Annotated in this window: 102 protein-coding genes, 9 tRNA genes and 1 pseudogene (2 of these 112 running past the window's edge); 36 read left to right on the top strand and 76 right to left on the bottom strand. The window is 43.3% G+C overall.

The window, feature by feature from the left end; translation table 11 throughout:
• From ATB74_RS05200 to ATB74_RS05190, 3 genes are all read right to left on the bottom strand, one after another.
• Positions 1-907 carry the 5' portion of a sensor domain-containing phosphodiesterase gene (locus ATB74_RS05200; protein ID WP_060981334.1) on the bottom strand. 1,001 nt of this gene lie to the left of the window's left edge, so 907 of the gene's 1,908 nt are visible here — the first part of the coding sequence; it begins with the start codon at positions 905-907; its stop codon lies beyond the left edge, outside the window.
• Between the two features lie 178 nt (positions 908-1,085).
• Positions 1,086-2,285: an enoyl-ACP reductase FabV gene (fabV, locus tag ATB74_RS05195; protein ID WP_060981333.1), complete on the bottom strand. Its 1,200-nt coding sequence runs from the start codon at positions 2,283-2,285 to the stop codon at positions 1,086-1,088.
• Between the two features lie 81 nt (positions 2,286-2,366).
• Positions 2,367-2,984, bottom strand: coding sequence for an arylesterase (locus ATB74_RS05190; RefSeq protein WP_060981332.1), 618 nt, complete (start codon positions 2,982-2,984; stop codon positions 2,367-2,369).
• On the opposite strand from ATB74_RS05190, the gene ATB74_RS05185 reads away from it, so the two are divergent.
• The 3 genes from ATB74_RS05185 to ATB74_RS05175 all read left to right on the top strand — a co-directional run bounded on the left by ATB74_RS05185 (position 2,983) and on the right by ATB74_RS05175 (position 8,084).
• Positions 2,983-3,657, top strand: a complete 675-nt coding sequence (locus tag ATB74_RS05185; protein ID WP_060981331.1) for an ABC transporter ATP-binding protein — start codon at positions 2,983-2,985, stop codon at positions 3,655-3,657. The two genes, ATB74_RS05190 and ATB74_RS05185, sit on opposite strands and share 2 nt — an antisense overlap.
• Position 3,658: 1 nt before the next feature.
• Positions 3,659-6,097: an ABC transporter permease gene (locus ATB74_RS05180; RefSeq protein ID WP_061016987.1), complete on the top strand. Its 2,439-nt coding sequence runs from the start codon at positions 3,659-3,661 to the stop codon at positions 6,095-6,097.
• A 532-nt stretch (positions 6,098-6,629) separates the two neighbouring features.
• On the top strand, positions 6,630-8,084 hold the full coding sequence (locus tag ATB74_RS05175) for an FAD-dependent oxidoreductase (RefSeq protein ID WP_061016985.1): 1,455 nt from the start codon (positions 6,630-6,632) through the stop codon (positions 8,082-8,084).
• Positions 8,085-8,246: 162 nt separating this feature from the next.
• Here the strand turns inward: ATB74_RS05175 and ATB74_RS05170 are convergent, their stop codons facing one another.
• The 3 genes from ATB74_RS05170 to ATB74_RS05160 all read right to left on the bottom strand — a co-directional run bounded on the left by ATB74_RS05170 (position 8,247) and on the right by ATB74_RS05160 (position 10,835).
• A complete protein-coding gene (locus ATB74_RS05170; protein WP_061016983.1) occupies positions 8,247-9,197 on the bottom strand; it encodes a biotin-dependent carboxyltransferase family protein in 951 nt (316 codons plus the stop codon).
• Positions 9,190-9,957, bottom strand: a complete 768-nt coding sequence (locus tag ATB74_RS05165) for a 5-oxoprolinase subunit B family protein (RefSeq protein ID WP_061016981.1) — start codon at positions 9,955-9,957, stop codon at positions 9,190-9,192. Before ATB74_RS05165 ends, ATB74_RS05170 begins: the two co-directional genes overlap by 8 nt.
• Before the next feature lie 134 nt (positions 9,958-10,091).
• Entirely contained in the window at positions 10,092-10,835 is a 744-nt protein-coding gene (locus ATB74_RS05160; RefSeq protein WP_061016979.1) for a 5-oxoprolinase subunit PxpA, read from the bottom strand.
• Positions 10,836-11,005: 170 nt separating this feature from the next.
• Here ATB74_RS05160 and ATB74_RS05155 point away from each other — a divergent pair, with 170 nt between their 5' ends.
• The 4 genes from ATB74_RS05155 to galE all read left to right on the top strand — a co-directional run bounded on the left by ATB74_RS05155 (position 11,006) and on the right by galE (position 16,666).
• Positions 11,006-13,069, top strand: a complete 2,064-nt coding sequence (locus ATB74_RS05155; RefSeq protein WP_061016978.1) for a TonB-dependent receptor plug domain-containing protein — start codon at positions 11,006-11,008, stop codon at positions 13,067-13,069.
• Entirely contained in the window at positions 13,059-13,595 is a 537-nt protein-coding gene (locus tag ATB74_RS05150) for a YfiR family protein (protein ID WP_061016976.1), read from the top strand. Before ATB74_RS05155 ends, ATB74_RS05150 begins: the two co-directional genes overlap by 11 nt.
• Positions 13,595-15,568, top strand: coding sequence for a sensor domain-containing diguanylate cyclase (locus ATB74_RS05145; protein ID WP_061016974.1), 1,974 nt, complete (start codon positions 13,595-13,597; stop codon positions 15,566-15,568). The genes ATB74_RS05150 and ATB74_RS05145 overlap by 1 nt, the downstream gene beginning before the upstream one ends.
• 84 nt (positions 15,569-15,652) lie before the next feature.
• Entirely contained in the window at positions 15,653-16,666 is a 1,014-nt protein-coding gene (galE, locus tag ATB74_RS05140; protein WP_061016972.1) for a UDP-glucose 4-epimerase GalE, read from the top strand.
• 339 nt (positions 16,667-17,005) lie between these two features.
• On the opposite strand, the gene ATB74_RS05135 is transcribed toward galE, so the two are convergent.
• Positions 17,006-19,153: a TonB-dependent hemoglobin/transferrin/lactoferrin family receptor gene (locus tag ATB74_RS05135; protein WP_061016970.1), complete on the bottom strand. Its 2,148-nt coding sequence runs from the start codon at positions 19,151-19,153 to the stop codon at positions 17,006-17,008.
• Between the two features lie 226 nt (positions 19,154-19,379).
• On the opposite strand from ATB74_RS05135, the gene ATB74_RS05130 reads away from it, so the two are divergent.
• Positions 19,380-20,267: a LysR family transcriptional regulator gene (locus ATB74_RS05130; RefSeq protein WP_061016969.1), complete on the top strand. Its 888-nt coding sequence runs from the start codon at positions 19,380-19,382 to the stop codon at positions 20,265-20,267.
• Here the strand turns inward: ATB74_RS05130 and ATB74_RS05125 are convergent.
• Positions 20,259-22,940 carry a bifunctional acetate--CoA ligase family protein/GNAT family N-acetyltransferase gene (locus ATB74_RS05125; protein ID WP_061016968.1) on the bottom strand — a complete coding sequence of 894 codons (2,682 nt, stop codon included), beginning with the start codon at positions 22,938-22,940 and terminating at the stop codon, positions 20,259-20,261. The genes ATB74_RS05130 and ATB74_RS05125 overlap by 9 nt on opposite strands.
• Positions 22,941-23,156: 216 nt before the next feature.
• On the opposite strand from ATB74_RS05125, the gene ATB74_RS05120 reads away from it, so the two are divergent.
• Both ATB74_RS05120 and ATB74_RS05115 read left to right on the top strand, forming a co-directional pair.
• Positions 23,157-23,720 carry an SPOR domain-containing protein gene (locus tag ATB74_RS05120; RefSeq protein WP_060981319.1) on the top strand — a complete coding sequence of 188 codons (564 nt, stop codon included), beginning with the start codon at positions 23,157-23,159 and terminating at the stop codon, positions 23,718-23,720.
• 179 nt (positions 23,721-23,899) lie between these two features.
• Positions 23,900-24,895, top strand: coding sequence for a D-alanine--D-alanine ligase (locus ATB74_RS05115; protein WP_061016966.1), 996 nt, complete (start codon positions 23,900-23,902; stop codon positions 24,893-24,895).
• Between the two features lie 143 nt (positions 24,896-25,038).
• On the opposite strand, the gene ATB74_RS05110 is transcribed toward ATB74_RS05115, so the two are convergent.
• The gene (locus ATB74_RS05110) at positions 25,039-26,007 is read right to left on the bottom strand and encodes a tyrosine-type recombinase/integrase (protein WP_061016963.1); all 969 of its coding nucleotides are present in this window, start codon (positions 26,005-26,007) and stop codon (positions 25,039-25,041) included.
• 100 nt (positions 26,008-26,107) lie between these two features.
• On the opposite strand from ATB74_RS05110, the gene ATB74_RS05105 reads away from it, so the two are divergent.
• From ATB74_RS05105 to ATB74_RS05095, 3 genes are all read left to right on the top strand, one after another.
• Complete coding sequence (locus tag ATB74_RS05105; protein WP_060981728.1) at positions 26,108-26,476, top strand: DUF3319 domain-containing protein; 369 nt, start codon at positions 26,108-26,110, stop codon at positions 26,474-26,476.
• Between the two features lie 3 nt (positions 26,477-26,479).
• Entirely contained in the window at positions 26,480-26,791 is a 312-nt protein-coding gene (gene yciH, locus ATB74_RS05100; RefSeq protein ID WP_008221404.1) for a stress response translation initiation inhibitor YciH, read from the top strand.
• 1,233 nt (positions 26,792-28,024) lie between these two features.
• Positions 28,025-29,293 carry a GGDEF domain-containing protein gene (locus ATB74_RS05095; protein WP_061016962.1) on the top strand — a complete coding sequence of 423 codons (1,269 nt, stop codon included), beginning with the start codon at positions 28,025-28,027 and terminating at the stop codon, positions 29,291-29,293.
• Between the two features lie 690 nt (positions 29,294-29,983).
• Here the strand turns inward: ATB74_RS05095 and ATB74_RS23680 are convergent.
• The 9 genes from ATB74_RS23680 to ATB74_RS05055 form a co-directional block, all read right to left on the bottom strand.
• Positions 29,984-30,136: a YoaH family protein gene (locus ATB74_RS23680; RefSeq protein ID WP_004731009.1), complete on the bottom strand. Its 153-nt coding sequence runs from the start codon at positions 30,134-30,136 to the stop codon at positions 29,984-29,986.
• 41 nt (positions 30,137-30,177) lie between these two features.
• Entirely contained in the window at positions 30,178-31,326 is a 1,149-nt protein-coding gene (locus ATB74_RS05090; protein WP_060981314.1) for a conjugal transfer protein TraF, read from the bottom strand.
• A 50-nt stretch (positions 31,327-31,376) separates the two neighbouring features.
• Positions 31,377-32,264, bottom strand: a complete 888-nt coding sequence (locus ATB74_RS05085) for a DUF2861 family protein (RefSeq protein WP_060981313.1) — start codon at positions 32,262-32,264, stop codon at positions 31,377-31,379.
• The gene (vxrB, locus tag ATB74_RS05080) at positions 32,264-32,923 is read right to left on the bottom strand and encodes a response regulator transcription factor VxrB (protein WP_060981312.1); all 660 of its coding nucleotides are present in this window, start codon (positions 32,921-32,923) and stop codon (positions 32,264-32,266) included. Before vxrB ends, ATB74_RS05085 begins: the two co-directional genes overlap by 1 nt.
• Entirely contained in the window at positions 32,898-34,370 is a 1,473-nt protein-coding gene (gene vxrA, locus ATB74_RS05075; protein ID WP_060981311.1) for a sensor histidine kinase VxrA, read from the bottom strand. Before vxrA ends, vxrB begins: the two co-directional genes overlap by 26 nt.
• A gap of 277 nt (positions 34,371-34,647) precedes the next feature.
• Positions 34,648-36,045 carry a Re/Si-specific NAD(P)(+) transhydrogenase subunit beta gene (gene pntB, locus ATB74_RS05070; RefSeq protein ID WP_060981310.1) on the bottom strand — a complete coding sequence of 466 codons (1,398 nt, stop codon included), beginning with the start codon at positions 36,043-36,045 and terminating at the stop codon, positions 34,648-34,650.
• A 10-nt stretch (positions 36,046-36,055) separates the two neighbouring features.
• Positions 36,056-37,603, bottom strand: a complete 1,548-nt coding sequence (gene pntA / locus ATB74_RS05065) for a Re/Si-specific NAD(P)(+) transhydrogenase subunit alpha (RefSeq protein WP_061016960.1) — start codon at positions 37,601-37,603, stop codon at positions 36,056-36,058.
• A gap of 299 nt (positions 37,604-37,902) precedes the next feature.
• Positions 37,903-38,184 (bottom strand): HlyU family transcriptional regulator, encoded by a 282-nt coding sequence (locus ATB74_RS05060; RefSeq protein ID WP_060981308.1) that lies wholly within the window; start codon positions 38,182-38,184, stop codon positions 37,903-37,905.
• A 39-nt stretch (positions 38,185-38,223) separates the two neighbouring features.
• On the bottom strand, positions 38,224-38,592 hold the full coding sequence (locus tag ATB74_RS05055) for a late competence development ComFB family protein (RefSeq protein WP_060981307.1): 369 nt from the start codon (positions 38,590-38,592) through the stop codon (positions 38,224-38,226).
• 494 nt (positions 38,593-39,086) lie between these two features.
• Between ATB74_RS05055 and ATB74_RS05050 the strand changes: the two genes are divergently transcribed.
• On the top strand, positions 39,087-40,328 hold the full coding sequence (locus ATB74_RS05050) for a GGDEF domain-containing protein (protein ID WP_061016958.1): 1,242 nt from the start codon (positions 39,087-39,089) through the stop codon (positions 40,326-40,328).
• A 32-nt stretch (positions 40,329-40,360) separates the two neighbouring features.
• Here ATB74_RS05050 and ATB74_RS05045 read toward each other — a convergent pair whose 3' ends face one another.
• The gene (locus ATB74_RS05045; RefSeq protein ID WP_060981305.1) at positions 40,361-41,392 is read right to left on the bottom strand and encodes a Solitary outer membrane autotransporter beta-barrel domain; all 1,032 of its coding nucleotides are present in this window, start codon (positions 41,390-41,392) and stop codon (positions 40,361-40,363) included.
• A 77-nt stretch (positions 41,393-41,469) separates the two neighbouring features.
• Positions 41,470-42,441 carry a GGDEF domain-containing response regulator gene (locus tag ATB74_RS05040; RefSeq protein ID WP_179946892.1) on the bottom strand — a complete coding sequence of 324 codons (972 nt, stop codon included), beginning with the start codon at positions 42,439-42,441 and terminating at the stop codon, positions 41,470-41,472.
• A gap of 131 nt (positions 42,442-42,572) precedes the next feature.
• Between ATB74_RS05040 and ATB74_RS05035 the strand changes: the two genes are divergently transcribed.
• A complete protein-coding gene (locus ATB74_RS05035) occupies positions 42,573-43,010 on the top strand; it encodes a DUF3069 domain-containing protein (RefSeq protein WP_004731036.1) in 438 nt (145 codons plus the stop codon).
• A gap of 362 nt (positions 43,011-43,372) precedes the next feature.
• Here ATB74_RS05035 and modC read toward each other — a convergent pair whose 3' ends face one another.
• From modC to ATB74_RS05015, 4 genes are read right to left on the bottom strand one after another with little or no spacing between them, the layout of a single operon-like run.
• Positions 43,373-44,479 (bottom strand): molybdenum ABC transporter ATP-binding protein ModC, encoded by a 1,107-nt coding sequence (modC, locus tag ATB74_RS05030; RefSeq protein WP_061016954.1) that lies wholly within the window; start codon positions 44,477-44,479, stop codon positions 43,373-43,375.
• Entirely contained in the window at positions 44,476-45,174 is a 699-nt protein-coding gene (modB, locus tag ATB74_RS05025) for a molybdate ABC transporter permease subunit (RefSeq protein WP_060981302.1), read from the bottom strand. Before modB ends, modC begins: the two co-directional genes overlap by 4 nt.
• Complete coding sequence (modA, locus tag ATB74_RS05020; protein ID WP_061016952.1) at positions 45,175-45,933, bottom strand: molybdate ABC transporter substrate-binding protein; 759 nt, start codon at positions 45,931-45,933, stop codon at positions 45,175-45,177.
• Between the two features lie 43 nt (positions 45,934-45,976).
• Complete coding sequence (locus ATB74_RS05015; RefSeq protein ID WP_061016950.1) at positions 45,977-47,455, bottom strand: cobyric acid synthase; 1,479 nt, start codon at positions 47,453-47,455, stop codon at positions 45,977-45,979.
• 280 nt (positions 47,456-47,735) lie between these two features.
• Between ATB74_RS05015 and ATB74_RS05010 the strand changes: the two genes are divergently transcribed.
• The 3 genes from ATB74_RS05010 (at position 47,736) to ATB74_RS05000 (ending at position 50,936) form a co-directional block, all read left to right on the top strand.
• Positions 47,736-48,113: a YgiW/YdeI family stress tolerance OB fold protein gene (locus ATB74_RS05010; protein WP_061016947.1), complete on the top strand. Its 378-nt coding sequence runs from the start codon at positions 47,736-47,738 to the stop codon at positions 48,111-48,113.
• Positions 48,114-48,212: 99 nt separating this feature from the next.
• Complete coding sequence (locus ATB74_RS05005) at positions 48,213-48,737, top strand: hypothetical protein (protein ID WP_019822713.1); 525 nt, start codon at positions 48,213-48,215, stop codon at positions 48,735-48,737.
• 312 nt (positions 48,738-49,049) lie between these two features.
• Complete coding sequence (locus ATB74_RS05000) at positions 49,050-50,936, top strand: methyl-accepting chemotaxis protein (RefSeq protein ID WP_061016945.1); 1,887 nt, start codon at positions 49,050-49,052, stop codon at positions 50,934-50,936.
• 117 nt (positions 50,937-51,053) lie between these two features.
• Here ATB74_RS05000 and ATB74_RS04995 read toward each other — a convergent pair whose 3' ends face one another.
• The 4 genes from ATB74_RS04995 to ATB74_RS04980 all read right to left on the bottom strand — a co-directional run bounded on the left by ATB74_RS04995 (position 51,054) and on the right by ATB74_RS04980 (position 55,963).
• Positions 51,054-52,661: an ABC-F family ATPase gene (locus ATB74_RS04995; RefSeq protein WP_081090059.1), complete on the bottom strand. Its 1,608-nt coding sequence runs from the start codon at positions 52,659-52,661 to the stop codon at positions 51,054-51,056.
• 370 nt (positions 52,662-53,031) lie between these two features.
• Positions 53,032-53,718, bottom strand: a complete 687-nt coding sequence (locus ATB74_RS04990; RefSeq protein WP_050622371.1) for a RimK/LysX family protein — start codon at positions 53,716-53,718, stop codon at positions 53,032-53,034.
• An 11-nt stretch (positions 53,719-53,729) separates the two neighbouring features.
• Entirely contained in the window at positions 53,730-54,914 is a 1,185-nt protein-coding gene (locus ATB74_RS04985; RefSeq protein WP_061016941.1) for an amino acid aminotransferase, read from the bottom strand.
• A gap of 200 nt (positions 54,915-55,114) precedes the next feature.
• Positions 55,115-55,963, bottom strand: coding sequence for an AraC family transcriptional regulator (locus ATB74_RS04980; protein WP_061016935.1), 849 nt, complete (start codon positions 55,961-55,963; stop codon positions 55,115-55,117).
• 90 nt (positions 55,964-56,053) lie between these two features.
• On the opposite strand from ATB74_RS04980, the gene ATB74_RS04975 reads away from it, so the two are divergent.
• Positions 56,054-57,481 carry an MATE family efflux transporter gene (locus ATB74_RS04975; RefSeq protein ID WP_061016934.1) on the top strand — a complete coding sequence of 476 codons (1,428 nt, stop codon included), beginning with the start codon at positions 56,054-56,056 and terminating at the stop codon, positions 57,479-57,481.
• A gap of 152 nt (positions 57,482-57,633) precedes the next feature.
• On the opposite strand, the gene nrdG is transcribed toward ATB74_RS04975, so the two are convergent.
• Together nrdG and nrdD are read right to left on the bottom strand one after the other, a co-directional pair.
• A complete protein-coding gene (gene nrdG, locus ATB74_RS04970; RefSeq protein ID WP_017058260.1) occupies positions 57,634-58,104 on the bottom strand; it encodes an anaerobic ribonucleoside-triphosphate reductase-activating protein in 471 nt (156 codons plus the stop codon).
• Positions 58,105-58,260: 156 nt separating this feature from the next.
• On the bottom strand, positions 58,261-60,381 hold the full coding sequence (nrdD, locus tag ATB74_RS04965) for an anaerobic ribonucleoside-triphosphate reductase (RefSeq protein WP_048613547.1): 2,121 nt from the start codon (positions 60,379-60,381) through the stop codon (positions 58,261-58,263).
• A 303-nt stretch (positions 60,382-60,684) separates the two neighbouring features.
• Here nrdD and ATB74_RS04960 point away from each other — a divergent pair, with 303 nt between their 5' ends.
• The gene (locus tag ATB74_RS04960) at positions 60,685-61,563 is read left to right on the top strand and encodes an endonuclease/exonuclease/phosphatase family protein (protein ID WP_061016933.1); all 879 of its coding nucleotides are present in this window, start codon (positions 60,685-60,687) and stop codon (positions 61,561-61,563) included.
• A gap of 109 nt (positions 61,564-61,672) precedes the next feature.
• Here ATB74_RS04960 and ATB74_RS04955 read toward each other — a convergent pair whose 3' ends face one another.
• The 5 genes from ATB74_RS04955 to ATB74_RS04935 form a co-directional block, all read right to left on the bottom strand.
• Positions 61,673-62,104, bottom strand: a complete 432-nt coding sequence (locus ATB74_RS04955) for a YeeE/YedE family protein (RefSeq protein WP_061016932.1) — start codon at positions 62,102-62,104, stop codon at positions 61,673-61,675.
• A complete protein-coding gene (locus ATB74_RS04950; protein WP_081090085.1) occupies positions 62,104-62,580 on the bottom strand; it encodes a YeeE/YedE family protein in 477 nt (158 codons plus the stop codon). The genes ATB74_RS04955 and ATB74_RS04950 overlap by 1 nt, the downstream gene beginning before the upstream one ends.
• A gap of 205 nt (positions 62,581-62,785) precedes the next feature.
• Positions 62,786-64,018: a glycosyltransferase gene (locus ATB74_RS04945; RefSeq protein WP_061016930.1), complete on the bottom strand. Its 1,233-nt coding sequence runs from the start codon at positions 64,016-64,018 to the stop codon at positions 62,786-62,788.
• Positions 64,019-64,107: 89 nt separating this feature from the next.
• Complete coding sequence (locus ATB74_RS04940) at positions 64,108-64,572, bottom strand: GNAT family N-acetyltransferase (protein ID WP_060981727.1); 465 nt, start codon at positions 64,570-64,572, stop codon at positions 64,108-64,110.
• A gap of 22 nt (positions 64,573-64,594) precedes the next feature.
• A complete protein-coding gene (locus ATB74_RS04935; protein WP_060981290.1) occupies positions 64,595-65,692 on the bottom strand; it encodes a ketoacyl-ACP synthase III in 1,098 nt (365 codons plus the stop codon).
• Between the two features lie 122 nt (positions 65,693-65,814).
• Here ATB74_RS04935 and trxC point away from each other — a divergent pair, with 122 nt between their 5' ends.
• Positions 65,815-66,249, top strand: a complete 435-nt coding sequence (gene trxC / locus ATB74_RS04930; RefSeq protein WP_060981289.1) for a thioredoxin TrxC — start codon at positions 65,815-65,817, stop codon at positions 66,247-66,249.
• Between the two features lie 109 nt (positions 66,250-66,358).
• On the opposite strand, the gene ATB74_RS04925 is transcribed toward trxC, so the two are convergent.
• Positions 66,359-68,038, bottom strand: coding sequence for a GMC family oxidoreductase (locus tag ATB74_RS04925; RefSeq protein ID WP_061016927.1), 1,680 nt, complete (start codon positions 68,036-68,038; stop codon positions 66,359-66,361).
• A complete protein-coding gene (locus tag ATB74_RS04920) occupies positions 68,031-69,635 on the bottom strand; it encodes a long-chain-fatty-acid--CoA ligase (RefSeq protein WP_060981287.1) in 1,605 nt (534 codons plus the stop codon). Before ATB74_RS04920 ends, ATB74_RS04925 begins: the two co-directional genes overlap by 8 nt.
• Before the next feature lie 348 nt (positions 69,636-69,983).
• Between ATB74_RS04920 and ATB74_RS04915 the strand changes: the two genes are divergently transcribed.
• Together ATB74_RS04915 and ATB74_RS04910 are read left to right on the top strand one after the other, a co-directional pair.
• Entirely contained in the window at positions 69,984-71,009 is a 1,026-nt protein-coding gene (locus ATB74_RS04915) for an AraC family transcriptional regulator (protein WP_061016925.1), read from the top strand.
• Positions 71,010-71,543: 534 nt separating this feature from the next.
• Entirely contained in the window at positions 71,544-72,695 is a 1,152-nt protein-coding gene (locus ATB74_RS04910; protein WP_061016924.1) for an MFS transporter, read from the top strand.
• Between the two features lie 141 nt (positions 72,696-72,836).
• On the opposite strand, the gene ATB74_RS04905 is transcribed toward ATB74_RS04910, so the two are convergent.
• From ATB74_RS04905 to ATB74_RS04895, 3 genes and pseudogenes are all read right to left on the bottom strand, one after another.
• Entirely contained in the window at positions 72,837-73,172 is a 336-nt protein-coding gene (locus ATB74_RS04905; RefSeq protein ID WP_060981284.1) for a helix-turn-helix domain-containing protein, read from the bottom strand.
• A gap of 147 nt (positions 73,173-73,319) precedes the next feature.
• A pseudogene (locus tag ATB74_RS04900) lies at positions 73,320-73,696 on the bottom strand (winged helix-turn-helix domain-containing protein).
• 130 nt (positions 73,697-73,826) lie between these two features.
• The gene (locus tag ATB74_RS04895) at positions 73,827-74,720 is read right to left on the bottom strand and encodes a helix-turn-helix domain-containing protein (RefSeq protein WP_061016921.1); all 894 of its coding nucleotides are present in this window, start codon (positions 74,718-74,720) and stop codon (positions 73,827-73,829) included.
• Between the two features lie 50 nt (positions 74,721-74,770).
• Here ATB74_RS04895 and ATB74_RS04890 point away from each other — a divergent pair, with 50 nt between their 5' ends.
• Positions 74,771-76,168 (top strand): MATE family efflux transporter, encoded by a 1,398-nt coding sequence (locus ATB74_RS04890; protein WP_061016919.1) that lies wholly within the window; start codon positions 74,771-74,773, stop codon positions 76,166-76,168.
• 103 nt (positions 76,169-76,271) lie between these two features.
• On the opposite strand, the gene ATB74_RS04885 is transcribed toward ATB74_RS04890, so the two are convergent.
• Positions 76,272-76,667 carry a nitrous oxide-stimulated promoter family protein gene (locus ATB74_RS04885; RefSeq protein ID WP_050622357.1) on the bottom strand — a complete coding sequence of 132 codons (396 nt, stop codon included), beginning with the start codon at positions 76,665-76,667 and terminating at the stop codon, positions 76,272-76,274.
• Positions 76,668-76,669: 2 nt separating this feature from the next.
• On the bottom strand, positions 76,670-77,185 hold the full coding sequence (locus ATB74_RS04880) for a GNAT family N-acetyltransferase (RefSeq protein ID WP_061016917.1): 516 nt from the start codon (positions 77,183-77,185) through the stop codon (positions 76,670-76,672).
• A gap of 97 nt (positions 77,186-77,282) precedes the next feature.
• Here ATB74_RS04880 and ATB74_RS04875 point away from each other — a divergent pair, with 97 nt between their 5' ends.
• Complete coding sequence (locus ATB74_RS04875) at positions 77,283-77,492, top strand: DUF2986 domain-containing protein (protein ID WP_061016915.1); 210 nt, start codon at positions 77,283-77,285, stop codon at positions 77,490-77,492.
• Between the two features lie 136 nt (positions 77,493-77,628).
• On the opposite strand, the gene ATB74_RS04870 is transcribed toward ATB74_RS04875, so the two are convergent.
• The 9 genes from ATB74_RS04870 to ATB74_RS04830 form a co-directional block, all read right to left on the bottom strand.
• The gene (locus ATB74_RS04870; RefSeq protein ID WP_061016913.1) at positions 77,629-78,552 is read right to left on the bottom strand and encodes an ABC transporter substrate-binding protein; all 924 of its coding nucleotides are present in this window, start codon (positions 78,550-78,552) and stop codon (positions 77,629-77,631) included.
• A gap of 2 nt (positions 78,553-78,554) precedes the next feature.
• Positions 78,555-79,430: a metal ABC transporter permease gene (locus ATB74_RS04865; protein ID WP_061016910.1), complete on the bottom strand. Its 876-nt coding sequence runs from the start codon at positions 79,428-79,430 to the stop codon at positions 78,555-78,557.
• A complete protein-coding gene (locus ATB74_RS04860) occupies positions 79,430-80,164 on the bottom strand; it encodes a metal ABC transporter ATP-binding protein (RefSeq protein ID WP_061016908.1) in 735 nt (244 codons plus the stop codon). The genes ATB74_RS04865 and ATB74_RS04860 overlap by 1 nt, the downstream gene beginning before the upstream one ends.
• Entirely contained in the window at positions 80,164-81,099 is a 936-nt protein-coding gene (locus tag ATB74_RS04855) for a metal ABC transporter solute-binding protein, Zn/Mn family (protein WP_061016906.1), read from the bottom strand. Before ATB74_RS04855 ends, ATB74_RS04860 begins: the two co-directional genes overlap by 1 nt.
• 16 nt (positions 81,100-81,115) lie before the next feature.
• A complete protein-coding gene (locus tag ATB74_RS04850; protein WP_061016904.1) occupies positions 81,116-81,712 on the bottom strand; it encodes a DUF6162 family protein in 597 nt (198 codons plus the stop codon).
• A complete protein-coding gene (locus ATB74_RS04845; protein WP_060981273.1) occupies positions 81,709-82,044 on the bottom strand; it encodes a hypothetical protein in 336 nt (111 codons plus the stop codon). Before ATB74_RS04845 ends, ATB74_RS04850 begins: the two co-directional genes overlap by 4 nt.
• A 115-nt stretch (positions 82,045-82,159) precedes the next feature.
• Positions 82,160-82,996 carry a DUF4198 domain-containing protein gene (locus ATB74_RS04840; protein WP_060981272.1) on the bottom strand — a complete coding sequence of 279 codons (837 nt, stop codon included), beginning with the start codon at positions 82,994-82,996 and terminating at the stop codon, positions 82,160-82,162.
• Between the two features lie 123 nt (positions 82,997-83,119).
• A complete protein-coding gene (locus ATB74_RS04835) occupies positions 83,120-83,638 on the bottom strand; it encodes a DUF2271 domain-containing protein (RefSeq protein WP_060981271.1) in 519 nt (172 codons plus the stop codon).
• 71 nt (positions 83,639-83,709) lie between these two features.
• Positions 83,710-84,339, bottom strand: coding sequence for a PepSY-associated TM helix domain-containing protein (locus ATB74_RS04830; RefSeq protein ID WP_060981270.1), 630 nt, complete (start codon positions 84,337-84,339; stop codon positions 83,710-83,712).
• Positions 84,340-84,754: 415 nt separating this feature from the next.
• Between ATB74_RS04830 and ATB74_RS04825 the strand changes: the two genes are divergently transcribed.
• Positions 84,755-85,075: a hypothetical protein gene (locus ATB74_RS04825; protein WP_061016902.1), complete on the top strand. Its 321-nt coding sequence runs from the start codon at positions 84,755-84,757 to the stop codon at positions 85,073-85,075.
• 121 nt (positions 85,076-85,196) lie between these two features.
• Here ATB74_RS04825 and ATB74_RS04820 read toward each other — a convergent pair whose 3' ends face one another.
• The 7 genes from ATB74_RS04820 to ATB74_RS04790 form a co-directional block, all read right to left on the bottom strand.
• Complete coding sequence (locus ATB74_RS04820) at positions 85,197-86,375, bottom strand: tetratricopeptide repeat protein (RefSeq protein ID WP_060981268.1); 1,179 nt, start codon at positions 86,373-86,375, stop codon at positions 85,197-85,199.
• The gene (locus ATB74_RS04815; RefSeq protein ID WP_048612627.1) at positions 86,372-86,992 is read right to left on the bottom strand and encodes an energy transducer TonB; all 621 of its coding nucleotides are present in this window, start codon (positions 86,990-86,992) and stop codon (positions 86,372-86,374) included. The genes ATB74_RS04820 and ATB74_RS04815 overlap by 4 nt, the downstream gene beginning before the upstream one ends.
• A gap of 19 nt (positions 86,993-87,011) precedes the next feature.
• Complete coding sequence (locus ATB74_RS04810) at positions 87,012-87,416, bottom strand: ExbD/TolR family protein (RefSeq protein WP_061016901.1); 405 nt, start codon at positions 87,414-87,416, stop codon at positions 87,012-87,014.
• Positions 87,413-87,973: a MotA/TolQ/ExbB proton channel family protein gene (locus ATB74_RS04805; RefSeq protein WP_004731144.1), complete on the bottom strand. Its 561-nt coding sequence runs from the start codon at positions 87,971-87,973 to the stop codon at positions 87,413-87,415. The genes ATB74_RS04810 and ATB74_RS04805 overlap by 4 nt, the downstream gene beginning before the upstream one ends.
• The gene (locus ATB74_RS04800) at positions 87,973-89,349 is read right to left on the bottom strand and encodes a MotA/TolQ/ExbB proton channel family protein (protein WP_061016899.1); all 1,377 of its coding nucleotides are present in this window, start codon (positions 89,347-89,349) and stop codon (positions 87,973-87,975) included. Before ATB74_RS04800 ends, ATB74_RS04805 begins: the two co-directional genes overlap by 1 nt.
• Positions 89,349-90,116, bottom strand: coding sequence for a DUF3450 domain-containing protein (locus ATB74_RS04795; protein ID WP_061016894.1), 768 nt, complete (start codon positions 90,114-90,116; stop codon positions 89,349-89,351). Before ATB74_RS04795 ends, ATB74_RS04800 begins: the two co-directional genes overlap by 1 nt.
• A 178-nt stretch (positions 90,117-90,294) precedes the next feature.
• Complete coding sequence (locus tag ATB74_RS04790) at positions 90,295-92,412, bottom strand: TonB-dependent siderophore receptor (RefSeq protein ID WP_061016892.1); 2,118 nt, start codon at positions 92,410-92,412, stop codon at positions 90,295-90,297.
• A 558-nt stretch (positions 92,413-92,970) separates the two neighbouring features.
• Between ATB74_RS04790 and ATB74_RS04785 the strand changes: the two genes are divergently transcribed.
• Positions 92,971-94,275 (top strand): dicarboxylate/amino acid:cation symporter, encoded by a 1,305-nt coding sequence (locus tag ATB74_RS04785; protein ID WP_061016890.1) that lies wholly within the window; start codon positions 92,971-92,973, stop codon positions 94,273-94,275.
• Between the two features lie 185 nt (positions 94,276-94,460).
• On the opposite strand, the gene ATB74_RS04780 is transcribed toward ATB74_RS04785, so the two are convergent.
• The 3 genes from ATB74_RS04780 to ATB74_RS04770 all read right to left on the bottom strand — a co-directional run bounded on the left by ATB74_RS04780 (position 94,461) and on the right by ATB74_RS04770 (position 97,062).
• Complete coding sequence (locus ATB74_RS04780) at positions 94,461-95,846, bottom strand: sensor histidine kinase (RefSeq protein WP_061016888.1); 1,386 nt, start codon at positions 95,844-95,846, stop codon at positions 94,461-94,463.
• Positions 95,843-96,508: a response regulator transcription factor gene (locus tag ATB74_RS04775; RefSeq protein ID WP_060981260.1), complete on the bottom strand. Its 666-nt coding sequence runs from the start codon at positions 96,506-96,508 to the stop codon at positions 95,843-95,845. Before ATB74_RS04775 ends, ATB74_RS04780 begins: the two co-directional genes overlap by 4 nt.
• Before the next feature lie 80 nt (positions 96,509-96,588).
• A complete protein-coding gene (locus ATB74_RS04770) occupies positions 96,589-97,062 on the bottom strand; it encodes an NYN domain-containing protein (RefSeq protein WP_004731130.1) in 474 nt (157 codons plus the stop codon).
• A gap of 244 nt (positions 97,063-97,306) precedes the next feature.
• Here ATB74_RS04770 and ATB74_RS04765 point away from each other — a divergent pair, with 244 nt between their 5' ends.
• On the top strand, positions 97,307-97,834 hold the full coding sequence (locus ATB74_RS04765; protein WP_432215315.1) for a DUF4174 domain-containing protein: 528 nt from the start codon (positions 97,307-97,309) through the stop codon (positions 97,832-97,834).
• Positions 97,835-97,864: 30 nt separating this feature from the next.
• Here ATB74_RS04765 and cobA read toward each other — a convergent pair whose 3' ends face one another.
• The 9 genes from cobA to ATB74_RS04720 all read right to left on the bottom strand — a co-directional run bounded on the left by cobA (position 97,865) and on the right by ATB74_RS04720 (position 104,091).
• On the bottom strand, positions 97,865-98,635 hold the full coding sequence (cobA, locus tag ATB74_RS04760; protein WP_061016885.1) for a uroporphyrinogen-III C-methyltransferase: 771 nt from the start codon (positions 98,633-98,635) through the stop codon (positions 97,865-97,867).
• 331 nt (positions 98,636-98,966) lie between these two features.
• Entirely contained in the window at positions 98,967-99,782 is an 816-nt protein-coding gene (locus ATB74_RS04755) for a formate/nitrite transporter family protein (protein WP_061016882.1), read from the bottom strand.
• Between the two features lie 138 nt (positions 99,783-99,920).
• The gene (gene nirD / locus ATB74_RS04750) at positions 99,921-100,244 is read right to left on the bottom strand and encodes a nitrite reductase small subunit NirD (RefSeq protein ID WP_060981257.1); all 324 of its coding nucleotides are present in this window, start codon (positions 100,242-100,244) and stop codon (positions 99,921-99,923) included.
• 15 nt (positions 100,245-100,259) lie between these two features.
• A complete protein-coding gene (nirB, locus tag ATB74_RS04745) occupies positions 100,260-102,818 on the bottom strand; it encodes a nitrite reductase large subunit NirB (RefSeq protein ID WP_060981256.1) in 2,559 nt (852 codons plus the stop codon).
• 618 nt (positions 102,819-103,436) lie between these two features.
• Positions 103,437-103,510: transfer RNA gene (locus tag ATB74_RS04740), tRNA-Cys, on the bottom strand.
• A 64-nt stretch (positions 103,511-103,574) separates the two neighbouring features.
• Positions 103,575-103,661, bottom strand: a tRNA-Leu gene (locus tag ATB74_RS04735).
• Positions 103,662-103,741: 80 nt separating this feature from the next.
• Positions 103,742-103,817: transfer RNA gene (locus ATB74_RS04730), tRNA-Gly, on the bottom strand.
• 46 nt (positions 103,818-103,863) lie between these two features.
• A tRNA-Cys gene (locus ATB74_RS04725) sits at positions 103,864-103,937 on the bottom strand.
• 67 nt (positions 103,938-104,004) lie between these two features.
• Positions 104,005-104,091 (bottom strand) — tRNA-Leu (locus ATB74_RS04720).
• A 349-nt stretch (positions 104,092-104,440) separates the two neighbouring features.
• On the opposite strand from ATB74_RS04720, the gene ATB74_RS04715 reads away from it, so the two are divergent.
• A complete protein-coding gene (locus ATB74_RS04715) occupies positions 104,441-105,229 on the top strand; it encodes a lipase family protein (RefSeq protein WP_060981255.1) in 789 nt (262 codons plus the stop codon).
• 74 nt (positions 105,230-105,303) lie between these two features.
• On the opposite strand, the gene ATB74_RS04710 is transcribed toward ATB74_RS04715, so the two are convergent.
• From ATB74_RS04710 to ATB74_RS04685, 6 genes are all read right to left on the bottom strand, one after another.
• Positions 105,304-105,377: transfer RNA gene (locus ATB74_RS04710), tRNA-Cys, on the bottom strand.
• 64 nt (positions 105,378-105,441) lie between these two features.
• Positions 105,442-105,528: transfer RNA gene (locus ATB74_RS04705), tRNA-Leu, on the bottom strand.
• An 80-nt stretch (positions 105,529-105,608) separates the two neighbouring features.
• A tRNA-Gly gene (locus ATB74_RS04700) sits at positions 105,609-105,684 on the bottom strand.
• 46 nt (positions 105,685-105,730) lie between these two features.
• Positions 105,731-105,804: transfer RNA gene (locus ATB74_RS04695), tRNA-Cys, on the bottom strand.
• Between the two features lie 199 nt (positions 105,805-106,003).
• Positions 106,004-107,449 carry an ATPase RavA stimulator ViaA gene (gene viaA / locus ATB74_RS04690; protein ID WP_017070584.1) on the bottom strand — a complete coding sequence of 482 codons (1,446 nt, stop codon included), beginning with the start codon at positions 107,447-107,449 and terminating at the stop codon, positions 106,004-106,006.
• Between the two features lie 11 nt (positions 107,450-107,460).
• The gene (locus ATB74_RS04685; protein ID WP_019822307.1) at positions 107,461-109,116 is read right to left on the bottom strand and encodes an ATPase RavA domain-containing protein; all 1,656 of its coding nucleotides are present in this window, start codon (positions 109,114-109,116) and stop codon (positions 107,461-107,463) included.
• A 288-nt stretch (positions 109,117-109,404) separates the two neighbouring features.
• On the opposite strand from ATB74_RS04685, the gene ATB74_RS04680 reads away from it, so the two are divergent.
• From ATB74_RS04680 to ATB74_RS04650, 7 genes are all read left to right on the top strand, one after another.
• A complete protein-coding gene (locus ATB74_RS04680; protein ID WP_061016880.1) occupies positions 109,405-109,920 on the top strand; it encodes an NUDIX hydrolase in 516 nt (171 codons plus the stop codon).
• A 17-nt stretch (positions 109,921-109,937) separates the two neighbouring features.
• Positions 109,938-110,942 carry a low-specificity L-threonine aldolase gene (gene ltaE / locus ATB74_RS04675; protein ID WP_061016878.1) on the top strand — a complete coding sequence of 335 codons (1,005 nt, stop codon included), beginning with the start codon at positions 109,938-109,940 and terminating at the stop codon, positions 110,940-110,942.
• Positions 110,943-111,710: 768 nt separating this feature from the next.
• Positions 111,711-112,235, top strand: coding sequence for a hypothetical protein (locus ATB74_RS04670; protein WP_179946891.1), 525 nt, complete (start codon positions 111,711-111,713; stop codon positions 112,233-112,235).
• A gap of 77 nt (positions 112,236-112,312) precedes the next feature.
• Positions 112,313-112,810, top strand: a complete 498-nt coding sequence (locus tag ATB74_RS04665; protein WP_061016877.1) for a hypothetical protein — start codon at positions 112,313-112,315, stop codon at positions 112,808-112,810.
• A gap of 83 nt (positions 112,811-112,893) precedes the next feature.
• Positions 112,894-113,619 carry a molecular chaperone gene (locus tag ATB74_RS04660; RefSeq protein WP_061016875.1) on the top strand — a complete coding sequence of 242 codons (726 nt, stop codon included), beginning with the start codon at positions 112,894-112,896 and terminating at the stop codon, positions 113,617-113,619.
• A 2-nt stretch (positions 113,620-113,621) separates the two neighbouring features.
• Positions 113,622-114,308 carry a fimbria/pilus periplasmic chaperone gene (locus ATB74_RS04655; protein ID WP_061016873.1) on the top strand — a complete coding sequence of 229 codons (687 nt, stop codon included), beginning with the start codon at positions 113,622-113,624 and terminating at the stop codon, positions 114,306-114,308.
• A protein-coding gene (locus ATB74_RS04650; protein ID WP_244270902.1) for a fimbria/pilus outer membrane usher protein crosses the window boundary here: on the top strand, positions 114,292-115,343 show its start. Its footprint extends 1,441 nt past the window's final position; the window shows 1,052 of its 2,493 coding nt (coding positions 1-1,052); the start codon lies at positions 114,292-114,294; its stop codon lies off the right edge, out of view. The genes ATB74_RS04655 and ATB74_RS04650 overlap by 17 nt, the downstream gene beginning before the upstream one ends.

The raw sequence follows: 115,343 nt of genomic DNA, 5'->3' as shown, positions 1-115,343 counted from the left end.
GTTCTTCTAAGCGCTGGTGCAAATCTTTAACGCTAAACGCCAGCACGAGGTCAACCGAAGTAGGGCGTGCAGTTAATACATCGATATCAGAAATACTGTCGATGCGTTTTCGGTATTCAACAAGCACTTGATCTAACGCGTTATAGCCGTATCGAGCCTGAATGCGTCTACCGTTTGTAAAACCAATATGAACGACGGCAAACGAGCTGTCTGTCAGCCTTCTCTGTGACAGTAGCTTGTGGTTTAAGCGGGATTCAAATGCGTTTCGGTTTAAAAAGCCCGTACCGAGATCGTGATTCTTTTGGAAATTAATCTTTTGCTCTGCTGCTTTTCGCTTATCAATCTCTTGATTTAATGAATAATTAAGACTCGCAAGGTCTTTAGTCCGAGTGTAAACACGGTTTTTTAAGTCTCTATTCATTTGAGTGAGCTTAGCATGCTGAAACAGGGTTTTAAGCTGAGATTCTATTGAGGTACGAAAGCTTTCCAAAAGCTTAATATAGGTTGGTGTGTAGTGATTCTCTTTCGAATCCAAGATACAAATGGTACCGAACAATTCACCGTTAGGCCAAAGTAGTGGTATACCACAGTAAGAGACTAAGCCTAGTTTGATGTCAGGGTTATTTTCCCAGTCAGGATCAGCGAGGGCATTGGGCACAACAAGTTGTTGTTGAGACTCCATCACCGTTTCACAATAAAGCCCATTGCCTAAGGTTTCAGAATCGCCTTTGTTGTATGGGTTGCTTTTACTGCGACTGGTTGAGAACACTTCAATATAGTTGGCGTGAACACGCATGATGAGTGCGGCAGGCACTTGAGTGATTTGAGCTAAGAGGTCAACAATGTTCTGCCAACCGGACTCCATATCGTCTGGAATATCTAAGTCTATCGTTTTTATTTTCTTCATATGACTCCGAGTCAATTATGCTAAATGCATCAACACATCCTGTGTTAATTATGATGAACCAAATAAACTATGAACCTTACGTTTAGTAAGTATAAGAAATGTTGCACGAAAAAACCTCCGCAATTTTGCAGAGGTTTTCAAATGTGAATCCGGGTCTCAGTAATGAGATAAGTTTCGATTAAGGCTTTAACTTTATAAAATCTTCTGTATTAAGTTTCTGGCTATAGTCTACCGATGGTTGAGCAAACCCATTTAATTGCAGAAATTCCTCTTTAAACCCTTGGTAATCGCCTAAAGTTTGGAAGTTGTTTTCATCCATCTTTTCTAATAGCTCAGTTACGTGCGCTTGGGTTTCTGGGTCTAGTTCCCAATCATCCATACGAATCAATCGCTCGCCATCAAGCGGTACTTTTGATTGACCATAAAGTTTGCTGCTAAACAGACGCTGCATTTGCTGGATACAACCTTCGTGGGTCTCTTTCTCTTTCATCACTTTATACAAAGCAAGTAGGTACGGGCTGAGTCCCGGGATGAAAACGCTCGCTTTAGTGACTAGGGCTTTACAGACCGTAGCGTAAGCGTTGCCATCAAAGTTTGCTAACTCTAGGTTAAGTGCGTGGCTTGTTTGATGAAGGTCAATCTTAGCGCGCCCCAGCGTACCATCTAAGTAAATAGGGTGCGTGACTTCTGGACCAACATATGAAAACGCGATTGTCTTACAGCCTGGTGCAATAGATTCAGCGTTGATGAGTTCATCTATCCATTGTTCCCAATCTTCGCCGCCCATCACTTTGAGTGTGCTTTCGGCTTCTTCTTCCGTCGCGGCATCAAGAGTGTTGGTCACCCAGTTGTCGTGTTCCAGCGAAATAGTTGCACCGGTTACGCTTTCCCCAATAGGCTTAATCGCAGAGCGCCAAAATTCATCAGAATCAGGTTTCGGTCGCACACCCGCAGCTAAGCTATAAATAATCAGATCCACTTCACCTTCAAAGTAGGTTTCAATGGCTTCTACAACTTGTGAGCGTGTTTCTTGAGAAAATGCGTCGCCAACGATGTTGATAGCAGTTCGCTGCTCTCGTTCGGCTTCTTTCTTGAAGTAGATATTGTTGTACCAACCGGCACTACCTAGGGATTTTTCGTTTGGAGCGCGCTCGAATGAGACGCCTATAGTGTCAGCTTTTGCGCCGCCAAAGGTAAGGGCAACACGAGCGGCAAGGCCAAAGCCTGAGGAAGCGCCGATAATCAGTACTCGTTTAGGGCCATCTTTGATTTGCGGCGCACTCTTAACAAACTTGATTTGTTGCTTTACGGCTTCTTGACAGCCAAGAGGGTGAGCGCTTTTGGCTACCACACCCTTGATAACAGGTTCGATCAGCATAAATAACCTTACAGTTAACGGTGATATGCACTCAGGCTAACGTAAAGCTGTGTAAAATTTATTGAGCTAGACCATTAAAACTTAAAGATACTGATATAATTCTTCGGCGACGAATTCAGCAATCCAAGGTTGAGCTTCTGGTTTTGGATGCAGTCCATCGTTCATCATCCACTCAGGTTTAAGGATGATATGCTCTAGGAAAAACGGCAAAAGTGGCACGTTTTGTTGATCAGCAAGCGCTGCAAAAACGTATTCAAATTGCTGGTTGTAACGCTTTCCGTAATTCGGTGGGATTTTAATCTGCATCATTATAGGTTTCGCGCCCGCAGCTTTTATCTGCTCAATGATTTGATCAAGATTCGCAGACATCAGCTTAGGTGGGAATCCACGAAGTCCATCATTCGCACCAAGTTCAATAAGAACGGTGTCTGGAGCGTGTTCTTCAAGCAGTTGTGGTAGGCGAGCTAAACCATTGCCAGTTGTGTCACCAGAAATACTTCCGTTAACTACGGTTACCGTTTTGTCATGCTTTGCTAACGCGCCTGGTAATAAACTTGGCCAACTCTGTTTGATGTCCATGTTGTAACCAGCACTCAAGCTATCACCAAGGACCAGTAACTTAGAATCTAACTCGGTATCTTGAGCCAAAGAAGCGGTTGAAAATAAAATAAAGAATAAAAAGGAAATTAGTCGAGTCATGCATACATCCATCATTAAAGCCGAATCCGTTTCGAAGACAGTGTCTACTAATCAAGAACATTTAACAATCCTAGAGCATGTTGATATTGATATTCGCGAAGGCGAAACTGTCGCGATTGTCGGCACGTCTGGTGCAGGTAAATCGACCCTAATGACGTTGCTTGCAGGACTTGATGTACCAACGAATGGCGAAATCAGTTTACTAGGGCAGTCACTTTCACAGCTTGATGACGAAGCTAGGGCGAAAATCCGAAGTGAGTCGGTCGGGTTTGTATTTCAAAGCTTCTTATTAATTCCAAGCCTTTCTGCGCTACAAAATGTCACGCTGCCTTGTTTGTTGAAAGGAGAAGACGAAGATATCGAACGTGCGTCTGCTCTGCTTGAATCAGTAGGCTTAAAAGACAGGCTCGATCATCTACCATCCCAGTTATCAGGTGGAGAACAACAACGTGTTGCTTTGGCTCGTGCGTTCATGATCAAGCCGAAAATCCTGTTTGCTGACGAACCAACCGGTAACTTAGACCAACAAACCGCAGCAAAAATCGTTGAACTATTATTTGAGCTGAACTCTTCTCACGGCACCACATTAGTATTAGTGACACACGATCCTAAGCTTGCACAACGTTGCCAAAGAACACTTAAGATGCATGTCGGTCAGATAGAGGAAGTCTAAATTGAATTCATCAAACGGACTGAACAAACGCTTGCTTTCATGGAGTATCGAAGAGATTCGACACGGTCAGTTGTGGCCAGTTTCAATCGCTTTAACGCTTATTATTGCTTGTGTATTTGCATTATCGGCGTTGGCCGAACGTATGGAACAGGTAATTGTTAAGCAGGGCAAAGATGCGCTTACTGCCGATAGCGTGTTTATCTCAGCAAACCCAGTTCCACAATCCTTATTAGACCTCACTAAAGTTGAGCAATTAGAAAGCTCTCAGTTGACTCGTTTTTCAACCATGGCATTCAGTGACAACTCGATGCAGTTAGTGACGGTGAAAGCGGTTGAAAGTAATTACCCATTACGCGGTGAGATGATCTTAGAGGGTGCTGACAAAGCATCCAGTAACCATGTTAAGCCGGGTGAACTTTGGTTAGACGAGCGAATATTCGCACAGTTAGAGGTTGAAATTGGTGACAATGTCACTATTGGCGATGCCGATTTAACGATAACTGGGCGAATCACACAAGAACCAGGCTTGAGCTTTAACCCATTCCAACAAATGCCAGCCGTGCTGATTCATACAAGTGATATCGATGCCACGGGAGCGATTCAACCGGGCAGTCGTGTTAGTTTTAGGCTGTTTCTAAATGGTGATGATACAAAACTGAAAGCCGCGCAAGAGAGCATAGAATTAACACCAAGCGATCGCTGGCGTACTCAAGATTCAGCCAGTCGCACCAACGACATGTTCGAAAGCACGACTCAATATCTTTCGTTAACCGTTGCTATCGTTGTGATCATGGCTGCGACCACTTTGGTACTCACATGCCAACATTATGTTGCGAGTCGTCGTAAAACCATCGCGATGCTTAAGAGTTTGGGAGCAAGCAAGCAGTGGATTGTTAAATGGTTGTCAGTACAGGTATCTCTGTTAGTGGTTATCGGTGCAGTATTGGGAATTGCCATCGGTATCGGACTCGAGTTTTTGCTTCGTATACCTCTGGCCGACTTATTGCCAACGCCACTTCCTAGTTATGGTATTGAACCTGCTATCTTGGCGATTTTATCAAGCATCTTAATTGGTGTTCCTGCTCTTGGTATCCCGCTGGTTGGCTTGGTCAATACATCAGCAATCAGCGTTATTCAATCAAGTCACCAGTCAAATGAAAGCTACAAGAAATACCTATTGTTACTAGTACCTGTTATTCCAATGATGCTGATGTATGGCGACAATCTATTGGTATGGATAGTTCTAGCGGGTATCGCTTGCCTGTTCTTAGTGCTCGCGATTATCAGTACGTTTGTTCTGCGTTTAGTTGGCAAGCTGCCGACAACGACATCTATGCGTTTGGCATTAAGCCGAATTAATCGCACACCATTAGCAACGGGGATTCAATTTGGCTCTTTGGCGCTTTCGCTGATGCTGTTGTCTATCATTTGGTTGGTGAGAAGCGATCTACTGTCAGATTGGCAACAAACCTTACCTGAGAACGCGCCCAATGCGTTTGCACTGAACATCGCTAGTTATGAAAAGGACAGTTACCTTGCCACCATTGATGAAAATGAAGTCGAACGTACTCAAGCATTCCCAATCATTCGTGGACGATTGACGACTATCAATAGTGTCGAAGCATCTGAGTATAGCGACACATCAGAGCGAACTGATGCTCTAAGTCGCGAAATCAACTTCACATGGGGAGATAGCTTGCCCGAGTACAATGAAGTGCTTGAAGGCAAATGGACGCAAGAGCAGGGCGTATCTGTTGAATCTGACGTGGCTGAACAGCTAGGTCTGAAAATTGGAGATGAACTTACTTTTACCATCAACAGTCAAAATGTATCAGCCAAGGTTAACAGCATCCGTAAAGTAGAATGGCGTGAAATGAAGCCGAACTTCTATTTCATCTTTACGCCAGACGTGTTGAGCTCTATTCCTTCTACTTGGCTAGTGAGCTTTAGATTAGAAGAGCAACACAATCAAATGCTCAACGAACTCTCTCGAAATCACCCAACCGTGAGTTTGATGGATATTCGAAAGATGGGTAGCAAGATCCAAGAGTTGCTCAAACAGATTGTTTGGTCGATAACCGTACTTGCGGCGTTAGGTGTGGTGGCGGGGCTGTTGCTTATCTTCACTCTATTGCGATTGAGCTTATCTCAAAGACAACAAGAGATACGCTTGTACCGAACGTTAGGCGCGAGTAAGAAGCGAATTCTCAATACTATTTGGTGTGAGTACGGGTTAATGGCGTTAGTCGCAGGCTCAATTGCAGCGTTTGGCTCTGAACTTAGCGTTGCAGGCGTTATGAACTTTGGCTTTGAGTTACAACCTTCACTTCACCCGATGTTGTGGATAGCGCTACCCGTGCTAACGTTCATTACATTGGCCGCGGTAGTGAATAGCTTAATCAAACGTTTGTTGGCACCAGTAAACAAGGATTTTGGTTAGTCGTTAGCGTGATCTAACCAAATGCTTAAAACGGTTTAAAAGTGAGATTATTTGTATTTAGTCATGCACTATTTACAAGGCGTCTCTTTAGACCGTTTTTTATTTGACCAATGCGTAGCATAAGTAAAAAATATCGCACCTTATATTCCACTCTTTTTAGCATTTTTTAAAACTAATTGCGCAATAATGCCGATTTAATGAACTGCGGTTAGTCCCTGTAAATAAAGGGTTTGCGCAACTTAGCAAGAACGTTATCAACAGTTATCCACAAAAACGGTGGATAACTTTAGGGATAAGTTAACCTCTATGTTTTAAGAGTACTGAGGCAGCCTTTATGTGGCGTCACTTAGGACAAATTTGACTGTTAGAATAACCTTTAAAACTCTATCTGGAGTTATTGAGTCAAGAGATTATTTATGTTTTTTACATAGATATTAAATCCCGCCTATCTAAGACCTTGATAAAAATGTGTTTTAATTCATCTCAGAACAAAAGTAGAATAGCGGCAGTTAATCTTATTCTACAGAACACGATGAACCACAACAAAACGGATACAAATCAACCTTCTATTGCCATTGTTGGTGGTGGTATTGCCGGAACCACTAGCGCGATTCACTTTAGTGAGTTGGGTTTTAAGGTCACTATCTTGGAAAAAGGGCCGAGTTTGGTTAATGGTCCACCAATTTGCCACCTGCATGCTGGCGGTAATTTGTATCGAGATATTTCTGTAGAGCAGTGCCTTCAATTGCTCACACAGTCAATTGATACCGTCCGCTTGTTCCCTCATACGATCAATATTCGTCCTACAATCATCGCGGTTCCGCACAGTGATGGTGGAGAACCGTTGGATCTACTTCCTCGCCTTAAGATAATCAAGAACGCTTATGCCGAGCTTGTTAAACAAGATAAAAGCAACCAAGTGCTTGGTGATCCGGAAGAGTATTACAAGCTATACAGCAAACAAGATTTATTAGCGCTTTCTGCGAAAACACAGCCTCTGAAACCCACATCGCTTGATGATTGGTGTATTCCTTTTGCCAAACATACCGATTTAGAAACCCTTAAGTATCCTGTTGCTATGGTTCAAGAGTATGGTTGGAGCGTATTCCGCTTATCTGCAACCGCTCAACTCTCTTTGGGGCAACAAGAAAACTGTACTGTGTTAACCAACAGCCGATTACAATCTGTTGAGTCGACAGGACAAGCTTGGACTTTGACTTATACAGACGCCGAAAACCAAAGTTGCCAACTAACGACCGATTACTTGATCAATGCCAGCGGCTTTGAAACGGGCATCGTGGACGACTTTGTTGGCTCAAAGCAGCAAAGACTTGTTGAGTTTAAAGCTGCATACGTTACAGAGTGGCCATATTCACAACAATGTAAGGAAGAGTGGCCAGAGGTTATCTTCCATGGTCCTAGAGGCACACCGCAAGGCATGGCCCAATTAACGCCGTATGCTGATGGTGTGTTCCAACTTCATGGTATGACAGAAGGGATTACTCTGTTTGAGGGCGGTCTTGTTTCTTCATCAACAGACTCGTCACAGCCACAGTTACCTTCGAAGCTTCTTAAGAAAATCGTATCGGGTTGGAGTGAAGAGCAGCTTGAATTAAGAACTCGTGCTGCAATAAAGCATATGTCTCAGTTCATTCCAAGTTTTCTCTCTGCACAGGTGGGCGGCAAGCCTTTGTTCGGTGCTCAACAGATTCCGGGAACCGATCCTAGCTTAAGAGCTTCAGACGTCTCATTCTGTGGTGACCGCTATGCTCGACTTGAAGTAGTAAAAGCGTCTTCAACGTTAGAGGCGGCGCAAAAAGTTGCTGAGCAATGGTTTGATGTATCAGAGGCGGTATCTATTGAAGATACGCACTCAGTGACAATGTCACTTAATCTAAATGATATTGAAAACAGAGCGATAGATTTGACCAAAGAACGCGGATACCCAGAAGCGCTTGCAAAGGTGTCAGGTCAAGATCACACTTAATAGCCAATCATCATCGACTGCGCTTAACTTCTCCAATTCGGCTTACCGTAATAGGTAAGCCGAATCTTCATTCAAACGCCAGCTTAGATACCGAAACTCATCCAAACTACATCTTCCTAGCTAATTATTCTTAGCTACATAGCAATTAGCACATAGCAAAAACTAATAGCCGAAAAACTGAGCCCATTGGCACCAAACATCTTGCAAGCCTAAGCGATCGCCTTTGCTGAACGATATCTCATGTCCCGGTTTGGCTTGTGCTAAGCGTGGTAAGTCGATTCTCGCGACGCAGCCAATCTTCGGATAACCACCAATGGTCTGCCTATCATTTAGCAAAACGATAGGCTGCCCATCTTGGGGGATTTGAATAGAGCCCAAGGCAATACCTTCTGACAAAAGCGAAATGTCAGGCGAGTCGACTGGGTCGCCACTGAGTCGATAGCCCATCCGGTCAGAATTTTGATCAACGCGATACTGTGCGTTATACAAAGTCTCTTTTGCTGACTTCGAGAATAGCTCGCTTTGATAGCCTTCAATAACTCGTAGGTTCACGGGTAGATTGTAATCAGGCGTGTATCGGAACGTAACACTCAACGCTTTAAACGGGCACGAGAGTTGATGTTGGGTAAAAGCTATTTGTTGCCCTTGCTGGCATGGCTCTCCATCTTGTGTTAATCCACCAATTTTTTCACGAGTCACTGTAGAACAGCTATGAAGAGTTAATGGTACATCGAAGCCACCCTTAACGGCTAAATACGCCCTTAGACCATTTTTAGGTAAACCAAATGAGAGAACTTGCCCTTCGAAAGCTTGAAAAGTACGCCAGTTACACAGTGGTTTACCATCGAGCTTAGCTTGTAAATCGCCACCACATAATGCCATTTCGCAATCAAAATCTATTCGCAACGCGCATTGCCCAAGCGTGATTTCCAACGCCGCTCGGTTTACTGGGTTTCCCAATAAGTGATTGGCCCAGCTATAAGAGTAATCATCAACCGGGCCTCCTTGTGTCAATCCAAGATGAGCAACACCAAATCGCCCAAAGTCTTGAATTAAACTCAACGGTCCAGGTTTAATCACTGTCAGTGTTGGTTTAGCTATTGTTTTAACCATTAACGGCACCTCCACTAATCTCCATAAACCTAAGCTCAATAAATTCTTGTTTTGATATCGCGGTGAAACGAACGGTGTCACCGACATTAAGTAGTGACAGCGGCGTTTGCGTGGTACCAGCGTTCTTCAATTGGCTGTGCTCAAACAACGGCAGCGGGCAATTGCCAATAATATTCCAGCCACCCGGTGAATCCGAAGGGTACACAGCCGTTTTTGTATCCGCGATGGCGATACTGCCTTTCGGTACATTTAAGCGGGGTGTGGAGTGACGGGGCAAAGCAAGCTCATTAACCACATCAGACATAAACGCAAAGCCAGGCGTAAACCCAATCGCACTGACACTGTATGTCTGTGAGGTGTGGTATTGAATAATATCGTCCAGAGACAGGCCTTTGTCTTGATACCTGTCTAAATCGAGCGCCGTTTCGGGTGAATAATAGGCAGGAAGATCAATAGTATTACGAGTGTTACTCACATTAGAGAAAGACGATAGAGAGTGATTCAACAAATCATTGAGTTGTTTAATGAACTGATGTTCTGAAATTCGATAAGGTAAGTAGTTCACCAGAATGGTGTGGTAAGCCGGTGTCACATTCATCAACACTGATGCTAAGTTTTGGCGAATAGCATCGGAAAAGTGAGCCATGTACTGCGCATATTCAGCACTAGATTGTTTATTTGAAGGCGATAGCGTCAAGGTGATCAAAATACTACATTCTGCGACTGGCACTATATTGAATTCAATCTGATTCGTCGTCATTTCGTTTCCATACGTTTGTTTGCTTACCTTTGGTTTGATTACTTGGCGTGTCTAACTTCCGTATCCAGGAACTAGAATTTATGATCTATTGGTTAGGCGAGCGATTAAGCCGTGCACCCTACACATCACACGCGCTAGTTAAAAGCATTGAGGTCTTGTCTGATTTTTCTAATTAATGCGATGGATTGAGGGTTATCGCCATGGACACAGATGGTATCCGCTTCAATGGGTAGCCTTTCACCTTCAATGGTCGTGACAGAACCATAGTTAATGATTTGCATTACTTGGTTGTAGATGTCGTCTTGATTGACGTAAACCGAGCCTTTTTGAGTTCGTGGTGATAGCTGTCCGTTATTTAAATAGGCACGATCGGCAAATGCTTCAAATAAGAGTGGCAAGTCGTGATCGTCAGCAATATCCAAGTATTGCTGATTGTCTGATGAAGAGAGAATCATCAAGGGGATGTTAAACTCTGCGACCGCTTGGGCCACAGCGTTGAACACATCGATATTTGCCATCATATCGTTGTAAAGGGCGCCATGAGGTTTCACGTAGCCAACAGAGGTATGGTGATAGCGGCAAAGGGCTTGTAGTGCACCGACTTGATAGCAAACCAGTTCACTGATTTCATCCATGGTATGGGGGATAGAGCGACGTCCAAAACCAACTAAATCTTGATAACCGGGGTGAGCACCAATTTGAGTATGATAGTGCTGAGCCAGTTTAATGGTCTTGGACATAATGTGCGGATCGGAAGCGTGAAAACCGCAAGCGATGTTTGCCATATCGACCCATTCCATGACCGACTCATCATCACCCATCTTCCAATTCCCGAAACTTTCTCCCATGTCGCAATTAAGCAAAATCTTCGTTGTCACTTGGTGCTAATCCTTTACGTTGAGGTAAGTAATGACGGTCTTATAAATGCCATAAATAAACAGTGACCTAACTCAAACTTTCGACACCAAAAATTTACCAGTATGGCATTTCATATATAGTTGAACTATTGATTAAAGGATTAATATCTATCTGTATATTAGGTGAGCACATGATATCCCGCCAGGTTTGCTTAGGGCTAGCATTAACAACACCTGTTTTTGTACTTGCTCAAGAAAACTCTCTAGACCAACTTATGTCAATGAGCCTTGAAGAGCTGTCGATGTTAGATGTCGAAATGGAAACAGCTTCGAAAGTGACACAGAAACTCACCGATATTCCCTCGTCGGTATATGTACTTTCTAATGAGCGTATACAACGTAGTGGTGCAAAGACCATCGCGGAAGTGTTGACGCTTGTCCCGGGCCTCAAAGTGACCAAATTTAATGAGACGTCGTGGTTTGTTTCAACGCGCGGTTTTCATGATGGGCTGTATAACAAGATGTTGGTTATGATGGATGGGCGAAGCTTATTTAGCCCTGTCTATGGGGGCACGTATTGGAGTGATGTTGACTACGTGCTTGCTGACATTGAGCGTATAGAAGTGCTTAAAGGCCCAGGAGGTACCATTTGGGGAGGTAATGCTGTAAATGGTGTTGTGAATATCATTACTAAATCTGCCAATGATACACAAGGAACCTATCTCTCTGGTGTCGCTTCTAATACTGATAATTACGAGTTTAGCGTTCGTCAGGGCTTAAGCTTGAACAACAGTGTGAATGCTCGTGCATTTTATAAGTACCGCGAAGAGCCCACATATCGCACAAACGAACCTGAAAAGTGGAAAGCGCAAACAGCTGGTATGGTATTTCAGCCGAGTAATGCCGAAGAAAGTTGGTCATTACGTATAGGCGGTGAAAAAAGCTATCATGAGTCGGAGTTGTATACGTTCCAATATGACAACTCAGGATCGTTTGTCGGATCGCAAGCCAACGATTTTGATAACAAGAGTCAATCCGTTTACGTCCAATTTAACGATTCTCGTCACTTTGATGAAAGCTCGACACTCTCATATTCGTTATGGGGCGAATATAATGAGGATAATGCGCCAGACGCTCCAGGTAGCTATTCCACCATCGATTTTGATTCTACCTATATCCATCAGATATCGACGAACCACCAAATGACACTTGGTGGTGGATTGAGATATATGTATCTCAACTTCTCCTCGAGCCAAGTTTCCGACGTCGATTGGTACAATCCCGATTACTACGGTCGAGCCTATAACATTAAGTCAGCAAATGACTATATTGCGAATGCTTTTGTGCAATCTCAAATTCAACTGAATGAAACACTGTCTATTACTCTAGGCGCCAAGATTGAGCACTTTACACAGAGCGAAACGACAGAGCTTTCACCTCAGCTACGCGGCTTATATAAATTTAATCAACGTCATTCTGTTTGGGCTGGTCTGAGTCGCGCGGTGGTTGCGCCTTCTTATATGGATTCAAACTCCACATACTATTTCAACAGTTACTATGCCGATTCAAACGATAGTTACCTAGATGTCTATGAATCAAATTCTAATCTCGAAACGGAGAGCGTTGTAACGGCTGAAATGGGTTATCGCTATTCTAATAATTCAAATTTCGAGCTCGATGCGACACTATATTTAAGTGAACATGACAACCTTCGCTTCCATAGTTATGACGCTAGCGATATCCCCGCAAACCATATCTATGTCTATGCGTTATCTGACGACTATAAAGCGAAAACTTATGGGTTAGAGTTGGGGGCGAGTTATCACCTAACTGAAGATCTAACCAGCTACCTAAGCTACGCTTACACAACGTTAGAAGGTGAGAATAAAGGTGATGACCCTAAATCTAGCCCTCAAACGAGCGTTTATTACGATATTGATAATGAACATTTAGCTACGGCACAGTTGATGTGGAATATCACCGACAGTTTTCAATTCGATGTGATAGGCCAGTACATTAATGTGAATTACCCAGACTATTGGGTAGCAGGTGATGGCACTCAATATGAATGGCAATCTTACCCGCATGAAATAACCTTTGATGCGCGTCTCGCGTGGAAAAAATCGTCCGCAGCACCTTTAATTGAAGTGGTTGTTGAAAACATAGGTAAGAGTGACGGCTATCAAGCTGAATTCACATCTCAGAAAAGCGTCAATCAAGAGTCGGTGTATGTGAGGGTCTCTCATGAATTCTAAATGGCTTAAGCACCGCATTAAGCTCAGCTTCACTAAATTAGGCCTTGCCGCTTTGACTATGCTTATTGTGCCTTGGAATACATCGGCGGCTAGCTTCAAACCGCATGAAGTTAAAGCGGTGTACCTGTTTAGAATTGCGAACTTTATTCGTTGGAATGACGAAAGCACAATGAATGTTGTTAACTTTTGCGTTATTGGCGATAAAAAAGTAAGCAAAGTACTAGCGTCAATTACAGAGGGGAAATCTATTCGTTCACTCGATATCCGAGTTCAACAATCGGTGGCGCCTAAGTGTGACATCACCTATCTATCTGATCTGGATAATAACGAATTTAATAGCAATGCACACTCACCCCATACTGTCACGATCAGTGATATTCCTAACTTTACGGATATGGGAGGTGTCATTGAGTTAACGCACATTGATAACAAGCTCAAACCTAAGATCAACTTAACAAACGCGAGACGTGGTGAATATATCATCGGTTCAAATTTGTTACGAATCGCTATAGTGGAGGGCCAGTAATGTTGTCTTTCATTAATAATATATCGATTAAAAACAAGCTGATCTTGCCGATTATTATCTTTATCGGGGTTACTTTCATCACTATTCAATCAGTTAATTACACTGTCACTTTTGAGCGAGAGAAAGAGAGCCTGATCCAGCGAGTTAAGGTATTGGCGCAAGGGGTAGCATATAACCTACAAGCTGCAATCTTATTTGAAGATAAGTCGTCTGCTCAGGAGATTTTGTCTGCGTTCGTTGCAGATAAAGATATTGTGAGGGTAAAGCTCTATGACGCTAATGAGCAGTTATTTGCTAACTATCAAGTGAACAATACCTTGATCCCAAGGCCAAGTGCTGATGAATTAATTGATATCGCGGATCATCAATTTGCCATCTCTGAACATTTCATCTTCTTACTTGTTCCGGTGACTCTGGATGATGCTGTTATCGCGAACTTGAGAGTGACAATATCAAAACAGACGTTTAATTCGATCTTAACGAATATTTTCAAGGTTGCAGCCGTCTACCTGTTGTTTCTGGTGATATTAGGGGGAATACTGGTCAAATTGGTTCAACGCTTGATTATCAAGCCGATGTTTGACCTCAATGAGGCGATGCAAGCCTTTGTCGAGCGCCGATCAGAACAACCAAAATTAGTCGCAACCAACCGTGATGAGATAGGGGATCTGGTTCGCGCATTCAATACCATGCTAGAAAGGCTTCAACATCGCGATAACCAAATCAATTTTACGCTAGATAAATTACAAGAAGAAAAATCATTCGCAAATGAAGTAGTTGAAACCGTTCAGCACTCGTTGTTAGTCGTGGACGAAAAAGGGCTCATCGTTCATGCGAACGTAGCCACTCGTGATATTTTTAAGTGCTCAGAAGCGTTTCTTGACAACTTGTTGATCCAAGAGCTGATCACAACGAAGCAAAAAGGATTTTTACAAGACGTCATCGACGCCAATATTGAGCTCAATGACGAACTACTTGAAACCACAGATCTATTTCAATCAAAGCGCTGGCTTCGTGTGAGTAGTCGTTCGTTGTCAAAACAGGGCCGTATACTTTATGCAATACAAGATGTAACCGAGATAGAGATAGCAATGAGCCGTCAACGTATTGCGGCAGGTGTTTTCGAGAACAGTAAAGACGGGCTTATAGTATTAAATTCGTCTAACGTAATTACTATGGTTAACCCAACTGTGACTCAACTTCTCGGTTATCACGCCGATCTGCTGGTGGACAAAACACCATTTGAAGCATTTTCTTGGCAACAATTCTCTTCATTAATGCCGACTATTCGTAGCTCATTGGAAAATTATGGCCAGTGGCAAGGAGAAGTCTGGGAGAAGAGTGCGTCTGGTACCTTGATTCCAATGTTTGTCAAAGTGAATAGAGTTTCATCAGACAATGAAAAAGATGAGTTTGATATGGTATTAACTCTGTCTGATTTATCTAACGTCAAAGAAATGGAGAGGCTCGAGCACTTGGCACATCACGACGCGTTAACAGGATTAGCCAATAGGGCTCAACTGTATAAGGTGATGGATGATGTCATAACCTCTAGCCATTATTCAAATCAGCTCTTTGCAGTGATCTATTTGGATCTTGATGGTTTTAAACACGTAAACGATAATTATGGACACGATGCGGGCGATGCAATTCTCAAACAAGTATCAAATAGGCTGTTATCTCAGGTACGAGCAGGAGATTTGGTTGCACGTTTGTCGGGAGATGAATTCGTTCTTATTATTAAACAGACAAACAAAGCCTTGTTGGTTAAGTTAGCTGAACGATTGTTAGAGCTTATTGGACAAGAAGTAAATTATAAACAGAGCTCACTTCATGTTGGAGCAAGCTTGGGGATCCATTTAGTTGATGGCTCTGAGCGCGATATTGACGTGATTCTGAGAATTGCTGATGAGGCGATGTACCAAGCGAAACGCAAAGGGAAAGGTCAATTTGTGTTCTCTCATGATGGTTAATTGTCTCAGGCATTTGTGACCTCAACCTAAGTTGTTGTATCATAAGTGATAGGTTGAGTATTTTAATTAAAAGGTCTGCTAAACATGAATGTTCTAGTTACAGGTGGCATGGGTTACATTGGTAGCCATACAAGTATCCAGATGATTAACGCAGGTATGACTCCTGTACTTTTTGATAGCTTGTACAACAGTAAACCAAGCGTTCTAGAGCGTATCGAAAAGGTATCTGGCGTTCGCCCTAGCTTCATTGAAGGCGACGTTCGTGATAAAGCGCTTTTAACTGAAACCATGAAGAAACATAACATCGAAGCGGTTATCCATTTTGCAGGCCTTAAAGCAGTCGGTGAGTCAGTGGCAAAGCCTCTTGAATACTACGACAATAACGTAAACGGCACGTTAGTTCTTGTTGATGCAATGCGTGACGCTGGTGTTAAAACTTTGGTCTTCAGTTCTTCAGCAACGGTGTACGGCGATCCTGCGAGTGTGCCTATCACAGAAGATTTTCCAACTAGTGCTACGAACCCTTACGGTCGAAGTAAGCTAATGGTTGAAGAGTGTTTAACCGATTTCCAAAAAGCCAATCCAGATTGGAGTATTACACTGCTGCGTTACTTTAACCCTGTAGGTTCACATCCAAGTGGTGAGCTAGGTGAAGACCCGCAAGGTATCCCAAATAACCTAATGCCATTTGTATCTCAAGTAGCAGTGGGCAGACGTGAATTCCTATCTGTCTTTGGTAGTGATTACCCAACAAAAGACGGGACTGGTGTTCGTGATTACATCCATGTAATGGATCTATCTGACGGCCACATTGCAGCGCTCGAGAAAGTAGGGCGTAAAGACGGTCTTCATATCTACAACCTTGGTACAGGTAACGGTTCAAGTGTATTAGATATGGTTAAAGCATTTGAAAAAGCGAGCGGTAAAGATATCCCTTACCAACTTGTTGATCGTCGTCCGGGTGACATTGCGGAATGTTGGGCTGACCCAGCCAAAGCTCAAAAAGAACTCGGTTGGAATGCGACACGCACACTGACTGAAATGACCGAAGATACATGGCGCTGGCAGTCAACCAACCCCGATGGTTTTCCTGGCTAATCGAGTTGTTTCATGAATGGTTAATGTACAAAAAGATGCTTTAGGGCATCTTTTTTGATCTAAATCGAATAAAAACTGAATTAGCGGTTAAAAAGTATCATTCTGTATCGATTGTTGTTATCATGCTCGCGAATTATATGTTTAATGTTAATTTTCTTTGGAGTTAATCATGGAACTAGGCCTAATCATCACTTTTATCATTGCTGCTGCAGTAATGGTTAAGAAAGAAATGGCAGAGAAGTAATTTCACTTACCCCTTTTTGATACAATTTTTAGTGAAATAATAAAAGCCAGCATTTAGCTGGCTTTTTAGTATCTGCAGTTCAGCTTTTTAACGAATTAGAATTCGTATTTAGCTGAAATACCATAGTTTCTTTCCGCTTGAGAGTTTTCTTTGTAAAGCTCATCATCACCGCGAACATCATTCCAACGGTAGTATTCTTCGTTTGTCAGGTTAAACACACCGCCACGAATCGTTAAGTCTTTGATAGGCTTGTAGTAAGCCGTTAAATCAACAACCGTTGCACTTGGAAGCTCTGCTTGACCAGCGTTACCGCCATTTTCATCATCAAAGTTGATATCTGAACCAGATTTATCAGCTGTATAGTTTAATTTAAGGCTAGTACCCCAATTTTGGTTTGGCGCATCATAGTTAAGACCTAATACTGCATTCCAAGGGTTCACACTGTTTAGTGCGTTTCCTTTACCGTCTTCACCTTCAGTGTAAGACGCCACGAAATGAGTTGAAATGCCTTCAGGTGCACCCACTAAAACATCCCAAAGTAACGTGTTAGAGAACTCAATGCCCTTAATCGTTGCAGATTCTAAGTTAACATTAGAGTAGTGTGTCGTACCACCAACTTTCTTAGTTACCACAGTTTCAATAAAATCATCGTAATCACTGTAGTAAGCGGCAATTTCAGATGAAGAAGCCTGAGTATTGTGACGGTACCCTAACTCGTATGAAATACTTGTTTCTGATTTCAAATCTGGATTCGGATCGTTTACGTAACCATGACCAGGGTTGTCATATGTATAATACAGTTCATCAAATGAAGGAGCTCTAAAGCCTTGGCTAATTTGCCCAAAAACAGTTCCTGTATCTGTGAGTTTGTAAGTCGTACCTAAACGCCCTGTTACTGCAGAATCTGAGAAATCAGTTAATGATTCAGCTGTATTTTTTCCTGGATCTGTTGAGAAGTAATCGAAACGAACACCTGGAGTAACAACAAGTTTGTCGTTCATTAAGCTAATTTCGTCTTGTACAAACAGACCAAACTTCTGCTCTTTAGCATCAGGAGTGTATACATAAAGCTTGTCATCAGTCGCTGGATCAGAGTTGTGCTCCATATTTGTGTTGCTGATGTCACTATATGTATAAGTAGCACCATAAACTAGGTAATGGTTATTAATCTCTTTATCAAGCTGTGTTTCTATCTCTAGCTTGTCTTCGGTGTATTCATAGTCTTTTGTTTGCAAGTTATCGTTGTTAGCTGGCACCCAAGGTGGCATACCTGGGCCCGCAGGCTTAAAGCGATTCGTCACACCATTCTCTTCTTTAGAGATGTATGACACTTTGCTCGTCACTGTGTCAGCGATAGCACCATCCGCGAACCAAATATGCTTGATTGCGAATCGATTTTGTTTAGTGTCATCTTCACCGCTGTAGCTATCATAGCTTGAGTGATAAATGTCAGAGTCGGAAGTATCTTTGATTAGCTCAGCTAGAAATTCGATACGGTGGCTTTCATTCAATTGGTATTGCAATTTTACCAATAAGTTATCTGCTGAAGTATCTTGATTTTCTACCGCGTAATTCTCTAAGTTATTAGAGTCACGGAAGTTTTGAAGCTCTTCACCGTCACGGCGAGTGTAGGCAACCAGTGTTTCTAAATCGCCAAATCGATTAGCTAAAGCGACATGCTCACTAAAAGAGTTATCTTCAGAAGAGTAGGAGAGCTTAGCTTGACCGCCGAAGTCTTTGCCATCTTTCAAGAAATCAGAAGGGTCTTTAGTTTCAAAGGCAACAACACCACCAATTGCGTCACTTCCGTGTAAACTTGATGCAGCACCTTTGATGATTTCGACACTTTTCAGCATATCAGGGTCTATTGAAATACCACTAGAATTGATAAAGGCGTAAGGACCACCATCAAACGAACCAGGCTGCGATGAACCATCTACTAGAATCTTGACGCGTTTGCCTTCCATACCGCGGATATTAATAGTTTGTGCACCTTGGCGAGAGCTGGAGTTCATCGTTACACCTGGCGTGTATTCGAAGATCTCATTCACGTCTTTTGCCATATTCTCTTCAATTTGCTTATCAGAGATGACGGTGACAGAAGCAGCGGTATTAATAAGTGTTTGATTCGTACGAGTCGAGGATACAACAACCTCGTCAAATAGGGCATAATCTTCAGCTAAGGCTGAGGTTGATGAAAGCGCTAAAACGATTGAAGCAGAGAGTAGGGATTGCTTATACATCTGATAGTTACCTTAATTCCATAGTATTATCTTGATTTCGCAAAAGATGATATTGGATCTAAATGATAATTACTATTATTTGCATTTCAATATATTTATAACTTCGTCACTAAAAGCCCACTCAAACTGTATAACTTATTGTATTTAAAGACCTTTAATGGTTCCATTTACCTTGTGAATGCTTCCATTTTTGTGATAGACCTCTCATTTACAAAGTGGAAAACTGATGCATAGTCCAATAACACTTGAAGCGTTACACATATTAGATGCCATCGACAGGCGGGGAAGTTTCGCCGCCGCGGCCAATGAAATGGACCGGGCGCCTTCATCACTCAGTTACCAAATTCAGAAGCTTGAGCAAGATTTGGATATCATGATTTTCGATCGTTCTGGCCATCGTGCAAACTTTACAGAGGCGGGGCAATTGATTCTCGAACAAGGTAGAGTAATTCTTGGAGCGACCGAAAGGCTAGTGAACGAAGCCAGCATTCTAGCCAATGGCTGGGAATTGGATTTAACCATAGCCTTTGATGGCATCATCCCAATTGCTAACTTTTTCCCACTGGTAGACGAGCTAGGAAAAATCAGTAAAACACGCGTTCGTTTACAAGAAGAGATCCTAGCAGGATGTTGGGAATCACTTTCAGACGGCCGAGCAGATTTATTGGTATGCCCAAAGGTTGACACTATTCCGAACGATATAAAAAGTGACGTTATCGGTAAGATGGAAATGGTTTGGGTTTCGGCTTCAAATCACTATGTTCACAAGCGTTCTGGCAAGTTTGACCAAAAGGCTAGAGAAAGTTACAGGGTTATTGCAATCGCGGATACGGCACGCGACCAGCCCGCTTTAAGTATCAACATTTTAGAGAAACAACCGCGCTTAACGGTAACGAGCTTTCCAGCAAAAGTAGAAGCGTTAACTGCTGGGCTAGGTATTGGTACTTTACCTTGTAGTGTTGCTAAGCCTTTGATCGACTCTGGCGTTCTACAGCAGATCTCGGGGACTGAGCCGCAACCGATCGATATCGTTATGGCTTGGCGACGCAACAAAATGGGCGACGCCAAGTCTTGGTGTATCCAACATCTTAAAAAGACCTGGGCGTTAAAGTAACGGTAACACCATATCTGCAGTACCGTCTTCAAAACTGATATCTAGCTTAAAACCGAGCTTTTGAGCTAGTGTCAGCATCCCTCTATTGGTTGGCATTGTCATACCCGACATCTGCTTGGTTTGCTTCGCTCGGCAGTAATCGATAACTTTCGTCATTAGAATACGACCTAGACCAACACCTTTAAGATCAGACCGAATCAATATCGCGAATTCAGCGTCCGTATTCTCCGGGTTAATCAGCGCACGGGACACACCAATAATCGCTGGAACGCCTTGTTCCTCACGTACCACCACAAACGCAATCTCTCTATCGAAATCAATCTGAGTAAAATTAGCTAATGCTTCATGATTAAACTCGCCCACATCACTAAAGAAACGCTTGTAGAGATCCTCTTTAGAGACACGATTAATGAAGTCGGCATGAAGTGGTTCATCTTCAGGAAGAATAGGGCGTAGCAACACTTCTGTCCCATCTTTTAACTGGATGCGTTCTTCAAGCTCTACAGGGTAAGGGCGAATGGCCAGTCTTTCTTGTGGATCACCTTCGTAGGCTTTCAAGATAATATCGGCATCCAATATCGTAAATTTGTCTCCATTAGCGAGTACTGGGTGTATATCCAAATCGTGTATCTCTGGGCAATCCACCACCATTTGAGAGATACGGACCAACAGCTCAGACAAACCTTCTATATCAATGGGGTTAGGCAGTTTTTGTAGGCGAATTTTGCCACTCTTTATCGCTCGAATAATCAAGTAGCGCGCCAATGTCATATTTAATGGTGGGAAAGCAGCAGCGGCATCAATTGACTCATCCCACTCAGAGCCACCTTGACCAAGTAATATGATTGGGCCAAAGGTTTCATCGGTTGTCACTTTGACTCGTAGCTCTTGGCCACCCGCAAGCTTTGCCATACCTTGAATCAACAAGCCATGAATATGAGCGGTGGGGAACGACAATTGAGAGCGATCAAGAATTGCCTGAGCCGCATTTGCAACTTCACTACTGTTTCGTAAATTCAGCATCACGCCTTGAACGTCTGACTTATGCGCAATGTCTGGAGAACGAAGTTTTACGGCAACCGGATAACCAATTGTTTCGGCTATATGTACCGCTTCACTTGGGTCAGAAGCGATCCATGTCGGTAGCACATCGAGGTTAAAACTCTTGAAAAACTGGCTATTTTGGTGAGTATCAAGACTAACTGTATCTTTACCCAGTAGTTGTCGTTCTATCCAACTTTTCGCATCTGCTAAATCTTCTATATGTACTTTTTCTGCCGTGGTAGGCGTTTCCATTAACTGACGTTGGTTTCGTCTGTACTCGACTAAGTGCATGAATGCGACCACTGAGCTTTCAGGCGTTCGATAGGTCGGGAAACCCGCTTCGGTAAACAGCTTTCTCGCAGGCCTAGCTGTTAACTCACCAGACCAATTCGTCAGGATGTTAAAGCGCTTGTGGCGAGGGTGCTTCTTAATCGCTTCAATAATTCGTTCAGCCGTTCTAGCGGAATGTGCAATCGCTGAAGGGCTATGCATGATAAGAATCGCATCCGCTTCATCGCCATCGAGTAAGATGTTTATGGTATCGATATAACGCTGATCACCAGCATCACCAACAATATCGATAGGATTGCTATGAGACCAACTCGATGGCAACACCTTGTTCAATTTGTCGAGTGTCTCTTCAGATAACTCTGCGAGTTTACCACCGCGCTCAAATAGGGTGTCCACTGCCATAATTGCAGGGCCGCCACCATTGGTAACAATAGCCAAACGCTCACCACGCAAGGGCACTGAATGAGTCAGTGTTTCTACCGCAGCAAACAGTTCATGTAAGTTCTTAACTCGTAGCATGCCACTACGTCGGATCGCGGAATCGTAGATAATATCTAAAGTATCAGCACCGCCGGTATGGGCCATTGCTGCCGCTCTGCCTTTCGCCGTGCGACCGCCTTTTAACACCAGAATGCGTCGGTTTCGCGATGCCGCACGCGCCGCAGAGATAAAGCGCCGAGCATCAGTAATGCTATCAACGTAAAGTAGTATCGCTTCCGTATGAGAATCGGTACTCAGGTAATCCAATAATTCCGAGAATTCGATATCACTGCCATTGCCTATAGAGATAAACGCTGAAAAGCCGATCTCTTTGTCATTAGCCCAATCTAAAATCGTGGTACACACAGCAGCAGATTGAGAAACAAAGGCGATTTTACCAGGTAATGCTGTTACTGGAGAGAATGATGCATTCAAATTTAACCAAGGGACAATTACCCCCAAACTATTAGAACCCAACACTCGAATGTTGTGTTTTTTGGCAATCGCTAGGCATCGTTCATCATACGTCTCACCATTATCGCTTTCTTGCTGCATGTCTGAAGAAAGCACAATGACAGAGGCTATACCTTTCTCAGCCAGCTCTTCAAAAATGGCGACATTGCGGGTCGCATTGGTACACAAGATTGCGAGATCAGGAACAATCGGTAACGACAAAATGTTCTTGTAAGAAAGCACGCCGGCCACTGAATTATATTTCGGCGTAACCGGCATCACCGCACCTTTAAAATCCCCGTGCAACAAATTGTTCATAACAATATATCCTGCTCGCGTTTCTCGTTGAGAAGCACCAACAACAGCGATTGAACGGGGTTTAAGTAGGGGATCAAGATGATTCATAGACATATCCTAACAATGCACGTAAGTTCATCGTAACTTACTTTTCACTAACGGGTTGATGGCAAATTCACCGAATTAAGATGAATAAGCAGACACTGCATAAAGTTTGTGAAATAGGTCACCCACTAATGGTGTATAATCTCAAAGTTAACTTGATTCTAAACCGACGTATCGGCATGATTTATAGTAATTATTATTAAGGATATAGAGCTTTCCATGAAAAAATTTGCAATTGTGACTTTGCCACTGCTCTTGGCTGCATGTGTATCTGACGACTACGTTACCAATGTCACTTCAGATAGTTATCAAGAAGAGTACAAGACGGCTAAAGTTGAAGCTCCAGTTGTATCTCAATCTGAGCAAACAGGCGTTGTTGAAGAAAACGTTGTCAACGTGATCAGAACTGAACCTGTTGAACAGAAAGTCACTCAAACGACTAAAGCTAAGCCAGTTGCAGTAGTGACAGGACCAACGAAGAAACAACAAGACATGAACCAGCGTTTTGGTTACACAGTTCAAGTTGTTGCTGTTGGCAGCCAAAGTAAAGTCGATTCTTTCGTGAAAATGCTACCTACGACTTCTCAGCCAGTTTGGGAAAACTACAAAATGGTTAACGGTACTAAGTGGTTCACCGTACTTTATGGTGACTATGCAACGCGCTTAGAAGCTAAAAAGGCAATCTCAACGCTGCCGAGCACTTTCCAAAACTTGAAGCCGTTTGTTAAGAGCATTGATGACATCAAGAACTCTGAATACCCAACGCTTAACAAGTTGAACTAAGTTTTAATTCATAAAGAAGGGGCGAATGCTCCTTCTTTTGTTTTAAGACTCGCTGTTTTGTTTAATAGTTAATCGCTCGATCTTTCGAACGCAATTTTAACAATCAAAACACTGTACCTATCTCGACTTTTGTTTATCATTGAAGTCAGTATTCCTAGTTTCAAGGACCGAATTTACCCATGAACACCACAAACATCCTTCTACTTTGCGGCGGTGGATCTTCAGAGCATGAAGTGTCTTTAGTTTCAGCTAATTACCTTTTTGAACAACTCAATAGCGTTTCAGATTTTAATGTTGTAAGAGTTGAAATTAAAAACGAGGGCTGGTGTATTGATTCAGGTGAATTGGTTTATCTTGATATTAATGATCAAACCTTACGCGGTGACAATTTAGAATCTAAAGTCGATTTCATTGTGCCTTGTATTCACGGTTTCCCGGGGGAAACTGGTGACATTCAATCTCTGTTTGAAATGGCTAAAATTCCGTATCTAGGCTGTGGTTCAGAAGCAAGTAACAACAGCTTCAATAAAATCACTTCAAAGCTTTGGTACGACGCACTTGGCATTCCAAACACGCCTTATCTATTCTTATCAGATAACAATGATCAAGCTCACTCACAAGCGACTCAAGCCTTTGAAAATTGGGGCAAAGTGTTCGTGAAAGCTGCCCGTCAAGGCTCTTCCGTAGGTTGTTACCAAGTTAACCAAGTAGAAGATTTAAGCGAAGCGATCAACAAGGCGTTCACTTTTTCTGACCAAGTGTTGGTTGAGAAATCAGTTGTGCCTAGAGAGCTAGAAGTTGCCGCTTATGAAATCGATGGCGAGCTACATATCAGCAAGCCGGGTGAAGTGATTGCACCTAATGGCGCATTTTACTCTTACGAAGAGAAGTACAGTGCAGACAGCCACTCCATTACCGAAGTTGAAGCAAGTAACTTAACAGACGAACAGCGCGAATTGATTACAGACAGCGCACGCAAAGTCTTCACTCAGATGAAGCTTCGTCATTTGTCTCGTATCGACTTCTTCTTAACGCAAGACAACGAAATCTACCTGAACGAAGTCAACACCTTCCCAGGTATGACGCCAATCTCCATGTTCCCTAAAATGGTTGAGCATGACGGCCACAAATTCAGCCAGTTCTTGGAGAACTGTGTGAGAACGAGCCTTTCTTAGATATCTAACTCGTTTTCGTGCCCTTAGAGCTGAACCCAAAAGTGCCTTAAGCTTTCGCCAAGGCACTTGTTGTTTTTAAAGCCAGCTGTTTTTAAAAATCTATCGGTTGAGCCACAACTTATATCCAAGTAATCTGCGACCCATCATTGCCAAGGTATTAACGCCTTAAACTTCATCTTCTCACTCTCAGCCGTTCCCGTGAAACCTACATATTGGGCTGGCATTGCGGGGCTGAGCCAACGACCAAAGTCCTGAATTTCTCTAACCTTAAGACCTTGTTTCGACAACTCTTGTGCAGCACCAACACGAATCGAATTTCCAGAGAAATGGTGGTTTTCCGGCAGTTGAAGTAAGTCGCTAGCTCGTCTCAATATCCGGTAAATGGACGAATCATCTAAAGGCTGCAAACCAATATTCTCATGCTTGTCTATCGCACGAAATACTGGCAACTCATCTTTTGTACCAGTAAACGAAAGCCAACGTTGAAGTGCAACACTGGCTATTTGTGACAACTGATAAGCCGAACCTTTGACCGTTACTTGGTAATGATCTTCAACGTACTCAACATCAGTCATTGATAACGCCTTAAGTTCTGAGCGTTTTAAAGCACACTCGAACATCACGTTATAAATAGCTATATCCCTGATCTCTTTCAAGTTTGCTTTGTCATCGGAGAGTAACACATTTAAATCAGTGAGATGCTTAGATGTCATAGCATTGGTTTGCTTCGCGTCACCGGCCATTTGGGACTGTAAGTGGAGCAGGGTAAAGCGAACTTGCCTGTGCTTGATTGGATTAGCAAAGTTCAACACAGTATGAAGCATACTAAGCGTTGCGGTGTAACGTTTTAGAGATGCGTATTTTCTATCGTTAGACTCCGTCTCGAGAAAACGACGAACAGCGGTTATAGATGCGGGAAGTGTGTTAATACGATGTTTGGTACAGAACGCATGATAGCGATTCCAATCACTGTAGATACCTAACAGTGAATTACGAGAGTATTGAAATCCTGTCAACTCATCTATAATTTCAATTGTCGCGCACCTGTTTAATTTTTCAACAAATGAATTAATTCTCACAGAGTCGGTTAGAATAGGGACATTTTTTCTCAAATTACCGTACCTCGACAGGTGTTTTTACCATATTATGCTTGATATCATTATAAGTATACTTATGATTAATGTAGTGAAAACAAAAAGATGATTAATGGATATGGCTAATTCAATTTACCGAAGCGTCCATCTGCAATCGACGGATGCCACTAACACGGTTTGGCGTGCTAAGTTAAAGAACAATGTTATTCAGGGCAACCTAGCTGCCGTGAAAAAGAGTATTGATTGGTGGATTGACACCGCATCTATTATTGACCCGAAAGAGTTCACGACGTTAAATAAGTCGAGAGGAACTGGTGGCCAAACTGAAAACTTCAACGGCTATCAGATAAAGAATGACACAGGTGAGCCTAACGCGTGGTATTGCATGTTTAACGGACGTCTTATCAAAGGCGGCAAAGTTGCAATTCAGCGTCATATAGAAGCTTACTTACTCGCAAAACAAAAAGCAGAGCAACAAAAGAAATAAGTTATGAGTTTAGTATATTCAACAGAAACAGGTCGCATTAAGCCTGAAGAAGAGAAAGTCCAGCGTCCTAAAGGCGACGGTATCGTTCGAATCCAAAAAGAAACCAAAGGCCGTAAAGGCAAAGGCGTTTCTGTCGTAACTGGCTTAGACCTAGATGACGCACCATTAAAACTAATGGCAGCAGAACTTAAGAAAGTCTGTGGCTGTGGTGGATCCGTAAAAGATGGCAACATCGAGATTCAAGGTGACGCTCGTGACAAGATCAAAGCGCACCTTGAAAAGAAAGGCTACAAAGTTAAATTTGCAGGCGGTTAAGCTCTAACTAATACCAGGGTTAAAATCGAAGATTATTATCACTGGTTATTAGGTATTTTATGGTAAATAACCACTATGGTTAAATACACAGTATAATTCAGAGATTATCGACACAGAAAAAAGGCAGGGCATCACACAAAGAGTCCTGCCTTATAAATATCAAATTCAATTTAACATAACGTACATAATACGCAGTGGTGTTGTTGGGGTAATTTAGTAATGTCCGGTTTGAGCTACTTAAAATCTCCTCCTAATCTAACCTGTATTGGTCTACTTAAGCGTTCAGCAGCGCTCTTTAAGATCAAAAAAACAAATAGCTATATATGTGTCCAACGTCTGTACCGTCGACACAAACTTTATCAACGGAAGAATTTTCTCTTCTCGTTTATTGATTCATGCTCATGTTTAGACTCAATTTGCTGTGTTGTGTGTGAATCTTGCGGACATTGCTGTTGTTTTCTTTTCAGATTTCACACAGGCGACCATCTTTATTCATAACACCAAAACGACACCTTTATCAATAGCCAATCAAATTGAATTATTTTACCTACAACCGTCACCAATTTTTTATGTAGCTCTTATTCTAACGCCAATCTTCGTACTAGCATCTAAAACAATTAACATGCGTACACGTGTTCACATAGACACTTTACGCCACGCTTGGTTTACTGGGATATCGTTGGAATCGTTCTAGAGCATATATTCCGATAGCTTTAAGATATTTACGCCAAGCTTATGATGCACAGCAGCCCTTGCTTACCAGTCTCACCCTGACAATTCGAAGTTACGTTGTATCTTATTTTCAACAAGCGAACACTAGCTCACTGTCGCTCAACAACCAGATAAACCACTTAACAGGTCGTTATTTTCTCTCGTGAACTCTACACTGAATTTCCACTGCAACAAAAAATACACTCTGAAGATTTAACGGCGATTAACCATCAAGCAAATGACCATCCAAGCACTCACAACACAACTGTATAAATAAACAGTTAAATTAACAACCCTGTAAAAGTGGCACTTATTGTTCAAATAACATTCAAAATCAATGTTCTGCGTTCGAATTTTGAACTCCAGTTTGGTTTAATGACTCAGTTTCGTGTATAACCGTCAGCTGTATGTTAATTTTTGGGTATACCGATTCCACCGAAGGCAATACTCAAATAGAATATCCGGTTGCGCCAACACAAGGCATCGCGCATAACATTCAAGTCACGTGTACGGGTTAATATTATGAGCGACAAAGCATTCCGAAAACTCAACATATTCCTCTCGATTTTTTGCCTGGCAGCCACCCTATTGTCGCTGTTCTCTTTTGATAAACTAATGAACAAGAGCTACGTTATTAGCCCAGACAAATACCCTACACTCGCCAATACAGACAGCGATCATGATGGCGGCACGGTTGCTTCATTATACCAGTCAAATAGCGGCATTGAGTTACAGTGTGACTTTAAGCGAACCTACAGCAAGCCTTTCTGTGAGGTTGAATTCGTCATATCGAAAGAAGGCAAAGGGTTAGATCTCTCCACGTTCGATTCGGTAACCATTAATATGGACTATGAAGGCCAAGAGAACCCAAGATTTCGTTTCTACATTCGTAACTACGACGAGAGTTACAGCGTGAAAGGCGATGCAATGTCGAACAAGTTCAATCGCTTAGACTTTTCGCTACCAGATGCAAGCCAAATTGACTTGGGCTACTTTAATGTTCCTTTCTGGTGGATAGATCATTATCAACGCCCTGTTTCTGATAGCGCTGTAGACATTACGAACGCGGTATCTGTTGAACTCGGGCTTGGTGCCAGCACACTTGCTGGGCATCATTCACTTAACATCTCGAGTATTGTGTTCCACGGTAAAATCATCAGCAAGGCTTTGCTAGGTGAGCTGTTGGTTGGACTATGGATGGTATACGCGATCTACTATGTCGCTTGTGCTTTACATATTGCACAACGAAACAAAACGCGTTCAGCACAGCAACAACGCCAATTAACTCAAGAGATTGAAGAGTTAAAGGTCAAGGCCACGACTGATCCGTTAACTGGCTGCAGAAACAGAACCGAAGCGCTAGATACCTTCTATGATTTCGAATGGTTAGCGCAACAAGGAAAAATAATTCACATCGCTCTGTTTGATTTGGACCATTTTAAGCAGATCAATGATCAACACGGCCATGAAGTAGGTGACAAAGTTCTTATTCAGTTTGTCGCAACGGCGAACGAGAGCCTTGGTGAACAGTATTTGCTTTATCGCTGGGGCGGTGAAGAGTTTCTATTAGTTTGCCTTGAACAAACTGCGCTACAGTGTAACGAGTCTATTACTAATCTTTATTTAGTAATTGAGCAATGCCTATGGCCTAAGGCGCTAAAAGTAACGGCTTCTACCGGCGTAACGCAGCTTAAGCAACATGAATCGATACGTTCTGCCATCAAACGCGCAGACAAGGCACTGTACCAAGCGAAAGAAAGCGGACGAAACCAAGTAGTTACACTTTATTAAGTTGAGTGCAGCTACACACAACACTCAATCAATACCTACTCCCCATTTAAGCAGCAGTGAGATTTTTAACTGCTGACTAAACAAGCCCATAATATTTACCGTCTCATTCGAGTTCTAACCTACTCACACCTCTAAGTTCGCTGTCACTAACCTTAATGACGCATCAGCAGTATTCTCATCTTGATACGTATCGTTCCTGAATCGCTCTATAAACAGCTCTTCCTTACGTCTCTAGCTTCCCAAGCACTTGTTCTTAAAGTCACATATTTGGCTAGTAAAACTTGCTCTAAGCAGCGGTTAGTCACTCGCACTATTCTCAGATGAAATCCTCATTTTTCTGTTACTGAACATTCATACACTCGTATTCGCTAAAAATAGAAGTCACAACGTCACCAGACTTAAAAAACACCATATATTTAACCACTTAGACGTGGTGACATAAATACTGACACCTAAGGTTACGATCGTCTTACTTTCAAGCCTCGCTGTAATTTAATTACAGATTAAAACCAGAAAAAGCCTACGAAGTGGATTACTCCGATATAACTTATTGAATAATATTAATTTAAGAGGATTGGGCAAGCTAGGGGGTTTAGGGTGACCAAAGAGTTGTATGTGCGAGATAATATACTAGAGGGTAATGTATTTAGTTATAGTGCATGAAGGTGTTAAAAAAGAAGGGCTGATGCCCTACTCTTCTTTATTGCTCATTTCTTCACGAATTTGCTCAGCAACGATTTTGATAGCTTGTGCTGTGCTGATGCCCTGAGTCATCATTTCTTGAATTCGTTCAACAGCTTTCTGTTGTTCTTCGTGAGAAAGGGTTGGTAAGTCGTTTAGCATGCTCTGCTCCTTTATTTAGGAGCAGAACTATATAAGGACTGTTAGTAACTAGCAAGGAAATTGATTGAAGCACCCATTGCATTTTCGTTTGTGTAGTTCGCACTTAGATCTAACTGGAACAAGTTAAGTGGCGAGATACCAATACCGGCTGTGACTGTTCCTTCCGAATCAGAGTAAGCTAGGTTCTTGTAGTACCCTCCCCTTAACTTAAGCTGACGCAGAAGATCAACTTCAGTACCTACACGAATCATCTGTTCGTTATCATCAAACGAAGTAAACTTCTCAGTCTCATTTAGGTCGTAATCAACACTAAACGAAAAGTAATCCGATACGATGCCTGCACCAACCGTATAAACAGGCTCTAGTTGGTAAGTGTATTTACCACCGACTTGGTGTGTCGCACTACTTGTGCTGCTATTAAGCGTTCTCGTCGTATCTTTGGTTTCTATATCTCTAGAGATCAAATTAGTTGCTGCAACACCTACTCGGAACGGGCCGAAGAACCAAAGTGCACCGGCATCCATGTTGAATGCTGTATCACCATCACTGTTTTCTCTTACGTCAGATAAATCGTAATCATTAACCGACGCGACATAGTTGTACGTGTAAATACGTTGGATTTTAGGTGTGATACCAAATGAAATGTGTTGGCCCATAAAGGTTTGGTATTTTGCTAAAGAAAGCCCGACTTCTGCCACACCGATTGAAACCGCTTCAACTGTAGACAGTTCAACTTTGTCTTCATCTGAACCTATCGTATATACGTTAGGTGTCGCAAATGATTCGGTATAAGCTTTAGCGAAAAGGTTAGCTGCAACAAACTGATTAGGAAGAGCGAATGCGACAACACCACCCAGTTCAACATTAGCTTGGTTGCCATCAAGATTATTAAGCGCTGCGTCTAGGTCTGCGGTATTTGACGCATCAACGACGCTATCGATATTCGATTTCATATCGTTAGGGTCATTATAGCTACCGCCAAAACTTGGCGTAATCATGCCCATATCATCGTTACGACGATAAATAGCAACAAGTGCCGGGTTATAGAATGGAGCGGTTAGGAAGTTTGCTGAAACAACACCAACACCACCCATCGCATCACCACGCGCTTCAATGGCGTAGTTTGCTGCTGAAAGAGGAAGACTGGCGAATGCAATTGATGCTGCGAGTAGTTTAGTTGTATTTTTCATGCCGTTTATCTTTGTTAGATCCCTTACATAGTTAACGGCACAATTTTAAATTACTTTAACTCTTCTTCGCTAGAAATATCATAAGTTTTACTGATAGTTTGTGCTTGTTCTATCGCTATGTCGCCTTGCCAGCGTGAATGAACCATTGATACTGCCAAAACGTAGCGATCATTTGGTAGTTCTTCGCCAGTTAGGTTCATTGGATAATCAGATTCATAGCTCTTGCCCCACACCTGCTCATAGCGTTCATCGACGTAATCGTACAAACCAATTTCTAGCTTAGGGAGTGGACAATATGGGTTCAGCAGCTCTTTTTTATCGATACGCCACGTGTCTTTTGACGCCCAGCGAACTTGCTGACGCATGGCTACTTCGCCAAGAATAATCCAAGTACTCCAAGAGTTGCCGCCATCGCCTTTCACACTTAAACGATACAAGCCTGATTCAAGCTGAGATGGCAAATTGTAACGCTTGCGGTATAAACTCACCGATGCGTTATTTACCATTTCACTCTCTTTAGTGAGTTCACTATCCGAAGAAACGATCTTATCGACCCACCTCTCAAGAGTGATATCTTGGATGTTATTATCGGATTCAACATTAATCGCGACACGAAAAGTATCTCGACCAGGGCTTTGAATGATGTGTCTTTTAACGATTACAGAACTAATCCAATCAGGTAGAGTTTTTCTAGTGAGGGTTTTTCCACAATCTTTGTTCAATGCTTGATCAAACAGTTCATTGAGGTGATCTTCGCGAGATTGAGAAGAGTTGATTTGCCAAACTTCCACTAATGAATCAAACATCTGAGGTAAGTCATTATCTAATAGATGTTTATGTACTTGAGTCAGAGCATCACTACTCTTGAACCAATCCGCTGCTTGCGCGGAATTAGCTACACAAGACAAGATTAATAGTGGAAGTAAGACTTTTTTCATTACGCTTTCATCTTGTAACCAACGCCACGTAGCGTTTCGATTTCTAGACCAGGTAATTTCTGTCTTAGTTGCAGAACGTGGGTGTCTACTGTACGTGTTGTTGGGAAATGGTTGTAACCCCATACATGGTCAAGCAGCTCGTCACGTGTGAAAACACGGCCAAGATTACTTGCCAAAAACAGCAGTAGGTCAAACTCAGTACGAGTTAAGGTTACTTCTAGCTCGTTGAAAAACACTTCACGAGTCGCTTTATCAATAACAAGGTTTTGAGCGATAACTTTTGATGCGTCTTGTTCTTCAGCGTCTGGTAGACGAAGTTGAGCTCGAATTCGAGCAAAAAGCTCAGCCTCTGCGAATGGCTTAGTGAGGTAATCATTCGCACCTGAGTCTAAGCCCGCGACTTTGTCTTTTACTGTCACAAGAGCCGTTAGCAGGATTACAGGAACATCTTTCTTTTTCTTCCAACCTGGAAGCGAATCTACTGAGTCACCATCAGGGAGTTGACGGTCTAGGATAACTAGATCCGCTTGCTCCCAATAGCCTTCAACTTCAGAGATCAGTTCTGCATGCAAACATTCATATCCAGCTTGCTCAAGGCTAACTAATAAACCGTCAGCTAAATTTTTATCATCTTCAACGAGAAGCAATGTCTGTTTCACAAGGTATCTCCAAAATAAATGTTGTTGGGGGGCCGATAAGCGTCATGTGACCGCCCATTTTCCCGACCATAGATTCAACTATCGTCAGACCTAAACCGAGTCCACTCTTACTTACGAATGGCTTTCTTAGTTGCCCCCAATCTTTGCGAGACAAGTCTCCATTATCTATAACTTTGAATGTCAGCTTCTTGTCAGAAGTATTCAGTTCTAGTATCACTGGAGCTACACCGTATTTCACGGCATTTCTGATCAGGTTGTCGATACACGTTCCTAACCAATATACGTTTACTTTTGCAGCAATATCTTTGTTTACGCGAAGTTCTATACCTGGAGCAAAGTCTTCTTCAACTTTGTATTGAAGCCACTCCTCCACACTTGGTACCCACTCTGTCGCCAAGGGTTGGTTGTCTGATTGCAAATAGTCTTTACTGGCTTCTGCCAACTGCCTCAAACGGCGCGTATCTTCGCACAGCCGGCGAAACTCATCATATACTGATTCAGGTAAGTGTTCGAACTCGCGTCTGAACCCTTCAACCGTCAATGACAAACTCGCAATCGGCGTTCTTAATTCGTGCGTTAGAATTTGAAGAACCAGCATACGGCTCTTCATCTCTTGTTTCTTACTGTTCCAACGGTAAATCGCCCAACCCAAAACAAGCATGATGTTGGCAACCACCAAGATAAACATGGCAACTTGCAGAAGCTCTGAATGATCTTCTATTTCCCAACACACATTGCCGCGTTGTACGAAGCAGCTTTTACCTTCTGAAGACAAACTGAACGATAAGCCAGAAAGTGTTGCGTTTTCATTCCAAACTGATTCTTTGTACAGGTAATATCTATCGCCGCGCTTTACCCACATTTCGTCAAGCTCTACAAACATGCTCGCACCTGCTAATAGTGCTGTGATGGCCTCACTGTCCATGTTTTGTAGACGAGATAAAAGTTCATCATGCTCTGTGTTTGGGCGCTCTTGAATATGCATAAAACGTTTTAGAGAGTCGAACTTGTCTGGATATTTTTCTACATATCTCGCCGCATAAGAACCACCACCAGGGTGAATCAAACCACTACGGCTAAACCAGCGATCAGAAAGCTTAGTTCCTTTGCACATTGCACGAGTAAAAACCAAGGGTTCTGTAATCAAAGGGCTTAACGGTAGTTTTCCGCTACACGTTTTTGATAACTGATATAAACGCTGGATGTCTTTTAACGGATACTCTGCAGTTTGTGGCAACATAGAAGACGGCATGATCAAGCGTGTTGGATAATCAGCCTGCAGCACTCGAATATCATAAGATTCGATTGCGGTTTCATGATCAAAAAGTTTGGTGAAATTATCGATACGCTCAGGCAAAGAGTCAGCAAATGCGTTTGCAGACACAGATAACGTAGCGATAAGAAGAGTAAATGTTCTTTTGATGATCACAAACCAACGCAAATTCATATAGATCAAACAAATATATACCATTCGCTATCAAAGATAAATTTTTAACCGCATGAAAAACAGTAGTAATGGCGAGTTATAACAATAAATACCATTATATTAGAATTGTGTTGCACAAGCGTACTCACAAGTTTAGTGGATTAATCCAACGATCATTCGAATACGTTTTACGCCAGTTTCCACGTCCTAATTGTTATTAGTTTTGAATAAAGCAACTTAATAAGGACAAAAAAAGGAGCTCAACGAGCTCCTTTTTAGTTATCACACAAAGTGCTTTCTATAGATGTTCTAGAATACCTAGACAGCTCTGTTTCGCATCACCAAACAGCATCTGCGTGTTCTCTTTGAAGAACAATGGGTTTTGTACACCTGCGTAACCCGTATTCATCGAACGTTTGAATACGATAACGTTCTGAGCATTCCAAACTTCAAGTACTGGCATTCCAGCAATTGGACTGTTTGGATCTTCAAGCGCAGCTGGGTTAACGGTATCATTTGCACCAATAACCAATACAGTATCTGTCTCACTTAAGTCATCGTTGATTTCGTCCATTTCAAGAACGATATCGTAAGGCACTTTCGCTTCAGCAAGGAGTACGTTCATGTGACCCGGTAACCTACCAGCAACTGGGTGGATACCAAATCGAACATTGATGCCCTGCGCTCGTAGCTTCTCAGTGATTTCATGCACTGGGTATTGAGCTTGAGCTACAGCCATGCCGTATCCTGGGGTAATGATGACAGACTTTGAGTTTTTCAACATGTCAGCTACATCTTCAGCTGATGTTTCGCGGTGCTCACCCTGCTCTTCATCGCCATCAGACACAACCACTTCTTGGCCGAATCCACCAGCAATAACGCTAATAAACGAACGGTTCATCGCCTTACACATGATGTAAGACAGAATCGCACCTGACGAACCAACCAATGCACCTGTTACGATAAGCAGATCGTTTGCAAGCATGAAGCCTGCCGCCGCCGCTGCCCAACCAGAGTACGAGTTAAGCATAGAGACAACCACTGGCATATCTGCGCCGCCAATCGATGCCACTAGGTGGTAACCGAATGCGAATGCGATAAGTGTCATCACCATAAGCGCGAACATGCTGCCGTCCGCTTTAACGAACATAATCATTAGCAATGTAGAAGCAACGATAGCCGCTAGGTTCCACTTGTGCTTATGAGGGATGTTCAATGCAGACGAAGAGATAACGCCGCGAAGCTTACCAAACGCAACAATAGAACCTGTAAACGTCACCGCACCGATAAACACGCCAAGGAACACTTCCACTAGGTGGATAACGTGCTCTGCATGAATATCTGCAGGGTTGATAGAAACAGCAGCAGGTGGATCAATATAGCTGTTGTAACCCACAAGTACCGCCGCCATACCTACGAAGCTATGCAGAATTGCCACCAGCTCAGGCATCTCAGTCATTTCTACTTTTCTTGCGTAGTGGATACCAATACCACCACCGATCACCATAGCAATGATGATCCATACAATACCAGCAGAATGAGGGCCAAAGATCGTTGCGATCAACGCGATTGCCATACCTGTGATACCGTAATAGTTACCTGCACGTGCAGATTCCTGTTTCGATAACCCAGCCAAGCTCATTATAAAGAATACAGCAGCAACAATATAAGCTGCTTGTACTAATCCTTCAGACATCTGTTACTCCTTAGTCTTTACGGAACATTTCAAGCATACGTTTGGTCACAGTAAAGCCACCAAAGATATTGATACTTGCAATTAATACGGCAATAAATGATAAGAACGTGACGACGCCACTTCCTTGTCCTACCTGTAACAGTGCACCGACTACAATGATACCTGAAATCGCGTTAGTCACGGACATCAAAGGCGTATGCAGAGAATGGCTTACATTCCAAACTACGTAATAACCCACCACACAAGCGAGAACAAAAACGGTAAAGTGAGATAAGAACGCAGCAGGAGCAACCGACGCTATCCAAGCGAAAGCACCAACCGCAATTGCAATGCCGGCGACTTTCTTGACTGGAGACACAGGTTGTTGAACCTTCGGTGGAGCTTTAGCTTCTTCAGGTTTAACTTGTTGTGGTTGAGCTGACACTTGAATTGGTGGTGCAGGCCAAGTAACTTCGCCCTCTTTAACCACAGTTACGCCACGCAACACGACATCTTCAAAGTCAATATTGATGTTGCCATCTTTCTCTTTACATAGCAGCTTCAGTAGGTTGACTAGGTTAGTCGCGTATAGCTGAGATGACTGAGTCGGCAGTCGACCAACCATATCGGTGTAACCAACAACTTTTACGCCATTAGCGGTTGTGATCACTTGATCTGCAACCGTGTATTCACAGTTACCGCCATTCGCAGCTGCAAGGTCAACGATAACGCTACCTGCACTCATGCTGTCTACCATCTCTTTAGTAATCAGCTTAGGTGCCGGACGACCTGGAATCAGTGCCGTTGTAATGATGATGTCAACGTCTTTCGCTTGAGCCGCATAAAGCTCTTCCGCTTTCTTGTTGAATGCTTCAGACATCTCTTTTGCGTAGCCATCACCCGCGCTGGTATCTTCCTTGAAATCGACTTCCAAGAATTCAGCGCCCATAGACTCGACTTGCTCTTTTACTTCAGGACGAACATCGAACGAACGAACGATCGCACCCAAACTACCCGCAGCGCCAATTGCCGCTAGGCCAGCAACACCCGCACCAGCAACCAGTACTTTTGCTGGTGGAACTTTACCTGCCGCGGTAATTTGACCCGTGAAGAATCGACCAAATTCATGCGCCGCTTCAACAACCGCACGATAGCCCGCGATGTTAGCCATAGAACTCAATGCATCTAGCGCTTGAGCTCTTGAAATACGAGGTACAGAATCCATCGCCATCACATTGATGTTACGACTGGACAATTGTTCCATTAATTCAGGATTTTGAGCAGGCCAAATAAAGCTGACCAATGTTGCGCCATCTTTAAGTAGATCGATTTCATTTTTAGACTCGTCAACGATCGGAGCGTTAACTTTAAAGATAATATCGGATTTCCAAGCTTCATCTGCGGTAACAACTTTTGCTCCAGCTTGTTCATAAGCTGCATCTTCAAAACTTGCTAACGCACCTGCTTGTGATTCAACACAAACTTCAAATCCTAATTTTAGAAGCTGTTCTACCGATTTCGGCGAAGCAGCGACTCGCGTTTCACCTGCGAGTGTTTCTCTTGGTACACCAATTTGCATAGCTATTCCTTGACTATTGGCACAATGACTTATTCGTTTGTATCTAACGACAACTAATACTTCAAGCGTTTTGTTCAAAGAACAGGAAAAGTTATTACTTATAACGATTTGGATGGATTTTGAGCGCTTCATTTGAAGAAATGACGAGCCTCTCGAACAAAGAGGTCAAACCACTTGCAAATAATCCTTTAAATAACAACCTTCTAGCTGTTCTTTATCCCTAAAACTAAAAAGAGCCTTCAGCATATACACTGAAAGCTCTCTAAATTATGACCAACATCAATTCTAACCCTAATTGGTTAGCTAAATATATTGTCGCCCATTTGGTCGATAAACATCTGCGATTTTTTAAGCATCAATTCATCGGCATCTTGTTTGTTTGAAACAACATCTGAACGAATGAAACGGTGAGTTTTGATTTCACCATCGAATTCTTTCTCGATTCGCCCAGCAACACGGTATTGACCAGATTCTGCAATGGCATCTTGATAGATATTGAAGCCTTTATATTCGATTGGTTCAATCTCTACTTTTTGTTCGGTTTTTTCTTTGCCACCAAATAATCTAGAAAAAAATCCCACGTTTTATACTCCTTAAATGACCGTATTAACCCTAAACTATCATGAGTGTTTGCGGTTCAACAATGGCTTTTCATACCATTGCAATTCTACATCTTCATCAAAATTGTGTTGACTAAATATAACGGGCACATTGTCGTCACGTTCGCGTCTTCTATCGTCAATAATCATGCTTTCCGCATTCTTGACCGCAATCTCACTATTTCGTTTATAGAGCACCAGTTTGTCTTCTGGTAATGCCGAAAGAAAATCGATATCGAAACGAATATAAATAGGTTTAAGCTGCCCTAAAGCCAAGCACGCAAGATCAGCCAGCTGTTCGTTGGTATAATTAGACACATATTCCTCGGTAGCCAAAACGTGACCAACCAGAGTTTCCATATAGTTATGTACATCAACACTAATTTGCATACCACACCTCCATTTGTAGCGGTTTTTCCTAATAGCAGTCGTTTCTAAGCTTATTCAAGCAGTACTGACTAGCGGCTACAGAGAGCTAATAGAATTCAATTGAACAGCTTTCCATAACTAGGTTCTTTCCATAGTTGAACTTTCTACAACGCCGATAAGATTTCCCAATACAACATAGCGAACTTACCCTAACTTCGTTACAAATTTTTCGTTGTTCGATTGTGAGTCATCATGTCGACTTTAAGCCTCAAGCAAGAACCACCAAGATTTTGTTAAGTATCTATAACGACTAATTTATTTCTCATATATACTATGTAGTTCGTTCTATGGTTAATAGCAACTCAAAAACATATAAAAATGGTTGCACCATTAGCGACCTATGACTATGTTTTTGCTCTGATTTAGGCAAAAAACTTGGTATTCGCTTGTTTAACCGTATCCTACGTATAAAATTAAATTATAAGATCATCAGTATAGTTAGGCTCACCAAATAAATGGCATCTTCTTTTGTAACGTCGAGCATGTTTCGATTTTGCTTCCCCCTATTTTTATTGGCAATTATACTCGCTGGTATGAACAACGTCATTCTTGTGACGGATTCAAACTTAGGGTTTGCTAGCAACCTTCCATATATCCTATTGAGCGTTGCCGTTTTACTATGCCATACATTCAGACAAGGGCGTATGGCCATGGTGTCATCAACCATGCTAGTAGCATACCTGATCATCCAAGTTCGCTTACAAACGCCTCTTAATACCGGAACGACTTTGTTAGAACTATCGCTTCTTGCGGCATTAGTTCCTGTAACCTGTTTATTGGTGTATGCATTCCCTGACAACGGCGTAAACTCAAAATCCATGCTCCTCTACGCCATCGTTCTGGTTCTTTTCATGGTTTGGGCACAATTGATCGTTTCTCACTTCCATGCTGGTGGGTTTGAATCATGGAGTGAAGGCCTTCTTTTTGTTGTCAGAGATTTCTCAAAACTGCCTTTGGTTCTAGTGTTATATAGCCTTTGCTTACTTGGCCTTACAGCCATTCTTGTGTTGGTGTATAACCGCTCTATTGATGTTGTCGTTTATAGCGCAATCCTGCTTTCTTCTTGTACGTTCATCTTCTTTGACGTGCAATATATCTCTAGCACAATGTTCTCGTTATCAGGCACTTTGATCATCGTTTATGTGATGTCTGCCAGCCACGATATGGCCTTTAATGACCAATTGACTAACATCCCTGGCCGACATGCCTTAGAAGTGGATATGAAGCATCTAGGACGTAAGTATTCAATGGCCATGGTCGATATCGATCATTTCAAAAAATTTAACGATACTTACGGCCATGACATTGGCGACGACGTATTGAAGCTAGTAGCACGTATATTGAGAGAGACCACGGGTGGAGCTAAAGCTTATCGCTATGGTGGTGAAGAGTTCACGATCATTTTTAAAGGCAAATACTCGGAACAAGTTAAAGAACACCTTCAAACTTTGATTTCCGAGATTCAGAGCTACGACATGACGATTCGTAATAGCCACGAGCGTCCTGATGATCATGAGGTGGGTATGAAAAAGCGTGGTAAGAACGGCAAACCATCGGAAGTAGTAAATGTGACAGTAAGCATTGGGTTGTCTGATAGCACGACTACCAAACACCCTGAAGAAGTATTAAAGCTTGCCGACAAAGCGCTTTACAAAGCGAAAGAAACTGGTCGAAACAAGCTATGTGTTGATAGCTAAACGTAAGTGTTGATAACTAGACTAAAGGGAGCTTAATCTTGGTTAAAGAAGATAACTAAGCTCCCCCCTTTTAAACTACTTCCGTAGTTGATCGTAAATCCAATTCCCACATTATCGACCCATTCATTAAATAGATTTGGATTAAGCAACCAACCTACACTACCCTCATAGTAAGAAGTGGTACCCATAGAAGCCACGGTGTCACCGCCAATATCAATTCTTCTAATACTTGAGTACATTGATGTGATATTTTTATCCCAACGTACTAGATCATAAAAAATCTTGGCCTCATTAGCGATATACCAACCTTCAGGGTTTCCGATATCACCGTTATTGGCTTCTCCCCAACCTACACCATTAAAGTAGTGCCAACTGGTACTAAGCTTGTATTTGCCCCAATCATTCTTGTCTTCGAAAGTCAGCTTGATCTTAGGCTCAATGATGTATGCCCATGCATCAGTATTATAATAGAGCCCGTCCAATTGATCTTGAATAGGTTCAAGCAGTGAAGAACGATATTCAAAGTCATTACGGTAATATGAGATATGGTTACCAATTGCCGAACTGAAGCTCCAGTGTTCATCTAACTGGGATATATTCGCAAATTCCACGTATCCGGAAACCACCGACTCTTTTTGAAAGTCACTTTTGATTGTTGATGTATATTCTACATCATTCTCAATCCGCAATGCTGATAAGCGTAGTGTTACCTCTTGATGGTTGTCTTCAATGTAACTTGGTAGTTCAAATGTATAAGGGAGACTGAGGGAGGTGATGTTTTGTCGGCGACTCACTGAATCATTCGAACCAATATCTTCATTATCCAAGCTCAACACTTTATTTGGATCGAAATTATTGATACCAAAGGTAAAAACATCAGTATCATTAAGTAATACACTGGTAGCAAAGCGCTGCTCTAATTCCTTACGGAAGAGATCAGACAGAGTGCTGGCATATACGGTGGTTGACACTGTTGTTAAAAATAGAGGAGCCGCGGTTAAAAATAGAGGAACCGCAAGCGCCCAATAGGTGTTAGTCACAGAAAATGACTTTGAATGTGGCATTTCTTTTATCACTTAAAGCATTTCCTAGCTCAAATGCTAGTAAAGTATAAATTCAAATATCTAAAAGAGCTCATCAACTAACGTGCTAGCTCTAAAATGTTGCGTTGTATAAAGGTATTTCTGCCAGTTTGTTTCGCTTGATAAAGCGCTTGGTCAACCTTTTCGTAAATAGAGGCGATAGATTCACCACCTTCTGGTACAAATGACAATACACCTTGTGACGCTGTCACTCTATCGGACACCGTTGAATAATCGTGGACGTAATTCATTTCATGTAACGCTTCTTTTATACGTATCGCCTGTTGCATAGCAGCATCACTATCCGTATCACTTAAAATAAGAACAAACTCTTCACCGCCATAGCGACCGACAAACTCTCCCGCTCGAACAAAAAGCAGCCTCAAGGTATTAGCAAGCTCTTGCAAGCACTTATCCCCTTGAATATGGCCGTAATTATCGTTGTAAGGCTTAAAGAAGTCTACATCTAGTAATATGACTGTCATGGATATATTACGTCTTCCATGCCACGCTATGCTCTCTTCAAGCTTAGTGTCCATATATCGACGGTTATACAATTTAGTCAGGCCATCTTCATTGGCTTGTTGCTGCAGGAGGATATTCAGCTCTTCGAGCTTGGCGGTACTCTGTTTTAACTCTCGCCTCATATGCGCGATACGCTGCATCGCAATCAACTTGGAATTCAAAACAACTTTGTTCACAGGCTTTATCAGATAATCATCCCCACCAGCATCAATCGCTTTCGCAATCATTTCAGGTTCTTCATGACCACTCAAAAAGATGATAGGAACCCATTCTGGGAATTGCCTACGAACCTCGTTAGCAACCTCAAAACCATCCATTTCTGGCATGCTGATATCAAGCAACACAAGTTCAGGATCAAAATCAGAATAAACATTCAGGGCTTCTTTTCCGCTACCGACAGCTTCTACAATATGACCCAGCTGCTTGAGTCGAATAGCAAGTTGCATCCTGTCTAGTTGAACGTCATCAACCAGCAATATGCGCATCGAAGATCCCTTTTCTATCATCACATCACCTTTATCTAGTGTTGAATATTCAAAGTAGCTCAAATTTGAGCTTAAATCATGCCCTAATCTCTATATTATATTGACTTTTTTACAGATCTTTTTAGCATTGTTTCTTTTTAAAGAGAAATACTATGTCAGACGCTACAAACAACGAAGTACAAGAAATCGATTTAACCACTATCTCACCAGAGCTTCGCCAAGTTATCGAATTTGATGAAGTGCCTAAAGAGATGCACAACATGGTTACTTCTATTCATGAGGTGTCTGAAGAAGCAGTGCGTGAAACTTGGAGCAGTCTTCCAGCAAGCGCACAAAATGTTTTGGACAATTTTGAGCAGTTCCACGCTCTAATCTCTGTTAGCCAAGCTTTTGCTGGCGTAAACATGATGGAAGAGTTCCCTACTCTTAAACTTCCAGAAGGCATGTCTGATGAAGAAAAAGAAGAGTACCGAGCTCAACTGCTTGACCAAATTTTACATAACTGTGTAAAAGACATGGCTAAGCAAATCAAGAAAGCGCGTCGCGATGCTATCTTGAAGCGTGATTTCAAAGAAGTTTTCATCCGCTAAGCTATTCATCACTCCTAAATTTAGGTTGAATGCTTAACACAAACTTAATGATTAAGCCGTATGTTACTTCAAACATGCGGCTTTTTTGTGCCTGCTACTTTTCTGTTCGTTACTTGAGAGCTTCGCTCACAATATCTTTGTATTTTTGCCACTGAAGCTCTTGTCAGTGCTAGGCAATTAATATGCCTTAGCACTCATACAGTGTGGCGCAAAACTGGCAGTGATACCGTATAAAAATGACGCATGTATCCATTCATGGAATCAAGATCGAGTTTTACAAACTATAGGATAAAAATAAGAACGAAAAACACCGCGTGAACTTAATACCTTGCAACGAGAACTTGATACCTTGCCGTATGGACTTAGTGTGTTACAGCGATATCTCTTTGAGCGACACTTACACCTTTTATTTGCACATAAACACGTTGTCCAATTTCTAGGTTCAACTCATCAAGCGCCCACAATGTAATAGTTGCCCATAGATAGCATCCAGGCTCCAACTCTAACTCTACAGCCACACTCTGCTTATTCGTGCCTTGTTGATGCGTCTCTACGCTTTTAATTGACACTGGAAGGATATTACGGATTGAAGTGCCTTTTGGCTCCTGTAGCGTTATTGAGACATCATTTGCCCTGACCTGAAGCCTTACGGCAGCACCAATCTCACTCGACACTTTCTGAACCCACAAAGACGTAGACTTTCCGAGCGTTAAACGAGACAAAGCGTAATCGTCGTTGTGCTCTGCCAGTTTCGCTTCAAACAGTGAGCTTTGCTCTGAGAAAGACTGCCAAGGCTGCATCGCACGTGACGCCCATACCTCTTCCGTCACGCCCGATGAAATAACTTTACCTTGGTCAATAATCACAAGGTGATTTGCCAAGCGTAAAATTTCATTGAGGCTATGAGTGACATAGATGATCGGTATTTGCACGCTTTCGGATAAGTTTTCCAGAAATGGCATTACTTCGCGCTTACGGGGCAAGTCGAGAGATGCCAATGGCTCATCCATCAACAAAATGCTTGGCTTTGATAACAAGGCACGGCCAATCGCCACTCGTTGCTTTTCACCGCCAGACAAACGTGCTGGGTAACGATCAAGCAATGAACCCAAAGACAATAGCGAGACAATTTGTTCAAAATGCGCTTTATCAACACCTTTCATACCGTACTTAAGATTAGCCGCTACCTTCATGTGTGGGAACAAGCGTGACTCTTGAAATACATAGCCCACATTGCGTTTGTGAGTCGGCAGGTTAATGCCATTTTGACTATCAAACAGAGTGGTTCCAGATACGCTGATCAAACCTTTATCGGGCTGTTTAAGGCCACTAATCGCATTGATAAGTGAGGTTTTACCTGCACCAGAACGGCCAAAAATTGCAGTAATTCCGCTGCTAGGCAGTTCTAAATCGATATCAAAAAATGTTTCACCAAGCTGTTGCTGATACTGGAGGATCAAAGCACTCATGCATTACCTCCTAGTCGCTGTGCAGACTTTTTGTTAAGCCATTCAGATAGCATCAATGAACTAAGGGCAATCACAATAGAAATGATACACAAACGCGCCGCTTCCATTTCTGCACCAGGGGTTTCAATAAAGGTATACATGGCCAATGGAATGGTTTGAGTTTCACCGGGAATATTTGAAACGAAACTAATGGTCGCACCAAACTCACCTAGGCTTCTTGCGAATGAAAGCATGGTGCCGGTAATGATCCCAGGGATCATCAAGGGCAACGTGATCGTAAAAAACACACGAAGAGGTGAAGCCCCCAGTGTGGCAGCGGCCTCTTCAAGCTTACTGTCTACGGTTTCTAGGCTCAATCTGATAGAACGAACCATCAACGGCAACGCCACAACCACGCAAGCGAGTGCCGCGCCCTTCCAGCTAAAGCTGAATACAATACCAAACACGTCATTGAGCCACGAGCCAATAATGCCTTGCCTACCCATCATCACTAACAGTAAATAGCCGATGACCACTGGTGGCAATACCAAAGGTAAATGGACAATGCTCTCTACAATACTTTTGCCTACAAATTGCTTCTTAGCAAGCAGCCAGGCTAAGCCAATGCCGATAGGAATAAGCCATAAGATGGCAAACCCAGCAACTTTCAAGCTCAGCATTAAGGCTTGATATTCGTATTCCGATAAATACATCATTTAACGCACTTCAAATCCAAAACTGTTCAAGGTGTCCTTCGCTTTTTCGCTATTAAGGAAAGTATAGAACTCTTCTGCAACGACTGTATCGCTCAATCTCGCTACAGGGTAACGTATTGGCGTATGTAAATCTGATGGGAACGTCGATACTAGGCTCACCTCTTTAGACAGCAGCGCATCTGTTTTGTAAACAATGCCAAGCTTAGCTTCACTGCGCTCTACTAAAGCTAAGGCCATACGAACATTGTTACTTGGTGCTAATCTAGTCTTTACATCGTCCCATACACCTAGCGTTTCTAACGCCTCTTTAGCGTAGATACCCGCAGGAACAGAAGTGGTATTGCCCACGGCAAGCCTTTCATTAGTAAGCAGTTTAGCCCATTGATCACCTTTTGACAGGTTCAGTGATATCGACATCTCTTTTGGGGCTATCAACACAAGTTCGTTTTCACATAGGTTTGTGACATTGTCACTAGAAACTAATTTACTATCGACTAGGTACGTCATCCATTTCTCATTTGCCGAGATAAAGATGTCGGCTGGTGCTCCTCTTTCGATTTGTCGTACCAAAGAAGATGTGCTCGCATACACAGGAATCACATCGACAGAATGGTCTTTCTCAAACTCTTCAACCAACAAGTTGACTGCATTGGTCATTGAAGATGCAGCATAAACTCGTAGTTTTTCGGCAGCCAAAAGATGACTAGAACTCAATACCGAAGTTAAGGCCATGGTTAAAAGGAAGACTCGCTTTTTCATTGTTATCACTTATCTATGTTCGTTTAGGTTCTTTAGCTAACTTCTAAATGGCGGCCAAAGCTGTTAATTCAGGCCAAAGCAGGTCAAGGTTTAAGTACTCTTCGATGGCATCCGCGATTCGATTAATACCCAGCTCTTTAAGCTGTTCGTGGTCAATCGCTGTCACATCGTTGGCGCCTGCCCAATCGCAAATAAGCGACAACGCATCACTGTTGTCGAATACGCCATGCAGGTAAGTGCCAAAAATCGAGTTATCTTGATTCACAGCGCCATCAAGGCTGCCAGATTCTAACTGAACCGGTAATGCTGTTTCTTTGACATCAGTCTTGCCTACGTGAATTTCATATCCTTTTACTTGTGCTGTTTTGCCATCCAGCGTCATAGTGCCGCGTACGTTTGTTAAGGTTTTCTGCTGTGTAAGAGTCGTTTCTGTATCCAAATACCCTAAGCCGTTACTGCTGCCGGACGCACCCTCAACACCATCAGGATCGTGGATGATGTTACCCAACATTTGGTAGCCGCCGCAGATACCCATCACTTTGCCGCCTAAACGCAAGTGGCGTTGAATATCTTTATCCCAGCCTTGTTGCTTTAGGTAATCCAAATCTGCCCTAACCGATTTTGTACCTGGCAAGATAATCAAGTCTGCATTATTTAAGCGTTCACCCTTACCAACATAACGTAAATCAATTGAAGGGTTCAGTCTTAACGCGTCAAAGTCTGTATGGTTGCTGATTCGAGTCAGTACAGGCACCACAACCTTTAGCTTAGCTTCTCCCTCAGATTCTTGAGCAGAGGTAATCGCATCTTCGGCTTCTAAGTTAAAACCATGCAGGTACGGCAGCACGCCAATCACAGGCTTACCGGTTTTCTCCTCTAACCAATCAAGGCCAGATTGTAGAAGTGCTATATCGCCTCTAAAACGATTTATCACAAAGCCTTTTACGCGAGCTTGTTCAGATTCAGACAACAGAGCCAATGTCCCGTACAGGTGCGCAAAAACGCCACCACGGTCAATATCAGCAACGATGATCACTGGAATGTCCGCTTTCTCAGCAAACCCCATGTTAGCAATATCATTTTCGCGGAGGTTGATTTCAGCTGGGCTGCCCGCACCTTCAATCATTACGCTTTCATATTCTTCAGAAAGTCGGTCAAACGAATCGATAACCGTATCCATCGCAACTTTTTTGTAATCATGATAACCCGTCGCTTCCATGTTACTCAGCGCTCGGCCTTGCAGAATCACTTGTGCGCCGGTATCTGAATTAGGCTTTAGCAATACCGGGTTCATGTGAACGGTTGGCTCAATATTACAAGCTTGCGCCTGAACCGCTTGAGCGCGACCAATTTCGCCACCATCTTTTGTCACAGCACTGTTTAACGCCATGTTTTGTGGCTTAAAAGGTGCCACTTTGATTCCTTTCCTTGCCAAAACACGGCATAAACCTGCCACCAAAACACTTTTCCCGGCATCTGACGTTGTCCCTTGAACCATAAGGGCACTTAATGGTGCTCGCATTTGTACTTAAATCCTTAATTTCTTAATTTTCAATTTCTAGCTGTAGGCAACATTTCTCTGCCTCCATCTTAACGTCATTGCCGAGTAGATGCTCAATAAAATGAATGGAAAATGAATATGTTACTCACGCTAGATTCAACCCCAATGTTGTTTAATAGCTACATCGAAACGAAGCTTGTGAACGATAACAGGCGCATTAACGCATAAAACGTACTAACGAAAAGAAACGTTTCAAATTAAGACTAACGTTTCTACTAAAAACAACATTAAGGGATTCACCATGAAAAAAACTGTATTAGCTATCGCATCTACTATTATCCTTGCTCCTACTTTCGCAATGGCTAGTGACCACCACAGCAACAAGCACGAAAGCTCTATTGCTTACACAGGACCGATTGAAACCGTTTCTGTTGCAACACTACTTGCAGACACAAGCATGTTCGCAGAGCAAGAAGCGATAGTGGATGGCAAGATTGTTCGTCAACTAAAGAATGATACGTTTGTCTTCTCTGATGGACAGAGTGAAATTCAGATCGAACTGGATGATGATATCCGTCTTGCGCAACCTCTAACCGCAGATACAAAGGTTCGTATCTTCGGCGAATATGAAGGCGGAAAGACACCTGAAATCGAAGTAGATCATATCCAAGTTCTATAAGCGATAATAATAAAACATACTGACTTCAAATAATTGGCCTGCATATTGCAGGCTTTTTTGTATTATACTGCCGAAAAATACAATTTATATGGAGTCACCATGCTAGGTTGCACGAATAAGACTGTCCTTTTAGGACTCGCTGCACTGTGTTCATTCTCTGCGTCTGCAAACAACTTTAACTACAATACATTCGAGCTGCGCATGGGTACTAGCCCAAGTACTTTCGGTGGTGAAGTCACAACAATGTTCACTCAGAACTCACACTTTGTTGCTCGTATCGATTCAGAGTTTGAAAGTGATTGGGATGCCGCAGTAGGTATGGGATTCAACGGCCCAATCAGTCAATTTGCTGACGTTACTGGCCAAATGCTGTTACACAACATTGAACGTAATGATGACAACCACATTAAAACAGAAATCAATATTGGCTTAAGAGCTTGGTTAATGGCAAACGTTGAAGTTAACGCACGCCTTGGACAACTGATAGACAATGATGACACTCGTTCTATTGTCGGTATTGGTGCTCGCTTCCACTCAACCGATCAACTGTCTGTTGGCCTTGATATGCGAAACAACGGCACTTACGGTCACCAAATCCTAATGTCGGCTAGATTCGGCTTCTAAAAGCTTCCCAAGCGATTTCAGCGTTGTAAGTGACTAATTCTCACACTATTTACTTACAATGACGATCTTCAAGGCTAATACGTTCTGATACTTATTAGCCTTAAAAACCCTTCACGCTATGCCTTTTATTCTGCAGCCCTGCTTAGTAAATAATTCTGCTTCCTTTTTGACCAGCTTCTAACCTCACATTCTGTTTTAAAACCCTTTCATTTGACTAACTGATTAATAAAAGCCAATTGATAAAACAACTTTACGGTAGTACGCCGTACTGATACTCTCTCCTCCAAATTTTAATAGAGTGAAGTACCGTAAATGGGTGTTAGCAGCATTTCAATCAAGAACAAATTAACATTGATGTTTGTTGTCATTATTTTCGCGATGACAATGATTCAAACGTATATAACAGGGAAGCAACTTCTTAACGAAACATACCGCTCTATTCAGCAGTATTCGACAACCTTAACGAATGCCAATGTTGCGGGTATTGAAAAGTGGATTGAAGGACGCATCAACGTGGTAAATGCCGCCAAAGATGCCTTCAAGTACACTGACGACCCAAGCAGTTACTTCACACAAAGCACCAATGCAGGTCGATTTCAAATTGCGTATGCGGGTCTTTCTAACGGCCAGTTCTTGCAAGGTGTCGATTTACCCGTACCTGAAGGTTATGACCCTCGTACCCGTGATTGGTACAAAGACCCTATGGCAACAGGGAAAACTGTGGTCACTGAACCTTATATTGATGTGGCAACCAACGACCTTGTTGTGACTATTGCGAGCCCTTTTCGTACCAACGGTTACTCTGGCGTAATTGGCGCTGATCTTAATCTCAATACATTGATCAATGACGTAGTCAGTATCGAGCAACCCGGAGTTTATGCATTCCTAGTCGACGGTAATGGTAATATTGTCGCCCATAGAGATCGCAGCCTAGCATTGAAATCCATTTCTAACATTTCCAAAAACCTTTCAGCTCAGAAAATTAAATCGCTTGCCCACGAGCCTGAATTTGAAGATCTAACAATTGACGGCGCTGAATCCCTACTTTCGGCTCAGAAAGTCCCACATACCGATTGGTACTTTACTGTCGTGATCGATAAGACCAAATCTTTTGCCTCTTACCGCTCATTGTTACGTCAATCGGTGATTTTTGGCCTCATACAGCTTGCTGTTATCGCATTTTTGGCAATGTTCATCATTAAGAAAGCCCTAGCGCCTCTAACAACGCTAAGCTCGGCAATGGAAGCATTGTCTAAAGGTGATGGCGACTTAACACAGCGTATTACAGTAAATAGCAAAGATGAAATCGGCACCCTAGCGCACCACGTCAACGCCTTCATCGCCAAGCTTCAAGAGATCGTATGTGATATCGCAGACTCCTCTAGCCAGTTGAACCAACAGTCTGAAGTCAGTACCAATGTTGCTCGCCAAACCAGTGAAGGCCTATCGGTTCAACTTCATGAAATTTCTCAGATTGCGACCGCTGTGCATGAGATGTCAGCTACAGCAGAAGAAGTGGCAAACAACGCGCAAATGACCGCTGACTCGGCGATTAGCTCGACAGAGAACTGTGAACAAGGTAAACAGGTTATCATTCGTAACCAAGATTCGATCACCAACCTTGCACAACAAGTTGAAAATGCGTCTGGCATCATCCAAGAACTCGAGAAGAACGCATTGGATATCAATACGATTCTATCGACTATTTCTGATATTGCTGAACAAACTAACCTACTCGCTCTTAATGCGGCGATTGAAGCGGCACGTGCCGGTGAACAAGGTCGTGGCTTCGCGGTTGTAGCCGATGAGGTGCGTGTTCTTTCGCAGCGCACCCATAGCTCTACTGACGAGATTCGTGAAATGATCGAGACTCTACAGAAAAACAGCGTAAGCGCAGTTGAGTCAATGCAGCGTAGCCAAGACTTGGCGCAATCAAGTGTCGATGACGCAAACAACGCGACGACTGCATTAGAAGAGATTGCCACATCTATCCAGCAAATATCTGATATGGCTTCACACATCTCTAATGCGGCTTCCGAGCAAAGAACCGTAACTGGTGAGGTAAGTAAGAATATTCAGTTGGTTAATGATGTGTCAGACAACATGTCGACAGAAGCGGATAACTCTCGTCAACTTTCTGAAGAGCTGCGCGGTATCGCTCAACAATTGAATACCCAAGTTCAGCTGTTCAAGTACTAACAAGATTATTGGCCATGAGCCAACAAAAAGCCCCCGACCACAACTGTGTTCGGGGGCTTTTTAGTGATGAACCATTAAGTCAGTTCACCTACCTCAATCCGTCTCGTTTAGTGACGATTACAGGTTAACCATCAACATCTTTTTCTGGTGATCTAGGTACTCTTCGTAAGTACCTTGGAAGCTCACTAACTGCTGGTCTTTCACATCAATAATGTGTGTTGCCAGTGAAGATACAAACTCACGGTCATGGCTTACGAAGATAAGCGTGCCAGTGTAAACCTTCAATGCATCATTCAAGGCTTGGATTGCTTCCATATCCATGTGGTTGGTTGGTTCGTCCATTACAAGCACGTTGATGTCTTGCATCATTAGCTTGCCGAATAACAGACGGTTCTTTTCACCACCAGAACAGTTACGCGCTTTCTTGTTCGCATCATCAGCAGTAAACAATAAACGGCCTAGAATGCCACGTACCATCAGGTCATCGTGCTTGGCAGTGCGCCATTGTGAAATCCAATCGAAGATGCTCAGATCGTTATCAAAGTCAGCCGTGCTGTCTTGCGGACAGTAACCTACCGATGCGTTTTCTGACCATTTAACGATACCTTCATTTTGCTCTAGCTCTTGAACTAGGCAACGTAACAGCGTGGTTTTACCCACACCGTTCTCACCGATAACCGCAAGGCGTGTACCCGCTTCAAGCAACAAGTTGCCACCAGCAAATAGTGTTTCGCCATCAAAGCCGTGGCCAAGTTCTTGAAGCTCAAGCGCTTGGCGGTGCAGTTTCTTACCTTCGCCAAAATCAATAGACGGGCTCATACGGCTCGATGATTTCACTTCATCAAGCGTGATTTTATCCATTTTCTTAGCACGTGAACTTGCTTGCTTTGCTTTAGATGCGTTAGCACCAAAACGGTTTACGAAATCTTGAAGTTCACTGATTTCAGCCGCTTTTTTAGCGTTGCTTGCTAGAAGTTGCTCACGAATCAAACCAGACGCTTCTAGGAAGTACTCGTAGTTACCAGGATAAACACGAAGCTCACCATAGTCGATATCTGCCATGTGTGTACACACAGAGTTCAGGAAGTGTCTATCGTGCGAAATGATGATCATTGTACATTTACGCTGGTTTAACTCTTCCGCTAGCCAGTTAATCGTGTGAATGTCCAAGTTGTTGGTTGGTTCATCAAGAAGCAGGATGTCCGGGTTTGCAAACAATGCTTGTGCCAATAGCACACGAAGTTTCCAACCAGGAGCAACTTGCTGCATCAGGCCGAAATGGAACTCTTCTTCAATACCCGCTTGGATTAGGATATCGCCAGCACGGCTTTCTGCAGTGTAGCCATCCATTTCCGCGAATTCGCTTTCAAGTTCTGCGACTTTCATGCCGTCGTCTTCGCTCATTTCTGGCAAAGAGTAAATGCGGTCACGTTCTTGTTTTACTTCCCACAGTTTTCTGTCGCCCATGATCACAACGTCGATAACGCTGTACTGTTCGAAAGCGAACTGATCTTGGCTTAGCACACCCAGTTTTTCTCCTGGAGTGATAGAAACGTTGCCTGAGCTTGGCGTTAATGCACCACTTAGGATTTTCATGAACGTTGATTTTCCGCAACCATTGGCGCCGATCAAACCATAACGGTTGCCGTTACCAAATTTAGCAGAGATGTTTTCAAACAGCGGCTCTGCGCCAAATTGCATTGTGATGTTCGCGGTAGATATCAAAGAACTAATTCCTAAGCGTGTACTGACAGATAATTATTAGGCTATTTCAAGAACCTAAATAAGAAGTACGAAAGTATGGATTAAACAAAAATCGAAGCGCGGATTATATAGAGATCTCGATCACGTTGTCGAGGCTAAACAGTAAACGAATAGTAAACATAGACCATTTAGATGCTTTTCATACGTTATTGCGGTGTAAATACAAAAATCCCCACCAGCAAAACCGACAGGGATTTCATTTATCAACACTAAAAGTCTTTAAGCTAATTGCTCTTAAGCTATTTGCTCTTGGAACTAATCGCTCTTAAAGCCCGTCACCTTTGAAACTATGGCTCTTCAAGACGAAAAGCTATGATAACGAGCAGAGATGTTATTTAGTAATTTTCTTTTGAACGTACTTTTGGCTTACATCTACTACCGCAACATCTCTAAAGAAGCTTCTTCCCAAAAGAAGTGGGAAAGAAAGGTGCGTTCGGTCTGCAAGCGTAAACTCAGTCTTGTCTTTCAGATCACCGATTTGAATTGAAGCGACAACTACCGCACGTCGTTGTGTACCTTCCGCGCTCGACTGCTTGATCTTAACCCAACGCTCTACCGGTAAGCTGATCTCTTCCGTTGTAATGCCGTCATGTTCGATTTTGAACTTAACCCAGTCTTTTCCGTCACGTTCAAAATCAACAATATCAACCGCACTGATTGAAGATGTTGTTGCACCTGTATCTACACGTGCTTTAAACGCTTCTTTCAAACCAGGAACAAATACCCACTCTTCTTCACCAAGAATCAGTTTGCCATCGCTTGTTTTAGTCGGCTTTGGAGCTGGCTTTTCTTCAGGCTTTGGTTTCGCTTCTGGCTCAGTCGGTTTTACTTCTTCAGGCTTTTCCGTAGGTTCCGTTACTTTCTCGCCTTCAGTTGCGTCTGTCTTTGAAGAGTCATCCACAACAGGTTGTTCTACTTGAGGCTTTTGTTCTGGCTCGACAGGAACTTGAGTAGTCGTCGAACAAGCAAACAGGCCACCACTTAGCATTAAAACTACAATCGCTTTCCAATTATACATTCAGTCACCTTCTATTTTGAAACGTTGGCTATCGCTTTAGCTACATAAGGAATATGAGATTCGGAAAGGCCTGCGATATTGATACGTCCGTCACCAACACCATAGACTCCATATTCTTCACGTAATTGATTCATTTGAGTTTCTTTAAAGCCTAGTACACTAAACATGCCTTTATGGCTTTCAATGAAATCAAATTGTGACGTGTTATAAGTATTTCGCAATTCATCACATAAACTTTGGCGCAGATTTAACAAACGTTGCTGCATTTCACTCAATTCTTGCTTCCAAATCGAGGTTAGCTCTTGATTCTGAAGAATTGTTTTAACCAAAGCAGCACCATGATCTGGCGGCATTGTGTAAGTTGAACGAGCAAGAGTAAGAAGCTTACCTTTAGCATTGCCAACGTGTTCGCTGTTCTTGCCAATCACGATAGCGGCACCCGTTCTTTCACGGTATAAACCGAAGTTCTTCGAGCAAGATGTTGTAATCAACATCTCTTCAACGTTGTTAGCCATGTGTTGAAGACCTTTTGCATCTTCTTCTAAGCCATCACCAAAGCCTTGGTAGGCAATATCAACGAACGGCAAGAAACCATTCTTCTGAGATAATTTAGTGATTTCCTGCCACGCTTCATAGTCGATATCAGCACCCGTTGGGTTATGACAGCAACCGTGCAGTAGTACCACGTCTGATGGACCCGCTTTTGAAAGGTCATCCAACATTCTTGCAGTATCAACTTGCTTCGTTTCAGGACTGAAGTAATTGTAGTAGCGAATTTTTAAGCCTGCCGCTTCCATCACCGGTTTGTGGTTAACGTAGCTTGGGTTTGAGATCCAAACCGTGGTGTCTGGTTGAGAAACTTTCATTAAGTCACCCAACATACGAAGTGCGCCACTTGCACCCGGTGTTTGAATCGCAGCAACGCGATCCATTGCAGAAGTCCCTTTAAGCAGCAAATCAACCATGCTCTGGTTAAACTCTTCACAGCCCGCTAGGCCAACGTAAGCTTTAGTTTTCTGAGTTTCAACAACGATATCTTGCGCCATAGATACGGCTTTCATGATAGGAGTTTCGCCTTGGTCGTTTTTGTAAACGCCAATGCCTAAGTCGACTTTATCAGTACGAGTATCGCCGCGGTAAGCAACAGAAAGAGATAGAATTGGATCTAAAGTTGGTTTTGGTAGATGTGAAAACATGAAAGTCACAACCCTTTGAAATTCAAGTAATGAGTTTCACGTTAACATTATCGTAGACAAATCAGAAACATTTTTTAATAGAAGCGCTTAGTTAGAATAAGTAATCAGAGATTGGTCATTTTACGTCACTAAACAGCGCAAATTTCGAACACCTACTGATGAGTTATGAAATTATGATGACTGGTTTAGTCAGTTCCCTATTAAGTTTCCAACTGAGAACCATGTTTGAATTGCCTAGGTGTCATTCCTGACCAAGCTTTAAAGCGAGTGCTAAAATTGGCTGCATTAGGATAACCGACTATCTCGCCGATGTGTTGAATTGACCAATCACTCGATTTTAATAAGCGAGCTGCGTATTCCATTCTCATACGCATGATATGAGTCATTGGGCTATGCAAGTAATAGCGCTGGCACAAACGATGAAAATGCGGCTCAGAGCACGGAAACAAGCTCGCCAGCTCATGAACATTCCACTCTTTGTGGAGCTGTTTTTGGACTTTGTCGAACACTCGTCTTAAACGGATCAAATTGCGTGATTGCTGCTGAGGCACTGGCGCATTAATCATGAACTCTATTTGAGCCACACTGTGACTGGCGATCGCTCCCCCCAAATCGATGGGCAGAGCAATACTTCTCAACAAAGTATGAATGCAAGACGACACCACCTCTGCTGCTGGCGAAAGCGTGTAGCTAACTTCATCACTCACGACTTTATCCCATTGCTTATCTGGCGAAAGAAAGATCCATGCTATTTGCCATGTTTCTTCTTCAATCCCAAAGCCATTCTCGATGCCTGCAGGTACAGTAATACACGATCCCGGTTCTAGAATATAGCGACATGCCCCACTCTCTAACCAACCTTTTCCTCTAACCGTATATAACAGCATGTGCTTCTGTTGGTTTTTCCGATGTACCGAAAAGAAGTCACGACACGATGCTGTCCCACACTGGACGATACCTAACTCTTCGAATGCCAAGACATGACTTTGATCCACAAACTCTTGATGCGTCCTATCAGAGATCTCATACCTTTCTTGTTTATCACTCATATCACTGCTAGCTCGTTCATGTTGCCAAATCACCAAAGTGGATAGTTTGACAAAAGTTTGTGATGAACCTGAACAATACAGCTAAAACAAATGCCGATAAACTTCTTGCATATTTACTACCGGGGAAATGCGATGCTCTCGACATATCGTCATTTAGACAAAGATTTCTGGCAAAAGCTTTTACACATAGGTTTGCCCGTATCGTTGCAAACTATGTTGTTTTCGTTATTGGGTGTGGTCGATATTTTTATGGTTAACCAACTAGGTGACTCTGCAACCGCAGCAGTTGGTGTTGGCAATCGTATATTCTTCTTCAATTTGATCATGGTGTCCGGGGTTAGCGGCGCCGTCAGCGTGCTAGCTTCGCAATATTTTGGTGCAGGTGATTTTAACGGAATTAGACGCACACTAGCGCAATCATGGGCATTGTCGATCCTTGCCATAACCCCCTTTGTGTTCATTTATACATTGGTTCCTGAATCAGTCGTGTCTGTGGTGGCCTCAGACCCTGATTACGTCCTCTTGGCAACGGATTACCTTTGGATAACAGGAGCCAGCCTTATTGGTACGGCAATCGTTGTGCCGCTAGAAAGTGCACTGCGCTCAGTCGGTGAAGCCAAGCTACCAACCAAAATCAGTATTTGGGCGATCATCGTCAATGCGATTCTCAATGCACTGTTGATCTTTGGATTGTTTGGTTTTCCAGAACTCGGCGTGGTTGGTGCAGCAATTGGCACCACGGTTTCAAGATGCTTTCAAACGATTGCCCTGCTAGTTATGGCGAAGCGACACTACGCCCACCTATTTCCAACACTGACCAATTGGCGCGATGCAATATTACCCAAGCATAGAAAGAAGTATTTCAAGGTAGCGATTCCGATGCTGGTTCATGATACGGCTTGGGCGGGTGGAATACTGATTTATAACGTTATTGTTGGTCAGATGGGTGTTGGCGAGCTTGCGATCATCTCACTGTTATCGCCAGTAGAAAGCATTTTGATCTCGGCGTTCATGGGGTTTGCGGTCGCGGCTTCGATCATTTTAGGCAACGAGATCGGCGCGAAGAACTATCAACGTGTCGAGAACACCGCTTGGGGGTATGTATTGGTCAGCTGTGGGCTTGCGGCTCTGTTAGCCTTGCTGTGCTGGTTTGCTAAACCCGCGATCGTATACATGATTGGTCTTACTCACTTAGAGCTCAAAGAGACGGCTGTTAACGTTACATTAGTCATGGCACTCGGCATGATACTAAGAGTCTTCAATATGGTTGGCATTGGTGGTGTGCTGAAAAGCGGTGGAGACATCAACTATAGCATCTTCATCGACCTGTTTGGCCAATGGGCAATCGGTATTCCCCTTGCCTACTTTACTGCGCTGGTGTTGGGTTGGCCGCTAGAATGGGTTTTGATGATTGTATTACTGGAAGAGCTAGCCAAAATAGTTCTGACCAGCCAGAGGATTCAGTCTAAGAAGTGGATAAACAATCTAATCGACGAGCCTCAGAGCATTCCTATTTAAACAGACGATAAGCTGACACTGACGTGCAGACGATAGATTCAAAAGAACTCACACCCAAGGGCCGATTTGTAGCATTGCGCTAACGAGGAAGCCCTTTTTTCTGTTCCTTTTAGGAGAGCCCTGAATCAGAACAAGCTTATAAGTCAGTGAAGCTATAAGTCGGTAAATCGATGAATGATTTGGTTTGAACTACCACGCCAATCTAACATTGGGTCCGCTTTATCTTGTTCAAAGCGACCGTCAATCAATGTATCCACGTATTCAAGCACTTGCTTCTGCTTTTCATCGAGTTCGTCGAGTTCGTAGCCTGTCCACATCCAAATATCTTTACCTTCACATTCTGCTTTTACACGCTGAACAAGCTTAAGCACTTCAGATACGTTTGCAGGATGAAGAGGATCACCACCAGAAAGCGACAAACCACGACGCTTGATTCGCGGATCATTCAGATCAGCGATAATGTGATCTTGCAGTTCTTGAGTAAACAAATGCCCAGAGTCCAACCTTTGCGTCGATTGGTTATAACACCCGCGACACTGGTGTACACAGCCCGACACAAACAAAGTGCAGCGTGTTCCTGGGCCATTTACAACGTCGATTGGGTGATATTGGTGATAATTCATAAGGCAGTATTGAGAACTCGTGATGGCTCAGTGGTTTAACTCGAAAAATAGCGAGAAGTGAAACAAATGAATTGGTATCGACATAGCGCCGATACCAATCTTATTTCTTAGAAACTTAGCTCTTGTAAATAAGCTAGCTATTGATCTTAGGGCTTATTAAAGATGCTTCACTCGGCGTTTAACTTCTTCTTGCTTACCGAAGTTAAATGGTCGTGCATCTGGGCTACCAAGGTAACCACAAACACGGCGTGTTACCGATACTTTGGTTGAGTCATGGTTGCCACACTTAGGACACGTAAAGCCCTTACTAGTACAGTCAAACTCACCGTTGTAACCACATTCGTAACACTCATCAATCGGCGTGTTAGTGCCGTAGTAAGGAACACGTGTGTAGCTGTAATCCCATACGTTTTCTAGCGCTTCGATGTTCTTCTGCATGTTCGGGAATTCGCCGTAACAGATGAAACCGCCGCTAGAAATTTCAGGATAAGGCATCTCGAAATCGATCTTGTCGTATGGGTTCACTTTCTTCTGCACATCTAGGTGGAAGCTGTTGGTGTAGTAACCACGGTCTGTTACGCCATCAATCACACCAAACTCTTTGGTGTCGATGCTGCAGAAACGGCTACATAGGTTTTCACTTGGTGTGCCGTATAGGCTGAATGCGTAACCTGTCTCTTTCGTCCAAGATTCCACTTCACGCTTCATGTACTCCACCAGCTCAAGCGCTTTAGCACGCATTTCGCCGTCGTCGTACAAGTGAACGTCTGTGCCGTAAAGTGCCGTCATTGCTTCGTGGATACCGATGTAACCAAGAGAAACAGATGCACGACCGTTCTTGAAGATATCAGCAATAGAGTCGTCTGCTTTCAAGCGAACGCCACATGCACCTTCCATGTATAGGATTGGAGCAACACGCGCTTTCACGTTTTCTAGACGAGAAATACGAGTTTCTAGCGCACGACGAGCTAGCTTCAGTTTTTCATCAAGCAGTTCGTAGAACTTAGTCATATCTTGTTTTGCGTTAATCGCAATACGTGGCAAGTTCAGGCTCACAACACCTAAGTTGTTACGGCCTTCATGAATTAACTCACCATTTTCTTCGTAAGTATTCAAGAAGCTACGGCAGCCCATAGGCGTTTTAAATGACCCTGTCACTTCTACTACTTTGTCGTAGTTAAGAATGTCTGGGTACATACGCTTAGATGCACACTCAAGCGCTAATTGCTTGATGTCGTAGTTTGGATCTTGCTTCTGGTGGTTCAAACCATCTTTGATTGCGAACACCAGTTTAGGGAATACCGCTGTTTTGCGGTTCTTACCCAGACCTGCGATGCGGTTTTTCAAGATAGATTGCTGAATCAGTTTTGAACCCCAGCTTTCGCCTAGACCAAAACCAAACGTAACGAATGGTGTTTGACCGTTAGCCGTGTGTAGCGTGTTTACTTCGTACTCCAAAGATTGGAACGCGTCGTAACACTCTTTCTCGGTACGAGAGATAGCAAAAGCTTCTGGGCTATGAATGTCCCACTCTTTCGCTAGCGATAAGTGCTTCTCGTAGCTCGCCATCACGTAAGGTTCTAGAACCTCGTCGATACGGTTAATCGTTGTACCGCCGTAAATGTGGCTCGCCACTTGCGCGATGATCTGCGCTGTTACCGCAGTCGCTGTAGAAATCGACTTAGGCGTGTCAATTTCCGCGTTACCCATCTTGAAGCCATGCGTTAACATGCCTTTCAAGTCGATTAGCATACAGTTAAACATTGGGAAGAACGGTGCGTAGTCTAGATCGTGGTAGTGAATGTCACCGCACTCGTGAGCTTGTACGATGTCACGCGGTAAAATGTGAGTTTTTGCATAGTGTTTAGCCACGATACCCGCCAGTAAATCACGCTGAGTTGGGATAACTTTACCGTCTTTGTTGGCATTCTCATTGATCAGATCAACATTGCTTTCTTCGATCAAACCTTCGATCTCGCGAGTTAAAGCGCTTTGCTTCTCACGTGCGATGTCGCGGTCATGACGATATTCAATGTAGGCACGAGCCAGAGACTTGTATGGTCCCTGCATTAGCTCGTTCTCGACCATGGTTTGAATTTCAGAGATATGAACTTCATCGTAGTCTTCGAGCTTCAACTCAACTGCTAATGCCACATTCAGTGCATAAATAGCAATTTCCTTATCGGCTTTGTCTGATGCTGCTTCCACTGCAGCTTGGATGCGATCTCTACTGAATGGAGCTCTTGAGCCATCACGCTTGATTACGATTGATTTCACCACTTCTCCTTACTCTTGATGTATTCACAGACTTATCCACAAACACACTATATAGAGCGATTTATCGTTTAACTAACACTAGATATTGTGGCGTATTTAACGAGAACCACCAACTTTGAGTATTGATTTGGATCAATAAAACTCTCACGCTGACTAAGATCAATTCAATATTATTACGCTAGTTCTCAAGTCGAAAAGAAACAATGTAACAATAAAAAAACTGCTAAAAAGAGTTGAATTTTTGGTAAGTGTTGTAGGATAACGGCTCAACTATATTGGACGACAAAATTAGGGATATTTGGGATGAAACGACTTCAAAACTGGATAATGTTAGGCTGCTTACTCAGTAGCCAGACATTTGCTGAACCTTTGACCATATCCAGTTGGAATATCGAATGGTTATCAACCAACGAGGCTGTGAATAAGTTTTCTGCCCAACGTGATCAAACTGATTTCGACAAACTTGAAGAATACTTTCAATCCTTAGATGCGGATGTGCTCGCCTTTCAAGAAGTCGACGACGTAAATGCCATTCAACGCATCGCCGGCGATCAATACAAGATATTGATGTCTGACCGAGCATTACCAGAAAACAGTAACCATCAGTTCAAAGAAGTGAACCAATACACAGGGTTCGCGGTTCGTAAAGGAATCACACTCACCGACTACGCTGACTTCCCATTGGAATCGAGCGCTAACAGCAAGCTTAGGTTTGCCAGTTACATGATTTTAGAAACGGAAAGTAAATCGATTCACATGTTGTCAGTGCATTTAAAAGCGGGTTGCAGCGGCGCTTATAAGTCGAACCGTGATTGCTCTAGGCTCAAAGAGCAAGCACAACAACTTAATAAGTGGATACAGCAAAGAGAGCGCACAGGTCAGGATTACGCGATACTAGGCGATTTCAACCACAACCTATCCTACTCAAGAGATTGGATGTGGAAAGACTTAACTCAAGATACCGATGCTCAGTTGGCAACAAGAAAAACTCGAGCTGATTGTAAGGTACGCTCTAACCGCAATAACCATCGCACACACCAGTTTCGTTCTGTTATTGATCATATTGTAGTGAGCAAGTCCTTGGATGCCTCTCCTGCGAAGCAAAAGGTATTTGAAACGCAAGATGTGCTGGACTTCAAACTCAGCGATCATTGTCCGGTTTCTACAAAGATCAAACCGTAGATTATCGATAACAGTAGATACAAACAGAGGCTGACTGGCTTTTGAGTTAAAGCAAGTCAACCTCTCAAGTGTTCATATCAAGCCTATCTGATAAGTGATAGGCGCACTGCTAGCAGGTTTTATTCGCTCGTCCCGCCAGCCACATTCCCACCAGCATACTTAAGACGAACAGCCATACCGTTGGGTTTCCGCCACTAAGACTCGTCACAGCAGGGCCAGGACAAAAGCCTGCAAGCCCCCAACCTAAGCCAAACGCTGTTGAGCCTAGAATCAGCTTTCTGTCGACTAACGGATTATTACGGCTATCTAACGGCTCACCATTGATCGCTTTAGCGCGCTTTTTAATAACTAAGTGATAAAACGGAGCGAACACCAATAACGCCCCGCCCATCACGAATGCCAAACTGATGTCCCAATCGCCAGTAATGTCTAAAAAACCAAGTACTTTGTTCGGATCAACCATGCCTGAAATGATCATGCCAGAGCCGAAAAGAAGACCTGCGAGCAAGCCAATAATGATAGTAAATGAAGAGTTTTTCATTACGCCCCCAAACCAATCAGATTCTTAACCAACACAGTTGCCATTGCCACACCCATAAACACACAAGTCGCGACAATTGAACGTTTAGATAAACGCGCCATTCCCACAATGCCATGGCCACTCGTACAGCCATTCGCGACCTTGGTACCGAAGCCCACCAATAGTCCGGCTATAATAACCACTGCGAAGTTGATCTCTTCCAATTGTGGGAGCTGGTAACCAGTCGGAATCAACAACCAGCCGCTCACAACCATTCCGACAGCAAAAGCAAGTCGCCAATGTTTCTCGGTTTTCTCAATTCGGGTGTCCGAGCTGGATTCAGGTCCTGATTCTAAGCTTTCATTCTTTCTAGACGGCAACAAGCGGCTTACGATTCCGCTGATTCCAGCTACTCGTCCAATCCCCAACATCAAAATAATTGCCGACGCGCCTAGCAGCATGCCACCGAAAAATGCATCCCAAGGTATAAAACTAATCACTGACCTCTCCTATCCACAAACTCAAATCTAACTCACCACAAGTTAAATTAGAGTTTACTAATAAATATAAATTAGTCAATGCTAATGTAATACCATTATGTTTCGGTTAGTAAGTCAGTAATCAAGAAGCTTCCCCCATGAAAAAAGCCCCTAGGCGTTAACCTAAGGGCTTAAGATTTATTCTGTCTTTGGTAAAGAACAGCTATTTGATCTTGTTCTTCTCAGCAATCCACTGCGACATGTACTTAGTGCTTGCCATGCTGTGGTGCTTCAGCATAGAGCCAAAGAAGTTATCCAGTCGATGAGACTCAAGCTCAGACTCTAGCGCAATCAATCGCTCGATCAATTTGTCGCCCAGTTGATTCTGTTCGTAGTGCGCTTCAAGAATTGAATGACACTGACTTTGAGCCTTAAGCCACTTCTCTTCATCTTTATAAAGAGCAACAGCTTGTTCAACAAACTCGTCGATATCATCTGAAACCGCACCCGGCCATTGCAAATCCCCTTGCGGCAACATGCCTTCACTACCAATTTCGCTGGTCACGTTTGGAGTTTGAAGCTTCATTGCATCAAGCAACTTACCTTTAATGCCCGCACCAAAACGCAGTGGTGCGACACACACACGGGCCTGCTCCATCACTTCTTGAGCATCTTTCGCCCAACCTTTGATATGGAAACCGGTTTTAGGGTTGTGTAATGCGGTCGCTTTTGGCGGCGGATACGATCCATAAATATGAAGTTCAGTGTCAGGCAACTGCTTGCGAATCTTCGGCCAAATCTTTTGTAACTGAAGCACGGCATCCCAATTCGGGGCATGTCTAAAGTTACCTATCGTCATGAAATGCTGACGTTCTTGAAAGCTTTTCGTGCTTTTAGGAAGCGAATTAAGATCAACCATGAACGGCAGATGATGAAGCAATTTAGGATCGATATTGAACTCAGATTGGAGCAGTTCCATCTCGTAACTTGAGATGATCAACGAAAGATCACAGCGCAGAATCGCGGCAATTTCACGTTTAGCTAAATCACTGAATAAGTGCTCTTTCGACAGCTCTGTCTCTTTCTTAACGGCTTCGTGTCGGGCATTGCGTAGGAACTGTAAATCTTCAGTATCCAGTAGCTTAAATGCTTTCGGGCATACCTTCTCAACTCGCCAACCGAATTGCTCTTCCATCATGAAACGGTCGAACATCACGACATCAGGCTGTAGCTCTTCGATGTACTGGTCAAAGCTATCGCAATTTAACTGAATAGATTGGCTAGTGATGCCCTCTTCCGAGAGATCTATCATGTGCTCGGTTTCTTGAGCTGGTGTTGCGAATTCAACTGACCAACCTTGTCTCTTAAATAGACGTAAAAGAGACATCATGTGGCTGCCAGCCGCCGATGAATTCGGTTCTGGCCAAACGTAGCCAATTGCTAAAACTTTCTTCAAAACACTTCCTAAGAAATAACAAAAGGGACTCTACAAGTCCCTAGTCAAATATTTATTGCTGATTACAATGAGTTCTAATCACTCAGCGATCAGATTCGCTCACCTACATTGCGAGCTATCATAAGCACTTCATCAGCAGAATAGAGGTTTGAAATCGTGGTTTCGACTTCTGCACCTAACGTCGATTGATAAAGCTTTTGTGCAAAGTTGTCAGCTCTGGTGGTCACTAATACATGTTTTAGCGTCGAGCCTTGCTCTGCTAGCTTATGCTTCACTTGCGGCAGGGAGTCCAGAATCAGTTTTTTTCCCAATCCTTTCCCCTGCGCACTTGGTAACACGGCAAGTTGCTCTAGTTCTAAAACAGCTTCAGGTCTAAACCCACTCTTTTGAACCCAAATAATGTAGCCAACAACCTCACCTTCGCTTTCAACAACAAAGTTAAGAAAGCGTGGTGAAGCGCTTAAGTTACATTGTAACCAATCTCGTGAGTTTTTCTGTCGAACAAAGGCTGATTGATGAACCAAAGCCGCCCCATCGAGGTCGGCTTCTGTCATAAAACGAACTTGCGCCATGCTGCTAGTCGTTGTCAGAGTTAGGACGCGTTTTACAGTGTAAAATGGCTCTTTCTAAAAGCTCTAAAGCAGATTTATCAACTTCTGGAAGCTTAGCATCTGATTGACCTAGCGGTTCAACACGACTACCCCACTTAATGTGACCAGCCCCCCAAGTTAAACCAGCGCCAAATGCTGCAACAAGAATGTTGTCGTTAGGCTTAACGAAACCTTGCTCTAGCGATTCACACAGTGCAATTGGCACAGTAGCTGCCGATGTATTACCGTAGTTTTGGATGTTGACAAATGCTTTCTCGCGCTCAATACCCGCCATATCACACAGAGTTTGAATGATTCGGATGTTCGCTTGATGCGGAATCACAACGTCAATGTTGTCGGTTGAGATGCCAGTGCGACTCAATACAGTATGTGCTGCAGCGCCCATGCCTTTCACAGCACGCTTGAAGATCTCTTTGCCTACGAAATCAAAGTCCCAGTAACCGTTATCAGCAGCAAAGCGATCCATAGAAGTACCGAATTTTGGTACAGCTAGAATGTCACGGCCCTCTGCGTCACAACCGATTTGAGCTTCTTGTAAACCCACTTGTTCTTCAGTTCGTGATAGAACCACAGCGCCAGCGCCATCACCGAAAAGAACCGCAGTATCACGCTTGGTCCAGTCGATGAAGAATGAAAGACGTTCTGCACCCACAACGATTGCATTGCGGTAGTTGCCAGCTTGAATCAGTCGAGTCGCTGTTTCAACACCGTAGATAAAGCCAGTACACGCTGCGTTAAGGTCGAAAGCCGCTGCACTCTTAATGCCTAAGTTCTGTTGAACCTTAGATGCGGTATTTGGGATAAGAGAATCAGGGCTGCACGTTGCGATGATAACGAGGTCGATGTCTTCGGCAGTAAGGCCAGCACACGCCATTGCGTGTTGAGCGGCAACAGTTGCTAACTCAGAGGTATTTACATGACTGATACGACGGTTTTCGATACCAGTTCGTGTTCGAATCCACTCGTCAGATGTATCAATAAAAGTGCTTAAATCATCATTGGAGAGCACGGTTGGTGGCAGACACTTTCCCCAGCCAGTTATTTCGGCGTAAAATTTTGTCATCATTTACCTGTTTATTGTTTGTTTTTATTTAAGTATCGTATTCTAGTTTTAAACAGTATAAGCGCTCCGTGCGTGATTCGTAAATCGCGTTAGCCACGGAGTTACAATAAAAAGAGAAAGTTATGTCTACATTCAACACACGTTGCCCTTCTTGCGGTGGCGTAAACCGAGTTCCTTCAGAAAGAATTTCAGAAAGCCCAACTTGTGGTAAATGCAAAAACTCATTACTAGACGGCGCGCCAATCGAAGGTACATCACTGAATTTCCAGTCTATTTTGAACAGTTCACAGCCTGTGGTTGTCGATTTCTGGGCGACATGGTGTAATCCATGTGTGGGCTTTGCGCCCGTGTTTAGTGACGTTGCAAAAGAGCGTTCTGGAGATGTTCGATTCGTTAAAATTGATACTGAAGCTCAGCAGCAACTTGCAGCAATGTATCAAATCAGAAGCATTCCGACGGTGATGGTGTTTAAAGACGGTAAACGTGTCGATACGATTAACGGTGCACTGCCTAAAGGTCAATTTGATCAATGGCTTAATCAAGCTCTAACGAAGTAAGTTTGTTTCGATTCTTTCAGTAATTAACAAACAAAATAGGTTAAGGAACCTTAATGGATAAGGCTCCCTAACCTATTGTAAATCTATCTGTTATCTCTACTCTTTCCGGCTAACCAGCCATATCGCGTTCTGCGTTATCGTCTTGCTTATTCAAAGCACTCTTGTTATTCAATCCGCTTTGTTCACTCAAGCCATATTGATCTTTTATTTGATCAGCAATCTTCTCTGCAATCATAATGGTTGGTGCATTAGTGTTTGCCCCGATTAGTGTTGGCATCACCGAAGCATCAATGACTCTCAAATTATCCAATCCATAAACTTTGAGATCTTTATTCACCACAGCTAAAGAATCACTACTAGGTCCCATTTTACAAGTACCGACTGGGTGATACTGAGTGTCTGCACGATTACCAATATCTTGCTCGATAGCCTTGTCATCACTGGCGTCCACAGGGTAGAAAGCATTGCCACGGACATCATCAAACGCAGAACTTTCTAACATTTGATACTGCTTCTTCCAGCCCTTAATCATGATCTCCATATCTTCAGGATGACTGAAAAACGCAGGATCGATCTTAGGCGGATCATAGGGATCATTGCTATTCAGTGTCACGGTGCCATGGCTTTTCGGACGCAACAAAGTGACATGAGAGGTAAAGCCATGACTGGTATGGATTTTTCGGGCATGATCATCTACAACAGCAACGACAAATACAAACTCTAAATCAGGCACGGCGATATGATCATCAGAGCAAAGAAAGCCGATTCCCTCTGCAAAGTTGCTGCTCATCTTGCCACGGCGCTCTTTGTGCCATAACGGTAAGGCTTTGGTCATTTCAGAGGCCATTTGCAACGAGATACCAAAAGTTTCACGCTTTTCACTGCATTTGTATGAGTGAACTAAGTCGATATGATCTTGCAGGTTCTTGCCCACACCGGGTAATTCATGAACTTGTTCGATGCCATGCGTCTCTAGTTCAGCTTTAGCACCGACACCAGACAGTAATAGCAATTGGGGAGAACCAAACGCGCCAGCGGATAGAATCACTTCCTTGTTACATCGAATCTGATAACGTTTGCCGCTCGATCCGTATTCAACGCCAACCGCCTTCTTGTCTTCAAACAATACCTTATGGGTGGTTGCTTTGGTGACAACCGTGAGATTCGATCGTGTCAGGTTTGGGGTTAGGTAAGCCTTGGCAGCACTACACCGTTCGCCATTTAACTGTGTTACCTGCGTTGGCATTGCCCCAAACTGAGCGACACCATTAATATCCTCGTTACGCGGGACACCTATCGCCTCACAGGCTGTTAAATAGCGTTCCAACATAGGGCTTGGCGATCTAAGGTTCGCCACATTTAAAGGGCCACCTTGACCATGAAACTCATCTTGGTGTACTTCGTTGTGTTCAGCTTTCTTGAAGTAAGGCAGACATGATTCATAGTTCCAGCCAGCATTGCCTAAGCTCTCCCATGTATCGTAGTCATAACGATGTCCACGAGCGTACATCATTGCGTTAATAGAGCTAGACCCACCGAGCGTCTTACCTCTCGGCTGGTAACCTTTACGACCATTTAAACCTGGCTGTTCGACTGTCTCGAAAGCCCAGTTATTGAGCTTTGTTGGCATCATAGCGACCACGCCAACGGGTGTATGAATGAATGGGCTCGTGTCTTTACCGCCAGCTTCTAACAAGCAAACAGTCACACTAGGGTCTTCCGACAATCGAGAAGCCATCACACAACCAGCAGAGCCACCGCCAACAACAATAAAATCATAACTATCCATTTACCATCTCCGCTATTTCTAGTGGGTGTAATTCACGCTTCAAGATTTTTCCGGTTGCTGTCATGGGTAAGGCTTTACGAATGAATACCTTACGCGGATATTTGTAGTCAGCGAGTTGCTCTCGACACCATGCTATCAACATAGCACTATCACATTGTGTATGTTCGTGAAGCACCACATGCGCGTGGATCTCCTCGCCTAAATGATCATGATGCTCGCCTACCACCGCAGCCATTTCCACATCGGGATGGCACATCAATACTTCTTCAATTTCTCGTGGATAAACGTTGTACCCGCCACGAATAATCATGTCTTTAACACGGTCAACAATGAACAAATTGCCGTGCTCATCGACGCGTCCGATATCTCCCGTTAAGAACCAACCATCACGAATGGATTCAGCTGTCGCCTCTGGCCTTTGATAGTAGCCTTTCATGACACTTGGACTTTTGATACAGACTTCACCCAGTTCACCCATTGCGACAGAGTTGCCTTGTACATCAGTAATCTTTATGAGGTGGCCACATAACGGCTGACCGACACTGCCGGACAAACGATCACCATCAATATGATTAAAAGTAGCAACAGGCGCCGTTTCTGACAGTCCATATCCTTCAAGGACTGGAAGCTCAAATCGGGATTCAAATTGTCGGATAACCTCTAGCGGCATAGACGCACCACCAGAAACACCCAACCTCAAGCTATGTTTAACCTGTTCAGACCGTTTGCTTGTTTTTTCTGAAGTATCAGGAGACTCTTCACCAGCTCTTAGAAGCGCAATATACATAGTAGGAACGCCCGCAAAGACACTGACTTTATGGCTAATGATCTGCTCGATCACCAGGGACGGCTCAAAGCGAGGAATCAACACCATGGTAGAACCCGTTAACACACTTGCGTTCATCATCACTGTCTGGCCGAAACTGTGGAACAGAGGAAGTGTGGCCATTGTGGTATCGCTGTACTCTAATCTCATTAAGTACTGTGATGACATCGCATTGGTTTGCATGTTGGTGTGGGAAAGCTCAGCCCCTTTTGGCTGCCCAGTCGTACCAGAGGTATAAAGGATCACAGCAGTATCATCGCCATGACAAGCGACAGATTCAAAAGGAGTAAAAGGTTGTGCCAACCAATCAGCTATTGATTCATGCTGCTCATTACTTTCTAAAGTAGTGTCTGCGCTTGTTGGGATAGGCATCTCTACAAAGTGTTCACAGTGGTTTGCCTGCTCAAAACCTTGTAAACCATAGCGACCAATTGGAAGCTCTTCACTGCCCTCAAAGCATAAATAGGCTTTCGCGTCAGAGTCATTAAGGTGATAAGCGATCTCTCTGGCCTTAAATAGCACGTTCAAAGGCACGACTACACAGCCCGCTTTTAGAATGCCGTAATAGGCTATCGGAAAGTAAGTGACGTTCGAGCATGACAATGCAACCTTATCTCCCTTCTGCAACCCAAGCCTTTTCAGGTTAGCAGCCACGTTTCCAGAAAGTTGTTCTAACTGAGAAAAGCTAATTTCATCCGATCCCATACGCAGAGCAGCTTTAGTTGGAAAAAGCGAAGCACTACGCTCCAAATTAACAGCAAGATTGTGCATCCATGATCTCCTTATGCGGCTTAGACCTGTTAGTGGCGGTCACCGTAGACGTTCTAATCGTTGTAATAAGTGTCTTTCTTGTAATCACGAGCCTGCACACTGGTGTGTCATGTAGATAAGAGTAGTTATTGAGCAAAATATTTGAGACGCTCCAATGTGCAACCCAAGAAATTACAACATTTTGGTAACATTTCGAACAGGTTTCAAAAAGACAAAAACCGGTGAAATTCGGACAAAGCCTACGCAAGCCCAATAAAACTTTGAACAAGCTTGGGAAAGTGAGAACAAGCAACAGGCATAAATGTTAAAAGTTCGGTTAAGATATCGATATTCAACAAGAGGCAGCTTATGGAATACACCGCAGTTTACGAACCCGATATGCAAGCATTCGGCATTCTGGATCTTCAGTTGCTGCATCGTTACCTATCGCCTGCTCTCTGTATCGAAGAGTTACTCGAAGGCAGTAACATCGATGCTCTCCAACTCAACACACCTGATACACACATCACTTTGGCGCAAAAGCTTGCTGTGTTCAGTAATGCGTTAGCGAACACAGATGAAGGTGGTTTAGGGCTAAGAGTCGGCCAACAAGCACGATTTAGTGACTTTGGTGTTTTGGGTTATGCGGTATTCAGTAGCGAAACGCTGTTGGATGCTTTACTGATTGGTTTCAAGTATCTGCAACTTGCTGGCCCAGTTCTTAGAAAGACCATGTCAGTAGAAGGCAACGTTGGCTACTTTCGCGCAGAGCAACTGATCGAGCTTGATTCTTTACTGCCCTTTTGTTGTGAATACTGGTTCGCGGCGATACACAGTTTGTGCGAAGAAGTATTGCAACAACCTTTTCCTTCTCAAGTGATCCGATTCCCCTATCCAAGACCTGAATACGGGGATCTTTATACAGAAATTTTTGGTTGCCCGGTTGAATTCAATAGTGACCGTCTTGAATGGGAGTTTGATGCAACGAGCTTGTACTCGCCTCTGCCCACAGCCAATACCATCACTTTACAGATGTGCTTAAAGTCGTGTGATGACATGTTGGCAAAAGTCAGCGCACCCACCAGCCTCAAAGAGAAAGTCTCACAGATGCTGATTGAAAGGCCGGGATGTTACCCTTCGATAGAATCCATTTCTTCAGAACTGGGCATGTCTTCTCGAACACTGCGCCGTCACCTGAAAGCGGCTGATACAAGCTATCAGAAGATACTTGATCATGTTCGCTATCACCTTTCCCGGCACTACCTTTCTTCAACTCAAATGAGTATTGAAGAGATATCTGAACGAGTTGGTTTTTCTGATAGTGCTAACTTTCGACATGCCTTTCGTAAGTGGAGTGGTAACTCGCCACGCCAATACCGTAAAGAAACGGGCTAACACTTAAACTCCCATTCAATCCAAATCAGAAAACGACAATCACTTTGCGATCTTTTTCTAAATTAAACCACCAATGAACAACGGCTTAACGACTTTTTGACCGCATAAAATCTCGCCAAATTGCTAGGGCGTGTTGACCTTTCGTGGTGAAATTTTGTTCGAAGTAAAAGCGTTTTAATCGCGGCGAGGGAGAAGTAGCCTAGTCATTCTAAGCAAATCTCCCTCAACAAAGAGTAAAGCGCTTTTAGTCGAACCCTTCGGGCAGCGTTTGCTGGTCATTTCTACTGCGTTATCGGCTTCTCATGTAGACTAGCTACACATCAAAGCCTCTGCCTTGTATAAATCCCCAGCAATTCGCTGCAAAAATCAGCTCAAAAGATCAACACGCCCTAAATATCGCAATGGTATTTTAGTTTAGATTGGTGATAAATTTCTTTTATCTTAACGACCATTTTTATTCGTTTTACCCAATTCAGTTTCTCCCCCATAGTCGCGGAAAATTCATCGTTTCTTTTACTATCAGAGGCTCCTGCATTGGACAACATCCAACCAACAACTCGCATAACTGTTCCTGTTATTGCATTGTCTTTTTACGCGATCGCTTCAGGCTACTTAATGAGTTCATTACCATTAATGCTGTCTGAGTATGGCTTAGACAAAGATCTATCGAGTTGGTTGGCGAGTGCATTCTATGCAGGTCTACTGGCTGGTACATTATTGATTGAACGTGCCATTGCGCGTGTTGGTCACAAAGACGCTTTCGTCATCGCATTGAGTGTGTTCATCGCAACGATCCTTGTATTGCCATTGATCCCACACCAAGCGGTATGGCTATTAGCTCGCTTTGTGGCTGGTGTAGCGGTTGCAGGTATCTTTGTGATTGTAGAGTCTTGGCTAATGAGCGGTGACGAATCACAACGCGCAAAACGTCTCGCTATCTACATGTGCTCACTGTACGGTGGTTCTGCAGTTGGTCAGCTTGGTATCGGTTACCTAGGTATTACTGGTGGTGTGCCTTTCATCGCAATGTTCACCCTTCTGTTTGGTGCGATCATTGTTCTGATGTACGGACAAGCAACACCACCACAGATCCACGATGCGCAATCTTTGTCTTTAAAGCAGATCAGCAAATTAAGCCACAGCGCTCTAATTGGCTGCATTGTGTCTGGATTAACGCTAGGTGCGATTTACGGCTTGATGCCAGTTGAACTTGCTCAACGTAACATTGCGCACGAAGACATTGGCGGTTTGATGGCTTTGGTTATCATGGGTGGCATGGCTGTTCAGCCGATGGTGACTTGGTTATCTCACCACGTAGGACAAGTGTTATTGATGGCTCTGTTCTGCCTGCTAGGCGTTGCAAGCATTGGTGTGCTGACTATCAATCACGATTTCTACGTACTAGGCATAAGCTTGTTCGTATTAGGCATGGCGACATTTGCGCTATACCCAATCGCAATTAACTTGGGTTGCCGAAACCTTGACCCAAGCTACTTGGTGTCAGTGACTCAGATCATGCTACTTTGCTACAGCATCGGTTCTGTTGCCGGACCAATCGTTGCAGACAGCTTTATGGATTCACAAGCAGGATTATTCACTTACCTGTTCGCGTCTCTACTTGCTACAACGATCTACATGTTGATTGCTAGTCTAAAGCGCTCACACCTACAGATTGCAGGCGAGTAAGCTCGAATAGACAGACACAAGAGACGTGTCATCAGGGCTCTGAGTTAAGACTTCATGTCTAAGCGAAGGGCCCTTTTTGTTTTATGCCAACGGTAAGAAAGATCGATAACAAATAACAATAACGTCTATTATTTTAGAAAGTTAAGGTTGAAATACGTAACCTTCACCAGTGATGGTAATGATTAATCCATCTCCGAATAACGATCTTATTTCAGATATCGCAACAATCACAGATGAGTTGGTCACTTTCTCACTTTCCCAGCCAATCTTCTTTAATTGACTAACACTGAACAATTCACCTCGATGTCGATTCATAAATAGAATGATCTTTCGATACGCTAAAGGCATGGTAGCCAGTACATAGCCGTTTTCAACATTACGAATAAGTTTAGTGTTGAGTTCAACAATTTTACCGTTTAATTCAAGTACTACGTTATTTTCAGAATGGTTCGTTTCTATTACAGGATAAGAGTCCATTTTTATATCATTCCCTTACTATATAGCCAGCGACAATGTCAGATTTGTTCGTATTTATATAACGTCGCTTATAAGTGGACGTTTTAGATTTGACGATAATCAATGGAATTCGTACGGTAAAGAGATTAAATTTTTATTATTAACATATTAACAGGATATAAATAGAGGATTATTTATTGCTCCATAACATACCCTTCGTTGGAAACTGTTTGAATACAACGACAGTCAAGAACTCTTCTGATCTCGTAAATAGCAACCAATACAGAAGCACATGTCACCGCTTTACCGGCCCAACCTACACGCTTCAAAATTTGCTTACTCACCACTTGGCCTTTGTTCTGGTAAAGATAAAAAAGTACTTTACGGTGAGGCTCTGAAAGCGTTCCTATAATCGAACCACAGCCCTGTTTGCGTACGATTTTAGTGCCTGATTGAAACTCTTTGTTGTTTAAAATGAGCTTTGACGGGAGATCTAAATCATTTGTCTCGCTGATAATTTGTTGCATTAATTCCTCATGTTGCATAAGCAGTCGTCTTCTGAGATATTTCCAATACTATCGAATAGACCAAAAATACTAAATTGATAGATAGCTCAATACGGTAATATTACTGCAAAGTTTGATCTTGCGTAATTGATCGAGGAAATAAACAAGGCTAACCGGAAAGCCGATGACTCTTTCGATATTGACTTGGTGACAAGCCGAAATGCTTTTTGAAACGATGCGAAAAGTTATAAGGATCTTTGTAGCCCAAGCGATTAGCAATCATAGAAACTGACCAATCTTGATATTTCAGCAGACTCGTGGCTTTATCCATGCGTAATTGAATCAATTTGCTGCGTGGTGACAGGCTAAATAGCGTCTTGGTGACTCGATTCAGTTGCTCTTCACTGATGAACACTCTTTCAGCCATCCCTGCAACTGTCCATGGCTGGTGAAGACTGCTTTCAATCTCGTTATAGAGCGCTTGAACACGTGCGGTGGTACTGGTCGACTTAGGCTCAAACCCCGTCAATGTTCGGATGATTTCACTCAAGAGTAACTTACGGTAGCTGGCTCTACCGCCTATCTCAAAGTAAACCAAGTTCATTAATGACCAGATCTGCTCACACTCTCCAAAAGGCACAATCCCCTGACCTAAGCTTGCTATGTGCTGCCACTGCTTAGTGTCAGGCGTTAGCATCCACGCCATTTTCCAATAATTATATTGAGGATCGAGTTCAAAACGAAATGGGGTTTCAGCAGGAAGAACCACGAGCGTATAAGGCGTAATCGCTTGGACCGATGTTTCGGTTGTTAGGATACCGCCACCTTCCATAGTGAAAATCAACGTATGAACATTAACGGATTCGCGCTCAACCCAGTAGCCATCATATAGCTTCGCCATGCCGCCCATATAGACACCAAAGCTTTTCATCTCTGGAATATCTTCAACGGTCAAAAAACGTTCTTTGCACTGTTCAGCGAGAAAAACATCATCATGCCAAGTTGATTTTGGTCTCATTGAATCAATGACAGATTCGCACAGGTTTTGTTGTTTTTTAAACATGTTGTTACTTCGCTCAAATCACTATAGTTCTGCCATAAATCGGAGAGCTTATGACAACTAACATCAACCCTAACTCATCTATGAATAACAAGCCAGAGAGCATCTTACCTCGTATCGTTAAACTTGGTTTGCCTGTTGCTTTGCAAAGTGCGCTCGTCGCTATTCTTGCCCTTGCTGACGTATTAATGGTCAGTGACTATGGTATGGAAGCAGCTGCGGCTGTGGGAATTGCATCAAAATGGCACTTCGTTGCTATTATGATTATGGCAGGGTTGGCCTCAGCAAACGGAACATTAGTCGCTCAATACTGGGGAAAGAATGACCGAAAAAGCGCGCGAACGGTATCATCTATCGCGATGGTGTTTGGCTTAAAAGTTCTGCTACCTGTTACTGCAATCATCACTCTTGGTTCTCAGTTTTTAATGATGTTGCAAACCAACGATCAAACCGTGATTGAACTTGGCGCGACTTACCTATGGTATGGCTTCCCTGTTCTACTTCTGACTCACATTGTCGTAGTGGTAGAAGCAAGCATGCGCTCATCAGGTGACACCGTAACACCGCTACTATTAGGCGCGGTGACCATTGCACTCAACATTGCACTTAACTTCGTTCTAATCAAAGGTGCTTTTGGTATTCCTGCTATGGGCGTAGCAGGTGCAGCATTGGCGACGACACTCGCTCGCGCAATTCAAGTTGGCTTGATGTATGGCTACATGCGCACGCGTAAACACTGGTTGTTAACTACGCCTAGCTCACCACATCGTCCGTCATTATGGTTGTCTTACCGCCGTATTGCTTTGCCACTAACGATGAACGCGGTGTTATGGGCAATGGGCACTATGGCGTACCAAATGATCTTCGGTCACATGGGCACAACGGAACTTGCCGTGTTCTCTATGCTCGCGCCGTTTGAATCACTGTGTTACTCGATTTTCTTTGGTATTTCGGTAGCGTGTTCAGTGTTGCTTGGTCATTCATTAGGCCGTGATGAGTTTGATGACGCAATGAGTATGGGGCTGACATTCATTAAAGCCGTTGTTGGCTTTGGCGCGGTTGTCGGATTGCTACTATTTATGGGCAAAGAACATGTTCTAACATGGCTGAACCTTTCTACAGATGCGCTCTACCCGCTCGCTTCACCTGCAATGACCATAATGTGTTTTGCTGTGGTGATTCGTATGCTGAACATGGTGATCATCAACGGTATTATTCGCGCTGGTGGCGATAATGCATTCTGTCTGCGTATGGACTTCATCGCGATGTGGATGGTCGGTATTCCAGTATGTGTTTACGGCGCGTTTGTCGCTGGATGGGATTTCAAATACATCTATGGTTTGATGTTGGTGGAAGAAGTGGTGAAACTGGCAATTTGTTCTCATCGTTACCTAAGCCGACGCTGGATCAACAACCTCACAGTGACCTACGACGAGCCTCAAGCGGCATAGGCTACTTGGCTAGATTCAAGCTGAGATAGCAGCGTATCTACATCAAAAAGGTCTGAGAAATCAGACCTTTTTCGTTTCTTCAGCAACCACTTTAAAACGCCACTTACTTCTTATTCATTCGGATATGACGGTTCGACACATTCGGCAGTGGCTTTTCGGGTACTTTCCGTTTCTCATGAATCAGATGCCTGATCGCTAAAATCGGATGCTTGAGTAACATTCTTGGCCCAGCATAGCGCATCACTAAACGCATCTGCTCTTTAGGATCGGGCTTATAGCAATGAATCGGACACTTATTGCAGGTCGGTTTGGCTTCACCATAAGGGCAACGGTCAAGTCTCGTTTCGGCATAGCGTAACAGTTGCTCACACTCTTCACATAACGCGCCATTCTGACGCACTGCACCGTGGTGATCTTTACAGTAGATGTGCACCATCGCAATAACGGTTTTGTACTCCGTTGCGAGCTCGCCTTGTAGAATATTGTTATGTTGAAACATGATTAATTGCCTAATGAGAAACCGTACAGGTTGAGATTAACGCTTTCGCTTATCACATCTTCAACTCGCTCGAACACAAAGCCTAACTTAGTCAGTAGTGTGATACTTCGAATGTTATCAGAGGTAGTGATGGCAACTAAATGATCGATATCAGCATTCTGCTTAGCTTGTTCAATTATCGCCTCCGCGGCTTCTTGGGCAAAGCATTGACCATAAAACTCAGGAGCAAACCCGTAGCCAATATCATGCGACTCTAAGGTGTCTCTTTTTATTAGTCCGCAGATACCAATTGGTGTTGAAGAATCCTTGATTTCAACCATCAACAAGCAGACACCCTTCTCTTCGTGCATCTTAAGAATGTTGTTTTCGATGTATTCGACAGCCTTTTCAGTGTCGCTGATTTCCTTATCACCAATGTAACGCAGGAAATCTTCTGAGCTGTATAATCGTTGAATAAACACCGCATCTTGAGGCGTGATCATTCTTAATCGTAAACGTTCGGTCTCGACTGCCTGCATAGTGATATTTTCCTTGCTGAATACCATGTAAATATTGAGTTCTAGAGCTAAAATGATTATCCTCCACCGCCTAAACTAAATACAAGGCTATGCAGCAATGAACCGTAAGAAAAAAATTAATCAAATTCTAAAAAAGAAGCAGAAACAGGCGAATTCTAAACTGCATAGTAGCAACAAGCCTCGCTACATTTCTAAAGCTGACCGTGCAAAAATGGAAGCTGAAGAACAAGCTAAAGCGGCTCAAGAGCAAGCAGAAGGTGCAGTAGAAGCAACTGTTGAAGCTGAAGAGACAAAAACTGCAGAGTAAGTTAAAACTCGCAGTCCTCTGTCTAACACTCTTTTCAGAGCCAACAGACAAGAACAAAAAAAGCAGCCTCTAATTGGGCTGCTTTTTTGATCGTATTTTTAAGCGAACTGGTTGTTAGCTCACTTATCTTAGCCATCTAACCTTTGAAAGGTTGCACTTCCCAACGGGCAAACGGTGCTTTTCCATTAATCCCAGCTCTACCCCAACGATCAACAGAATCCACCACTAAGATACGCTCATTCGGTACCAATGATTTAATCAAGTTGCTTGGCTTTTTCGCTGTAACTAACCATAGAGCATCATCTTCCGAAAACATCTCTTTAAGCTTGGATTTGTCTTCGTCTGTCCATTCCAGTTCAGCTTTGAACATACGATCTTCAACAAACAGTTGGCTGCCAGAGGCGAAATCTTCCAAGCTTTCTGAAAGTAGCAATACTGAATCTACGTCATTATCTAGCAATACTGCTTGCTGCTTGTTGATCAGTTCACGAACATCCAACATCACACGTTGTAAGTTGCTATCAATCGTTTCAGCTTGTGTCGGCCACAATAACTTAAAGTCGTCAGCCACAATCGCCGCCATACGAGTCAAGTTGGTTGGATTTAACCATGCGTATTTAGACACATCACCATTGGATAACGTCAGCGCTGCAACACCTTGTGCTCGCGGTGTAATGGCTTGAGCGGCATCCACCTCAACCAAACGGACATTCCCCTGTCTTGCGTAAACAAATGTAGGATCAGCTTGCCAGATGGATGACAACGTGACTGCTACCGTCGCCTTTTGCCCGGATTGAAACACTTTACTTGCGCCCTTGGTATCAAACCAATTCGGCAGACGGTCAATGCCGTAGCGTTTTGGTGGCAGATATTCGGTGGTAATGTCTGTGCCTTTGGTTAGCTCTGTCGCCAAGGCATAAGTCACAGGTGTACTGGTTAGGATGTCTTCTGCATTCACGTTCAGTGACATCACAGAACCAGCCATTAACACACTACCAAGCACACCTACTTGAGCCGCTGTTTTTACTGAACTAGCGATACGATTCATTAAACAAGTCATGATTACGCCTTTCTTACAATTCGGTATAGTGTTGCTGCAAGGAAAAACGTCGCAGAAACAATGATGATTGAAGCACCCGACGGTACTGGCAGTTTAAGTTCCATTGGTAATACCGTGCCAACCAAACAAGCAGTGGTTGCCAGCAACGCAGAAAGCAAAACAAAGCTGCCCATGCGTTTAGTCAGCAATCGAGCCGTAGCACCCGGAATCAACAATAACGCGCCGACTAAAACAGCACCCACGATCTTTACGGCTGCAATCGTGACTAATGTGATCATCATGACAAACAAGTAGTCGTAGAAACTGGTGTTGTAACCACGTACCTTGGCAATGTCTGGGCTAATACAGGTAAGTAGGATACGGTTGAATGTCGGTATCAATAGCAAAATGATGATTGCACAGCTGCCTGCGAGAATCGCTAAGTCTTGATCTGTTACCGTAAGGATCGAACCAAACAATACGTTCTCAAGCATGTGAATATTGATCTTACGAGCCACGTACATCAGCAACGCCGCACCCACTGCCAATGCCAGCGCTAGGAACACACCAACCAAGGTATCGTATGGCACGTTGGTTCTGTTTCTTACAAAGTGCAGAAGCAAAGCGAAGATCATACAAAAGCTAAACAGCCCAATGATCGGATTTTCTGGTGGCTCGCCAAGCAACACACCAATAGCGATACCGGTTAATGCCGCGTGACCTACCGCTTCAGAGAAGAAAGCCAGACGCTTTGCAATCACCAAAGTACCAAGTCCACCTAGCAACGGACCAAGTAATAATGCTGCAACCAATCCATTGACCATGAAGGCATACATGAAGCTGTCTGATAACCAGCCCGCTTCCACGCCACTTATGGCAAGTTGTCGTAACCAATCCATTACGCAACCTCCTTCGGTTTGTTCATCGCTGCGCCACTACTGTAATGCTGGAACAGGCTCTCGATTTTAGTTGGATGCAGTACCTTTTCGTGTGGACCACTATCCACCAAGAATCGGTTCACGACATGTACGTTAGCTTCAAGACGACGCACCGCGGTTACATCGTGATGAACCGCTAGAATAGTTCGACCTTCATCAACGCATTCACGAATCAGCGATTCCAGATAGCGAACGCCCTGCTCATCCATACCGGTCGTCGGTTCATCCAACACCAATAGACTTGGGTTATCCAACAGCGCTTGGGCAAACAACACACGTTGCTGTTCACCTCCGGACAACTGTCCCATACGGCGGTCGCTGCGTGTCGCCATACCAACGCGATCTAATTGTGCGAGTGCAAAATCCAATTGCTTAGATTTACGACGCCAAAACAGAGGAATTCTCGTCTGGTTAAGCAATACGAAATCCATGACAGTCAAAGGCAAGCTCGATTCGAAGGTCGCTTTTTGAGGTACGTAACCAATACTCTGCTTTTCTGGCCAGTGGATATTAATTTGGCCAGAGAAAGGCGTAAGGCCAAGCACAGAGCGCAGCAAAGAAGTTTTACCACCTCCGTTTGGCCCCATGATCACATGACATTCGCCCTCTTTAAGTTCTAGCGAGATATCATCAAGAATCACGTTGTTATCGTACTGTAGACCCAGTTTGTTAATTGAGATTGATGGACCTAGCATTATGCGTGCCCGTTTTTAGCTTGGTTCGCCGCCGCAAATTTCATTGCTTCGATTAACGTCTCTAGGTTCTTCTTCATTTCAGCTTCTACTTTATCGTCTTCATATTCGCCGTGCGTCATGTGAGAGAAACGGTAAAGCTGGACGCCTGTTTCCGCTTCAATCGTGTCAACAAAACGGTTTGGCATGTTTAACTCGTAGAACAGAACATCGATGCCCGATGCACGGATCTTCTCGATCGTCTCTTGAAGTTGGCTAGCACTTGGCTCAACACCATGTGCTGGCTCAATTACCGCCGCCACATCAACACCAAACTCTTGAAGAATGTAACCATAAGCGTTGTGTGTAGTCGCAACCTTCATGCCTGATGTATCTAACTCACCCAGTGACAACATCGCCTCACGTTTCATGAAACGAAATTGTTTTGCGTACTTGCGCGCATTCTTGCGATAAAACGCAGCGTTGTCTGGGTCGAGCTTAGAAACTTCACTGGCAATGGTGTAAACCTTTTGAATAGTTGTCGAAAGCCCAACAAAGGTATGCGGGTTAACAGCGCCCTGACCAACAGACTGACCAAGAGCCGGAAGTAAAGGCACTTCTTTGTTTGCTTCGATCACAACCAAATCATCACGTTGCGCTGCTGCAATTACTTTAAGCGCAAAGTCGTCGTGTCCAATTCCGTTTACTACGATTGCATCCATCTGGCTCAATCGCTTCAGGTCGTTAGGTTGTGGTAGGTAGTTATGTGGGTTAAAACCCGCGTCAACCAAAGGAAGAATGTTCACTTTGTCGCCGACTACGGCTTTCACATAGCTGTAGTAAGGTTGAAGTGTGATACCAATCGTCAGTTTGTTACTGTCAACCGTGTATTCTTTTGCTAATGCACTCGGTGCCATGAACACCGCTAATAACGACATGAACAGAGTCATAATTCGCATAGTAATTCTCTTATTATTAGTGAGCATCACTTTCATGATGCAGTTCGATTTCTGATTCATTCACAACCATTTTCCAGCCGGCAGACTCAAGCATTTGTTGGTCAAAAGTATCAGGCTGTTTCGCTACACCACCCAAGAAGATCCAGATTTCCGGAGAAACGCTGTTCGCGTTTAAAATAAAGGAATCCGCAGAACCATGATCGGTTGGCGCAGCTTGTTCACTTGGTGTCGCATATTCACTTGGAGTAGAAAAATAATAACCACGCTCGTCCAATAACCAAGTATGAGAACCTTTGCGCTTCCAACTTTGGTCTTCTACAAATGGCGCAACCCATTCATCTTTAAGTGACGCGACACTCGGCCATTCGCCATCTGAGTCAATACGTAGGTCACGAATCTCTTCATGAGCCAAACGCAGCTCTGATAACATCGCCAAATTTTCTTGTTCGACATCGGTCACTAAGATTTGATGATCAAGTGCCGCTTTGATATGCGATTCTGCTTGGTGAAATGGAATAGCAACCGTGGCAAAGCTCAGAATGAACACAATGATCAGCCCTACCCATTTGCCTTCTCTGCCACCCGTGTCAGCACGTACACCTTGAATCATCATTTCTCACTGATCTCAACAACGTCCACTTCAACAGGAAACTCGTGGCCTGAATCAAACACAAGATAGAACTCAGTGTCTGGGTTTGGAAACTCAACGATAGAGCGCTTATCCGTCATCTCTTTCGCAATCAAGTTGTCTTCGTAGTCGTACATCTCAACCGCGTAATCAATCGCTTTACTACCGTCTGAATAGCCAGCTTCGCAAGCCACGGTTTTGCCTTCAAACCAGCAGCTCATCAATGGAAAGTGTGCTTGCGCAGGTAATGCAGCGAAACCAAATCCCAGAGCTAAGCAAGGAGTCATTAATGCGTTAAGTTTTGTTTTTATTGTCATGGTTCGTACCCTAGCCACAGTGCAAATTCTCAGTAATAAACTGAGCGATAAAGGGCTCCAATGAGCCCTTAAGTTTTTGGTCGCTTAATCAGGAACCTAGCCCCCGATAGCACAATTATTGAAGCAGTGTTTCGAACGTTAGGTGAACGTTCGCGCTTGCTTTGTCTGCCAGTGGATTGTCAATCAACTCACCTTTGTAGTTCGCTTTCATTACGTAACGACCCGCTACGTCTGGAGTAAAGGTGATTTCGCCGTTCTCATCGCTCACCACGTCAATCTGCTCTTGGTGGTTGCGGTAAAGCGTACCTTCACGTGTGATTTCCGCCTTCACGCCTTTCTGAACATCACCGTTGTAGAAGAACTGGAATGTCACCGGTTCGCCTTCAACGATGTCTGATGGGTGTGTCACAGGCTTCATTTCAAGAAGCTTGCCTTCAATTTTGAAGACTGAATCTGTTGGCTTACCTACCGTGATGTAGCTTTCTGCGCGCGTGAAGCTGATTTGTGTTACCACGTCACGTGATTTTTCAGGAAGCACAGAATCACGCTCCGCTTTGTTTGCCTTCATCCATTTCACCGTGTCACGGCGGCCCGCTTTGTATTGTGTGTAGTAAGACGGTTCATTGTTGATCGCCACTTTATGTGTCCCTTCTTCTTCAAAATAGAAGTCGAAGATTGAACGACGCTTGCCACGAATCACAAAGTTAGGACGCTCGCTGCGACCATCAGGCATGATGACATGAGCATTTTCGCTGCCAGCAGGCTTATCAAAAACAAACGTACCGTGAGACGCAGTAACATCGAACGTTAACCAATCACCACCTTCTTTAGACACAGTAAAGTGAGACGGCAAGATCCAACGTGGGTGAGCTTGTGCTGTTGTCGTTGTTGCTAGGCCGAATGCCATCACACCCGCTAGAGCAAGTGCTTTGATTTTTGTCTGTTTCATCATGTTCAATTCCATTATTTATAATTGGTAGCCGTGTCGCTCAAACTGAGCCTACGATGACGACTGTCGATTCTTTTCAGATTCTTTTCAGATTCTTAAACTACTCGCTATTAACTACTGCGCTTTCTATTTAGCGACGTAATTCAGTGTGATTTCACCTGTCTCTTCTGTTGCCTTTAGCTCATAAGAAGCGTTTGAATCTGTGAGTGATACTTTTTGACGAAGGTAGTTACGGCCGCCGTGTTCACGAACAACTTCGATATGAACCGTGTATTCGCCTTGCTCTAGAGCTTGGCCGTCATCGCTCTTACCATCCCAAACGAAACGGTACTTGCCAGCTGGACGCGTTGCGGATGTTACAGCGTCAACGAGTTCGCGATCGTAACGTCCAACTTTTCTCCACCAGCTCCGTAGATCCTTAAGCCATTCGTCTTTACCGACCCAAAGCTCAATGGTTTTCACTGACTTTCGCTCGCTGTTCTCAACCCATACCGCCACATAAGGACGCGCATACATCGAGGTATCAATCTTTGGAAGCTCAAGGCTGACATCAAGTTTTGCCGTATCAGGGATCGCTTGTGCCATACCAAGGCTTGGCAAAAGAGATAAAGCAAGAAGTGCCTTACTCCAGTTCATTTTTTTCATGTTTAACAACCTTTTAAATCCGTTTAACCTTAAGTTCGTTCTTCAATCCGATTCATCAATCGAATCAAGTGTTAAGGGACGGCGACAAAATAGATAACAAGTGAGATTGCAGACCCAAACACTGTCCACTTGATGGAGGTATTGAGTGTCTTTTTCTTAGGTAACAGTAAGCACACGCCAGTCAGCACAAAGAAGATCATCAATAGCGCGCTGATATCGATAAACCATTTCCATACTTCACCGCTGTTACGACCTTTGTGTAGATCGTTCAACAATGCGATAACGCCGTAATTAGTGGTTTCGATTTCTACCATTTCAGAGGTGACGTCAACAAACACGGAAGCGTTGTAGCCTGGTCCTTTGAAGTCCATAGACACTTCACCGATGAGCAACTCACCGTCTTCAATCTCTGCGTAGATGTCCAAACCTGAAGGAACACCGGAGAGGTTGGCTTCTTCAAGCAGAAACGCTTCAAAGCCTGTCTCATCGGCTTTTAAACGTCCGTCTTGGATCGTAAATAAACTCGTAGGAAGCGTTAGCGTAGAGCGTTGGATATTGGGTTGGCTAGATTCGAATAACTCAGGTCGGTTCAGGGTGATACCTGTCACTGAGAAAAAAAGAACCACGAACAGAAGTGCCATAGAAATATAAACATGAAGTCGACGAGCCCATGACTGAACCGCCCTACTTTTTAACGACATATAAACCAATACCTATAAATTTTATGGCGATAATTTAGTTGATAATCATTCGTATTGGCATTCAATTTACATTGTTTACGTTTGCCGAGTGGCGTAAGAAAATTTACATAACATTACGTGGGAAGTAATCGAACTGTATGCATATTCTTGTTAACTTGTACTAGAGGGAGTTGATGAGTTCTGTTAAAGGTTATCGATAACAGGGTCAAACCTCAAAAAAACTCAATCTCAACATACTTGATTGAGATTGGTTTAAGGTAGCAGTTGTGGCTTTAAGGATAGAAAGTTGGGACTATTTGATCGTTGGCTCACTTTTACGATCATACAAACGATGGTTCATCGGTTGATATGGTTTATTTAAAGTTGAACCAATCACTGGTTTGATGATAGCCAATTGAGCTTAAAAGGATTTGAAATGCGTATTATTGTTTTGGCTTTTGCTACGCTAGCAACGGCGTGTACCAGCCAAATAACCAGCACGGAAGAACATATTCAACAATACATAGGTGCAAGCATAAGTGATGTTCAAGAGCAGTATCTCACCGAACGCTCACGCCCTATTAGTTTTTGGGCATCTCGAAACTATGCTTGGATTGAGACTAAGAAGCCACTAGACAATGGCTATACGCTGCATGCCTTTAAAAATCCTTATCGCGACTGCACCATTAACTGGATTGCAGATACCAACGGCATAATTCAAAGTGCAACACCAAGTGGCACGATGTGCGAACCTTAACCAAGCCACAATAACGATAGATGAGCTAAGTCGCCGAAATTAAAAGGGTGTCATTTGAACGATCAAACGACACCCTTTCTTGTTTTCAACTTTCTCTTGTTTTCTGTACTGCTATCAGAGCTTAGACGTTGCCGTTATCACTGACTGTTCTTAGCTGAGTCAGATATTTAATCCAACCTTTTGCTTCAGAAGACGGTTCAATGTTGTTCGCACGCTTAGCTTGAGCAAGAGCATTATCAAGATTCTTTAACTTGTACCATGAACGTACTTTCGCTAATGCGACGTCGGCTTGCTTGTTCTTATCTTTCACTTTATCTAACACAACCAGAGCTCGGTCGTAGTAACCTTGCTGAACCAATAGCTGGGCCACATTCCAATGATACTGAGTGTCTTTTTTAGACGCTAACGTCCACACTTCAATCGCATTGTCCCACTCTTTCGCTAGCTGCCAGTAAGTTGCTTGCTCTGCGAGAAGTTGAACGTCACTGTTCGCATCGTCTAACTTACTAATTTCTTGCGCTGCGCGCTCTGGAATGCCGCGTTTCGCGTAAAGCTGTGCAAGCAAGCGGCGATCTGAGTTCTTCAGTTCAACACCTTGAAGATCAGCTAGCGCTAGCGTGTTCAATGCATCGCGGTTACGTTCTAGTCTTAACTGAATACCCACAAGTTGACGCCACCAGTTGTCTTTTTCTGGTTGAAGTTCAATCAAGCTTTCCAGTGTCGGAATAGACTGTTTCCACTGCTTTAACTGAAGCTGTGCGCCCAGTTTTAGCGATAGAGCTGATAACTCTGGTTTTGAATTGAACTTGTCATGATTACCGATGGCCACTAGGACTTTCGACCAGTTTTCAATTTGGTATTCAGCTTGTGCAATTCGCATCCAAAGCACGTCTTTCTTTTCAGCCTCTGGTGCTGTTTTTACTAACTCATAGTAATGTGGAAGCGCATTTTTGAACTGCTGATCGTTTAATAGCAGATCGGCAAGCATACGCTTCGTTATCCAAGCTTGCTCATCCACCAGCAAATCAGTATCGACCGCGTAAGTTAGCTGCTTGATCGCCGCGTCAGTTTTGCCATCTTGCCAGTAAAACACACCCAGCATACGAGCTACGTATGCTTTGTCGTAGCCTTTAGAAAGCTCTAAGCCTACAAGTACATCAATTGCCTGTTTAACCTGTTCATCTTGAGCAAGCTTATTCGCCTTTTGAACACGAATAGCAGTATATTGGGTCAGCTCTTGCGCTTGTGTTGTAAGGGGCATTAACAACAAGCCCACTAATATCCATATCTGTTTCATCATTTTGCCAACTTAAACTCTAGTTTCACGGTTTGACCAACCTGAGCTATCGCTTTTCCATCGACGACTTTTGGTTGATATTTCCATTTTTTAAGTGCTCTCATCGCTTCACGTTCAAACATACGACGTGGGTTTGCGTCAGTGACTTGAATGTCAATTGGGCGTCCCGTTTCGTCGATGGTAAAAGACATAATGACATGGCCTTCAGCGCCACGCTTTAGCGCTTTAGCTGGATAACGAGGTTCTACTCGATACAGAGGCATTGCCTGTTGGTTTGACCCAAAATCAGAAAATGTCGGAGCGTTAATCGCCAAGCCATCAATCGATGTATTCAAATCCAATGACGGCAGTGAAGACATCGAATTCAGAGGCGTAACTTCAGCTTGTGACTGAGACGTTTGCGCTTCCGGTGGCGGCTCTGGCATTTCTGGTTTTTCAGGAACTGCACGTTGCCTTCTTTGGACTTCTTGTTCTTGTTCCACCATCACCATGTTGAAACTTAACGTCTCACTGTTGTCTGGTGAACGTTGGTGGCCATTATCGACCATCCAAGCCATAAAAGAAAACAGAGCTAAGCCCAATGCGCCCGCTAACGGTAAAGCAAGAAATAGGCGAATCATTTATGAAGATCCTCCAAGATCATCGCTTTTCAGCAGCAAGCGCAATGTTTTTAACACCCGCACCTTTAGCGGCGTCCATCACTTTAACAACGGTACCGTTGTAAGCGTGTTCATCCGCTTGAATAACCAAAGAAGCATCAGGTTGTTCTAACAACAAGTGCTCTAACGTCGCTTGGACACGTTCAACATCAACAACACGTTTATCGATGAAAATGTCATTCGCAGAAGTAATCGCAACAAAGATGCCCGCATCCTTTTGACTTACTACGTTAGACGCTTGTGGGCGATTGACTTCAACCCCTGATTCACGAACAAATGAACTGGTCACAATAAAGAAAATAAGCATGATAAATACAATATCAAGCATCGAAGTAAGGTCTATTTGAGCCTCTTCGCTTTTTGAATGACGTCGACCGAGTCTCATCGTTGACTCCTTAAAGATTTTTCTAATTTCAATTCTAAGCGGTTACACACTTTCGCTAAACGAGCGTGAACAAACATGCCCGCTAATGCAGCAACCATACCCGCCATGGTTGGCAGTGTTGCCAACGAGATACCTGAAGCCATCAATTTAGGGTCACTGCTACCTTGTGTCGCCATCACATCAAAAACAGAGATCATACCGGTGACGGTACCTAGCAAACCCAACATCGGACAAATAGCGACTAACAGCTTAATAAAGTTCAAGTTTTGGTTAAGTAAGATACTCGCTTGCCCTAACCAACCTTCACGAATGGCTTTGGCATGCCAAGAAGAGTGATCTTCTCTTTCATGCCACTTAGTAATCCAAGCTTGGCGCTGCTTTGGAAAGTAGAACGCAAGATAAAGCACACGTTCTACTACAAGCACCCAGTAAACTAGGACGACAGCCGCTAGCCACCACAGGACGAAACCGCCCTGCTCCATAAAGCTTGATAAAGACAGCAGCCAGTCACTCGTTAACCAACTCGCTGGTAATAGAGAACCCGACAAAATATCCATTACGCAGCAGTCCCAACTGGTGAAACCACAGCTTTTGGTTCAACCGTTTTTTCTGCTTGCTCAGCCACAAGACCAATACCTTGTTTCTCAAGAATGTTGCGAATGTTTTCAGCCTGAGTGCTAAGAATGTTGTGTGCTAATAGAAGAGGCATTGCTGCAACAAGACCAAGTACGGTTGTTACCAGCGCCATCGAAATACCACCCGCCATCACTTTAGGGTCGCCATTACCAAACTGTGTGATCACTTGGAATGTTTCGATCATGCCGGTTACAGTACCTAGAAGACCTAACATTGGAGCAAGTGCCGCCAATAGCTTAAGCATCGATAAGCCTTTCTCTAAATGAGTCTGCTCATCCACTACCGCTTCTAAAAGTCGTAGCTCTAGTGCTTCAACGGTTTGGTTTTGCTCTTTGTTGTAAACCGCAAGAACACGACCTAGAGGGTTGTCACCCGCTTGCTCAGGATTCTTAAGTTGGCCGCGAATTTTCTGGCGTGCGATAGCCAAAGAAATACCACGAACTAATGCGATGATTAAGCCAATTGCAAGCAAGCCAAGAATCACTTTACCAACTACACCACCCGCTTGAAGGCGGTCAGATAGGCTAGGTGTTAGCGCCAACTGCTCCAACATGAATCCACGTGAAGGATCAACAACGACATTCGATACTTCACCATTAACTAATGTAGAAAGAGATGACAATGTTGGGCCATTCGATGGCTGTTTCAGATACGCAATCGCATCTTCACGCTGAGTGTTCCAGCTCACGTAACCTTGGTCTGTTACTAAGCCGATTGAACCTAAACGATAAGCGTCGACAGTTTGTGCGTTGCCTTCACCATTGATGAATGCAATTTGAGATTTGCTAAGCTCAGAACTCGCTTGAATCTGCTCAACCATGCTCATCCACAATCCAGAGAGTTGTGGCATTGAAGGCAGTGATTTCGCATCAATGATTTGATCAACAGTTGCCGTGTGTTCAGCGCGATCAACACTGTTCACGGTTGAGCTAAGCTCTGCGCCAAGTTCTTTTGCGTTTTGACGAACGACACCGAACAGCTCGCCTAAGCTACCGGTTTCTAAACGCAGCTTCTCTTCTAAGCGAGCAAGCTTGTTTTCGTTATCACTGAATGTTTGAGTCAGAACATCTGTCGCACCTTGGATAGAGCGACGTTTCGCTTCAAGCTGCGCTTTGATCGCTTTCAGTTCTTGTTCTGTCTTTTTGAAATCAGCTTCACGCACTACGTTGTGAGAAGCTTGAGTTCGACTCTCTGATTTTGCTTTATTAACTAGCTGAGCCGTCGTGTCTGATGCAGAGAAAGCAGAAAATGAAATAGACGTAATGCAAAGCAATGCTGCTAATGGCTTTAAGTTCATTACTTAACCTCCGCAACAGTTAAAGAAACAGGTAAAGTAATTAGGCTTGGCGCCGCTTGTTGGCTTGCAATGTCGTAAGCTTTATCTAGCTCAGATTTCATTGAAGAATCTAGCTCCTGCCACTGATTTTGTGTTTGATTCCAAGACCAGTATTGGCTGCCATTTAAGTTACGAGCCACCAAAGAGATACGACCTAAGTGCAACACGTCTGCTTCAATCGTTCTGTCGCTGCTCAATGCAACACGGCCTTGGTAAGCACCGAGCTTGATGCCGTAGTCCATCTCGATTTGGTAAGCTTCTAAGATACGACGATACTTTTCTGCATCACTCACATCAGCACGAGTCATCATCGCCTGAAGCTTTTCAACTCGCTCTAGTCGTTGCTCTTTCTTAATCGGTACGTCTTGTTCTACTAACTGTTGAAGACCGTCAATCATCTGATACATCAATGGTACAACGCCTTGACGTGTGTATTTGATTTCGTCGATCTGCCCTTCAATGCTCTGAGCTTCTTGATTCTGGCTTTCAACCAATGCAGCAAGGTGATCGTGATAGATTTCTAGGTTTTTGACTTCTTCTTGCAGGCGCTCAATCTCAGCTTGCAGCATTAAAGTTGCTTGTGAGCTTTTATCAATAACCTTTTGGCTCGAAGCCGACGCGTTATTGGTTTTATTTTGAATTGATTGAGCTTGTTCTAAGCTATTTGCCATAGAAGACGTTGCGGCCAAACAGATGGCAAGCGCTAGGCTAGTTTTTAAAAGATTCATAATTGTAGTCATTTACTATAAGAAGAAGGTCAAATGAGTTTTATTGATAAGCAGTCTCATTATCATTAAAACCCACTCACATAGCTAGGGATATTTCAAGAAATAGCAGAATCACGAAAGGGGAAAGTCGAAACCTTCCCCTCTATATTTAAGCTAACAATAGTACCCTACTAACAAATTAGTATTTTACCTGTAACGTTGCCATATAGTTGCGGCCTTCGCCAACAACAACGTTGCTCGTGCTGCCACCTTCAAGGTAATCCGTATCAAACAAGTTCTCTACGTTGAAACGAGCAACAAAATCTAGGTTTTCGTCATACTTCATTGTATGTGCGATACCCATATCTACACGAGTATAAGCGTCTTTTTTGAAGGTATTTGAGTCTTCAGTGTAACGCTCACCTACATGGTAAATACCTAGATTTACGTCCGTACCGTTATTGAATGAGTAAGTAGACCAGATGCTCGCTGTAAATTCTGGTACATCAGCCGGTGTTTTGCCTTCAAGTTCAGGGTCATTCTGGTATTCAGCATCTAGGAACATCGTTGATGCACTCAATGAGAATGCCTCCGTCACGTAACCAGTCGCTGCCAATTCAACACCGGTATGAACTTGTTCACCAACCTGAGTTGTACGTGCGTCTTTGCCGTTGTTGTTCGCTGGGTCTAGATCTTCCGTCACTTGCATGTTCGACTGAGTGATTTGGAAAAGTGCTCCAGACACGAACAAGCGCTCATCAAACAGTTCCCACTTAGAACCTAACTCGTAGAGTGTACCTTTCTTAGCATCTTGAGATTGGCCAAAGTTCACATCATCTTGATCTGTGATTTCGCCGACAGGTTCGAAACTTTCAGAGTAAACCGCATAGATAGAACCATTTGGAGCTGGAGAATAAATCACGCCAAACTTAGGAAGGATGTTGTTGTAGCTCTCTTCTTTATCTGAACTGCTGATCGTTTTATCGTAAGCGAAACGTGCGCCACCAAGTACTTGCCATTGGTCATTAAGCGTTACTAAATCTTGAACGTATAGACCGTAATGTTGGCTCTCTGAATGCGAAACTTCATCGTCATTTTTATAGCTAACGTTAGAAGGCATATCAAAACCGTTACCACATGCAGCGGCTGCAGCGACTTCTGTTGCGTTGACACATGTGTAGCCAGAGTCGTATAAGCGCTCGTAGTCGTAATGTAGGCCATTCACACCGACAAGTAGACGGTGGTTAACACCTAGCGCATCAAAGTCACCAGTAAAATCTACATAAGCTGTATCAAACGTCCACTCATCATGACGATCTGATACTTTGTAGCCGTAACCGCCGCTCTTATCGCTATATACCGTATTGTTCGACTCTGTACGTTGGCGTTCATAAAACTGACGGCTAATGCCAGTTTTAACAGACCATGCTTGGTTTAGGTTTGCAGTTACCGAAGCTCCGTAATTAGCAACATCGTTATCTGTTTGAGCAAAACGCTGGTCGTTAACAGTGTTAGGGTCGATAACTTTACCAGTAGACGTATCGATTTCAGAACCGTTATCTAAGTCGCCCTCTTCAACTGTTCGGTCGTAATGAACGGACAACATGACATCTTCGTTGATATCGTAATCAACAAATAGACCGCCAACAAAACGGTCAGTCTCTACATCTGTACCATCAAAACGTGTACGGTAAGAGTCTTGATTTTCTTGCGACACAATAAGACGCGCACGTAGTGTTTGGTCATCGTTCAATGAACCACTTACATCAGCGGTAGTACGTGTGTAGTTGTCTGAACCAATATCTTGGCTCACGTTTACTTGTGTTTCATACGTAGGCTTCTTGGAAACCATGTTAACGAGGCCGCCAGGTGCTGACTTACCGTAAAGTAGACCCGCCGGGCCTTTCAATACTTCAACGCGCTCCAACAGTTCTACTGGTTGACGATAATGCGACCAGTGTTGAACGCCATCACGCAAATAGCCAGAGCTACTTTCTAAATCAAAGCCACGAAGAGTAAAACGCTCGCGGTTCGTTGATTTAGAACCAGCACCTACAGACGCATCATTCTTGAGTACTTCACCCAAAGTGCTTGCACGTTGTTCGTCGATGATTTGCTCATCGATTACTGAAACTTGTCCCGGAGTCTCTAATTGAGTCGCCTCCATACGCATCGCTGTTGTGTTCGTGTCGGCTTTGTAACCGTAATCACGACCTTCAACAACCATATGCTCGTCTGTTTTTACTGTTTCTGCCAATACTGCTGGTGAAGCTAATACTGCACCGATCACTAAAGCCAATGGGCTCTTTGAAAACATGTCCTTTACTCCGCTTTTATTCTTTATCCGAACACCTTGTTATTTATTCGATGTGTTCGTCTAACCGTTTCCGGTACCACTGAATTATTTCGGGAGTGAATATAAGTGATAATTATTACCATTTGCATTAAATTTACATTCTTTGCATTCGTAAAGTTTTGTAAAGGCGTATCGATGACTTGTTTTTATGATATTAAGCAAATCCAATTCAATACAGATATTTAGAGAGCATTTACGCTAAAAATGGTTGTCGCTATCCAGTTTTTTTGAAACGGCGTTATTGGCCGGGTCAATTTAAGGCGTGAAGATCAATAAGAAATTCATCTCTTCTTATTTACTACCTTTGAAATGACAACTTTATGTATAAAACCCTCGATAAATGTAAAATTATGGTGAATCGTATTGTTCGATTTTGTTTAATTGGCACAAATATCAGTGATTATGATCACATCTATAATTTCAAACTCATTTTTTGTTTTTCGATTTTAACAACCGACTGCTAATCTCCTGCTCACTTTGAAAAGGTATCAAAGTTATAAATAATAAGGAGTGTTCTAAATGAATACCAAGAAACCTATGTCTCTGACCGGTCGAGTAATCCTCGGTATGGTCGTAGGTATATTAACGGGATTTGCCATTCAATCCCTTTTTGCAGACAGCGGATTTGTTAATAACTACATCGTTAACGGATTCTTTGAGGTAGGCGGGCAAATCTTTGTCGCCAGTTTAAAAATGCTTGTTGTGCCACTAGTCTTCGTTTCACTAGTGTGCGGTACAAGTTCTCTTAAAGACTTATCAACTCTTGGCCGTATGGGTGGCAAAACGCTTGCACTTTATATCGGTACTACAGCCGTTGCTATCACTCTAGCACTCACTATCGGTAACCTGTTCCAACCTGGAGCTGGTGCGGATCTTACTGCTGCGAGCTCTTTCAAATCAGCTGATGCCCCTTCTTTGGGCCAAGTAATCATCGACATGTTCCCAACCAACCCTATTCAGGCGATGGCTGAGGGTAAAACACTGCAAGTTATCGTATTTGCTGTGTTGTTTGGTATCGCAATTAGTGCGGCGGGTAAACCTGGCGAACGTATCGCTGCCGTTTTCTCTGACTTGAACGAAGTGATCATGAAGCTTGTTGCGCTACTGATGAACCTTGCTCCTTATGGCGTGTTCTTCTTGATGGCGAAACTGTTCTCCGGCCTTGGCTTGGGTGCGATTTGGAACCTAGCAGAATACTTCTTAGTGCTCGCGGGTACCCTGCTGTTGCACGGTTTGGTGACTTACAGCGCAATGCTTAAAGGATTCACTGGCCTTAGTCCGATTACGTTCCTACGTAAGATGGAAGATGCAATCATGTTTGCATTCTCAACAGCATCTTCCAACGCAACGATTCCAGTAACAATGGAAACGGCGAAAAACCGTATGGGCGTAGACAACAAAGTCGCCTCTTTCACAGTGCCACTAGGTGCAACTGTGAACATGGACGGCACTGCAATCATGCAGGGTGTTGCAACTGCGTTTATCGCACAAGCATATAACATCGACCTAACTATGGGTGATTACTTGATGGTTATCCTAACAGCGACACTGGCGTCTGTTGGTACTGCAGGTGTTCCTGGTGTTGGTCTTGTTATGCTAGCGATGGTATTAAACCAAGTTGGTCTACCGCTTGAAGGTATTGCTCTAATCATGGGTGTTGACCGCCTTCTTGATATGATCCGTACTGCTGTAAACATCACAGGTGATAGTGCCGTATCTATCATTGTTGCTAAGTCTGAAGGTGCTCTAGACGAGTCTCGCTTCAACGACCCTACAGCAGGTGAGAAAGAAGAAGAAGTTAAGCTAGCTCGCCAACAGGCATAGTCTCGCTTATCTGATGCTCTTGTCTTCAAGCTCAGGCGTAATTAATGGCTACGCCTAGCCCATACCAAAGCGCATAAAGAAAAACGCCACTGCAGATGCAGTGGCGTTTTTTATTAGGTATCGCTTAAGTCAGTACAACTGAGTTGGGACAATTATCTATTTAGCGTTCTTCTCAATAGAGAAAGTTAATCACTGATTGGGAACATCAAATTTACTCTCAGTCCCCCGCCTTCTCTATTCTCAGCGGTTACATGCCCATTCATCACACCCATCGCTTCTTTTACAATCGCAAGGCCTAGGCCGTAACCACCAGATTGTTTATCTCGGGCTGATTCTATTCGTGTAAACGGGTCGAAAATCCCTGCAATCTTGTTATCAGGAATGCCATCACCGTCATCTTCTACAGATATGACGCTGTAACGTTTGTCTATGACCTGTTCATATGTAGTGACGACAACATGTGCACTATCACCAGCGTATTTGATGGCGTTACCCACCAAATTGCCGATAACCCTTAGCAACAGCCGCTCATCAATATTTACCATTGAAGTCGGAGTATCTAAATCTCCGATTAAGGTTTGATTCGTTTGTAAATCACTTTGCATTTGAACAATCAGCATCGAACAGTAGTGCTCAAGATGCATTAGCGTTAACTTAGAGTCGTAGCGAGATGTTTCTAGCCGGCTGAACTCAAGTATCTCACCTACCAGCTTATTCATCTCTTCAGTCTCATTTTCCATCCGTTCAAGCAATCCTAAGCTTTTCTCATCCACCTTATTGCGTAGTAAGTGTAATGCGAGGTTTTGCCTTGCTAATGGTGTTCTCAGCTCATGTGATACATCACGAATCAGTCGACGTTGCTTTTCTGCCAGAGACTTGATCTCAAATGTCATATGATCAAAATCATGCGCTAGTTCGTTAAATTCGCGCGTCGTGGAGTTTAACTCCGAAACCACACTGACAGTAAAGTCACCTTGAGCAAGTCTGCGGCTAGCCTCCCTCAATCTATCCAGCGGTTGCTGCAAGCTCTTCGCCATAATAATTGAGAACAGCGACAATACGACCAGAGCAATCAAAGCTTTGATCATATAGGAGTATGGAGCAAAGGATTTAGCCGGATGGAACTGGTGCGGTAGTTGAATTACAAGCGTGTTGCCATTGTTCAGAGGTAGGCCGAATATAGGCTTACTAACACGATCACTCAACTGGTGATCTAAGGTACGCAAGTACTTCAATTTGAATTCAAAATGCGGATGCATGTTACGGTGCGTGATCGGTCGATTATCTTCATCGATAACGAACAGATAATACTGTTGAGCATTCCCCCAATCCGCGAGTTCATCCATGTCTCCATCTTCGATCAACACATTCGCTTGATAAGCAAGATCCAACATTTCAGCTTTAACGGACTCAGGGACTTTTAGCAGAGCTTTCATCAACGCTCTTTCAGCGACACCTTGAAGAATCAAGATACTGACTAAGATAACCGTGAGATAGCTAAACAGTTGGAAAGTGAGCCCGTCTTTACGTTTAGCAATGAACTCCGGGCAGCGTACCAACTTAGCACTCATGCGCCGACAGACTCTAGGTAACTGTAGCCTTTACCACGCACGGTTTTTATATGCTGTTTCGACAAGCCAGCCTGAACCAATTTTCGGCGTATATTGCTAATATGCATATCTAAGTTACGGTCGAAAGGACATAACTCTTTCTTCAGGACATGTATCTGCAGATCAGACTTGGATACAACGATACCATCATTTTTGATCAGATAATCAAGTAGGTCCTTTTCAGTCCCCGTTAGAGGTAAACGGGAGAGTTGTTCACACAAGCCGTGATTAGATGAAGCAAAAGATTGCCTCTGACGCTCAAACCCAACCCGGCGCAATATTACCTTAATTCGGGTTAAGAGTTCAGGAACATTAAAAGGTTTAGCGATGTACTGATCGGCTCCAGCTTGGTAGCCATCGAGCATTGAGGCATCGTCATTAAGAGCCGTCAGCATAAGAATGGGAGTAGCAAAACGCTGACAAATACGTCTTGCTACTTGAATACCGCTTAGATTTGGAAGCATTACATCGAGTAAAACCAGATCAACAGGGTGAGACTGAATAAACTCTAAAGCCGATTCACCACAATGAACGGTATCAACGTGATACCCCTCATTTTCCAATACTTCACCCAGTAACTCACACAACTGAATATCATCATCAACAACTAAAACGCGAGACATTGCACACACCGACAAATAAGAACTGTTTGCATTCTAATTATCGTTATTATTGATTTCAATTATAAAGTGACTGATTTCCTCTATAGAAGAAAATCTTTTTCGATCGGTACAAATTTTGATGCAGAATCGATAAGATTTTGAGCGGTTAACCCCGGGACACCATACACTTCAACAGGTTTACCAAAACGCTCTTTGATTCGCTCTACAAGAATTTCAAAATCACCGTCTCCTGATACTAAAACAATCGTATCAACCGTCTCTGCAAGCTCTATCGCATCTAACGCAATACCCACATCCCAGTCACCTTTTGCACTACCATCTCGACGCTGAATAAATGGCTTTAACTTCACATTAAACCCCACACCACGAAGGATATGATGAAATTGACGCTGCTTTGGGTCTTGGCTTGAGATTGCGTAAGCATTTGCTGCAACAACATTACGCCCTTCCGTGGCAACATACCAAAACTGGTTATAGTCAAAGTTAGAACGGTATTTATCCCGTGTTGTGTAGTAAACGTTCTGAACGTCGACCAAAATTGCTATGTTTTCCATAAATTCATACCTTTAGATTTTCCGTATACCCTATTCTATTCACTTCTAAAATGCGAGTCGCTTTAGACAATAAAAATGAACCTATCCGCTCTCTTTAGCGTAAATCTAACTATGCTTATTGTATGCCTATTGGCTTTACTCGTTGCTCAATAGGACTGAACTTCAGCCGAGTCACATTCAAATAACGATCAGGCTTAAAGTTATTAAAGGGAGGCTGGTTATGCTACACCGACAAACACGCGAAATGTGCTTAAGCATCAAGTCAACCCAATCAGTGCTGCCTGTGGATCAACCATTCGGACCTGGCGTTGGTACTGGTTTGCTTAAACTAATTACTATCAGCCTGATCTTAATCATGTGTATGACGATTAACTCAGCCCTCGCCTATCCAGCGTACTCTCACTCCAAAGCACTACCGCACCGAAGTGTTATTTATTTCGCACCAACCGAAGATTCGATCGTTAAAGAGTTTCTCAATGAGGTTTTAATCAATAACTGTCAGTTAGAAGAAAGAGATGTTGTCATTATGGTCATTGCGGAGAGCGGCTACACTGTCCCAAATTGGTTAGTGGAAGAGTTTAACCTGGAGGCGGTAACAAACAGCTATGACATACCGAAAGGATCGCACACCGCGGTATTGATCGGTAAAGACGGAAAAGAGAAGCACAGATGGAATGGTAAGACAGATTGGAACCTAATCACCAGCATAATTGACGAAATGCCCATGCGCCAGCAAGAAATGCAGCGACAAGGCAGTCGCTGCAGTATTTAACTCAGAACAAATCGATCGATTTTGACTTGGTTAGTTGTTAAACCAATCGAGCTTTTCATGAAGTTGAGCCACGCTGCCAACGACGATCAAAGCCGGGCTTTTAGCTACGCTCGCAAGGTTAGCTAAGTCACTCAATCCACCTCGATACACCTTTTGCTCTTGGCGAGTGCCGTTTTCAATGATCGCTACAGGCATATCTGCTCGCATACCATTATCAAGCAAGTTTTTCTGAATGTTCGGACTCTCTTTTAAGCCCATGTAGAACACGATCGTGTGATTGTGTTGAGTAAGAGATTGCCAGTCGATATCTTCGCCATCCTTCTTTAAGTGACCAGTAATGAACTGGACGCTTTGCGCGTGGTCACGGTGAGTCAACGGGATGCCCGCATAAGCCGTAGCACCAGCGGCTGCCGTAATACCAGGAATGACTTCAAATCTCACGTCATTCTCAGCCAGAGTTTCACACTCTTCCCCGCCACGGCCAAAGATAAACGAGTCACCACCTTTCAGGCGTACTACATGCTTATTCTCTTGTGCTTTAGTGACCAACAACTGATTGATCTGATCTTGGGGCACACAGTGGTGGTCGAGCTTTTTGCCTACATAAAGCATTTCCGCTTCAGGGTTAGCCATCGCCAAGATATCTTTTGATACCAAGCGGTCGTAAACCAGCACATCCGCTTGTTGAATAACGCGGGCAGCTTTTAAGGTTAACAAGTCTGGGTCACCAGGTCCCGCACCTACTAATGATACAAATCCATTGCTCTTTTTATTAACATTCGATGGCGATACTTCTGACATACTTTGCTCCGAAAGTTAGCTTGTTATATTCCAAGCTTAATTCTGTATAGCGATTCGTATAGACTCTACGAATCACTAATATCCCTACATCTAAGACTATCAGGTGTTGCCATAAAACTTCACGATTAATTCTAATCAAGATAGAAGTTTATATAACAAAACAATCTATTACGCTGGAACACGCTGACTTTTGCACCATTAACAAGCACACAATGCTCATTGATAGTGCACCCTTGATCAAGTAGAGACTGTTGAGATCAAAAAAGCCCCAAACCAACTGCTTGGGGCTTATCATTTTTCATCATTTGCTCATTAATCTAGAGCAAAAGAATTACTTAGCGCCTAGAGAAGGAGCTGTTCTAGCGTGTGTTAGGAACAAAGGAACACATGTTAGGAACAAACCACCAACGATGTTACCTAGAATTGTTGGGATAAGGTTGAAGTTCAACCATGTCGCGATACCGAAATCCGCGCCAAGAATCATACCCAGTGGGAATAGGAACATGTTTACTACGGTATGCTCAAATACTAGTGCGAAGAAGATGAAGATTGGGAACCACATCATTGCTACACGGCCAGCGACAGTACGTGCCGTCATGTTACCAATCACACCTAGACATACCATCAGGTTACAGAAAATACCGCGTACGAAACATGTGATCCATCCGTCCATACCCATGTTTTCAAAACCTAGGCTACGCCCTGTAGAAACTGCAATAAACTTTTGCGCAACAGCGTTTGGCTCTAGAGAAAAGTTACCCGTTAGTGAAACGGCAACTAGGAAAGCAACAATCAAAGAACCGATAAGGTTACCAAGACCAACAATACCCCAACAACGAAGGATACGGCCCCAAGTAATGCCTGGGCGGTTGTCAAATTTAGCTAAAGGCGCAAGGCCGAATACGCCAGTTACTAGGTCATAGCCCATTACACTTAGAATGACAAAACCAACCGGGAACACTAGAGCGCCAACAATACCGATGCCTGTTTGCACGATAGTTGTGATAGCAACAACAACCGCAAGAGAAAGGATGATACCGGCCATAGTGCTTCGGATCAGGAGATCACGAGTACTCGTTTTAGTTTTAGCTTCACCTACATCGATCATAGTTTGAACGAATTCTGCCGGTTTAAAATCAGTAGACATAAATTGCCCTTATTCAAAAGTTATAATTAAAAGTTAAAATTAAAAGTTAAAATTGGATAGGAAAAGGCTCTAGTTGCCGAGTTAAGGCAATATCGATAACTAGAACCCTTGAACTATCAAATCTTGCTAAGCAAACTGTTATGCAGAGATTTCTACAGCACCTTTGGTAACACGAGATTTGTACGCTTTCACGTTGAAGTTCTCGTCTTCCATGCACACACCTGTTGTCAGGTTAAAGCGTTGCTTCTTAAGCGGGCTCGCCACCCAAAGCTCTTCTTTGTGTTCAACAATCAAACCACGTGATAACACGTTAGATTGGAAGTATGGGTCTGTATTGCTAATCGCGAATACCTCTTCAGCCTTAGTTGGGCGGAAAATAGCTACTTGCTCACCACCAACCAACGCACAAACACCTGTACCTGGGATAATGTCTTCGATCTTACAAACTTTGGTAAATGCCATGATGTCGTCTCCCAATTAAACCAGTTCAACGTGAAGGATATCGCCCTTCGCTTCAGGGTGTTTCTCGGTGAATGTTGCTGGACGGTGTTGTTCACGGCCATCTTCAACAAACACAACGTTATCATCACGGTCATCAGCATTGATGAAGTGTGCGAAGCGCTTAAGTTGAGCTTCGTCGTTGATTGTATCTGTCCATTCACAAGCAAAGTTATCCACTAGGCCAGCAATGTCAGTTTCAAGTTGGTCATTGATACCAAGCTTGTTGTCTACAATCACTTCACGTAGGTAATCAACACCACCTTCTAGGTTGTCCATCCATACCGAAGTACGTTGTAGCGGCGCAGCAGTGCGGATGTAGAACATCATGAAACGGTCGATGTATTTGATTAGCGTTTCTTGGTCTAGGTCGCTTGCAAGTAGGTCTGCGTGACGAGGTTTCATACCACCGTTACCACACACATACATGTTCCAACCCGCGTCAGTTGCGATAATACCTAAGTCTTTGCCTTGAGCTTCAGCACACTCACGAGTACAACCAGACACACCAAACTTCATCTTATGAGGAGTACGGATGCCTTTGTAACGGTTCTCGATCATCACGCCTAGGCCAACTGAATCTTGAACGCCGTAACGACACCAAGTAGAACCAACACATGTCTTCGCCATACGAAGCGCTTTTGCGTAAGCTTGGCCAGTTTCGTAGCCTGCTGCGATTAACTTCTTCCAGATTGCTGGTAAGTCATCCTTTTGAGCACCGAAAAGACCGATACGTTGTGCACCCGTGATCTTGGTGTACAAGTTATATTCAGCAGCAACATCTGCAAGAACGCTTAGCGCTTGAGGTGTTACTTCACCACCCGCCATACGAGGGATAACAGAGTAAGTACCGTCTTTTTGCATGTTACCTAGGAAGTTATCGTTGGTATCGTGCAGCTTCACTAGCTCAGGCTTAAGAATGTGCTCACCCCAGCAAGAAGCAAGGATAGAACCCGCTAGAGGCTTACATACTTCACAGCCGTAGCCCTTACCGTACTTCTCGAGCAGCTCATCGAATGTTTTGATCTCTTCGATACGAATCAAGTGGAAAAGCTCTTGGCGAGAGTAAGCAAAGTGCTCACATACATCGTTCTTCACTTCAACACCAGCTTTCGCAAGTTCAGCGTTTAGTACTGAAGTCACTAGTGGAATACAACCACCACAACCCGTACCTGCGCCAGTCACTGCTTTGATATCACCAATGGTATGGTGACCTTCAGCAACCGCTTGAGCGATCTTGCCTTTCGTTACATCAAAACAAGAACAGATAACTGCAGACTCAGGAAGAGAATCCGCGCCAAGTGTTGGCTTTTCAGCACCTGCATGAGCAGGAAGAATCAAGGCATCTGGGTGCTCTGGTAGGTCAATTTCGTTCAGCATTAGCTGTAGAAGATCGCCGTAATCAGACGTATCACCAACCATTACTGCACCAAGAAGCTTCTTGTTGTCTTCAGAAACGATGATACGCTTGTAGACTTCTGACTCTTCATTTTGGTAAACGTAGCTCTTACAACCAGGAGTACGACCGTTTGCATCACCAATAGAACCTACTTTCACGCCTAAAAGCTTCAGCTTCGCAGACATGTCAGCACCTTCAAATGTGCTTTCGTTACCAACAACGTGGTCAACAGCAACCGTCGCCATCTTATAACCAGGAGCAACAAGGCCGTAGAACGTTTGGTTCCAAGACGCACACTCACCGATAGCGTAGATATCTTTATCAGTCGTTTGACAGTGATCGTTAATCTCGATACCACCGCGAGGCGCAATACCTAGACCCATTTGACGAGCAAGTTTGTCTTGTGGGCGAATACCAGCAGAGAATACGATGAAATCAGTTTCTAGCTCTGTACCGTCTGCAAAGCGCATTACGTTACGAGCTTCAGTGCCTTCAGGAGCAATCTCAAGCGTGTTCTTACTTGTATGTACGTTTACGCCCATACGTTCGATTTTTTGACGAAGTTGGTTACCACCCGCCTGGTCAAGCTGCTCAGCCATTAACTTAGGGGCAAACTCAACAACGTGAGTTGTCACGCCAAGTGCTTTTAGTGCGCCTGCCGCTTCAAGACCAAGTAGACCACCACCAACAACCACACCAGACTTAGAGTTTTTAGCCGTAGCTTCAATCGCTTTCAGATCTTCGATTGTGCGGTAAACGAAACAATCTTTACCTTCGTTACCTTTGATTGGTGGTACGAATGGGAAAGAACCGGTAGCAAGAACAAGTTTGTCGTATTGAATTTCGCGACCAGTGCTTGAGTAAACTGTTTTCTTTTCACGGTTAACGTTGATTGCACGTTCGCCGATCAGCATGTTGATGCCGTGTTTCTCGTAGAAGCCTTCTTTAACTAAAGAAAGTTCGTCTGCAGTGTGGTGTGAAAAGTAAGAAGAAAGGTGCACACGGTCATATGCTACTCGTGGTTCTTCACAGAACACGGTGATGTCCATGTTTGCAACATCTGTCTTCTCGACTAAATCTTCGATATAGCGATGGCCGACCATCCCGTTACCGATTACGACTAGCTTCATCTTGCTCATAAGAATTCCTGAAGGTTATATATTTCTTAACTGAGCGAATAATGAATTATGAAAGAAAATGAAAATATGATGTAAATCAATTACGAAAACAAACTACCCTAAAGGGGTAGAACAAAAGAGGTAGATCTGCTTAATTATCAGGCTAAGCAAACGAATAACCGTAGGTTTAATGGGGTTTAGCGGGTTTTTATATACACTTTCTTGCACTAGAGAGAATGTTGTAAAGTTTCATAATAGGTTAGCAACAACGTAAGTAAATGACAATCATTTTCATTTATAGTCATAAAAACTGTAATAACTCATGAAAGCGTTACAGGTTCATGAGCAACTATGTATAAATATGAAGAACTTAATGACCCAAAGAACAGGCGCCCTTTTCCATTCCCTACTAATTCCACTTACAAACAGCGCAATTAGTTTAAATATGCTGGTGGTTGTTTAGTAAATGATAGATTTCCACAAGGAAAAGACCGACAAACAAAGTCATCAGATAAGGACTTGTTCCTAGAGGTACTAATGAACAGAGCTCAAACATCGGTATTAGGAAGTAATGCTAGGAAATGAAATTTCAAATAGCAAAAAGGCCAGCATTTCTGCTGGCCTTTTAACTTTAAGTAATGGAGGCGCCTCCCGGAGTCGAACCGAGGTCCACGGATTTGCAATCCGCTGCATAGCCACTCTGCCAAGGCGCCTTCAATAGTGTTTTAAGAGAACAACTCTTTTGACTAATACCAAGCGAGGTAACAATCAAATAGATGGTGCCCCGGGCCGGACTTGAACCGGCACAACGCGAACGTCGAGGGATTTTAAATCCCTTGTGTCTACCAATTCCACCACCAGGGCACGCAATTCTTTATTGCGATGCCGATTACTGAAAAGTAAAACACCATCTTAATGTCAAAATGAATCAACATTACAAAATTTGGAGCGATACATCGGGTTCGAACCGATGACCTCAACCTTGGCAAGGTTGCGCTCTACCAACTGAGCTAGTATCGCATTTTCATTCTTAGCGTCTCTTAACTTATCAAACTAAGAGAAAGAATGGAGGCGCCTCCCGGAGTCGAACCGAGGTCCACGGATTTGCAATCCGCTGCATAGCCACTCTGCCAAGGCGCCTTTAATAGTGATTTAAGAGAACAACTCTTTGTTCATCACTCTACTCAAAAAGTAAAAGCTAGATAGATGGTGCCCCGGGCCGGACTTGAACCGGCACAGCGCGAACGCCGAGGGATTTTAAATCCCTTGTGTCTACCAATTCCACCACCAGGGCAACGCAATCTTGCGAGGCCGATTACTGAAAAGTAAAAACACCATCTCTCAGCGACCTAAGCCGTGAGAACGAGGTGTACTTTAACGGAAGGAAAAAATTCGTCAACTATAAATTTTATCTTTTAATTCAAGTGATTAATTATCGAACTCAAAAGAATAAATTTAGTGCAGCTTGTACGGTTCTTATACTTGGATTTCTAATTTAAAGGGACAACTCACTGACAACCATTGATTCTAATACAGATTCAATGCGGTGATTTTGTTGTTTTAAACCAAGCAAATGACGTTTTCATGTGCTGTTCACATTCGACGACTAGAGTTTTAAGTCACTCTTATGAAGAAGTAATCATGTGAAACCACTAAAACGATATCAATATGAGCGCTATGCCGTTCTCTGTAACCTCGCCTACCCTAGAGTTTTTAAACAAACTCGCTATGGTTTTGACCCCAATGGACAACGCATCATCAAAAACCAGTTTGGCAAAACCATGATTCGAGTGTTGTGGAGTAGAGACAAAGATGAAGTGGTTGTGGTTATCAAGGGGTCGCACAGTATCTCAGATTGGTTACTGACATTTGCTCTATGGACAAAAAGTTGCAAAAGAATTGGGCTCAATTATCGTGTGCATGCGGGCTTCCACCATCTGATGTTTCAAGAAAGCCAGCCAAGTCGTAATGAAGATAAGCTTGGCTTAACCGTTATTGAACGCTTGGAAGCTACGCTCACTCCACTCATAGAACAAGGCAAAAGAGTTTCTATTACTGGCCACTCTTCCGGTGGCGCTATCGGCTGTGTCTTCGCTGATTACTTTGATCAGAAGTATCCGGGCTGCATTAAGCGAATAGTGACCTTTGGCCAACCCGCCATTGGTGACTGGAGCTTTCGAAAGCACTATCGCTTGAGTAAGAAAACCTACCGAATCTGCTGTGATATCGACATCGTGACCTTCATGCCTCCAGTCCCTTTGCTCTATTGGCATGTAGGCAAAGTGCTTTGGCTTTATAACGGGCGTATCTACGAGAACACCCCTACACTAATCCGTCTTGGTCGCTCTATCTTTAGTTGGTTGATAAGACCTTTCTCATATCACTTGATGAGCAAGTATATCCGTAACAAAGATTTCTTTGATAAACATTGAAATGGGTACGTAGGAAGCTTTTAGCGAGGCCAGAAACGAAAAAACCAGTCACTAGGACTGGTTTTTCTGAATGATGGAGGCGCCTCCCGGAGTCGAACCGAGGTCCACGGATTTGCAATCCGCTGCATAGCCACTCTGCCAAGGCGCCTTCAATAGTGTTTTAAGAGAACAACTCTTTTGACTAATACCAAGCGAGGTAACAATCAAATAGATGGTGCCCCGGGCCGGACTTGAACCGGCACAACGCGAACGTCGAGGGATTTTAAATCCCTTGTGTCTACCAATTCCACCACCAGGGCACGCAATTCTTTATTGCGATGCCGATTACTGAAAAGTAAAACACCATCTTAATGTCAAAATGAATCAACATTACAAAATTTGGAGCGATACATCGGGTTCGAACCGATGACCTCAACCTTGGCAAGGTTGCGCTCTACCAACTGAGCTAGTATCGCATTTTCATTCTTAGCGTCTCTTAACTTATCAAACTAAGAGAAAGAATGGAGGCGCCTCCCGGAGTCGAACCGAGGTCCACGGATTTGCAATCCGCTGCATAGCCACTCTGCCAAGGCGCCTTTTTAATTCAACACTTTAGGGACTTAAGTAAGCCGCGCTGCTGTGTTCGGGTGCCTACTTTACGGATTGAGGAGAGATAGTCAAACAAAAAAGTGAATTTAAATTCCGTTTGCTGACATTTAAATCAAATTGCTGCATGTTCGATCTCTTCAATCAAAAAACACACAGCAAAATCGATTTAAATAAGATGTTTTAGCGCTACCACTTCTTCATGAAACGACCGACAAGGCTCGGATGATACGCCCAGCAATGGTCGAACATCGTCATAAGTTGAGGGTTACCATACTTAGAAAGACTAACCGCATGGAAACGGTTTTTGTGTTCTTTCAACTTTTCAACCTGAGCAATCATTTCGTCAGATTGTTTAGGTGCAATAAAGTCCGAAAGTACGATTAAATCGGCGTTCTTGTATTTATCACCCGTCATCAAATCAATCGACTTCATAAGAACAGGTTCTAGATCCGTACCACCGTGGAATGAGTAACTTAAGAAGTCGCTCGCTTCACGTAGGCCATCTTGCCTTGTTAACTCATAGGTAATCTGCTCAGAAGAGAACAGAATCACGTAACAGTCTCTCTCTTCCGCAAGAGCAATTTGCATTAAGGCATAAGCCATAGCTTTAGCAGACTGCTCAGGGAAACCACTCATAGAGCCAGAAGCGTCCACACAGACGATAAACGGACCCTTTTCAATATCGATGTTCTTGCTATCTGGCTTTTGCGCTTTCACTTTACGTAGCGTGCGTGATTTACCTTGCGAGCGATAGCTCAGTAAACGCTTGTCAGCCAAGTGCTTGTAAAAGATAACCTCAAGTTCAGGGTAAGCTAGAAACATGGTTTCGTTTGGCAGCATCTTGTTGAGGTCATCACTTTCGTGAATCCCAACAATATCATCGACCGCTTCATCGCTTTTCTCTTCAACCATCTGCAATTCTTCTACAGGGGCTTTGTGTAGCGAAGGATCATCTTCCTCACCAGCCATACGGCCTAGCTTTTCAGCGATCTCTTGCAAGCCCTTGTGCTTATTCAAGAACTCAGCATGACGTTTCATGATGGTAAGGTCTGTTTTACTTAACTTGGCAGATGCCATGTCCCACAAGCGCCCTACACTGCCTTCATCACCCGACTCCGTCACTTTGTCCATGTTTTTCATGGTTTCCATGCGCTGATAAAGATCGGCTAAGACTTTTTCTTTGCTCGTTTCAAGTTCGGTTACTTGAGCTTGCTTGATCGCATCTGATAGTGATTGGTACCACTGGTCGCAAAAGTAGTGTGGAAACATCGCGTTATAAACGCCTTTATTGTTCTCCATAAGGCGTCGAGCTTGTAGATAAAACGCTGAGTGCCACTCCAGCTTTTTGATAACACTGTCTATCTCATCAAAGAACTGAGGTTCATCCCAGTAAATAACTTCTTGGTAAAGTGCGATCTCCTCTTGGAATCGATCGGTTTCACACACTTTAGTAACGCGTTTTTTAACTTTACCGCGCCATTTCACTAAGTGGTTTTTCACTGATGTCTTCACACCTTTGTTCTCTGCAGCCATCATGACTTGAGAACGAGCGATGAGATCATTCATCGCGGTATCAATGATTCCTGAGTCAGCTACCATCAAAGCGAGGTTTAAGCCGTCTGCTCCTAACATATGCTCTCCTCTTACTCGAAGTACTGGCTCATAAACTTAATACGCTGAGCAATCTTGGCACTCTTCACTTTCGTGGTTTCAAGATCTTGCGTTACCGCTTGCAAACTTGCTTCCATCGCTTTCGGTAAATCAGGGTCAATATAGTTATGAGGTAACGCATCATGGAATTCAGTACGAACACGTTTTAACTTGAATTCAGCTTCAGTTAACTGCTCTAAGGCTTTCTCAGCACCACTCAACCACTTGTTATACAGTTCTTGATCCAAACCGTCGGTGGTAACCACACTCACCAAGACAGAGCGATTGGCAATGTCTTTAATCACTAATTGGTTCGATGCATCCAAGTCGAGTTTTAAACGGCATAGGTTTTTATTTTCGTTTACGTAACCGTAAATATCGCCGTGACCTTCTTTAAGAACACGATCAAAATCGTCTTTGGCTACATATACCCAACGGCTATCGCCTTTCTCTGATTCAGACACCGACATGTTGCTTTGTAGCATAACTAGTTTCACTAGATTGTATGCACTGCCCACGCTGTACATTTTCGCGTTCTTGATATCATTCTGGTAAACGTCTTTTCGCAACAAGCCGCTGGTTGACTCCATAGAAAGCGAAACAGATAGCGTCGATTCAACATCGTCTTGAATCTCTTCTAACTCTTCACGAGACATTTCAATTTGAGCTTTCGACTCTTGTTGATCAAACGCTCGGTTCAATGCAAAGTCTTTCACCACACTACGAACTACATCGCGCGATTCAGGGCTATGCCATAAACAATCCTGCAGAAGCATAATATCCAGCGGGTTTACGCTATCACGACCACTGAAGAACGCACTCGCCTTCAATAACTTAACCGCTTTCTTCCAACGTCGGTCTGATACGTATAAATCGGACTCTGATGCTGAGCCTTGCTTCTTAACTGTTTCCTCAAGCATGGTTTTCAGTTCATACAGCTTATTAAACGAGTTATCGGTCAGCTCAAGCTTGTCGAGCTCTTTCTGCCATTGATGATATTCAATGTCAGTGATCGCCAAACCTTTTGGAATCACAGCTTCTTGAGAAGTACCCGTTGTCAGCATTGATTTGAAATTTTGTTTGTTCTGAATACGGTTAACAAACACGCGAACCAACATACGGTCATAAAGGGCTTCTAGGCCGCTGTCTTCATCTGGAAGTTCATTAGATGCAGAAACCAACAAACGCATAGGTACGCGTTCAATGTCGCTGCCGTTCTTAAATGTTTTTTCGTTCACTACAGTAAGCAGTGTATTTAGGATTGCAGGGCCGGCTTTCCAGATCTCATCAAGGAATACAACTTGTGCTGTTGGTAGGTAACCTTCGGTCAGTCTTACATAACGACCGTTGTCTTTTAATTCTTGGATACTTAGGGGGCCGAACACTTCCTCTGGCGTAGAGAAACGTGTCATCAAATATTCAAAATAGCTACTGTTGTCAAAAGCCTGAATGAGACGTTTTGCGATAAGGCTTTTTGCAATGCCCGGAGGGCCTAATAGAAACACGCTTTCACCAGCCAATGCAGCCAGTAAACATAGCTTAATCGTGTCTTCTCTTTCATAGACACCATCAGAGAGAGCATGCGCTAATTTGTTGATTCTTTCAGAGAGTAGCGCCTTGTCAGCATGTGAGGAAATAGAAGGGTTCATGCGTTACTCCGAAAATCTTTGAACAATTGAGAGTGTAGATATGTTTTTATACATTTGTTAGCACTTTGTTACAAGTGTATTTTATTATTGAGTTGCATTTATATCAGATGGTTACGTCGGTAATTTTGGCGCAATCATAGATTCCAATTATGAGAGTAACATCACGAACGGCGTGAAACTAAATCTATTGCTGACCCTAATTTTTCTTTTATTTTCGACACCATAGACGTTATGGTGGTGCACGTCTTCCGTTATACGAAAAATTGGCAAGGAATGTGGCCAGACTGCATGAGTAAAGTTATCCATAAATGGAAAAGTATTTCTCTCATAGAAGAGAACGTGACGCTCCCTACGAACGTCGTGGTAAAACATACAACAATAAACCACCCTGGCGCGGCCGTTATTCTTCCTATCACTTCGTCTGGGAAAATCATCCTCATTAACCAGTTTCGCCCTTCTCTTAAGAAATGGCTCTTGGAACTACCCGCAGGCACGATGGAAATAGAGGAGACACCTCTTCAATGTGCCCAGCGCGAACTGGAAGAAGAAACTGGTTACAGTGCAACTTCTTTTCAAAGCTTGGGGCAAGTCACCCCTTTGGCTGGCTTCTGTGATGAAATACAGCATCTGTTTGTCGCAAAAGAATTAAGCCTCACTACCCGCTTTGAATGTGATGAAGATGAAGTCATAGAAGTGATCGAACTGAGCTTAGAAGAACTGCAAGATAAAATACGACACGATCAAATCACCGATACAAAAACTATCGCTTGTTTAAGTAAAGCCCAACTCTGCGGCTACCTATAATACTCTAGGAGAGAAACATGGACTTTCGTTCTGATACCGTAACTAAACCCTCACAAGCTATGCGCGATGTAATGGCAAACGCAGAAGTCGGTGATGATGTATATGGTGATGACCCAACAGTAAACGAGCTTGAGCAGTGGACAGCCAACGAAACTGGCTTTGAAGCCGCTATGTTCACCTCTTCAGGTACGCAAGCCAACCTACTTGGCCTAATGGCGCACTGTGAGCGTGGTGATGAATACCTATGTGGTCAACAGGCGCACAACTACAAATACGAAGCCGGTGGCGCGGCGGTATTGGGCTCGATTCAACCTCAACCAATAGAAAACAACCCAGACGGTACTTTAGATTTTAAAAAGCTTGCTGCTGCGATTAAGCCAGACGACAGCCACTTTGCTCGTACTAAGCTTCTTAGTTTAGAAAACACGATCAATGGTAAAGTGCTGCCAATGTCTTACCTAGCGGAAGCTCGTGAGTTCGTAAACCAACATGGTTTACAGATGCACTTAGACGGTGCACGCGTATACAATGCGGCAGTCGCGTTAGACGTTCACATTAAAGAGATCGCACAACACTTCGATTCGATGACGATTTGTTTATCGAAAGGTTTAGGTGCTCCGATTGGCTCTCTGCTACTTGGTAGTAAAGAGTACATCGCTAAAGCACGTCGACTACGTAAAATGGTCGGTGGCGGTATGCGTCAAGCAGGCATTCTTGCTGCTGCAGGTAAAATGGCACTGACTGAGAACGTTGCTCAACTTAAAGCTGACCACGAGAACGCGAAAAACCTAGCGATCGGCCTAAGCAAGTTAGAAGGCTTTTCGGTTAACCCTGATTTCATTCAAACCAACATTGTATTTGCGAAGTTAGATGAGTCCGTGGATATCAACCGAATCGCTCGCGAACTGAGCGAGCAAGGCATTACGATGTCACCAGGGAACCCTGTTCGATTTGTTACTCATAGAGATATCAGCTCTGAAGACATCACTACTTTCCTAGCAAAGCTAGAAAATGCGCTTTAACTCTTAACGAGAAGAGCCTATATCGCAATTAACACTAAAGCTTCCCTCGGGAAGCTTTAATTTTTCATCAAATTTGTTAGGCAATTCCACAACAAAACCAGCCTTCGACACCTGCTGGTTTTCTAAAAAACACACTAGATTGACTGGAACAGAACGCAATCTCGTTTTGGCCTATAAGGATACCTGCTACTAATTATCCCTACATTTAAGTATTCAATTATCCTTTGAGCTGGAGTTTCATTAATGACTTAAAGCTTTGCCTTTTTACTAAAGGGAAATAACTTAGTGATAAACATTTAAAGTTTTTAATTACCACGCACAAGGTAATTAAAAATAGATACACCTCTCCTATATCATTTATTTAAACAACTAATTTCAATAAAGAAATAGTAGATAGTCACTCTCTGTCATTACAATTTATAGCCACTACAATAAACTTATAAATTAAACTTTCAAGTTAGTGTTTCCGTTAATAACACTGTCATAATTGTGATGACAGTAGCCCACCGCAAAACTCAACACACTCGACGTAGACCATACTTCTAATATTATCAATTAAATAAAATTTCCTCGTCAAACCAAGTTTGGGGTGAAATCCTTCTATCTAATTGAATATAAGATTAATACCTTGTAATTTAGCCCCTACCTCTCAGGCTAAAATCATACCAAAACTCATACTTTCCTTAAATAATAAACTTTTTTTACTACTTCATCATTTTTCAAAGCACATATAGTTTTCAAAGTTAAGCAACAAGTTACATTCAATCGTTGAGAGGTGAGATTATGGTTAGAGTATTTCGAATTCTTCATAACTTAATCATCTCAGCGTTAATTTTCAGCATGTCACTTTCATTATATGCCAGTGCTAACAAATTAACGTTAGGAATTAGCGGCCAGATCAAAGACCGATGCGAAATAAACTTCTTTTCTGGCAATATCATGAATTTTACGGAACACCGTGATGTGCAATCGTTGCCTTTTAATATCTATTGTAACCGTCCGTTGGGTATAACGATCAACTCAAAATATGGAGGCTTAAAATATCAACATCAAGGGGTTGATATTATTGAAAGTTACAATTTGTCATTACAAATAGACGAAATTCGTCTTCATGAAAGTAGGCACAGTAGCCAACTTACTTCACCGGTAATGATAAACAGTTCTGGTGTTATTCCTTTTGCTCAACATGGGAGCCTTAGGGTAGCACTCGAAAATAGCTTGCGTTTCGCTGGTTATTATCAAGACGTTATTGAGATCGAAGTTTACCCTTCGATTCATAGCGTGACAAAGTGAAAACTCTGCAATGTATCTGCAGAACAACAAACGCTCAGCAGTATTCGAGCCAATCATTTAAGATAAAGGAATTTCTAATGAAAAAGCTAACACTCTACGTAGCAACAGTCACTGCTATCTTTGGTGCTCAAGTCCAAGCCGCTCCTGGTGATGTCCAATTAGTGGGTTTTGTTTCACCTGTATGTGAAGTTACTGGTCTTTCAACGCAACTGATGGACTTTGGTAACGTATCTCAAATTCAAAATCTTTCTGTTAGTGGTCTTAACATGAAGTGTAATGACGTCGATGGTGCAACGGTGACACTGACAAGTGCTGAAGGTGGTCTAGAGTCAGACGATAGCGAAGACTACGCTCTTACATATGATGCAACATTCAACCCGTCAGGCTTAGCTCCTTTCACGCTTAATGCACCAGGGGGCCCTGGTCTAAATGACGTTTCAGTCAGTAATTCTTATGCAGGTTCTGGCGCATTAGCGACAGGTGTTGCTGCATCTATTGATATTGTGACGACAGAAACCTCCCCATGGGCAGGTGGCTACTCAGATACATTAACCGTAAATATCACCTCAAATTAGAGGTTAATAAGTCGGGGGCTATTATTTGGCCTCCGACTTAATCTCAATCTCAACTACATAAGTTTAATTTGGAGCTCTTCGCTATGTATCAATGGAGCATGCATAAATGGATCGTTCTTTTCCTATTGTCATTCACTTGTTTGTCCGCTCATGCGTTCAAAGTAGAACCTATGTCTATGGAAATGACACCGCTTGGAAAAAGAGCTCAAATGACCATGAGGGTTGAGAACTCTTCTCAAGAACCACTCACGGTTGAGTTGTCTCCGGTCTACATGACAATGGACAAATATGGCAAAGAGACCACCACTCCTGCTGATGACGAGCTATTAGTTATTCCAGTGACCGCAATTATTGAACCTGGACGATCGCAATCCATTATGGTGCGCTATTTAGGTGATCCTTCCATCACAGAATCTAAAGCGTATCGAGTTGCGGTTAAGCAAGTGAAAGTTCAAAGAGCAAGCAGCAACCAAGGGCAAGTAAGTCTTTTACTTCAGTTTAATACGCTTATCAACGTCCGACCTCAGAACACGGTTTCTCACCTTGAAATAAAAAGTATCGAACAAAATGACAAAAGGAACAAATGGGTTCTTGAAGTAATTAACAGTGGTAATAGTTATGGTCGATTAACCAATACAACATGGAAAATATCTGATGGTAGAAACTCAACCTATTTAAAAGGTGTAGAAATCGCTAAGCGTATTCCGGGAACTTTAGTCCTTCCCTACTCCACTCGTTATTTTGAAATGCAGCCTCTTAAAAATTACAACGTGAATAACCTAACGATTGAAATAGAGCAGGATCAATAGCAATGGGACGTTATATTTGGGGAACGCTCGTCTATTGCTTTCTATGCACACAGGCGTTGGGCATAACACTGTTTCCAACCGTCATCGAGCTCAACACAGATCACAGAGCAACGTCGCAGCTAGTTGTGACTAACAACTCAACACAAGCTCTCCCACTTGAAGCTAACGTTCGTCGATTAAAATTCTTATCTGATGGTACATTCGAGACATCGGAGCTAGCGAGTGAAGAGGTGTTTGTGTTTCCACCAGCCGCGATGTTAGCCCCCGGAGAACGCCAAGTATTCCGTATACAATGGTTGGGAAATAGAACACTCGAAACCTCTCAAAGTTATTTCATTCGTTTCAGTACCGTGAATATTGGACAGAACAACGCGAGAACAGATAAACCCATCGGTTTAACCACCGGTATCAACTTACAAGTTCACTACAATGCGTTGCTGCACATTCACTCATCGTCGTTAGAGCCTGACGTGAAATTGCGCATAGATGAACAAGGCAAGCTAACACTCACTAATTCAGGATCGCGATTTACCTATACGTCGTTACTTCACTTTACAGGACTCGAATCTCAGAGCCAAAGAGTACATGAGGCTTTAGGTGAGCAGTTTATTCCACCACGCTCCACTATTACTTTCCCTTCTTCTTTAAATTACTTACCAATAGGCACTTACCATGGGCATGAAAACTGAAACCCATCACAAGATGTGGCACGTTTTATATGTCTTGGGATTAGTACTTTTTTATTGTGCCGCCTTAAGCCCCGCAGCTTGGGGCAAGAAAATGGTCTTGAACCCAACAGGGCGAGATATTCAACTTACCTCTTTGCTAAGGATAAGTGACACCATACTGGGGGAAGCAGACATTATCATTACCGCAAACAACGAAATTTTGTTACCGAAGGAAAGCACGCTTTCTCTCCTTTCATCCGTCGTAACTCAAGAAGGTATTGGGAAACTCAATGACACGACAGACGATAAGATGCTGTCGCAGCACGATTTTGAGAGCGTAGGATTAGGCCTTAGTTTCGATTTCTCTTCATTAGAATGCATCGTGACGGTACCGCCTGAACTTAGCTTAACCCAGCAACTATCTATGAACGGCGCAGATGATTTCTATAACTATGCTGAGCCAAGTTTGTTTAGTGGGTACGTTAACTTTGCCCTTTCCGCCAATGAGAGCCAATATGTCGATCAGAATTCGTCAAGACAGGACCTCTATCGCAGTCAGTTTGACTCAGCACTCAACATTGGTTTTCTAAACTTTGAATATGAATCCTATTTAGAAAACAGCTCATCACAAGATTCGCGCTACGTAAGAGAAGGGTCTCGTCTTAATATTGACTTTGCCGAACAAGGCACACGACTTGTGCTCGGCGATATGTATAACAGTGGTCAATCTTTTCAGGACAGTACCGACATACTTGGTATTGGCTTAACTCGAGATTTCACTCTCATTCCAACCAGAAATGCACGACCACGAGCCAATCAAACATTCACACTCCAACGCGCTTCAAATGTCGATGTCTATATAGATGGGATCGCAGTCCAAAGATTAACTTTAGGCGCTGGTAGCTATAACCTTAGTGATATCCCCCTGGCGCAAGGTAGCAATGATATTGTACTCGTCATCACCGATCGCTCCGGGAATGAAGAACGTATCGAGTTTTCTATTGCAACCGGTAACGACTTGCTCAATAGCGGTGAGTTTGAATATAGCATCATGTA

This window comes from Vibrio splendidus (assembly GCF_001557875.1).
GTDB classification, from domain to species: domain Bacteria; phylum Pseudomonadota; class Gammaproteobacteria; order Enterobacterales; family Vibrionaceae; genus Vibrio; species Vibrio splendidus_F.
The sequence above is the reverse complement of the archived record's forward strand: the minus strand, read 5'-3'. Positions and strand labels throughout refer to the sequence as shown.

Bases quoted from the DNA above. Each gene is read 5' to 3' on its own strand.
- fabV (WP_060981333.1), bottom strand. From the start codon at position 2,285: ATGCTGATCGAACCTGTTATCAAGGGTGTGGTAGCCAAAAGCGCTCAC.
- ATB74_RS05185 (WP_060981331.1), top strand. From the start codon at position 2,983: ATGCATACATCCATCATTAAAGCCGAATCCGTTTCGAAGACAGTGTCT.
- ATB74_RS05190 (WP_060981332.1), bottom strand. From the start codon at position 2,984: ATGACTCGACTAATTTCCTTTTTATTCTTTATTTTATTTTCAACCGCT.
- ATB74_RS05175 (WP_061016985.1), top strand. From the start codon at position 6,630: ATGAACCACAACAAAACGGATACAAATCAACCTTCTATTGCCATTGTT.
- ATB74_RS05170 (WP_061016983.1), bottom strand. From the start codon at position 9,197: ATGGTTAAAACAATAGCTAAACCAACACTGACAGTGATTAAACCTGGA.
- ATB74_RS05165 (WP_061016981.1), bottom strand. From the start codon at position 9,957: ATGACGACGAATCAGATTGAATTCAATATAGTGCCAGTCGCAGAATGT.
- ATB74_RS05155 (WP_061016978.1), top strand. From the start codon at position 11,006: ATGATATCCCGCCAGGTTTGCTTAGGGCTAGCATTAACAACACCTGTT.
- ATB74_RS05150 (WP_061016976.1), top strand. From the start codon at position 13,059: ATGAATTCTAAATGGCTTAAGCACCGCATTAAGCTCAGCTTCACTAAA.
- ATB74_RS05145 (WP_061016974.1), top strand. From the start codon at position 13,595: ATGTTGTCTTTCATTAATAATATATCGATTAAAAACAAGCTGATCTTG.
- galE (WP_061016972.1), top strand. From the start codon at position 15,653: ATGAATGTTCTAGTTACAGGTGGCATGGGTTACATTGGTAGCCATACA.
- ATB74_RS05135 (WP_061016970.1), bottom strand. From the start codon at position 19,153: ATGTATAAGCAATCCCTACTCTCTGCTTCAATCGTTTTAGCGCTTTCA.
- ATB74_RS05130 (WP_061016969.1), top strand. From the start codon at position 19,380: ATGCATAGTCCAATAACACTTGAAGCGTTACACATATTAGATGCCATC.
- ATB74_RS05125 (WP_061016968.1), bottom strand. From the start codon at position 22,940: ATGAATCATCTTGATCCCCTACTTAAACCCCGTTCAATCGCTGTTGTT.
- ATB74_RS05120 (WP_060981319.1), top strand. From the start codon at position 23,157: ATGAAAAAATTTGCAATTGTGACTTTGCCACTGCTCTTGGCTGCATGT.
- ATB74_RS05115 (WP_061016966.1), top strand. From the start codon at position 23,900: ATGAACACCACAAACATCCTTCTACTTTGCGGCGGTGGATCTTCAGAG.
- ATB74_RS05105 (WP_060981728.1), top strand. From the start codon at position 26,108: ATGGCTAATTCAATTTACCGAAGCGTCCATCTGCAATCGACGGATGCC.
- yciH (WP_008221404.1), top strand. From the start codon at position 26,480: ATGAGTTTAGTATATTCAACAGAAACAGGTCGCATTAAGCCTGAAGAA.
- ATB74_RS05095 (WP_061016962.1), top strand. From the start codon at position 28,025: ATGAGCGACAAAGCATTCCGAAAACTCAACATATTCCTCTCGATTTTT.
- ATB74_RS23680 (WP_004731009.1), bottom strand. From the start codon at position 30,136: ATGCTAAACGACTTACCAACCCTTTCTCACGAAGAACAACAGAAAGCT.
- ATB74_RS05090 (WP_060981314.1), bottom strand. From the start codon at position 31,326: ATGAAAAATACAACTAAACTACTCGCAGCATCAATTGCATTCGCCAGT.
- ATB74_RS05085 (WP_060981313.1), bottom strand. From the start codon at position 32,264: ATGAAAAAAGTCTTACTTCCACTATTAATCTTGTCTTGTGTAGCTAAT.
- vxrA (WP_060981311.1), bottom strand. From the start codon at position 34,370: ATGAATTTGCGTTGGTTTGTGATCATCAAAAGAACATTTACTCTTCTT.
- pntB (WP_060981310.1), bottom strand. From the start codon at position 36,045: ATGTCTGAAGGATTAGTACAAGCAGCTTATATTGTTGCTGCTGTATTC.
- pntA (WP_061016960.1), bottom strand. From the start codon at position 37,603: ATGCAAATTGGTGTACCAAGAGAAACACTCGCAGGTGAAACGCGAGTC.
- ATB74_RS05055 (WP_060981307.1), bottom strand. From the start codon at position 38,592: ATGCAAATTAGTGTTGATGTACATAACTATATGGAAACTCTGGTTGGT.
- ATB74_RS05050 (WP_061016958.1), top strand. From the start codon at position 39,087: ATGGCATCTTCTTTTGTAACGTCGAGCATGTTTCGATTTTGCTTCCCC.
- ATB74_RS05045 (WP_060981305.1), bottom strand. From the start codon at position 41,392: ATGCCACATTCAAAGTCATTTTCTGTGACTAACACCTATTGGGCGCTT.
- ATB74_RS05040 (WP_179946892.1), bottom strand. From the start codon at position 42,441: ATGATAGAAAAGGGATCTTCGATGCGCATATTGCTGGTTGATGACGTT.
- ATB74_RS05035 (WP_004731036.1), top strand. From the start codon at position 42,573: ATGTCAGACGCTACAAACAACGAAGTACAAGAAATCGATTTAACCACT.
- modC (WP_061016954.1), bottom strand. From the start codon at position 44,479: ATGAGTGCTTTGATCCTCCAGTATCAGCAACAGCTTGGTGAAACATTT.
- modB (WP_060981302.1), bottom strand. From the start codon at position 45,174: ATGATGTATTTATCGGAATACGAATATCAAGCCTTAATGCTGAGCTTG.
- modA (WP_061016952.1), bottom strand. From the start codon at position 45,933: ATGAAAAAGCGAGTCTTCCTTTTAACCATGGCCTTAACTTCGGTATTG.
- ATB74_RS05015 (WP_061016950.1), bottom strand. From the start codon at position 47,455: ATGCGAGCACCATTAAGTGCCCTTATGGTTCAAGGGACAACGTCAGAT.
- ATB74_RS05010 (WP_061016947.1), top strand. From the start codon at position 47,736: ATGAAAAAAACTGTATTAGCTATCGCATCTACTATTATCCTTGCTCCT.
- ATB74_RS05005 (WP_019822713.1), top strand. From the start codon at position 48,213: ATGCTAGGTTGCACGAATAAGACTGTCCTTTTAGGACTCGCTGCACTG.
- ATB74_RS05000 (WP_061016945.1), top strand. From the start codon at position 49,050: ATGGGTGTTAGCAGCATTTCAATCAAGAACAAATTAACATTGATGTTT.
- ATB74_RS04990 (WP_050622371.1), bottom strand. From the start codon at position 53,718: ATGTATAATTGGAAAGCGATTGTAGTTTTAATGCTAAGTGGTGGCCTG.
- ATB74_RS04985 (WP_061016941.1), bottom strand. From the start codon at position 54,914: ATGTTTTCACATCTACCAAAACCAACTTTAGATCCAATTCTATCTCTT.
- ATB74_RS04980 (WP_061016935.1), bottom strand. From the start codon at position 55,963: ATGAGTGATAAACAAGAAAGGTATGAGATCTCTGATAGGACGCATCAA.
- ATB74_RS04975 (WP_061016934.1), top strand. From the start codon at position 56,054: ATGCCGATAAACTTCTTGCATATTTACTACCGGGGAAATGCGATGCTC.
- nrdG (WP_017058260.1), bottom strand. From the start codon at position 58,104: ATGAATTATCACCAATATCACCCAATCGACGTTGTAAATGGCCCAGGA.
- ATB74_RS04960 (WP_061016933.1), top strand. From the start codon at position 60,685: ATGAAACGACTTCAAAACTGGATAATGTTAGGCTGCTTACTCAGTAGC.
- ATB74_RS04955 (WP_061016932.1), bottom strand. From the start codon at position 62,104: ATGAAAAACTCTTCATTTACTATCATTATTGGCTTGCTCGCAGGTCTT.
- ATB74_RS04940 (WP_060981727.1), bottom strand. From the start codon at position 64,572: ATGACAGAAGCCGACCTCGATGGGGCGGCTTTGGTTCATCAATCAGCC.
- ATB74_RS04935 (WP_060981290.1), bottom strand. From the start codon at position 65,692: ATGACAAAATTTTACGCCGAAATAACTGGCTGGGGAAAGTGTCTGCCA.
- trxC (WP_060981289.1), top strand. From the start codon at position 65,815: ATGTCTACATTCAACACACGTTGCCCTTCTTGCGGTGGCGTAAACCGA.
- ATB74_RS04925 (WP_061016927.1), bottom strand. From the start codon at position 68,038: ATGGATAGTTATGATTTTATTGTTGTTGGCGGTGGCTCTGCTGGTTGT.
- ATB74_RS04920 (WP_060981287.1), bottom strand. From the start codon at position 69,635: ATGCACAATCTTGCTGTTAATTTGGAGCGTAGTGCTTCGCTTTTTCCA.
- ATB74_RS04915 (WP_061016925.1), top strand. From the start codon at position 69,984: ATGGAATACACCGCAGTTTACGAACCCGATATGCAAGCATTCGGCATT.
- ATB74_RS04905 (WP_060981284.1), bottom strand. From the start codon at position 73,172: ATGGACTCTTATCCTGTAATAGAAACGAACCATTCTGAAAATAACGTA.
- ATB74_RS04895 (WP_061016921.1), bottom strand. From the start codon at position 74,720: ATGTTTAAAAAACAACAAAACCTGTGCGAATCTGTCATTGATTCAATG.
- ATB74_RS04890 (WP_061016919.1), top strand. From the start codon at position 74,771: ATGACAACTAACATCAACCCTAACTCATCTATGAATAACAAGCCAGAG.
- ATB74_RS04885 (WP_050622357.1), bottom strand. From the start codon at position 76,667: ATGTTTCAACATAACAATATTCTACAAGGCGAGCTCGCAACGGAGTAC.
- ATB74_RS04880 (WP_061016917.1), bottom strand. From the start codon at position 77,185: ATGCAGGCAGTCGAGACCGAACGTTTACGATTAAGAATGATCACGCCT.
- ATB74_RS04875 (WP_061016915.1), top strand. From the start codon at position 77,283: ATGAACCGTAAGAAAAAAATTAATCAAATTCTAAAAAAGAAGCAGAAA.
- ATB74_RS04870 (WP_061016913.1), bottom strand. From the start codon at position 78,552: ATGACTTGTTTAATGAATCGTATCGCTAGTTCAGTAAAAACAGCGGCT.
- ATB74_RS04865 (WP_061016910.1), bottom strand. From the start codon at position 79,430: ATGGATTGGTTACGACAACTTGCCATAAGTGGCGTGGAAGCGGGCTGG.
- ATB74_RS04860 (WP_061016908.1), bottom strand. From the start codon at position 80,164: ATGCTAGGTCCATCAATCTCAATTAACAAACTGGGTCTACAGTACGAT.
- ATB74_RS04855 (WP_061016906.1), bottom strand. From the start codon at position 81,099: ATGCGAATTATGACTCTGTTCATGTCGTTATTAGCGGTGTTCATGGCA.
- ATB74_RS04850 (WP_061016904.1), bottom strand. From the start codon at position 81,712: ATGATGATTCAAGGTGTACGTGCTGACACGGGTGGCAGAGAAGGCAAA.
- ATB74_RS04845 (WP_060981273.1), bottom strand. From the start codon at position 82,044: ATGACAATAAAAACAAAACTTAACGCATTAATGACTCCTTGCTTAGCT.
- ATB74_RS04840 (WP_060981272.1), bottom strand. From the start codon at position 82,996: ATGATGAAACAGACAAAAATCAAAGCACTTGCTCTAGCGGGTGTGATG.
- ATB74_RS04835 (WP_060981271.1), bottom strand. From the start codon at position 83,638: ATGAAAAAAATGAACTGGAGTAAGGCACTTCTTGCTTTATCTCTTTTG.
- ATB74_RS04830 (WP_060981270.1), bottom strand. From the start codon at position 84,339: ATGTCGTTAAAAAGTAGGGCGGTTCAGTCATGGGCTCGTCGACTTCAT.
- ATB74_RS04825 (WP_061016902.1), top strand. From the start codon at position 84,755: ATGCGTATTATTGTTTTGGCTTTTGCTACGCTAGCAACGGCGTGTACC.
- ATB74_RS04820 (WP_060981268.1), bottom strand. From the start codon at position 86,375: ATGATGAAACAGATATGGATATTAGTGGGCTTGTTGTTAATGCCCCTT.
- ATB74_RS04815 (WP_048612627.1), bottom strand. From the start codon at position 86,992: ATGATTCGCCTATTTCTTGCTTTACCGTTAGCGGGCGCATTGGGCTTA.
- ATB74_RS04810 (WP_061016901.1), bottom strand. From the start codon at position 87,416: ATGAGACTCGGTCGACGTCATTCAAAAAGCGAAGAGGCTCAAATAGAC.
- ATB74_RS04805 (WP_004731144.1), bottom strand. From the start codon at position 87,973: ATGGATATTTTGTCGGGTTCTCTATTACCAGCGAGTTGGTTAACGAGT.
- ATB74_RS04800 (WP_061016899.1), bottom strand. From the start codon at position 89,349: ATGAACTTAAAGCCATTAGCAGCATTGCTTTGCATTACGTCTATTTCA.
- ATB74_RS04795 (WP_061016894.1), bottom strand. From the start codon at position 90,116: ATGAATCTTTTAAAAACTAGCCTAGCGCTTGCCATCTGTTTGGCCGCA.
- ATB74_RS04790 (WP_061016892.1), bottom strand. From the start codon at position 92,412: ATGTTTTCAAAGAGCCCATTGGCTTTAGTGATCGGTGCAGTATTAGCT.
- ATB74_RS04785 (WP_061016890.1), top strand. From the start codon at position 92,971: ATGAATACCAAGAAACCTATGTCTCTGACCGGTCGAGTAATCCTCGGT.
- ATB74_RS04780 (WP_061016888.1), bottom strand. From the start codon at position 95,846: ATGAGTGCTAAGTTGGTACGCTGCCCGGAGTTCATTGCTAAACGTAAA.
- ATB74_RS04775 (WP_060981260.1), bottom strand. From the start codon at position 96,508: ATGTCTCGCGTTTTAGTTGTTGATGATGATATTCAGTTGTGTGAGTTA.
- ATB74_RS04770 (WP_004731130.1), bottom strand. From the start codon at position 97,062: ATGGAAAACATAGCAATTTTGGTCGACGTTCAGAACGTTTACTACACA.
- ATB74_RS04765 (WP_432215315.1), top strand. From the start codon at position 97,307: ATGTGCTTAAGCATCAAGTCAACCCAATCAGTGCTGCCTGTGGATCAA.
- cobA (WP_061016885.1), bottom strand. From the start codon at position 98,635: ATGTCAGAAGTATCGCCATCGAATGTTAATAAAAAGAGCAATGGATTT.
- ATB74_RS04755 (WP_061016882.1), bottom strand. From the start codon at position 99,782: ATGTCTACTGATTTTAAACCGGCAGAATTCGTTCAAACTATGATCGAT.
- nirD (WP_060981257.1), bottom strand. From the start codon at position 100,244: ATGGCATTTACCAAAGTTTGTAAGATCGAAGACATTATCCCAGGTACA.
- nirB (WP_060981256.1), bottom strand. From the start codon at position 102,818: ATGAGCAAGATGAAGCTAGTCGTAATCGGTAACGGGATGGTCGGCCAT.
- viaA (WP_017070584.1), bottom strand. From the start codon at position 107,449: ATGTTAGGAGCAGACGGCTTAAACCTCGCTTTGATGGTAGCTGACTCA.
- ATB74_RS04685 (WP_019822307.1), bottom strand. From the start codon at position 109,116: ATGAACCCTTCTATTTCCTCACATGCTGACAAGGCGCTACTCTCTGAA.
- ATB74_RS04680 (WP_061016880.1), top strand. From the start codon at position 109,405: ATGAGTAAAGTTATCCATAAATGGAAAAGTATTTCTCTCATAGAAGAG.
- ltaE (WP_061016878.1), top strand. From the start codon at position 109,938: ATGGACTTTCGTTCTGATACCGTAACTAAACCCTCACAAGCTATGCGC.
- ATB74_RS04665 (WP_061016877.1), top strand. From the start codon at position 112,313: ATGAAAAAGCTAACACTCTACGTAGCAACAGTCACTGCTATCTTTGGT.
- ATB74_RS04660 (WP_061016875.1), top strand. From the start codon at position 112,894: ATGTATCAATGGAGCATGCATAAATGGATCGTTCTTTTCCTATTGTCA.
- ATB74_RS04655 (WP_061016873.1), top strand. From the start codon at position 113,622: ATGGGACGTTATATTTGGGGAACGCTCGTCTATTGCTTTCTATGCACA.